This is a genomic window from Streptomyces flaveus (genome assembly GCF_014647675.1).
GTDB lineage: Bacteria > Actinomycetota > Actinomycetes > Streptomycetales > Streptomycetaceae > Streptomyces > Streptomyces flaveus.
The window spans coordinates 56,919-139,589 of the sequence record NZ_BMPQ01000025.1 but is presented as its reverse complement, the minus strand read 5'-3'; the positions used below and the strand labels follow the sequence as shown (position 1 = coordinate 139,589).

The 82,671-nt window shown below is 70.6% G+C and carries 64 protein-coding genes (1 of these 64 cut by a window edge); 34 read left to right on the top strand and 30 right to left on the bottom strand.

The features are described from left to right. The first annotated feature begins 383 nt into the window (after positions 1 to 383). Positions 384 to 833 (top strand): PTS sugar transporter subunit IIA, encoded by a 450-nt coding sequence (locus IEZ21_RS35090; protein WP_189325853.1) that lies wholly within the window; start codon positions 384 to 386, stop codon positions 831 to 833. Positions 834 to 910: 77 nt separating this feature from the next. Further along, complete coding sequence (gene ptsP, locus IEZ21_RS35085; protein WP_189325860.1) at positions 911 to 2,581, top strand: phosphoenolpyruvate--protein phosphotransferase; 1,671 nt, start codon at positions 911 to 913, stop codon at positions 2,579 to 2,581. A 67-nt stretch (positions 2,582 to 2,648) separates the two neighbouring features. On the opposite strand, the gene IEZ21_RS35080 is transcribed toward ptsP, so the two are convergent. Together IEZ21_RS35080 and IEZ21_RS35075 are read right to left on the bottom strand one after the other, a co-directional pair. Continuing rightward, complete coding sequence (locus IEZ21_RS35080; RefSeq protein ID WP_189325852.1) at positions 2,649 to 3,542, bottom strand: DUF8829 domain-containing protein; 894 nt, start codon at positions 3,540 to 3,542, stop codon at positions 2,649 to 2,651. Positions 3,543 to 3,676: 134 nt separating this feature from the next. Next, positions 3,677 to 5,653 carry an acetoacetate--CoA ligase gene (locus tag IEZ21_RS35075; RefSeq protein WP_189325851.1) on the bottom strand — a complete coding sequence of 659 codons (1,977 nt, stop codon included), beginning with the start codon at positions 5,651 to 5,653 and terminating at the stop codon, positions 3,677 to 3,679. A gap of 236 nt (positions 5,654 to 5,889) precedes the next feature. On the opposite strand from IEZ21_RS35075, the gene IEZ21_RS35070 reads away from it, so the two are divergent. Next, a complete protein-coding gene (locus tag IEZ21_RS35070; protein ID WP_189325850.1) occupies positions 5,890 to 8,256 on the top strand; it encodes a glycoside hydrolase family 31 protein in 2,367 nt (788 codons plus the stop codon). Between the two features lie 40 nt (positions 8,257 to 8,296). On the opposite strand, the gene IEZ21_RS35065 is transcribed toward IEZ21_RS35070, so the two are convergent. After that, positions 8,297 to 8,833, bottom strand: a complete 537-nt coding sequence (locus tag IEZ21_RS35065; protein ID WP_189325849.1) for an NUDIX domain-containing protein — start codon at positions 8,831 to 8,833, stop codon at positions 8,297 to 8,299. Positions 8,834 to 9,099: 266 nt separating this feature from the next. On the opposite strand from IEZ21_RS35065, the gene IEZ21_RS35060 reads away from it, so the two are divergent. The 5 genes from IEZ21_RS35060 to glpK all read left to right on the top strand — a co-directional run bounded on the left by IEZ21_RS35060 (position 9,100) and on the right by glpK (position 15,145). Continuing rightward, on the top strand, positions 9,100 to 9,525 hold the full coding sequence (locus tag IEZ21_RS35060; protein ID WP_189325859.1) for a Zn-ribbon domain-containing OB-fold protein: 426 nt from the start codon (positions 9,100 to 9,102) through the stop codon (positions 9,523 to 9,525). Next, the gene (locus IEZ21_RS35055) at positions 9,522 to 10,712 is read left to right on the top strand and encodes a lipid-transfer protein (RefSeq protein WP_189325848.1); all 1,191 of its coding nucleotides are present in this window, start codon (positions 9,522 to 9,524) and stop codon (positions 10,710 to 10,712) included. Before IEZ21_RS35060 ends, IEZ21_RS35055 begins: the two co-directional genes overlap by 4 nt. A gap of 127 nt (positions 10,713 to 10,839) precedes the next feature. Then, positions 10,840 to 12,492 carry a GGDEF domain-containing protein gene (locus IEZ21_RS35050; protein WP_189325847.1) on the top strand — a complete coding sequence of 551 codons (1,653 nt, stop codon included), beginning with the start codon at positions 10,840 to 10,842 and terminating at the stop codon, positions 12,490 to 12,492. Positions 12,493 to 12,885: 393 nt separating this feature from the next. Further along, positions 12,886 to 13,611 (top strand): MIP/aquaporin family protein, encoded by a 726-nt coding sequence (locus IEZ21_RS35045; protein ID WP_189325846.1) that lies wholly within the window; start codon positions 12,886 to 12,888, stop codon positions 13,609 to 13,611. A gap of 22 nt (positions 13,612 to 13,633) precedes the next feature. Further along, positions 13,634 to 15,145 (top strand): glycerol kinase GlpK, encoded by a 1,512-nt coding sequence (gene glpK / locus IEZ21_RS35040; protein WP_033321876.1) that lies wholly within the window; start codon positions 13,634 to 13,636, stop codon positions 15,143 to 15,145. A 60-nt stretch (positions 15,146 to 15,205) separates the two neighbouring features. On the opposite strand, the gene IEZ21_RS35035 is transcribed toward glpK, so the two are convergent. From IEZ21_RS35035 to IEZ21_RS35010, 6 genes are all read right to left on the bottom strand, one after another. Continuing rightward, positions 15,206 to 16,786: an IS1182 family transposase gene (locus IEZ21_RS35035; protein WP_189325858.1), complete on the bottom strand. Its 1,581-nt coding sequence runs from the start codon at positions 16,784 to 16,786 to the stop codon at positions 15,206 to 15,208. A gap of 195 nt (positions 16,787 to 16,981) precedes the next feature. Beyond that, complete coding sequence (locus IEZ21_RS35030; RefSeq protein ID WP_189325845.1) at positions 16,982 to 17,587, bottom strand: GTP-binding protein; 606 nt, start codon at positions 17,585 to 17,587, stop codon at positions 16,982 to 16,984. Beyond that, positions 17,568 to 21,194, bottom strand: a complete 3,627-nt coding sequence (locus tag IEZ21_RS35025; RefSeq protein WP_189325844.1) for a hydantoinase B/oxoprolinase family protein — start codon at positions 21,192 to 21,194, stop codon at positions 17,568 to 17,570. Before IEZ21_RS35025 ends, IEZ21_RS35030 begins: the two co-directional genes overlap by 20 nt. A gap of 24 nt (positions 21,195 to 21,218) precedes the next feature. Continuing rightward, entirely contained in the window at positions 21,219 to 21,614 is a 396-nt protein-coding gene (locus tag IEZ21_RS35020) for a DUF742 domain-containing protein (RefSeq protein ID WP_189325843.1), read from the bottom strand. A 9-nt stretch (positions 21,615 to 21,623) separates the two neighbouring features. Beyond that, positions 21,624 to 22,064 (bottom strand): roadblock/LC7 domain-containing protein, encoded by a 441-nt coding sequence (locus IEZ21_RS35015; protein WP_033321872.1) that lies wholly within the window; start codon positions 22,062 to 22,064, stop codon positions 21,624 to 21,626. Then, positions 22,061 to 25,105 carry a sensor histidine kinase gene (locus IEZ21_RS35010; RefSeq protein ID WP_189325842.1) on the bottom strand — a complete coding sequence of 1,015 codons (3,045 nt, stop codon included), beginning with the start codon at positions 25,103 to 25,105 and terminating at the stop codon, positions 22,061 to 22,063. The genes IEZ21_RS35015 and IEZ21_RS35010 overlap by 4 nt, the downstream gene beginning before the upstream one ends. 430 nt (positions 25,106 to 25,535) lie before the next feature. Between IEZ21_RS35010 and IEZ21_RS35005 the strand changes: the two genes are divergently transcribed. Continuing rightward, complete coding sequence (locus tag IEZ21_RS35005) at positions 25,536 to 26,063, top strand: hypothetical protein (protein WP_189325841.1); 528 nt, start codon at positions 25,536 to 25,538, stop codon at positions 26,061 to 26,063. Positions 26,064 to 26,091: 28 nt separating this feature from the next. On the opposite strand, the gene IEZ21_RS35000 is transcribed toward IEZ21_RS35005, so the two are convergent. Then, complete coding sequence (locus IEZ21_RS35000) at positions 26,092 to 27,282, bottom strand: NAD(P)/FAD-dependent oxidoreductase (RefSeq protein ID WP_189325840.1); 1,191 nt, start codon at positions 27,280 to 27,282, stop codon at positions 26,092 to 26,094. Further along, entirely contained in the window at positions 27,279 to 27,599 is a 321-nt protein-coding gene (locus IEZ21_RS34995) for a bifunctional 3-phenylpropionate/cinnamic acid dioxygenase ferredoxin subunit (protein ID WP_033321870.1), read from the bottom strand. Before IEZ21_RS34995 ends, IEZ21_RS35000 begins: the two co-directional genes overlap by 4 nt. 216 nt (positions 27,600 to 27,815) lie before the next feature. Between IEZ21_RS34995 and IEZ21_RS34990 the strand changes: the two genes are divergently transcribed. The 10 genes from IEZ21_RS34990 (at position 27,816) to IEZ21_RS34945 (ending at position 42,558) form a co-directional block, all read left to right on the top strand. Continuing rightward, a complete protein-coding gene (locus tag IEZ21_RS34990) occupies positions 27,816 to 28,625 on the top strand; it encodes an IclR family transcriptional regulator (RefSeq protein WP_189325839.1) in 810 nt (269 codons plus the stop codon). Between the two features lie 235 nt (positions 28,626 to 28,860). Then, positions 28,861 to 29,946 carry an S-(hydroxymethyl)mycothiol dehydrogenase gene (locus IEZ21_RS34985; RefSeq protein ID WP_189325838.1) on the top strand — a complete coding sequence of 362 codons (1,086 nt, stop codon included), beginning with the start codon at positions 28,861 to 28,863 and terminating at the stop codon, positions 29,944 to 29,946. Then, positions 29,943 to 32,375 carry a GcvT family protein gene (locus tag IEZ21_RS34980; protein ID WP_189325837.1) on the top strand — a complete coding sequence of 811 codons (2,433 nt, stop codon included), beginning with the start codon at positions 29,943 to 29,945 and terminating at the stop codon, positions 32,373 to 32,375. The genes IEZ21_RS34985 and IEZ21_RS34980 overlap by 4 nt, the downstream gene beginning before the upstream one ends. 45 nt (positions 32,376 to 32,420) lie before the next feature. Beyond that, positions 32,421 to 33,575: an N-methyl-L-tryptophan oxidase gene (solA, locus tag IEZ21_RS34975; RefSeq protein ID WP_189325836.1), complete on the top strand. Its 1,155-nt coding sequence runs from the start codon at positions 32,421 to 32,423 to the stop codon at positions 33,573 to 33,575. 11 nt (positions 33,576 to 33,586) lie between these two features. Continuing rightward, a complete protein-coding gene (locus tag IEZ21_RS34970) occupies positions 33,587 to 34,807 on the top strand; it encodes an aromatic ring-hydroxylating oxygenase subunit alpha (protein WP_189325835.1) in 1,221 nt (406 codons plus the stop codon). A gap of 137 nt (positions 34,808 to 34,944) precedes the next feature. Continuing rightward, complete coding sequence (locus IEZ21_RS34965) at positions 34,945 to 36,492, top strand: GMC family oxidoreductase (RefSeq protein WP_189325834.1); 1,548 nt, start codon at positions 34,945 to 34,947, stop codon at positions 36,490 to 36,492. Then, positions 36,492 to 37,580, top strand: coding sequence for a quaternary amine ABC transporter ATP-binding protein (locus tag IEZ21_RS34960; RefSeq protein WP_189325833.1), 1,089 nt, complete (start codon positions 36,492 to 36,494; stop codon positions 37,578 to 37,580). Before IEZ21_RS34965 ends, IEZ21_RS34960 begins: the two co-directional genes overlap by 1 nt. 73 nt (positions 37,581 to 37,653) lie before the next feature. Further along, positions 37,654 to 39,777 carry an ABC transporter permease subunit gene (locus tag IEZ21_RS34955; protein ID WP_189325832.1) on the top strand — a complete coding sequence of 708 codons (2,124 nt, stop codon included), beginning with the start codon at positions 37,654 to 37,656 and terminating at the stop codon, positions 39,775 to 39,777. A 146-nt stretch (positions 39,778 to 39,923) separates the two neighbouring features. Further along, positions 39,924 to 40,886 carry an ABC transporter substrate-binding protein gene (locus IEZ21_RS34950; RefSeq protein WP_246568449.1) on the top strand — a complete coding sequence of 321 codons (963 nt, stop codon included), beginning with the start codon at positions 39,924 to 39,926 and terminating at the stop codon, positions 40,884 to 40,886. 202 nt (positions 40,887 to 41,088) lie between these two features. Next, a complete protein-coding gene (locus IEZ21_RS34945) occupies positions 41,089 to 42,558 on the top strand; it encodes an aldehyde dehydrogenase family protein (protein ID WP_189325831.1) in 1,470 nt (489 codons plus the stop codon). A 28-nt stretch (positions 42,559 to 42,586) separates the two neighbouring features. Here IEZ21_RS34945 and IEZ21_RS34940 read toward each other — a convergent pair whose 3' ends face one another. From IEZ21_RS34940 to IEZ21_RS34925, 4 genes are all read right to left on the bottom strand, one after another. Beyond that, entirely contained in the window at positions 42,587 to 47,383 is a 4,797-nt protein-coding gene (locus IEZ21_RS34940; protein WP_189325830.1) for a hypothetical protein, read from the bottom strand. 116 nt (positions 47,384 to 47,499) lie between these two features. After that, the gene (locus IEZ21_RS34935) at positions 47,500 to 48,384 is read right to left on the bottom strand and encodes a hypothetical protein (protein WP_189325829.1); all 885 of its coding nucleotides are present in this window, start codon (positions 48,382 to 48,384) and stop codon (positions 47,500 to 47,502) included. A gap of 136 nt (positions 48,385 to 48,520) precedes the next feature. After that, positions 48,521 to 50,038 (bottom strand): hypothetical protein, encoded by a 1,518-nt coding sequence (locus IEZ21_RS34930; protein WP_189325828.1) that lies wholly within the window; start codon positions 50,036 to 50,038, stop codon positions 48,521 to 48,523. Between the two features lie 60 nt (positions 50,039 to 50,098). Further along, entirely contained in the window at positions 50,099 to 50,797 is a 699-nt protein-coding gene (locus tag IEZ21_RS34925; protein ID WP_189325827.1) for a GntR family transcriptional regulator, read from the bottom strand. Positions 50,798 to 51,000: 203 nt separating this feature from the next. Between IEZ21_RS34925 and IEZ21_RS34920 the strand changes: the two genes are divergently transcribed. The 5 genes from IEZ21_RS34920 to IEZ21_RS34900 are packed head-to-tail and all read left to right on the top strand — an operon-like array spanning position 51,001 to position 55,412. Continuing rightward, positions 51,001 to 52,320, top strand: coding sequence for an MFS transporter (locus tag IEZ21_RS34920; protein WP_189325826.1), 1,320 nt, complete (start codon positions 51,001 to 51,003; stop codon positions 52,318 to 52,320). After that, the gene (locus tag IEZ21_RS34915) at positions 52,317 to 53,138 is read left to right on the top strand and encodes a putative hydro-lyase (RefSeq protein ID WP_189325825.1); all 822 of its coding nucleotides are present in this window, start codon (positions 52,317 to 52,319) and stop codon (positions 53,136 to 53,138) included. Before IEZ21_RS34920 ends, IEZ21_RS34915 begins: the two co-directional genes overlap by 4 nt. A 20-nt stretch (positions 53,139 to 53,158) precedes the next feature. Further along, on the top strand, positions 53,159 to 53,917 hold the full coding sequence (locus IEZ21_RS34910; RefSeq protein ID WP_189325824.1) for a LamB/YcsF family protein: 759 nt from the start codon (positions 53,159 to 53,161) through the stop codon (positions 53,915 to 53,917). Next, complete coding sequence (locus IEZ21_RS34905; protein WP_189325823.1) at positions 53,914 to 54,546, top strand: 5-oxoprolinase subunit B family protein; 633 nt, start codon at positions 53,914 to 53,916, stop codon at positions 54,544 to 54,546. The genes IEZ21_RS34910 and IEZ21_RS34905 overlap by 4 nt, the downstream gene beginning before the upstream one ends. Beyond that, positions 54,543 to 55,412, top strand: a complete 870-nt coding sequence (locus IEZ21_RS34900) for a 5-oxoprolinase subunit C family protein (RefSeq protein ID WP_189325822.1) — start codon at positions 54,543 to 54,545, stop codon at positions 55,410 to 55,412. Before IEZ21_RS34905 ends, IEZ21_RS34900 begins: the two co-directional genes overlap by 4 nt. A gap of 6 nt (positions 55,413 to 55,418) precedes the next feature. Here IEZ21_RS34900 and IEZ21_RS34895 read toward each other — a convergent pair whose 3' ends face one another. The 5 genes from IEZ21_RS34895 to IEZ21_RS34875 all read right to left on the bottom strand — a co-directional run bounded on the left by IEZ21_RS34895 (position 55,419) and on the right by IEZ21_RS34875 (position 60,938). Then, a complete protein-coding gene (locus IEZ21_RS34895; RefSeq protein WP_189325821.1) occupies positions 55,419 to 56,273 on the bottom strand; it encodes an SGNH/GDSL hydrolase family protein in 855 nt (284 codons plus the stop codon). Continuing rightward, positions 56,270 to 57,475: a glycosyltransferase gene (locus IEZ21_RS34890; protein WP_189325820.1), complete on the bottom strand. Its 1,206-nt coding sequence runs from the start codon at positions 57,473 to 57,475 to the stop codon at positions 56,270 to 56,272. The genes IEZ21_RS34895 and IEZ21_RS34890 overlap by 4 nt, the downstream gene beginning before the upstream one ends. Continuing rightward, positions 57,472 to 58,596 (bottom strand): glycosyltransferase family 4 protein, encoded by a 1,125-nt coding sequence (locus IEZ21_RS34885; protein WP_189325819.1) that lies wholly within the window; start codon positions 58,594 to 58,596, stop codon positions 57,472 to 57,474. Before IEZ21_RS34885 ends, IEZ21_RS34890 begins: the two co-directional genes overlap by 4 nt. 230 nt (positions 58,597 to 58,826) lie before the next feature. After that, positions 58,827 to 60,245: an amino acid adenylation domain-containing protein gene (locus tag IEZ21_RS34880; RefSeq protein ID WP_189325818.1), complete on the bottom strand. Its 1,419-nt coding sequence runs from the start codon at positions 60,243 to 60,245 to the stop codon at positions 58,827 to 58,829. A 300-nt stretch (positions 60,246 to 60,545) separates the two neighbouring features. Beyond that, the gene (locus tag IEZ21_RS34875; protein ID WP_189325817.1) at positions 60,546 to 60,938 is read right to left on the bottom strand and encodes an ankyrin repeat domain-containing protein; all 393 of its coding nucleotides are present in this window, start codon (positions 60,936 to 60,938) and stop codon (positions 60,546 to 60,548) included. Positions 60,939 to 61,239: 301 nt separating this feature from the next. Here IEZ21_RS34875 and IEZ21_RS34870 point away from each other — a divergent pair, with 301 nt between their 5' ends. Together IEZ21_RS34870 and IEZ21_RS34865 are read left to right on the top strand one after the other, a co-directional pair. Continuing rightward, on the top strand, positions 61,240 to 61,434 hold the full coding sequence (locus IEZ21_RS34870) for a hypothetical protein (protein WP_033321848.1): 195 nt from the start codon (positions 61,240 to 61,242) through the stop codon (positions 61,432 to 61,434). A gap of 37 nt (positions 61,435 to 61,471) precedes the next feature. Next, positions 61,472 to 63,073: a P-loop NTPase family protein gene (locus tag IEZ21_RS34865; protein WP_189325816.1), complete on the top strand. Its 1,602-nt coding sequence runs from the start codon at positions 61,472 to 61,474 to the stop codon at positions 63,071 to 63,073. A gap of 27 nt (positions 63,074 to 63,100) precedes the next feature. Here the strand turns inward: IEZ21_RS34865 and IEZ21_RS34860 are convergent, their stop codons facing one another. After that, the gene (locus IEZ21_RS34860) at positions 63,101 to 64,600 is read right to left on the bottom strand and encodes an SCO1417 family PLP biosynthesis transcription factor (protein ID WP_189325815.1); all 1,500 of its coding nucleotides are present in this window, start codon (positions 64,598 to 64,600) and stop codon (positions 63,101 to 63,103) included. A 102-nt stretch (positions 64,601 to 64,702) separates the two neighbouring features. Between IEZ21_RS34860 and yczE the strand changes: the two genes are divergently transcribed. The 4 genes from yczE to IEZ21_RS34840 all read left to right on the top strand — a co-directional run bounded on the left by yczE (position 64,703) and on the right by IEZ21_RS34840 (position 68,172). Beyond that, entirely contained in the window at positions 64,703 to 65,353 is a 651-nt protein-coding gene (gene yczE / locus IEZ21_RS34855) for a membrane protein YczE (RefSeq protein WP_189325814.1), read from the top strand. Next, positions 65,350 to 66,117, top strand: a complete 768-nt coding sequence (locus tag IEZ21_RS34850) for a glycerophosphodiester phosphodiesterase family protein (protein WP_189325813.1) — start codon at positions 65,350 to 65,352, stop codon at positions 66,115 to 66,117. The genes yczE and IEZ21_RS34850 overlap by 4 nt, the downstream gene beginning before the upstream one ends. Positions 66,118 to 66,169: 52 nt before the next feature. Then, entirely contained in the window at positions 66,170 to 67,519 is a 1,350-nt protein-coding gene (locus IEZ21_RS34845; protein WP_189325812.1) for an MFS transporter, read from the top strand. Positions 67,520 to 67,797: 278 nt separating this feature from the next. Beyond that, positions 67,798 to 68,172: an RNA polymerase-binding protein RbpA gene (locus tag IEZ21_RS34840; protein WP_030677841.1), complete on the top strand. Its 375-nt coding sequence runs from the start codon at positions 67,798 to 67,800 to the stop codon at positions 68,170 to 68,172. Positions 68,173 to 68,524: 352 nt separating this feature from the next. Here IEZ21_RS34840 and fxsA read toward each other — a convergent pair whose 3' ends face one another. From fxsA to IEZ21_RS34820, 4 genes are all read right to left on the bottom strand, one after another. Next, on the bottom strand, positions 68,525 to 69,106 hold the full coding sequence (gene fxsA, locus IEZ21_RS34835) for an FxsA family membrane protein (protein ID WP_189325811.1): 582 nt from the start codon (positions 69,104 to 69,106) through the stop codon (positions 68,525 to 68,527). A gap of 71 nt (positions 69,107 to 69,177) precedes the next feature. Beyond that, positions 69,178 to 69,945 carry a polyprenol monophosphomannose synthase gene (locus IEZ21_RS34830; protein ID WP_189325810.1) on the bottom strand — a complete coding sequence of 256 codons (768 nt, stop codon included), beginning with the start codon at positions 69,943 to 69,945 and terminating at the stop codon, positions 69,178 to 69,180. Positions 69,946 to 70,452: 507 nt separating this feature from the next. Further along, positions 70,453 to 72,069, bottom strand: coding sequence for an amidohydrolase (locus IEZ21_RS34825; protein ID WP_189325809.1), 1,617 nt, complete (start codon positions 72,067 to 72,069; stop codon positions 70,453 to 70,455). A 57-nt stretch (positions 72,070 to 72,126) separates the two neighbouring features. Beyond that, the gene (locus IEZ21_RS34820) at positions 72,127 to 72,567 is read right to left on the bottom strand and encodes an Lrp/AsnC family transcriptional regulator (RefSeq protein WP_033321839.1); all 441 of its coding nucleotides are present in this window, start codon (positions 72,565 to 72,567) and stop codon (positions 72,127 to 72,129) included. A 265-nt stretch (positions 72,568 to 72,832) separates the two neighbouring features. Between IEZ21_RS34820 and IEZ21_RS34815 the strand changes: the two genes are divergently transcribed. Continuing rightward, entirely contained in the window at positions 72,833 to 73,270 is a 438-nt protein-coding gene (locus IEZ21_RS34815; RefSeq protein ID WP_033321838.1) for a hypothetical protein, read from the top strand. 534 nt (positions 73,271 to 73,804) lie between these two features. Here IEZ21_RS34815 and IEZ21_RS34810 read toward each other — a convergent pair. Next, positions 73,805 to 74,977, bottom strand: a complete 1,173-nt coding sequence (locus IEZ21_RS34810; RefSeq protein ID WP_189325808.1) for an acyl-CoA dehydrogenase family protein — start codon at positions 74,975 to 74,977, stop codon at positions 73,805 to 73,807. A 338-nt stretch (positions 74,978 to 75,315) separates the two neighbouring features. Here IEZ21_RS34810 and IEZ21_RS34805 point away from each other — a divergent pair, with 338 nt between their 5' ends. Then, positions 75,316 to 76,575, top strand: a complete 1,260-nt coding sequence (locus IEZ21_RS34805; RefSeq protein ID WP_189325807.1) for a glycoside hydrolase family 18 protein — start codon at positions 75,316 to 75,318, stop codon at positions 76,573 to 76,575. A 51-nt stretch (positions 76,576 to 76,626) separates the two neighbouring features. Here IEZ21_RS34805 and IEZ21_RS34800 read toward each other — a convergent pair whose 3' ends face one another. The 3 genes from IEZ21_RS34800 to IEZ21_RS34790 form a co-directional block, all read right to left on the bottom strand. Beyond that, positions 76,627 to 77,280: a TetR/AcrR family transcriptional regulator gene (locus tag IEZ21_RS34800; protein ID WP_189325806.1), complete on the bottom strand. Its 654-nt coding sequence runs from the start codon at positions 77,278 to 77,280 to the stop codon at positions 76,627 to 76,629. A 113-nt stretch (positions 77,281 to 77,393) separates the two neighbouring features. Continuing rightward, positions 77,394 to 77,540: an SCO1431 family membrane protein gene (locus tag IEZ21_RS34795; RefSeq protein WP_189325805.1), complete on the bottom strand. Its 147-nt coding sequence runs from the start codon at positions 77,538 to 77,540 to the stop codon at positions 77,394 to 77,396. A 147-nt stretch (positions 77,541 to 77,687) separates the two neighbouring features. After that, positions 77,688 to 79,055, bottom strand: coding sequence for a C39 family peptidase (locus IEZ21_RS34790; protein WP_189325804.1), 1,368 nt, complete (start codon positions 79,053 to 79,055; stop codon positions 77,688 to 77,690). Positions 79,056 to 79,216: 161 nt separating this feature from the next. On the opposite strand from IEZ21_RS34790, the gene IEZ21_RS34785 reads away from it, so the two are divergent. Then, positions 79,217 to 79,837, top strand: a complete 621-nt coding sequence (locus tag IEZ21_RS34785; RefSeq protein ID WP_189325803.1) for a uridine kinase family protein — start codon at positions 79,217 to 79,219, stop codon at positions 79,835 to 79,837. A gap of 449 nt (positions 79,838 to 80,286) precedes the next feature. After that, on the top strand, positions 80,287 to 82,152 hold the full coding sequence (locus IEZ21_RS34780; RefSeq protein WP_189325802.1) for an AAA family ATPase: 1,866 nt from the start codon (positions 80,287 to 80,289) through the stop codon (positions 82,150 to 82,152). Positions 82,153 to 82,240: 88 nt separating this feature from the next. On the opposite strand, the gene IEZ21_RS34775 is transcribed toward IEZ21_RS34780, so the two are convergent. Next, positions 82,241 to 82,671, bottom strand: the end of a protein-coding gene (locus IEZ21_RS34775; protein ID WP_189325801.1) for a hemolysin family protein. It continues 676 nt past the right edge of the window; the window shows 431 of its 1,107 coding nt (coding positions 677–1,107); its start codon lies beyond the right edge, outside the window; the stop codon is at positions 82,241 to 82,243.

Below are 82,671 nucleotides of genomic sequence, written 5' to 3'. Positions count from 1 at the left end.
ACGGACGCTTCCTTCGTACTCACCCGAGAGACTCTCTCGCGGCTTTCCTCCGGGCTCCCCTTCGGTGTTTCCAACCGTATCAGGGCTTTCCCGTCTCACTGACCATGGTACTGCGAGCACGCAGAACCAGACCCCGAGATAGGATCTGACAAGTTGGATACTGCCAGGCAAGGACGCTTGGTCGCATCGCTCGGCCTCAAGCAGGTGTACGACTCTACAGCGGGCTCGGGAGCAGGCGCAAATCGTTTGTGCCGGGCCCTACGGTCGCCAACCGAGACCTCTCCGGCGGACCGGTACTTCTCGTGACTTACGCTGCTGAACAGTGCGCCGTCCGGTACAGGCAGTGACGGCCATATGACTCTTCCGCCCCTGGGAGGCTTCCCATGACCACCGTGACGTCCCCTGTTGCAGGACGTGCCATCGGGCTCGTAGCCGTACCTGATCCGGTCTTCTCCGGAGCGATGGTGGGACCCGGTACCGCGATTGATCCCGTGCGTGAGCCCTCCGAGGCCGTCGCCCCTATCGACGGCGTTGTCGTCTCGCTTCATCCACACGCCTTCGTCGTGGTCGACGAGCAGGGCCACGGTGTGCTCACGCACCTCGGTATCGACACCGTCCAGCTGAATGGCGAAGGCTTCGAGCTGCTGATCAACAAGGGGGACACCGTGCAGCGCGGTCAGGCCATGGTCCGCTGGAACCCGGTTGCCGTCGAAGCCGCCGGCAAGTCCCCGGTGTGCCCCATCGTGGCGCTCGAAGCTGCGGCCGAGTCGCTTTCCGACCTCAACGTTGACGGCGATGTGAAGGCTGGAGACGCTCTCTTCAGCTGGCACTGACTTCAGTGCCGTGATGAACGACAGGCAGGACGACCACCGCGGTGGCGGGACCCGCCGCTCTATCGGAGACAGGTGACATGGAGACAACGCTGCGAGGCGTCGGCGTGAGCCACGGTGTGGCGATCGGCGAGGTTCGGCACATGGGGACGGCGGTTCTCGAGCCGCCTGCCAAGCAGATTCCGGCGGAGGACGCGGAGCGCGAACAGGGACGCGCCCGTAAGGCCGTGGAAGCCGTGGCGGCCGACCTGATGGCGCGCGGAAATCTGGCGGGCGGCGAAGCCCAGGCAGTGCTCGAGGCCCAGGCCATGATGGCTCAGGACCCGGAGCTGATGGCCGATGTCGAGCGGCGGATCGCTGTCGGAAGCACGGCGGAGCGGGCGGTGTACGACGCGTTCGCCGCCTATCGCGCTCTGCTTGCGGGTGCTGGTGAGTACCTCGCCGGTCGTGTGGCGGATCTCGACGATGTGCGGAACCGTATCGTCGCCCGTCTGCTCGGTGTTCCAATGCCGGGCGTCCCGGACAGTGACGAACCGTACGTCCTTATTGCTCGTGACCTTGCGCCTGCCGACACTGCCCTGCTGGATCCGGCTCTGGTCCTCGGTTTCGTCACTGAGGAGGGCGGGCCTACCAGCCACAGCGCGATTCTGGCGCGGGCACTTGGTGTGCCCGCCGTGGTCGCCTTGCCGGGAGCGAGTGAGCTCGCCGAAGGAACGATGATCGCGGTGGACGGCGGTACCGGTGAGATCTTCGTGAACCCGAGTGCCGAGAAGAAGGCCGCCATGGAGGCCGCGGCCGCCGAGCGTAAGGCGGCGCTTGCCGCGTCGAGCGGGCCCGGAGCCACCTCGGACGGGCACAAGGTGCCACTGCTGGCCAATGTCGGTGGTCCCGCGGATGTGCCGGCGGCGGTCGCGGCCGGTGCGGAGGGTGTGGGTCTGTTCCGTACCGAGTTCCTCTTCCTTGACGACAGCAAGAGTGCGCCGTCGGAGAGCAAGCAGGTAGAGGCGTATCGCAAGGTCCTTGAGGCTTTTCCTGAGGGTCGTGTTGTGGTGCGTGTGCTGGATGCGGGTGCAGATAAGCCGCTCGACTTCCTGACGCCGGCCGACGAGCCGAACCCGGCACTGGGCGTGCGTGGTCTGCGGACGCTGCTCGATCACCCGGAGGTGTTGCGTACGCAGTTGACGGCGCTCGCGAAGGCTTCCGAGGGGCTGCCGGTCTACCTCGAGGTGATGGCACCGATGGTCGCGGACCGTATCGATGCCAAGGCGTTCGCGGATGCGTGCCGTGAGGCCGGGCTACAGGCGAAGTTCGGTGCCATGGTCGAGATTCCGTCGGCCGCTCTGCGGGCGCGGTCGATCCTGCAGGAGGTCGAGTTCCTGTCGCTGGGGACCAACGATCTCGCACAGTACACCTTCGCCGCCGACCGGCAGGTGGGCGCGGTGTCCCGTCTCCAGGATCCGTGGCAGCCCGCGCTGCTCGACCTGGTCGCGCTGTCCGCCGAGGCGGCGAAGGCCGAGGGCAAGAGCTGTGGTGTCTGCGGCGAGGCCGCGTCGGACCCGCTGCTCGCGTGTGTGCTGACCGGTCTGGGAGTCACCTCCCTTTCTATGGGTGCGGCGTCGATTCCGTACGTCCGGGCGGCGCTGGCCAAGTACACGCTGGCGCAGTGTGAGCGTGCCGCGGCGGCGGCGCGCGCCTCGGACAGCGCCGAAGAGGCACGCACGGCGGCTCAGGCGGTGCTGTCCGGCGAGTAAGTCGGCCTGCGCCGTTGACCAGCGGTGATCGAGGGGCGCCCTGCCTGTAAGGGCGCCCCTCGCGTGTTCAGTGCGTATGCGCCGTCGGAGGGCCGTCGTCCCTCAGGTCCGGCGGCGCGCAGTAGTCGACGCCCGACTCCGGGGAGACGAGGTCGCCGGATTCGATGTCGGTGCAGTAGGCGTCGAAGACCTCTCCGGCGGTCAGCGGTTCCAGGTCTTCGCCACGCAGGCGCCAGCCGAAGACGCGGTCGGTCGTGTCGGGGGCGCTGGTGCGCATGACGAGGCCTCCGGCGCTCTGGGTGGCAATGCCGACGGCCAGGACGGTGGTGAATTCGAGGGCTTCGGCCTCGTCGAGCTGGGGTGTGCCCTCGGGGTCGTCGTCGGCATGGAGGGCCGCGATGAGTGTTTCCGGCGCGGTCGAGACGCTGCATACGAGGTGGCGCTCGCCGGGGCCTGTGCTTTCGAGGATGCGGACGAGCAGGTCAGATGCTCGGATGAAGGCCGCACGGCCGATGTCTTCGCCGCAGGATGCGCAGTTGCCGATGCGGGACAGGAGCGTCGTCGCGTACTCCCAAGTGGCTTGTCGGACGGCCTCGTCGACGAGGGTCGGGACGAGGTCGGCGAGGGGCTGTCCCTCGTACGGGAGGGTGGGGCCGGTCGAGGCGAGCTCTGCTGTGAAGCGGATGCGGCTGGTCGGGGCGTCGGGTTCCAGGCCCTGCTCGGCGCAGAACTCCGCGTACTCCTCGGGGTCGAAGAGTGCCACTGTGGTGTGGCCGCCTTGGGAGGCGAGTGTCCTGAGCAGGGCTTCCACCTGCTGGAGGTAGCTTGCATGGTCTGCGAAGGTGAACGTGCGGTAGCGCCGCATCGCCGTGAAGTCCTGCTCGTCGGTCAGCAGGCCGATGGTGCCGGCGATTTCGCGGCGCAGGACGCGTCGCATGCTTTGGTGCTGGATGTGCGCCATTTTTCCCCCTGAGTGCAGTCGATCAATGCTCACTCACCGTAACCGGCGGCACTGACAATGGCCGCCGGGCGAGGGGTTCACGCACGAGGCCGTGCGATAAAGATGTGCGATAAAGACGCAGGTCAGCACTCTGATCAGGTGCGCTTGCGGGCCAGGTCCTCGTAGAAGCGCAGCAGCTCGACGTTGTCCACCGAGCCGACGTTGACGGCCTTTTCGAGGAGAGCGCCTTGGAGCAGGCGCTTGACCGGTACCTCGATGCGCTTGCCGGTGAGGGTGTGCGGAATGCCGGGCACCTCGATGACCTCGTCGGGGACGTGGCGGGGCGAGAGCTGTTCGCGGATGGTCTGCTTGATACGTCCGAGGAGGGCTTCGTCGAGTACGGCGCCCGGCGCGAGGTGCACGAACAGGGGCATCCAGTAGCCGCCGTCGGGCTGTTCGACGCCGATGACGAGGGACTCGCGGATCTCGGGGAGACGTTCCACGGCTTCGTAGATGTCGGCCGAGCCCATGCGCACGCCCTGGCGGTTGAGCGTGGAGTCGGAGCGGCCGTGGATGATCACTGAGCCGCGTGAGGTGACGGTGATCCAGTCTCCGTGGCGCCAGGCTCCGGGGTACACGTCGAAGTAACTGTCGTGATAGCGGCTGCCGTCGGGGTCGTTCCAGAAGCGGATGGGCATGGACGGCATCGGGTTGGTGACGACCAGCTCGCCGACTTCATCGGTCAGGGGTTTGCCGCTGGGGTCCCAGGACTGGAGGTCGGTGCCGAGACACGGTGCCTGGAGTTCGCCGATGTACACAGGGAGTGTGGGTACGCAGCCTGCGAAGCAGGAGCAGACGTCGGTGCCGCCGCTGACGGAGGCAATCCACAGGTCAGCACCGCTCTCCGCGAACTCGTCGTGCAGCCAGCGGAACCCGTCGGGCGGCAGGGGCGAGCCAGTGGTGGCGACGCACTGCACACGGGAGAGGTCGAAGTCGCGAGAGGGGTGCACGTCCGCCTTGCGGCAGGCCATGACGTACGCGGCCGAGGTGCCGAAGAGCGTGGCTCCCGTGCGTTCGGCGATGCGCCACTGGGCGGCCGTTCCCGGATAGCCGGGGCTGCCGTCGTACAGAACGATCGTGGTGCCGGTCAGGAGGCCGGAGACGAGGAAGTTCCACATCATCCAGCCGGTGGAGGTGTACCAGAAGAAGCGGTCCTCGGGGCCCAGGTCGCAGTGCAGGCCGAGCTGTTTGAGGTGCTCGACGAGGATGCCGCCCTGGGACTGGACGATGGCCTTGGGGAGGCCGGTCGTGCCGGAGGAGTAGAGGACCCACAGGGGGTGGTCGAAGGGGACCGCTTCGAAGACGGGCTCCATGTCCGCGGAGGTGAGCGCGGACCACTCCAGGGCGCCTTCGGGGGCCTCGGTGCCGAGCAGCGGGACATGGACCACGGCTCGCAGCGTGGGCAGTTCGCGGCGCAGCTCGGCGACGGTGTCGCGGCGGTCGTGCTCCTTGCCGCCGTAGCGGTAACCGTCGACGGTGAACAGGACGACGGGCTCGATCTGCTGGAAGCGGTCGAGGACGCTGCGGGCGCCGAAGTCGGGCGCGCAGGACGTCCAGACGCCGCCCACGGCGGCTGTGGCAAGGAGGGCGACGACGGCCTGCGGAATGTTCGGGAGGTAGCCGCTGACGCGGTCTCCGGGACGTACGCCGAGGGTGCGCAGCTCGGCGGCCAGGGAGCCGACCTGGCGGCGCAGTTCGGACCAGTTGACCGGGCGCGGTTCGTGGGTTTCGTCGACGTAGAGGAGAGCCGGGACGTCGGGGCGGGTCTCGGCCGCGCGCAGGGCGTGCTCGGCGTAGTTGAGTGTGGCTCCGGGGAACCACTGGGCACCTGGCATTGAGCGGTCGCCGAGCACGCGCGCGTAGGGGGTCGAAAACCGTACGTCGAACCAGTCGGTGACGGCCTTCCAGAATGTGTCCAGCTCGTCCACTGACCAGCGGTGGAGGGCCGCATAGCCGCCCTCGGACGGGGCTCCGTGGTGTTCGGCCGCCCAGGACTGGAATTTGGTGATCTGTGCCCGGGCGATGCGTTCGAGATCGGGTTGCCAGAGCGGTGAGTGGTTCGCTGAGGACATGGGGCGGCTCCCGGACTGTGCGCGTCGTGTGCGTGTATCACGCACGGGCTGGGTTGTGCGCGTCACGCGGCTGACACGGACGATGCCATGTGATCGACTTCCGCACCAGGGTGCGCCAAGGATGGTCGGTGTCGTGCGCCACACATGGTCCGGGTCGTGAAGATGTGGTCCCGTCGCGGGTGAACGGCAGTTGAACGACTCACACAGGTGGGCAGGTCAATGGCAGGCTGAGCAGCATGGACGGTCGTGACCTGGTGCGCTCGGTGAAGGCGGTCGGTTCGACGGGGGCGGCCCAGGGGTGGCGTACCGTGCGGGCCGCGTGGCGTAGGAGGCGCGTCGACGCCTCCGGGCTTGTGCCCCGTGGTGCCGAGCGCGCGCGGGTGCCCGGCCCGGTACTGGACGTGGAGCCGGGACCCGGCGGCGGACTGGTGCGGTTCACCCGGTCGGAGCTGCGCATCACTGTCGCGGTGAACGGGGCCGTCTTCTGGGGCTGGGACGGGGCCGGACCCGAGCCGTCGTACGCGCTCGCCGGCCGCTCCCCCGGGCCGGACCCGCGGGCTGTTCTGGAGCCGGACAAGGACGGCGCCTGGCGGGTGGTGTCCGAGCGCGTGACGGTCGTCGTCTCGCGGAACGGTGCTGTGGAGGTGCGTACGCCGGGCGGGGTGACCCTGCGCCGCGATCTGCCGCCCCGGTGGTGGGAACCGGTCGGCGAGGGCCCGGCGCGGTGGATGCAGCGGTCCGAAGTGGCCGCGGACGCGCGGTTCTTCGGGCTGGGCGGGCGCGCGTCGGGACCGCGGCTGCGCGACGGCGCGTACCGGCTGTGGAACACCGATCCCGGCCTCTCCTTCGGTCCGGGCGACGATCCGCTGTACATCACCATGCCGGTGCAGATGGTGGTGGCCGACGCCGCCACGCATCTCGTGTTCCACGACAGCACGTGGGACGGCACCGTGACCTTGCGCGAGGGCGAGGAGGGCGCGGGGTCCGGGCACGACCGGGCCGGGACGAGCGAGCTGCGGATGGACGGCGGGCCACTGCGCTGCTGGGTGATGGTGGGCACCCCCGAGCGCGTGCTGCGCACCTGGACATCGCTCACCGGGGCCGCCGCGCTGCCGCCCACGTGGGCGCTGGGGCACCATCACGCGCGGTGGGGCTTCGGCAGCGAGCAGGAGGTGCGGCGGATCGTCGCCGGCTATCTGGAGCGCGGTCTGCCGCTGGACGCGGTTCATCTGGACATCGACCACTTCGACGCGCACCAGGTGTTCACGGTCGACCGGGAGCGCTTCCCGAAGCTTCCGATGCTCGCCAAGGAGCTGCGCCGGGACGGGATCCGACTGGTGTCGATCGTGGATCCGGCGGTCAAGGCCGAACCGGGCAACGCTGTGTACGACAGCGGGTCCGCGGTGGACGCCTTCGTGCGGGACTCCGCGAGGAGGCCGGTGCGCGGTGTGGTCTGGCCCGGCGAGTCGGTGTATCCGGACTTCACGCGCGCGCGGGTGCGCCTGTGGTGGGGCGAGCTCTACAAGGAGCGGCTGGCGCAGGGTTTCGCGGGCTTCTGGCACGACATGAACGAGCCGGTGTCGTTCGCCGCCTTCGGGGAGAACACCCTGCCCCGTTCGGCACGGCACGACCTGGAGGGACGCGGCGGCGACCATCGTGAGGCGCACAACGTGTACGCGCTCTGCATGGCGCGGGCCGGTTACGAAGGGCTGCGTGAACTGACACCCGGGGAGCGGCCGTTCATGTTCTCGCGCTCCGGGTGGGCCGGAATGCAGCGCTACGGAGGGACCTGGTCCGGGGACGTGGCCACCGGCTGGCCGGGGCTGCGGGCGTCGTTGTCGCTGGTGGTGGGGCTCGGGCTGTGCGGGGTGCCTTATTCGGGCCCCGATGTGGGCGGGTTCGACGGCAGTCCGTCGCCCGAGCTGTATCTGCGCTGGTTCCAACTGGGCGCGTATCTGCCGCTGTTCCGTACCCACGCGAGTCTGCGGGCCGGGCGCAGGGAGCCCTGGGAGTTCGGCGAGGAGATCCTGGAGCACGCGCGCGTGGCGCTCGTCGAGCGGCGGCGGCTGCTGCCGTACTTCGTGACGCTGGCGCATCTGGCGCACCGTACGGGGGCGCCGTATGTGCGGCCGGTGTGGTGGGGTGCGCCCGAGGACAGGGCGCTGCGCGACTGCGACGACACCTTCCTGCTCGGCGACTGCCTCCTGGTGGCGCCGGTACTGGACCCGAGCACGGACCGGCGTGCGGTGCAATTGCCGCGAGGATGCTGGTACGACACGGTGACCGAGGAGTGCTACGAAGGGCCCGCTCAGGTGCTGGTCGATGCCCCCTTGTCGCGGATTCCGGTGCTCGCGCGCGCGGGTGCCGTCGTGCCCGTACGCGGCGCCGACGGCGGCCTGGAGTTGGAGGTGTGGGCGCCCGCCCCTGGACGTACCGGAGGCGGGCTCGTGGTGCCGGACACGGGCGATGGATGGGACGAGCCGGAGGTCGAGCGGTATGTGACGCGCTGGGAAGGACAGCGGGTGGTCGTCGAGCGGGACGGGGAGGACGGACCGGGCGAGCCGTCCCGCCCCGTACGGGTCCGCGGGCTGGGAGGCCTGTGACGCGCTCCTGAGCGGTGCACCAGGTGCCCTGGACAACGCGTCAGATGTACCGGCCCTCGAAGAACGCCCGCGCCGCCACGGTGTGCAGTGGGAAGGCGAGTTCGGTCGCCGTGCGGAGCAGGTGCCAGCCCTCGGTCTCGTCCGTCGCAGAAGACAGCGGCAATGCGGCGGCCGGACGTTCCGGAAGCAGCCCGAAGAGCAGGAGGTGGCCGTCGGGAGAGCTCATCGCATCGGCGAGCCGTACGTCGCGGCTTGCAGCATCGATGCCCGTCTCCTCCATGAGCTCGCGGACCACGGCGCGGCGCCAGTCCTCCCTGTGGTCGATGAACCCTCCGGGCAGAGCGATGCCCCCGCGCGCGGGGGCGATGGTTCGGGTGATGACGACCAGGGCGGTGCCCTTGATGTCGTACACGGGCTGAAGGGCCACCGCGACGGGCAGCGGATTGCGGTAGGCCACGGCGCCACAGGAGGCGCAGGTACGGGGCCAGCCGGAGACACCCTCTTCGTAGGGTGCTCCGCAGCTCGAACAGTGGGAGTCCGGCGCGGAGTCGGCGGGCGGGTTCTGGGATGGGGACACGCCGCGGACTGTAGCCGATCATCACATGGGCGCTTCCGGAGGGCCGTCTCCATGCGATGGGACGAGAGACGGCCGGAACCACCCCCGTAGGCCCCGGCCGCCCCTACCGATACTTCGACGCCCAGGAGGGCCCTGGCGGTTCTCGTGACGCACAGACCTGCCCGCTGACGCCCTGCCCAATCGACGCGCCCCATGGCACACTTCTGACGATCTGTCAGATACAGACGCCTGGAGGGATCTTGTCCCGCACCCGCACCCGCACACCCGTGGTCCCCGGCTGGTTCGCCGGCGAGGGGGACGACTTCCGGCTTCTGGGCACGCGCTGCTCGGCCTGTGCATCGGTGTTCTTTCCCCGTGAGGACGCCTTCTGCCGCAACCCTGGTTGCCCGGGCGGCGAACTGGCCGAGGTCCCGCTGTCCCGGAAGGGCCGCGTCTGGTCGTACACCGACAGCCGGTACCGGCCACCGTCACCGTATGTGTCCGACCCGGAACTCGAATGGCAGTCGTACGCGTTGATCGCTGTGGAGCTGGAATTCGAGCGGATCGTGGTGCTCGGACAGGCGGTTCCCGGGGTCACCGTCGCCGATCTGACGGTGGGCATGGAGATGGAGGTCGTCCCGGGCGTGCTGAACGAGGACGCGGAGACGACCTGGACGACGTGGCACTGGCGGCCGACGGGGGTGGGGGCATGACGGGTGAGGTGGCGGTACTCGGCGCGGGCATGCATCCCTGGGGCAAATGGGGACGCGGTTTCGTCGAGTACGGGACGGTGGCGGCGCGCGCGGCACTGGCTGACGCGGGAGTCGACTGGCGGGACGTCGGCTCGATCGTCGGCGCGGACACGGTCCGTGGCGGCTATCCCGGGTACGTGGCGGGGGCGACATTCGCGAAGGCGCTGGGCTGGCAGGGCGCCCGGGTGGCGAGCGTCTACGCGGCGTGCGCGTCGGGGGCGCAGGCCGTCAACACGGCGCGGGCGCAGATCCTTTCGGGCCTCGCGGACGTGGTCCTGGTGGTGGGTGCGGACGCGGCTCCGAAGGGGTTCTTCCGGCCCGCGGGCGGAGACCGGCCCGATGATCCGGACTGGCTGCGATTCCGGGTCCTGGGGGCGACGAATCCGACGTACTTCGGGCTGTACGCGCGGCGTCGGATGGCCGTGCACGGGGACACACTGGAGGACTTCGCGCAGGTCAAGGTGAAGAACGCCGCCCAGGGGGCGCTGAATCCGAACGCGCGGTACCGCAAGCGGGTCACCGCCGAAGAGGTCGCCGCCTCGACTGTCGTCGCCGATCCACTGCGGCTGCTCGACATCTGCGCGACCTCGGACGGGGCCGCGGCGCTCGTGCTGTCCAGCATGGAGTTCGCGCGGCGTCATGAAGTCGCGGATCCGGTGCGGATCCGCGCGGTGTCCACGGTGACGCCGCGCTTCCCCACCACGGTGCTCGATCTGCCGGACATCGCGACGGACTCAGCGGTCGCGGTGGAGCCGGCGGCCGAGACATTCCGCGCGTCGATCGCGCGGGCGGCGTACGAGGAGGCGGGCATCGGCCCGGAGGACCTCTCGCTCGCCGAGGTCTACGACCTGTCCACGGCCCTGGAGTTGCAGTGGTACGAGGACCTGGGACTGTGCGGCGAGGGCGAGGCCGCCAAGCTGCTCAGAGAGGGTGCGACGGCCCCGGGCGGGCGAATACCCGTGAACGTCAGCGGTGGACTCGCCTCCTTCGGAGAGGCCGTTCCGGCCCAGGCCATCGCCCAAGTCTGCGAGCTCACCTGGCAGTTGCGCGGTACGGCGGGCGAACGGCAGATCACCGGCGCGCGGGTGGGGATCACGGCGAACCAGGGGCTGTTCGGGCACGGGTCGTCCGTGATAGCCGTCCGGTGAGGGCAGGGTGCCCGTATGGCGTGAGAGCTGAAGTGGCCTTCCGTACACTGAGTGATCAGTCCGGAATCCTGCGTGAACAGCTCGTGAACTGGGCTTGGGCGCACACTGGAAGCGTCATCATGCTTCCGTGCGCTCCTGGACGGGTACTCTCCGCTTCGCCTTCCAGCCGATCGTCAACCTGACGACCGGAGGGGTGGCAGCACTGGAGATACTCGCCCGCCCGGAGGCCGGTGACGTCCTCGCGCATGCCCGCCGCGACCCCGAACTCGACGGTCGGCTGGCCGCGTTGGCGATCCGGGCGGCGGCCCGTCAGGAGACGCTGCTCCCGCTCCACGTCAACGTGTTCGCGGGCACCCTCGCCGACCTCGGAGGACTCGCCGCGCTGCGGGAGGCCGTACGCGAGGCGGGGCGCATGCCGTGGGAGGTGACGGTCGACGTCGGCCCGCCCTTCACGCACGTGCCGCACCGGGCGCTCATCGAGGCGGTCTCGGCGCTGCGTGGCGAGGGCTTCCGGATCTGCGCGGACGGCATCGGCGACGGCGACGTGCCCCTTCGGGTGCTCGCGGATCTCGCTCCCGACCTGGTCAAGCTCGACGCGTCCCTGCTGACGCGGCCGGCGGTCGTGCGGGCGATGCGGACGCTGTGCGAGCAGCTCGGTGCGCTGCTGTCCGTGGAGGGCGTCGAGACCGAGCTGCAGTGTGCGGCGGCGCTGTCGGCGGGCGCACAACTGGCGCAGGGCGAGCTGTTCGGTCCCCCGGCCCGCCGTCCGGCAGCGGACGTATACGTCCCGGCGCTCTCCCACGTCACCTCGGCGACGCCTCCGTACGGGCCGTCGGTGCGGCAGTTCGTACGCCCTGCCGCGCTGCTGCCCGCAGACGCGTCTGCGGGACAGGTGCGGGCGCTGCTGACCGGGTCGCCTGAGGTGTCCGGGGTGCTGCTCGTGGACGCGGCCGGGGTCCCGGTGCGGTCGGTGCACCGCTCCCGGTTCCTGCTGTCGCTGTCGGGCCGTTACGGGCATGCGCTGTACGCCGACCGGCCGGCCGCCAAGCTCGGCGATCCGCCGCGTACGGTCGGCGTGGACGCCACCGCGTGGGAGGTCCTCGACGTGGTGGCGGACGGGGACCGCGACCGTACGTCCGACGATGTCGCGGTCGTCGACCGGCTCGGGCGGTGCGTAGGAGTCGTACGACTGGCCGATCTGGTACGGGCGCTGGCCGAGAACCGCGTCGAGGAGGCGGCCGGGCTGAATCCGCTGACGCGGCTGCCCGGTTCGGACGCGATCACCGGCGAGGTGGACCGGCGGATCGCGGACGGGCGGATCTTCGCGCTGAGCTGGCTGGATGTCGACGGCTTCAAGCAGGTCAACGACGGTGCGGGGTTCGCGGCGGGCGACGAACTGATCCGCGGGGTGGGGCGGGCGCTGCAGGCGGCGGCGTCCGGGGTCACGCGCGTGGGGCATATCGGCGGTGACGACTTTCTCGTGCTGACGGATCCGGAGAGACTCGATCCGCTGGCCGTGTCAGTGCTCGACACGCCGTGGTCGGCCGGTGGCCTCGCCGTCACGCTGTCCCTGGCCACGGTGCTGTGCGCCCCGGGAACGGTGACCGACCACCGGCAGGCTGCCGCGTGTCTGGCGCCGCTCAAGCAGGCCGCGAAGTCGTTGCGGGGCGCAAGCTGGGTGCTGGGCCACGCGGGCTTGCCCGGCCACGAGATCCGCCGTGGCTCGGGGGCGGCGCCCGCGCAGGCGGGATGCGGAACGGGCGGCCCAGGCCTGGGCTGAGCGGCTTCGCGGCACCGTGTCCGCGGGGCCCGGCAGTTGACGCGTACGCCCACTGCCGTACACCGGTTGTGGAGCCCGACCCTCCCGGCTCAGGCATTTTTGCGGGTCCGAACCATTGCCGCCCGCGACCTTGACGGTCCTCGGCCCCCGGTGAACACTTCCGGATGTCAGTCGGCGTCGCCGCATTCCGGCGTATTCACGCACTGCGCCGCGCGGGCCCTCGCCTGCGCCAACGGGTCATCCCCCACGGGCGATTCGGCTGCCACGGCACGCTCGTCACGGACGCCGGGCGGGGCGCGGGACTCTCCCTGCCTTCGGCAGAAGTAGCCATGGGAAACGCACCCTGCACGGTGGACCGGGGCCGATCGCCCCGGGCGAGGCCTAGGAGCCGCCATGAGCAATGGAGACATCTTCGTCGGTGAGATCATCGGCACAGCCATTCTGATTCTCTTCGGCGCCGGAGTCGTCGCCGCCGTGGTACTGAACGACTCCAAGGCGAAGGACGCGGGCTGGGTCGTCATCGCGTTCGGCTGGGGCTTCGGTGTGATGGCCGGGGCGTACACCGCGGCACCGCTGTCCGGCGGGCATCTCAACCCGGCGGTGACACTCGGCATCGCCATCGACACCGGGGACTGGGACAAGGTCCCCCTCTACGTCGCCGGACAGATGATCGGCGCGATTCTCGGCGCGGTCCTGTGCTGGCTGGTCTACCTCGCCCAGTTCCAGGCCAACGCCGAGGAGAAGAAGGCGCAACCGACGCTCGGGATCTTCTCCACGGCACCCACGATCCGCAATCCCGTGGCGAACCTCATCACCGAGATCATCGCCACCATCGCTCTGGTTCTGCCGATCCTGGCCTTCGGCCTGACCAAGGGGCTCGGCGAGTCCGGCACCGCGATTCTGATCGTCTCCTTCCTGGTGGTCGGCATCGGCCTGTCGCTCGGCGGTCCCACCGGATACGCCATCAACCCGGCCCGTGACCTGGGCCCGCGCATCACCCACGCCCTGCTCCCCATACCCAACAAGGGCACCTCGGACTGGAGTTACGCGTGGATCCCGGTGGTGGGGCCGCTGATCGGCGGGGCGCTCTCAGGGCTCATCTTCAACGCAGCCTTCTGAAGAATCCGACGAAGGGGACGTCATGACAGACAAGTTCGTCGCCGCAATCGACCAGGGCACCACTTCCAGCCGCTGCATCATCTTCAATCAGGACGGCGCGATCGTCGCCGTCGACCAGCGCGAGCACCGTCAGATCTTCCCGAAGCCGGGATGGGTGGAGCACGACGCCACCGAGATCTGGTCGAAGGTGCAGGCCGTGGTCGCGGGGGCGATCGCGAAGGCCGGTCTCCGCGCCGACCAGCTCAGCGCGCTGGGGATCACCAACCAGCGGGAGACGACGGTCCTTTGGGACCGCGCCACGGGCAAACCCGTGCACAACGCGATCGTCTGGCAGGACACCCGTACCTCCGCGCTCTGCAACGAGCTGGGCGGCTCGGACGGGCAGGACCGTTTCCGCGAGCAGACCGGCCTGCCGCTGGCCAGCTACTTCTCCGGGCCGAAGGCGGCCTGGCTGCTGGACAACGTGCCGGGGCTGCGGGCCCGCGCCGAGCGGGGCGAGATCGCCTTCGGGACGATCGACTCCTGGCTGATCTGGAACCTCACCGGCGGCACGGACGGCGGCCGTCACGTCACCGACGTGACCAACGCCGGGCGCACCATGCTGATGAACCTCGAGACCCTTCAGTGGGACGCCTCGATCCTCTCCGCGATGAACGTCCCCGAAGCGATGCTCCCGGAGATCAAGTCCTCCTCCGAGGTGTACGGGACGGCCGTGGGCCAACTCGGCGGGGTGCCGGTCGCCTCGGCACTCGGCGACCAGCAGGCGGCGGTCTTCGGGCAGGCCTGCTACGACGTGGGCACGGCCAAGAACACCTACGGCACCGGCAGCTTCCTGCTGCTCAACACCGGGAACCGGCCGGTTCCTTCGAAGAGCGGGCTGCTCACCACCATGGGCTACAAAATCGGCTCCGAGGCGCCCGTGTACTGCCTGGAGGGGTCGATCGCGATCACCGGCGCCCTGGTGCAGTGGTTCCGCGACCAGCTCGGCATCATCCGTACGTCGGACGAGATCGAGACGCTCGCGGCGAGCGTCGAGGACAACGGCGGGGCGTACATCGTGCCCGCGTTCTCCGGCCTGTTCGCGCCCTACTGGCGCTCCGACGCGCGCGGGGTCGTCACCGGTCTCACGCGGTACGTCACGAAGGGGCACCTCGCGCGCGCGGTGCTCGAAGCGACGAGCTGGCAGACCCGTGAGGTCGTGGACGCCATGTTCCAGGACTCCGGGGTGCACATCACGACCCTGAAGGTGGACGGCGGCATGACCAAGAACAACCTCCTGATGCAGCACCAGGCGGATGTACTCGGGGTGCCGGTGATCCGTCCGAAGGTCTCCGAGACGACCTGCCTGGGCGCCGCTTACGCGGCGGGCCTCGCGACCGGTGTGTGGAACGACCTCGACGAGTTGAAGTCGCACTGGGCGAAGGACGTCGAGTGGACCCCGTCGATGGAGGACTCGGTGCGCGAGCGCGAGTACCACAACTGGCGCAAGGCGGTGGAGAAGAGCTTCGGCTGGCACGAGGACGGCCCCAGCTAGAAGGCCGATGAAGATCTTGGTGAGGGGCTGTCCGGCCGGAGGCCGGATGGCCCCTCTTCGCTATGTGGTGGCTGGGGCGAGGTGCCAGGTGCCGTCGATGCGGGTGAGTCCGAGGTTGATCAGTCGGCGGAGGTTGAGGGCGGCGGCTCGGGTGTGGAGCCAGGTGTCGTTCTTGAGTGTGCCGCGGTAGCGGAGTCGGCGGTTGCCGTGGTGGACGAGCCAGGCGACGGCGCGTTCGACCGGTGGTCTCCAGCGGCGGTAGTCGGCCTGCCAGTCGGGATCGGTGGCAGCCTGGTGGCGGGCGGCCGCTTGGAGGTCATGGTGCGGGCGGATGGTCAGGATGCGTCCGGCCTTGGCTTTGGTGCACCGCTCACGCAGGGGGCATCCGGTGCACAAGTTGCCGAAGGAGGCTTTGCGTTGGTGGTGCTGCCCGCCGGGGCCGGACAGAGCCACGGTGTGTCCGGCGGGGCAGGTCACGATGGCGGCGGCGGTGTCGATGGTGAAGTCGTCGAGGGTGAAGCCGCCGGGGACGGCAGGCCGCAGCGGTGCGGGCTTGAGGAACAGCCGGTGTCCGGCCTGGTGGAGGGCCTGGCGGGCGTCGCCAGCGGAGTAGGCGGTGTCACCGAAGGCGTCCACCGGGGTGTCCTCGTCGGCGAGCAGCTCAAGACCCACTGCGGCCTCATGGTGCTCGGGCCCGGCGCCGGGCCGCAGGGCGACGGCGGTGCATAACCCGGTCTCGGGCTCGATGGCCAGGTGGGCCTTGAAGCCGTCTTGCTGGCGGGTGCGGGTCTTGTGGACGTGCCGGGCTTCCGGATCGACGGTGGAGACCGTGTGGTCCGGGGCGGTGCCGCGGGTGATGCGCCAGCGTCCGTCGCGGCCGTCGGAGTCCTCGGCGGGCTCGACGTCTTGTCCTGCGACCAGGGCCAGGATGCCCACCGCGTTCGCGGCCTTCTCGCCCAGTTGCTGGTCGGGCAGGTGGCCCAGCAGCCGCAGCGCGTCACCGACCAGCGCGTCGACCAGCTCGGCGCGGGCCTGTTCATCGTTCCAGGCAATCTTCGGTTTGCCCGGGTCGGTGTAGTCGTGGGCAGTGCACTGGGCAGCGGCGACCGTGTCGGCGCCGGGGACCTCGCGGATCACCGCCCGGACGGCGGCGATGAGCTGGGTGACCGTGTCCTGGGTGGCGACCGCGTCGTCCAGCACAGTGGAGTCCAGCGCCCGGCAGTGCTTGCCCTTCAGCACGCCGGTGGCATTCACGACCTCGCGAACGGCCTCGAAGATACGGTTCGGGCGGGTGGAACGGGCCAGCCGGCGGCGGAAGTAGGACAGCAGCGACGGGTCGAACGCCATGTCGTTGAGGCCGAGCCCGCATGCGGCCTTCCACCGCAGGTCGCACCGCAGCTCCTGGACCGTCTCGAAGTCCGACAGCCCGTGCAGCGCCTGCAGCGTGATCGCGGCGGCCAGGATCTGCGGCGGCATGCTCGGCCGCCCGTTCGCCGAGGGATACATGTCGGCGAACATCTGAGCCGGAAACAGCTCGCCGCGGTGCTCGGCCAGGAACGCGAACACGCTCCCGGCCGGAATCAGATCCCGGCACGTCTCCCACACGTCCGGCCCGACCATCTCGCCGACCCACTCGCCCATCGCCACACAACGAGTCTGGCCCTGCCGCTCACGCGGCAGGGCCAGAACCCAAGATCTTCATGAGTCTTCTAGGGCTCGTTTTCGCGATCCACGCGCGCGTGCGTCACGTGTGTCGTGCCCGAGGGCTACGGCCCGTACCCCGGTCGGCGGGGGTACGGGCCGTACGCGTGGCGGGCCGGGTGAAGGGCGAGCGCTTCAGGTGGTGACGGTCTGGCGGCGCTCGGCCGCGTACGCCATCGCGTGCTGGACAACGCCGATGAGGACCTCCTTGACCGACTCCCGGTGGCGCGCGTCGCACAGCACGACGGGCACATCGGGGTCGAGGTCGAGGGCCTGGCGGACGTCTTCGGTGGGGTAACGGGCGGCGCCCTCGAAGCAGTTGACGCCCACCAGGAAGGGTATGGAGCGCCGCTCGAAGTAGTCGATCGCGGCGAAGCAGTCCTCCAGACGGCGGGTGTCGGCGAGTACCACGGCCCCCAGGGCACCGGTGGAGAGCTCGTCCCACAGGAACCAGAAGCGGTCCTGTCCGGGCGTCCCGAAGAGGTAGAGGACCAGGTCCTCGCGGAGTGTGATGCGGCCGAAGTCCATGGCGACCGTGGTGGTGTTCTTGCCCTCCACCCCGCTGGTGTCGTCGACCGGGCGGCCGACCTCGGTGAGCACTTCCTCAGTCCGCAGCGGCTTGATCTCGCTGACCGCGCCGACCATTGTCGTCTTGCCCACGCCGAAGCCGCCCGCCACGAGGATCTTGAGCGTGACGGGCTCGACGGGGGCCTTGCCGCGCTCAGAACGCCCGAAGATCATCGTTCTCTTCTCCTGCTTCAGTGGTTTCGTACGGGGATGGGGCGGGAGGTGGACCGTATCCGCCGCCTCCAGGGGTTTCGATGACCAGTACGTCGCCGGGGCCGACGTCCGCCGCGTCGCTTCCGCCCAGTTCGGTGACCGTACCGTCCGCGCGTTCCACGCGGTTGGCGCCCAGGGCTCCGGGCTCGCCGTCCGCCATGCCGTAGGGCGGGACTCTACGGTGCTGGGAGAGCGTAGAGACAGTCATGGGCTCGTGGAACCGGATGCGGCGTACGGCGCCGTCCCCGCCGCGCCATCGTCCGGCTCCACCGCTGCCGCGTCGTACGGCGAACTCGTCGAGCTGGACGGGCAGTCGCCACTCCAGGACCTCGGGGTCCGTGAGCCGCGAGTTGGTCATATGGGTCTGGACGACGGATGCGCCGTGGAAGCCGTCGCCCGCACCGGATCCGGAGGCCACGGTCTCGTAGTACTGGTGACGTTCGTTGCCGAAGGTGACGTTGTTCATGGTGCCGGAGCCCTCCGCCTGCACTCCGAGGGCTCCGTAGAGGGCACCCGTGATGGCCTGCGAGGTCTCGACGTTACCGGCGACCACGGCGGCAGGGGGTTCGGGGGCGAGCATCGAGCCGGGGGGCACGATGATGTCCAGGGGGCGCAGACAGCCGTCGTTGAGCGGGATGTCGTCGGCGACCAGGGTGCGGAAGACGTACAGGACGGCGGCGTTGACAACCGAGAAGGGCGCGTTGAAGTTGGTGCCGAGCTGCGGCGACGTACCGGTGAAGTCGACGGTGGCGGAGCGTTTTTCGCGGTCTACGGAGATGCGCACCCGGATGACGGCGCTGGAGTCGGTCTCGTAGGTGAACTCGCCGTCTTCAAGGGCGTCGATGACGCGGCGTACGGATTCCTCGGCGTTGTCCTGGACGTGCTTCATGTACGCCTGGACGACGTCGAGGCCGAAGTCCTCGATCATGCGGGCGACTTCGTCGACGCCCTTCTGGTTGGCGGCGATCTGGGCGCGCAGGTCGGCGAGGTTGGTCTTCGGGTTGCGCGAGGGGTAGGGCGCCTCCGTGAGCAGCCGTCGTGTCTCCGCCTCGCGGAGGCGGCCGCCTTCCACGAGCAGCCAGTTGTCGAAGAGGATGCCCTCTTCCTCGATGACGCGGCTGTTCGCGGGCATCGAGCCGGGGGCGATGCCGCCGATCTCGGCGTGGTGGCCGCGCGAGGCCACGTAGAAGAGGATCCGGTCACCCTCCGTGTCGAAGACCGGAGTGATCACCGTGACGTCGGGGAGGTGCGTGCCGCCGTGGTACGGGTCATTGACGGCGTACGCGTCTCCGGGGCGCATCCCTGAGCCCCGGCGGCGGATGACCTCCTTGACGCTGGTACCCATCGATCCCAAGTGCACAGGGATATGCGGGGCGTTGGCGACCAGGTTGCCTTCGGGGTCGAAGAGCGCGCAGGAGAAGTCCAGGCGCTCCTTGATGTTGACGGACTGGGCGGTGGACTCCAGGCGGGCGCCCATCTGCTCGGCGATCGACATGAAGAGGTTGTTGAAGACCTCGAGGAGAACAGGGTCGGCTTCTGTACCGAGATCGGAACTCTCCGTGACCGCCGCGCGTTCCATGATCAGATGCCCGTCGTCGGTCATGGCCGCCTGCCAGCCGTCGTCGACGACGGTCGTCGCGCTGGCTTCGGTGATGATCGCGGGGCCGGTGACGGTTTCACCGGGGGGCAGTTCCTCGCGACGGTGCAGTGGTACGTCGCGCCAGGCGCCGCCCGTGTGGAGGCTGACGGTCTCCGGGGTGCCGGGGGTCGAGTAGGGGGTGGCGAGGGCGGAGAGATCGGGGGGTTCGGTGAGACCGGTGGCTTCCACGGAGAGGGCTTCGACGACGACCGGACGGTCGAGGGTGAAGGAGTAGGTGGCGCGATGGCGGTCTTCGAAGGTGCGGGTCATGGTGTCGGGCTCGGTGAGCTCGACGACGAGTGCCGTGTCTGTGCCGTCATAGCGCAGCTGTGCTCGGCGGGTGACCCGGATGCGGTTCTCGGGGATGTCCTCGGCGAGGAGTTCGGCGCGGGCCGCGCCCTCCAGGTCGTCCGCGGTCTTCAGGACAGCGGGCATCGAGGACGCCTTCAGGGGCGCCTCGACGGACTGCTCTCGCATGGCCGTGGTGTCGGCGAGCCCGATGCCGAGCGCGGAGAGGACACCGGCCATGGGTGGGACGAGGACGGTGCGGATACCGAGCGAGTCGGCGACCATGCACGCGTGCTGGCCGCCCGCGCCGCCGAAGGTGGTCAGCGCGTACCGGGTGACGTCGTGGCCCTTCTGGACCGAGATGCGTTTCACGGCGTTGGCGATGTTGGTCACGGCGATCTGGAGGTAGCCCTCGGCGACCTGCTCGGGGGTGCGGTCGTCGCCGGTCCGGTCGCGGATCTCGCGGGCGAGGGCGGCGAAGCGGTCGCGGACGAGGGCGTCGTCGAGCGACTGGTCGCCGTCGGGGCCGAACACCCTGGGGAAGTGGGCGGGTTGGATGCGGCCGAGGGCCACGTTGGCGTCGGTGACGGTGAGCGGGCCGCCGTTCCGGTAGCAGGCGGGCCCTGGGTCCGCGCCCGCCGAGTCCGGCCCTACGCGATAGCGGGAGCCGTCGAAGTGGAGTACGGAGCCGCCGCCCGCCGCGACGGTGTGGATGTCGAGCATCGGCGCGCGCAGCCGTACGCCGGCGATCTGGGCAGTGAAGACGCGTTCGTACTCGCCCGCGAAGTGCGAGACGTCCGTGGAGGTGCCGCCCATGTCGAAGCCGATGACACGGTCGAAGCCGGCGAGCTGCGACATCCGCGCCATGCCGACGATGCCGCCCGCGGGGCCGGACAGGATGGCGTCCTTGCCTCGGAACTGCCCGGCCTCGGCGAGCCCTCCGTTGGACTGCATGAACATCAGCCGCACGCCCCGCAGTTCATCGGCGACGTGCTGGACGTAGCGGCGCAGCACGGGCGAGAGGTAGGCGTCGACGACGGCTGTGTCGCCGCGCGGGACGAGCTTCATCAGGGGGCTGACCTCGCTGGACAGCGAGATCTGCGGGAAGCCGATACTGGCGGCCAGCTCGCCGATGGCCCGCTCGTGGACGGGATGGAGGTGGCTGTGCATGCAGACGACGGCCAGGGCACGGATTCCGTCGTCGTACGCCTCCTGCAGCGGCCCGGCGAGGGCGTCCAGATCGGGGGCGCGCAGGACGGTTCCGTCGGCGGCGATGCGCTCGTCGACCTCGACGACCCGTTCGTAGAGCAGCTCGGGCAGTTCGATCGCACGGGCGAAGATCCGCGGGCGGTTCTGGTAGGCGATGCGCAGCGCGTCCCGGAAGCCGCGGGTGACGACGAGGAGAGTGCGCTCGCCCTTGCGCTCCAGGAGGGCGTTCGTGGCGACGGTGGTGCCCATGCGGACGGCATCGATGGGGCCGTCGTCGTGGAGGAGTTCCCGTACGCCCGCGACGGCGGCGTCGGCGTACCGCGCCGGGTTGTCGGAGAGGAGCTTGTGCGTGAGCAGGCGGCCGTCGGGGCGACGCGCGACGATGTCGGTGAAGGTGCCGCCTCGGTCGACCCAGAACTGCCAGCCTGTCACGTCTGTTCCCCGCTTCCGCGCTGCTCAGAGCGCCCGGAGCCCATTGATCACGTCGCGCAGAATACTCTCGTCCGGCAGCTCGGCGGGGGGTACCGGACGCGTCACATGGACCATTTCGTCAGCCACGAGATCTCCTATGAGGACACGTACCACTCCAATGGGGAGGTCGAGTTCGGCGGCGAGTTCGGCGACCGACTGCGGCGCGTCGCGACAGAGGTCGACGATGTCCTCGTGCTCCGGGGAGAGCGTCTGGTCCGCCCCCGGGTCGTCGGCATGCGGTTCCGTCACGACCACTGCGATCAGGTCGAGGCGGTGCTGGGCCGGGCTGGTGGTACGGCCGCGTGTCATGGCATACGGACGGACCACCGGTCCGGCCTCGTCGTCGAACCAGTGGGACATCCCCTGACCGTCTGCGCTCATGCCATCCCACTACCCGCCTGCGGGCAGATCGGTGCGCGGAGCCTGTGCCAGATGTGCGCCGACCCTCTTGACCAGCAACGTCATCTCGTACGCGACCTGCCCGACATCCGAGTCGGCGTCCGAGAGGACGGCGAGACAGCTGCCGTCACCCGCGGCCGTGACGAACAGGAACGCGTCGTCGAGCTCGACGATCGTCTGCCGGACACTGCCCGCCTCGAAGTGGCGGCCGACGCCCTTGGCGAGGCTGTGGAATCCGGAGGCGACGGCGGCGAGGTGCTCGCTGTCCTCCCTGGTCAGGTCCTCGGAGACCCCGGTGGGCAGACCGTCGCTGGAGAGCACGAGTGCCTTGCGGATACTGGCGACGCGGTCCACCAGGTCGTCGAGGAGCCAGTTGAGTTCACCGGACACCTTGTTGGTCCTGATGTGGCCGGCGTCCTTCGGTGCGGTCATCGACCGTCCCCCTTAGTCGTTCCTTGTGCTGTGCCGTCCTGGGCCCCGTCGCCCGTGGCGTTCTCCTCTCGGCCGCGCTGCCAGCCGCGCTGGAGCGAGGCCATACGGCTGCGTACCTGGTCGGCGTCGCGCTCGGTGGACTCCGCGCCTTTCCCCGGGCGGCCCGCGTCGCGCTCGGCGCGCCGGTCTGGTCCGTCCTTCAACTGCGGGGCCAGATTGGCTTGCCGTACGCGTCGGGGCAGCGGGCCGGTGCCGCCGCCTGCGGGCGGGGCGCCGGTGCGACTGCTGCCCGACGCGCGCCTGGGGAGGGGCGGGGCCTCGCTGGGCTCACCGCCTCGGGCCGAGGCTTCGGTGCGTTCGAGTCCGCGGGTGGGTGCCTCACCGGGCTCGAGACTGCGGCCTCCGGGTTCAGGGCCGCGGTCGGCCGACCGCGTGCTGCCCGTGGGCTCGGTGTCACGATCCAGGATCTTGCCGGGCTCGGCACCACGGTCCGGTGTCCGGCCAAGTCCGGCCCTACCGTCCGCCGGCTCGGTGCCCGCGTCGGGCGCGGCACCGGGCTCGCCCCGGCCGGTGGGAAGCGGATCCGCCGGTGCCCGACGCGACGGCAGCCGTTTGGCTTTGGCGGCTCGGGTGCGCTTCGGCAGTTCCTCCAGGGCACCCCGTCGTTCGGCCGCCCCCTCAGCCGATTCCACTGCTTCCGTCGACTCCTCGGCGTTCGCGCGTTCCGTCGGCTCCACGCGCCGCGGCTTCGTCTGGGTGACGGGGCGGCCATGGGAGCTGACAAGTTTCGGGGCCCTGCGGCGCGGGAGCTGCGCGGGTTCGCCGGGGTGATCGCCGTCGCCCGGGCGAGCCGGCTCGCCCGGGGCCTCACGTGCCTGCTGGTGCTGCTCCACCGGGCCCCCCGCGATGGAGCGGCGGTGGCGGAAGATGCCGCCGCGCTCGCTGTCCTCGTCGTCGAGGGCACCCGGGAAGTCGTTCAGGGCACCCAGGTCCACGGGAGCCTCCAGTTCGACCGGCCCGTCCAGGATGGAAGCCGGCAGGCCCGGGAGCTGGACCGGTACCTGGGAGAGCGCCGCCTTGCGGTTCTCGTCACCCTGCTTCGGCGCGAGCGCCCGGTCGAGCCGGAAGCCCACGCCGTTGGTGTCGGGCACGTCGTCCGTGAGCAACGCGTCGGGGATGAACACCACCGCGGTGGTCCCGCCGTACGGGGACGGCTGCAGGGAGACGCGTACGTTCTGCCGCTGGGCGAGACGACTGACCACGAACAGGCCGAGCCGGTCGGTGTCCGACAACTCGAACTCGGGGGTCTCGGCGAGCCGCAGGTTGGCGTCGAGGAGTGCTTCCGGGGCCATGCCCAGGCCGCGGTCGTGGATCTCCAGCGTGAAGCCGTTGGCGACGCGTTCGCCGAGCACCTGGACAGCGGTGTGCGGGGGTGAGAACACCGTGGCGTTCTCCAGGAGTTCGGCCACGAGGTGGGTGAGGTCGGCGACCGCGGGACCGGTTACGGCCATGCGCGGCAGTCGGCGTACCTCGATACGTTCGTAGTCCTCGACCTCGGCGACGGCGGCGCGGACGACATCCATCAGCTGGATGGGCTTGCGCCACTGCCGGGAGGGGGCCGCGCCGGAGAGGATCACCAGGCCCTCGGCGTGGCGGCGCATACGGGTGGTCAGATGGTCGAGGCGGAAGAGGTCGGCGAGTTCGTCGGTGTCCTCGGTCCTGCGCTCCATGGTGTCGAGCAGGGTGAGCTGCTTGTGCAGCAGGACCTGGCTGCGGCGGGCGAGGTTCACAAAGACCTCGGAGACGCCGTCACGCAGTTCGGCCTGCTTGACGGCTGCCTCGACCGCGGCACGCTGGAGGGTGTTGAGGGCCTGGCCGACCTCGCCGATCTCGTTCTTGTCGTACTCCAGACGCGGCACCTCGGTCTCCACGTCGACCTGTTCGCCCGCGGAGAGCCGGCGCATCACGCTGGGCAGCCGCACCCCGGACGCCTCGTGGGCCTCCAGGCGCAACCCGCGCAGGTCGCGGATGAGGCCGCGGCCGATGCGCACGGACAGGAAGAGCGAGACCAACAGGGCGATCAGGCCGAGAACGCCGGCGATGGCCGCCCTGACGATGACGTCGACGGCGATCGGGCGGACGCGGTCCTGGTAGCGGTCGCTCGCCTCGTCGTTGAGGGTGCCCAGCTCGTCGAGGACGTTGCCGGCCTCGGTGTCCCAGCTCTTCGCGGTGACGCCTCGGGGCTTGCCGGACTCGGAGGAGATGGCTGCCTGTTCGGCCACCCGTAGCGGAGCGGTGGCGGCGTTCCTCCAGAAGCGCTGGTAGCGCTCGCGCTCCGCGGAGGGGAGCAGCGGCTGGTTGCTGGCGTAGATCAGGTCGCGCTGGGCCACGAGGTCGGAGATGTCGCGGATCTCGTCGGAGGAGAGCCTGCCGACGACCAGCGCCGAGCCGAGCAGGGCGTCTTCTCGGGAGAGCAGTTCGCGCGCGAGGGCGATGTTGACGAGGGCCCGGTGCTGCTTGTCCATCTCCACGTCGTCGACCACATGAAGGTTTGAGAGCACGTCGTAGCAAGGCTCGACAAGGTTGTTGTACTGCTCCAGGGCCGTGGCCCGGGTGAGTGTGCCCTCTTCAACGCTGCGGCGCAGTGGCTCGATGCCGTCCAAGGAATCCAGCATGGCTGTCAGCCGACCGCCGGTGCCCTCGCCCACCGCGTCGCGTACGTCGGAGTTCTTGGCGTTTCTGCGGATCTCGGCGATGGCGTCGTCGGTGGCCGCCCGGCTGCGACGGAGTGCGGCGAGCCCGTCGGAGGCGCGGGGGTCGGCGAGATAGACGAGGGCTTGGCGGCGTTCCTGCTGCAGGACGCGGACGGTGTCCTCGGTGGGATAGGTGACCTTCTCCACGACGGACGAAGCGTCGAACAGCGCACCTGCCTCGCGCCCGGTGAGTACCGTGGCGAAGCCCCAGATCGCGGTCAGCGACACCAGCGGCACGATGAGCAGCGCCACGATCTTCCGGCGGATGGACTTCCCGCGAAAGCGCATGGCCTCCCCCAGCTCGACCCCCTCCGGACGGGGGTACACATGTGCGTCAACAAACGGCGTGAGCCTACTACCGACACACAGGGAACTCGAAGGCCCGTCCGGACGGACTCCGTCCGCTTCACCGACGCGACAGGAACAAGACATCCGCAGTTGTCCGTTCATTGGGGGAGATTGCCTCCCCGATTCCGGCACAGAACGCCGGACGCCAACCTGTCGGGGAACTTGGCCAGTTGGCTGAAATTTTTCACTCGTTGGGAATCTTCGGGGCACGTCGATCGTCTGTATGTATGGGAGTTGGGGACGGAATCGGCTCAGGCGCCGCATGCCGCACCCAGGTGGCATAAAACGGCGCAAGCCGGGCAGCCGTGGGGTGTTGATGTCTTGTGACACCCGAGCGAGAGGCTGCTGGGCGGTGGGGAGTGACAAGTTGATGGGCACGGCAGAGCGGCGCGAGGCGCCCCAGCTGAGCGCCGGGGCAACGGCAGTGGCGGAGCGGGACACCCAGGCGGAGGCGTCGGATCGCGACATTCCGGCGCAGGAGGAGCAAGAGGCGGAAGAGCGGGCGTACTACCGGCCGTTGTGGGTCGAGGAACCCGCGCGCGGACCACGGCTGCCCGATCCGGTGCGTACGTCCGCGGTGCGGGCCGTCATCATCATCGCCGTCACGCTGGTCCAGGCGATGGTTGCCTTCCTGAGCACGCTGGCCGGTTCCTGGCTCGCGTTCCCCATGGTCCTGAGCAGCGTGGCGAGCACGGTGGTCGCCACATGGGGTGCGCTGGACGTGTGGGTGACCCGACAGGTGTGGATCCAGCGCAACGGCGTGGTGTCGACGCCGAGCAGCACGGCGCGTGCCCTGCGACGTGAGCGGCGCAAGGCACGGCGCCAGGAGCGGGCGTCCGAGCGGGCCAAGGAGCGGATACGCCGTCGGGGCGGCGCGGGCCAGTTGTCGCACTCCTAGTGAGCTGGTCCGGAATCTCAGGACCAGCTCACCGGGTGGCGGCTGCCGCCTCCACCGCGCTTGCCCCGCGCGCCAGTTCGCGCCTGGCCCGCATGAAGGGGCGCGGGCGGTCCACGGAGAGCACCGCCGTTGTGCGGCCATCGCGCTCGTACAGCGCGAGGAAGCCGCCCTCGTCCGGCGCGCCGTCGGCGATCGCGCCCTCCGCGATACGGACGGTGTCGGTGGCGAGCCGCCGTCCCGCGAACTGGATCCGCGCACCGTACTGGTCGGACCAGAAGTAGGGCACAGGACGCACAGTCTCCGTGGTGTGCCCGGCGAGGAGGTTGCGTACGGCGACGCGGGGCTGCTCGGTGGCGCTGGTCCAGTGTTCGGCGCGGGTGCCGCCGACGCGGGCCACGTCTCCGACGGCGACCACCTGCGGCAGCCTCGTTACACAGCCGTCGTCGCACAGCACGCCGTCGTGCAGTGCAAGTGTCGAGCCCGCCAGCCAGTCGGTGGTGGGAGTGGCGCCGATGCCGACGATCACGATGTCGGCTGGCAGCGTACGGCCGTCGGCGAGTTCCACGCCGGTGACCGCCACGGTGCCGCGCAGGGCGGCGACGCCGATGCCGGTGACCAGGTCCACACCACCGCGGCGGTGCAGTGCGGCGCACACCGCGGCCATGTCCGGGCCGAGTTGGGGCACGAGCGGCAGTGGCGCGGCTTCGACGACCGTGACGTCGTGGCCGAGTGCGGCGCACGAGGAGGCGGTCTCGGCGCCGATGAAGCCGCCGCCGATGACGACGATCTGCCGGGGACCGGCGGACAGTTCGGCGCGCAGGGCACGGGCGTCGTCGAGGGTGCGCAGGGTGTGCACCCCGGTGAGTTCGCAGCCGGGCAGTCCCCGGGCCGAGGCGCCGGTGGCGATGACCACGCCGTCGGTGGAAATGGTGCGGCCGTCGTCCAGGAGGACGGTACGGCCGCGGGCGTCGAGGGCTCGGGCGCGTACGCCGAGGAGCCAGTCGGCGTCGAGTTCGGCGGTCTCCTCGGCGTCGGTGAGGGCGAGTTGGTCCTCATCGGCCCGGCCGGTGAGGAAGTCCTTGGAGAGGGGCGGGCGGTCGTAGGGGCCATGCGATTCGCCCCCGACGACCACCAGGCGTCCGTCGAACCCCTGAGCACGCAGCTCGCGGGCCGCGTACAGACCGGAGAGCGAGGCACCGACGACGGTCACGGTCCTCATGCTGCCGTGCCCTCCTGGGCCGCCACGTGGACGTAGACGACGCCGTCGTCGACGGTGACGTGGTGGGTACGGACGGCGCGGCGCGCGGGGAGGCACGTGGGTTGGCCGGTGCGGAGATCGAATGAGGCGGCGTGGAGCGGGCATTCGACCAGACAGCCCTCCAGCCAGCCCTCGGAGAGGGAGGCGTCCTGGTGGGTGCAGGTGTCATCGATGGCGTACAGCTCGCCATCGGCGTTGAACACAGCGATGGGCGGTGTCGTGTCGATACGGACGGACTCGCCCTCGGGGAGGTCATCAAGGCGGCAGATGGGAATCACGGGCCCCCCTCTCGGTCCAGGACGTCTGAGTCCGGGACTGTCAGGTCCGGTCTGGTCCGGGACCTACGCCGGTCACAGACTCTTCGGTAACATGATGTTTCACATAGCGCACGAGGAATCGCTATGCGCAACAGAATCCGCGCGGGATGCCCGCCACGTCAAGGGCTTCCCGCAGATGCGGTCCAATCAGGGCCGCCAGGTGGTGAGAGTTGAGCCATGACCCGCACTCAGAAGCAGGCTGAGGAGACGTCGGAGAAGCAGCCCAAGGGCGCGGGCAGCGCCGTGCAGTCGGTGGACCGCGCCGTGAGCGTGCTGGAGATCCTCGCCCGGATCGGCGAGGCGGGCGTCACCGAGATCGCCGATGAGCTGGAGGTGCACAAGTCCACGGCCTTCCGGCTCCTCGGAGTGCTGGAGAACCGCGGCCTTGTGGCCCAGGCCAAGGACCGGGGGAAGTACTACCTGGGGGCCGGCGTACTCCGCCTGGCGGGGGCGGCGGCAGTACGTCTGGACATCTCCCAGGAGGGCGCGCCCGTCTGCCGCGAACTCGCGGACGAGCTGGGCGAGACCGTCAACATCGCGGTCTACGACGACGACGCGGCCGTCAACATCATGCAGGCCCGCGGCGCCGCATCCGTGACCGCACAGAACTGGCTGGGCAGGCGTACGCCGCTGCACGCCACCTCCAGCGGCAAGGTGCTGCTGGCCCACCTGCCGCCGACGCTGCGCGAAGGGCTGCTGGCCAGAACGCTGCCGCGCTTCACGGAGCGCACCATCACCGGAACGGCCGCGCTGCGCGCCGAGTTGGAGGCCATCGTGGACCAGGGGTACGCGATGGCCCTCGAGGAGCTCGAGCGGGGCCTGGCTGCGGCGGCCGCCCCGGTGCGCGCGCACGACGGCAAGGTGATCGGCGCGCTCAGCGTCTCGGGGCCGGTGTACCGGCTCGACTCGGACCACCTGCCGGAACTCGCCAAGCGCACGGAGGAGGCCGCGGCCGATCTGTCGCGCCGGATGGGATACGGCTTCTGACGGAGCGCGCCCCGGACACAAGCCGGGGAAGAGCCGTCCACCAGTCGGACGCCAAGCTCAGCGCGGGGCCGGGGAAACCCGGCCCCGCGCTCTTGTGTGTCAGCCGCGTTTCGGGGCGGCCGATTCCTTTTGCCAAGGGTTAACCCACACCTCTTGACGGCCCCATGATGGCGTTCTCACTATGTCTCCCATAGCGCAACCCATCGTGCATTGCGCAACAGCAGAGGAGCTGGTCGTGCCACACGAGGTCCGTGCCGTAGTCGCTGTGAAAAAGGGCGCACCCGTCGAGGTGCAGACAATCGTGGTGCCCGATCCCGGCCCGGGTGAGGTGCTCGTCTCCGTACAGGCCTGCGGGGTCTGCCACACGGATCTGCACTACCGGGAGGGCGCGATCAACGACGACTTCCCCTTCCTCCTCGGCCATGAGGCAGCCGGCACGATCGAAGCCGTCGGCGACGGCGTCACAGACCTCGCACCCGGCGACTATGTGGTGCTCGCCTGGCGGGCGCCCTGCGGCACGTGCCGTTCCTGCCGCCGCGGCCGCCCCTGGTACTGCTTCGACTCGCGCAACGCCACTCAGCCGATGACACTCATCGACGGCACCCCCCTCAGCAACGCCCTCGGCATCGGCGCCTTCGCGGAGAAGACTCTGGTCGCGGCCGGGCAGGCGATCAAGATCGACCCGGCGGCCCGCCCCGAGGCCGCGGGCCTGATCGGCTGCGGTGTGATGGCCGGCTACGGAGCGGCCGTGAACACCGGCAACGTCGGCCGCGGTGACACGGTCGCCGTCATCGGCTGCGGCGGTGTCGGCAACGCGGCGATCGCGGGCGCGTGCCTGAACGGGGCCATGAAGGTCATCGCCGTCGACATCGACGACAGGAAGCTCGACCAGGCGGAGAAGTTCGGCGCCACCCACACGGTCAACTCCCGCGGCACGGACCCCGTCGAGGCCGTCCGCGCGCTCACCGACGGCTTCGGCGTCGACATCGCCATCGACGCGGTCGGCCGCCCGGAGACGTACAAACAGGCCTTCTACATGCGCGATCACGCGGGCATCCTGGTCCAGGTCGGTGTCCCCGACCCCGAGATGAGGATCGACCTCCCGCTGATCGACGTGTTCTCGCGCGGCGGCGCCCTCAAGTCGTCCTGGTACGGGGACTGTCTGCCGAGCCGCGACTTCCCGTTCCTCATCGACCAGTACCTCTACGGCATGCTGGACCTGAACGCCTTCGTCTCCGAGACCATCGCGCTGGAGCAGGTCGAGGAGGCGTTCGCGAAGATGCATCGCGGCGAGGTGCTGCGCTCGGTGGTGGTCCTGTGAGCCCCCGCGTGGTCATCGTGGGCGCCGGCATCGTCGGCTGCTCCCTCGCCGACGAGCTCACCGCCCGCGGCTGGACCGACGTCACCGTCCTCGAACAGGGACCACTGCCCGCTCCCGGCGGCTCGACCTCGCACGCCCCGGGCCTGGTCTTCCGGACGAACCCGTCCAGGACACTCACAGCGCTGGCCCAGTACACGGTCGAGAAGTTCAACTCCCTTGAGGTGGACGGCGTTTCCTGCTTCAACCCGGTCGGCGGTCTCGAACTCGCGACGACCCCCGAGCGCCTGGCCGACCTGCACCGCAGGGCCGGTTACGCCGCCTCATGGGGCATCCGGGGCGAGATCGTGAGCGCCGCCCGCTGCAAGGAACTCTGGCCACTTATCGATGAATCGATCGTCCTCGGCGGTTTCCACACCCCTGAGGACGGACTGGCCCGCGCCCTGCTCGCGTCCCGCGCCCAGATGGAACGGGCCATCAGCCGCGGCGCCCGCTTTCTGGACCGCCACACGGTCACAGGCATCGAGCAGGAAGACGGCCGTGTGACGTCGGTCGTCACCGACCAGGGCACCTTCACCGCCGACCACGTGGTCTCCGCCGCCGGTTTCTGGGGCCCGGTCATCGGCCGCATGGCCGGAGTCGACGTACCGCTCCAGCCCCTCGCCCACCAGTACGCGAAGACCAAGCCGCTGCCCGAACTCGGCGAAGCCACCGAAGAAGCCTCGAAGCCCATCCTCCGCTTCCAGGACCGCGACCTCTACTTCCGCGAGCACACCGACCGCCTGGGCATCGGCAGCTACGCCCACAAGCCGCTTCCCGTCGACCCGTTCGCGGTCCTCCCCTACGACGAGGCACGCGCCAACGACATGGAGATGCCGTCCTCGTACCCCTTCACCGAGGAGGACTGGGCCCCGAGCTGGGACGACTGCCGCCGGCTGATCCCGGCGCTGCGCGAGACCGAGATCGAGGAGGGTTTCAACGGCGTCTTCTCCTTCACGCCGGACGGCATGCCGGTCCTCGGGGAATCGCGTGCACTGCGCGGCTTCTGGCTGGCCGAAGCCGTCTGGGTGACGCACTCCGCCGGCGTCGCCAAGGTGGTGGCCGAGTGGATGGTCGACGGCCGCCCGTCCCTGGACCTGCACGAATGCGATCTCGCCCGCTTCGAGGACGTCCAGCGCTCACCCTCGTACGTGCAAGGCCGTGGCTCGCAGCAGTTCGTCGAGGTGTACGACGTCCTGCACCCACTCCAGCCGATGGAGCAGCCGCGGCCTCTGCGGGTCAGCCCCTTCTACGCCCGCCAACAGGCCCTCGGCGCCTACTTCCTGGAGGGCGGCGGCTGGGAACGCCCGCACTGGTACGAGGCGAACGCCCCGCTCGCCGACACGCTCGTCGATCTCCCCGAACGCGACCCCTGGTCGGCCCGCTACTGGTCACCGATCGCCGCGGCCGAGGCGAAGGCCACGCGCGAGAAAGTCGCCCTGTACGACATGACGCCCCTGCGCCGCCTCGAAGTCACCGGCCCCGGAGCCCTCGACTTCCTGCACGGCATGACCAGCAACAACCTCCGCAAGAAGCCCGGCGCGGTCACCTACACCCTGCTCCTGGACGAGACGGGCGGCATACGCTCCGACCTCACCGTCGCCCGTCTGGGCCCCGACCGATTCCAGGTGGGCGCCAACTCCCCCGCCGACCTGGACTGGTTGACGCGGCGCGCACCTGACGGCGTCCACATCAGGGACATCACCTCCGGCACATGCTGCGTCGGCGTCTGGGGTCCGCTGGCCCGCGACCTCGTCCAGCCGCTGACCCACGACGACTTCTCGCACGAGGGCTTCGGCTACTTCCGCGCGAAGGAGACGTACATCGGCCATGTCCCGGTCACCGCCATGCGGTTGAGCTACGTCGGCGAACTGGGCTGGGAGCTCTACACCACCGCCGACCTGGGACTCCGCCTCTGGGACACCCTCTGGGAGGCGGGCCAGGAGCTCGGCGTGATCGCGGCCGGGCGCTCGGCCTTCAACTCCCTTCGCCTGGAGAAGGGTTACCGCGCCTGGGGCGTCGACATGACCGACGAGCACACCCCGTACGAGGCCGGCGTCGGCTTCGCGGTCCGTATGGACAAGGGGGACTTCACCGGGAAGGCGGCCCTGGAGTCGCTGGGCGTACCCACGCGCAGGCTCACCCCGCTCCTGCTCGACGACCCGGTGTCCGTAGTCCTCGGCAAGGAGCCCGTGTACGTCGACGGCTCCCCGGCGGGCTATGTCACCAGCGCCTCGTACGGCTACACGCTGGGCCGGTGCGTCGCGTACGCCTGGCTGCCCGTGCTCCCGACCGGGGCGAGCGTGCACATCGAGTACTTCGGCGAGAAGGTCCCGGCGACCGTCGTGGACGAGCCGCTCTTCGACCCGAAGATGAACCGAATCCGCCGCTGAGAACGATCAACAGACAAGACCGGCCACAAGACCAAGGAGGCCCCGGTGTCCCCCACGTATGACGTGATCGTCATCGGTCTCGGCGGAATGGGCAGTGCCGCCGCCCACCATCTGTCCGCGCGCGGTGCCCGTGTGCTCGGCCTGGAGAAGTTCGGCCCGGTCCACAACCGCGGTTCCAGTCACGGCGGTTCGCGGATCACCCGGCAGTCCTACTTCGAGGACCCGGCGTACGTACCGCTGCTGCTGCGCGCCTACGAGCTGTACGACGAGGTGGAGCGGGCCACCGGCCGGGACATCGCGACGCTCTGCGGAGGCGTGATGATCGGCCCGCCCGACTCGCTGACCGTCTCCGGCTCACTGCGCTCCGCCACACAGTGGGATCTGCCCCACGAGATGCTGGACGCGGCCGAGATCCGCCGCCGCTTCCCGACCCTGAACCCGGACGACGACGAGATCGCGCTCTACGAGCCCAAGGCCGGCCTGGTCCGCCCCGAGAACATGGTCGCGGCTCATCTCCAGCTCGCCACCCGGCAGGGCGCCGAGCTGCACTTCGAGGAGCCGATGACGCGCTGGGAGCCGTACAAGGACGGCGTGCGTGTCCATACGGCCGACGACACCTACACCGCGGGCCAGCTGGTGATCTGCCCGGGGGCGTGGGCGCCGCAGCTGCTCACCGATGTCGGGGTGCCGTTCACCATCGAGCGGCAGGTCATGTACTGGTTCCAGCCGACCGGGGGTGTCCAGCCCTTTGTGCCCGAGAAGCATCCGATCTACATCTGGGAGGACGCGGCCGGGGTCCAGGTCTATGGCTTCCCGGCCATCGACGGCCCGGAGCTGGGCGCCAAGGTCGCCTTCTTCCGCAAGGGCGTCGAGTGCACCCCGGAGACCATCGAGCGGACCGTGCACGAGCACGAGACAAAGGCGATGGCGGACCACATGTCCCGCTGCATACCCGAACTGCCCGGCACCTTCCTCAAGGCCGCCACCTGCATGTACTCCAACACCCCCGACGAACACTTCGTCATCGCGCGCCATCCGGCGCATCCGGAGTCCGTGACCGTGGCCTGTGGGTTCTCCGGGCACGGCTTCAAGTTCGTGCCGGTCGTCGGCGAGATCCTCGCCGATCTGGCACTGAAGGGCACGACCCACCATCCGATCGGCCTGTTCGACCCCCGCCGCCTCGCCGCCGCGCCCGCCTGAGGAGTACGCACGTGACGACGACCCCGAGTTCTCCCACCACCCCCGCCCAGCTCCCCCCGAGCCTGGTGGCCACCCTGCCGGGCCACTACTACACCGACCGGGAGACCTTCCGACAGGAGCAGGAACGCGTCTTCGAGACGATGTGGTTCTGCGCCGTCCGCTCCGCGGACCTGGAGAAGCCCGGAGCCTTCCGCACCGTCCAGATCGGCCGCGAGAGCGTCCTCATCACTCGCTCCCGCACCGGGGAACTGCGCGCCTTTCTCAACATCTGCCGGCACCGGGGTGCCCGGCTGTGCACCGAGGAGTCCGGCGAGGTGCGGCGCAACCTCCAGTGCCCGTATCACGCCTGGACCTACGACCTTGACGGCAAGCTCGTCGCCGCGCCCAACCTGACGCGGATGCCCGACGTCGACCGCACGACGTACGGCCTGGTCAAGGTGGCCCTGAGGGAGTGGCTCGGCTATGCCTGGGTCTGCCTGGCGGACGAGCCGCCCTCCTTCGAGGAAACGGTCATGGGGGCCACGATCGAGCGCCTCGGCGATGTCGCGTCCATCGAGCGCTACCGCACCGAAGGCCTGGCGCTGGGCAAGCGCATCACCTACGACGTGAAGGCCAACTGGAAGCTGATCGTCGAGAACTTCATGGAGTGCTACCACTGCGCGACGATCCATCCCGAACTCACCGACGTGCTCCCCGAGTTCGCCGACGGCTACGCCGCCCAGTACTTCGTCGGCCACGGGGCCGAGTTCGGTGAGGGGGTCGAGGGCTTCACGGTCGACGGCACCGAGGGCTTCGGGCGGCTCGACGGCATCGCCGACGACCAGGACCGCCGCTACTACGCGATCACCGTCCGGCCGCAGGTCTTCATCAATCTGGTGCCCGATCACGTGATCATGCACCGGATGTTCCCGATGGCAGAGGACCGCACGGTCGTGGAGTGCGACTGGCTGTACGCCCCCGATGTCATCGACTCCGGAGCAGATATATCCAAATCAGTCGAACTGTTCCATCGTGTTAACGTTCAGGACTTCGACGCTTGCGAGCGTACTCAGCCTGCCATGAGTTCGCGGGCCTACCGCTCAGGCGGCGTGCTGGTGCCCAGTGAGCACCACATCAGCGCGTTCCACCACTGGCTGACACAGAAGCTCAGCCCCGAGGACGGCCCGGGGAGCACAGGAAACTCAGGGAACGCGGCGCACGCACAGAACACGGAAGCCCCCATGTTGTTGTGAACCACATCACACCATGCCGTGATCGTGAATGACTTCGACAGTCGTGGGCAGACGACCCCACCCCGTGTCGCAACCAGACGGTGGCGTCATCGGGCCGGGTACGTCCCGGCACGCACGACAAGGAGCAAGAACCGAATATGGCCCAGCAGGAGACAGACGACTACGACTATGTGGTCGTCGGCGGAGGTACCGCGGGTTCTGTCATCGCCTCCCGCCTCACCGAGGACCCCGCGGTCCGCGTCGCCGTGATCGAGGGCGGTCCGTCCGACGTGGACCTGCCGGAGGTGCTGACACTGCGGCGCTGGCTGGGCCTGCTCGGCAGCGACCTCGACTACGACTACCCGACGACACCGCAGCCGCGGGGGAACTCCCACATCCGCCACAGTCGTGCCCGGGTGCTCGGCGGCTGCTCGTCCCACAACACCCTGATCAGCTTCAAACCGCTGCCGTCCGACTGGGACGAATGGGCGGAGGCGGGCGCCGAAGGCTGGGACGCGGCGTCCATGGACCCGTACTACGACCGGCTGCTGAACAACATCGTTCCGGTGGACGAGAAGGACCGCAACGCGATCGCCCGCGACTTCGTCGAGGCCGCGCAGGAGGCCGTGGGTGTGCCGCGCGTGGAGGGCTTCAACGAACAGCCCTTTCATGAGGGAGTCGGCTTCTTCGACCTCGCGTACCACCCGGAGAACAACAAGCGGTCCTCCGCCTCGGTCGCGTATCTGCACCCCTTCCTGGACCGCCCCAACCTCCATCTGCTGCTGGAGACCTGGGCGCTGCGTCTGGAGACGGCCGACGGACGGGCCACGGGTGTTCGCGTCCGGGCCAAGGACGGTACGGAGACGACCGTCACCGCGGCCCGTGAAGTCATCGTCTGCGCGGGCGCGGTGGACACCCCGAGGCTGCTGATGCTCTCCGGCATCGGGCCAAAGCAGGACCTGGAGACACTCGGCATCCCCGTCGTCCTCGATCTGCCCGGAGTCGGCGAGAACCTTCTCGACCATCCGGAGTCGGTGATCGTGTGGGAGACCCACGGCCCCATACCCGACAACTCCGCGATGGACTCCGACGCGGGTCTGTTCGTACGCCGGGACCCGGCCGCCAAGGGCCCGGACCTGATGTTCCACTTCTACCAAATACCCTTCACCGACAACCCCGAGCGCCTCGGCTACGAGAAACCGCGCTACGGAGTGTCGATGACGCCCAACATCCCCAAGCCGAAAAGCCGCGGCCGTCTTTACCTCACCAGTGCCGACCCGGCCGTCAAACCCGCCCTCGACTTCCGGTACTTCACCGACGAGGACGACTACGACGGACGCACCCTGGTGGACGGCATCCGCATCGCCCGCGAGATCGCCAGGACCGAACCGCTCGCCGCCTGGCTGAAGCGGGAGGTGTGCCCGGGTCCGGAGCTCACCGGTGACGAGGAACTCGGCGAGTACGCCCGCAAGGTGGCGCACACCGTTTATCACCCCGCCGGAACCTGCCGCATCGGAGCCGTCGACGACCCGCTCGCCGTGGTCGGTCCCGATCTGACGGTGCGCGGACTGGGCGGTCTGCGCATCGCCGACGCCTCCGTCTTCCCGACCATCCCTGCCGTCAACCCGATGATCGGGGTCTTCATGGTCGGCGAGAAATGCGCCGACCTGCTCACCCGGACCACCTCCCCCGGAGACGATGCCTGATGTCCACGTCCATGACGAAAGAGGAGACGGTGCAGGACACCGCCTCCGTTTTCTCCGTACGCAATCTGTGGAAGGTCTTCGGGCCGAAGGCCGAGCGCATACCCAACGGGGAACTCGCAGAGCTGCCGGCCGACGAACTGCGCCGCCGCACGGGCTGCACGGTCGCCGTGCGCGACGTGAGTTTCGACGTACGGCAGGGCGAGGTGTTCGTGGTCATGGGCCTGTCCGGCTCCGGCAAGTCCACCCTCGTGCGCTGTCTGACCCGGCTGATCGAACCCACCTCCGGCGTGCTGGAGATCGACGGTGAGGACGTCCTCGCCATGGACAAGGCCCGTCTGCGTGAGCTGCGCAGGCACCGGGCGGCCATGGTCTTCCAGCACTTCGGGCTGTTGCCGCACCGCTCGGTGCTCGACAACGTCGCCTACGGACTCGAGATCCAGGGCGTGGACCGGCTCGAACGCCGCGCTCAGGCCATGAAGGTGATCGCCAAGGTCGGCCTCGAAGGCATGGAGCACCGCCGTCCCACCCAGCTGTCCGGCGGCCAGCAGCAGCGTGTCGGGCTCGCGCGGGCACTGGCCGTCGACCCCGAAGTCCTGCTGTTCGACGAGCCGTTCAGCGCGCTCGACCCGCTGATCCGCCGTGACATGCAGGAGGAGGTCATCCGGCTCCACCGCGAGGAGGGCCGCACGATGATCTTCATCACGCACGACCTGAACGAGGCGCTCAGGCTCGGCGACCGGATCGCGCTCATGCGCGACGGGGCGATCGTGCAGTGCGGCTCCCCGGAGGAGATCGTCGCCGCCCCGGCCGACGACTACGTACGGGACTTCGTTCGCGACGTACCCCGTGAGCAGGTCATCACGGCCCGCACCGCCATGCGCCCGGCGCGGGACGGCGAGGCGGGCGTCGGCCCCGAGGTCACCCCACTGTCCACGGTCGCCACCGCCATCGAGGCCGTTGCCCGCGACGGCGCGCCGGCGCGGGTCATGGACGACGGCAAGCTGCTCGGCATCGTCGACCACGAGGCCCTGCTCGCCGTCGTGGCGGGCCTCGACACCGCCTCGCCGAAGGCGGGTGCGGCCGCATGAGCGCGCATACCGGTACGACGGATCGCGGCGCCCACTCCGGCAGAGATCGCCGGAACGCGGCGGTGAGCGGCCGATGAGTACCACGATCCCCACCAAGCCGGACAGCCCGAACCCGGAGAAGGTCGGCTCCCCGCCGGGCGGCCCCGAAACCGCCGGCGCCCTGGCCAGGCTGCGGGCCCGGCTGTCCGTCATGCGTCCCGCAAGCCGCCGGCTGACCGGCCTCGCCGCCCTCGCGATGGTGCTAGTGCCTGTCGCCGCCGTGCTGTGGGGCAGTGACAGCTGGCCCGGCGCACTGGGTGTGGACATCTCGGGACCGCTCGACGACTTCAGCAAGTGGATCGTCGACAACCGCGACACCAGCCCGGTCTTCCTCTACTTCCTGCTGCACATCAGCAACACCTCGGTGGACGCTGTGGACGGCGTCTACCAACTGCTGGACTTCCTGGGCTGGACGGGTGTCACCGCCGCCGGTGTACTGCTCGCCTGGCGGGCCGGCGGAGCGGGCCGGGCCGGGCTCAAGGTCGCCGCGATCGCACTCGGCGCCTTCGCCGGCTGCGGTCTGCTCGGCATGTGGGACCCGGCGATGCTCACGCTGGCCCTCATGATCGTCGCGGTCGCCGTCTCCGCACTGGTCGGCTTCCTGCTCGGCCTGGCGGCCGGCCTCTCCGACCGGGTCGACCGGGCCCTGCGCCCCGTGCTGGACACCATGCAGGTGCTCCCGGCCTTCGCGTACCTGCTCCCCTTCGTGCTGATCTTCGGCACCGGCTCGCCCGCCGCCCTGCTCGCCACCGTGATCTACGCGGCGCCCCCCATGACGCGGCTCACCGCGCTGGGTCTGCGGGGTGCCGACCCGGCCGTGCTCGAGGCCTCGGCCTCGCTGGGTGCGAGCGGCTGGCAGCGGCTGCGCACGGCCAGGCTGCCGCTGGCCCGCAAGGAACTGCTGCTCGGCCTCAACCAGACGATCATGATGGCCCTGTCCATGGTGGTCATCGCCTCGGTGATCGGGGCCGGCGGTCTCGGCGACGAGGTGTACTCCGCGCTGTCCACCGTCGACGTCGGAGCGGCACTCGCCGCGGGCATCCCGATCGTGCTGATCGCCGTATGGCTGGACCGCACGACCGAGGCCGCGGGTGAGCTGCTCGGCGCGCCGCCTGCCGCCGACGGGCCCCGTGCGGTGCGCGTGCCGGTGTACTTCGGCCCTCGTCCGCTACGCCTCGGCTCCCGGCTGCTGTACGCAGGTCGGATCCGGTGGATCACGGTCGCCGTGAGCACCGTGGCCACTGTCCTCGGTATCGTGGCGGCCCTCGTGGCGGGCAAGCTCGCCGGTGCGGCGACCTGGCCCGACGCGTGGACGTTCGACATCTCAGGCCCCGTCAACGACATCCAGGACTGGATGGTCAACCACGTCCACGCCGGGGTTCCCGTCCTCGGCGGCACCGAGGTCTGGGCGTCCAACTTCACCTCCTGGGTGCTCAACCCGCTCCGTGACGTCCTCCAGGGCGCCCCGTGGTGGTCGCTGCTCCTGCTGGTCGCGGGCTTGGCGCTGCTGGCCGGCACCTGGCGCACCGCGCTCGGCGCGGCAGCGGCGCTGGCGGCCACCGGTGTCCTCGGTGTCTGGTCGAAAACTCTGGACACGCTGTCACAGGTCCTGGGCGCCGTGGCGCTCACCCTGGTGCTGGGCGTCCTCATCGGCATCCTCGCCGCCCGCGTCTCCTGGGTGGAGCGCACGCTGCGGCCGGTGCTGGACGTCCTGCAGACCCTGCCGCAGTTCGTGTACCTCATCCCGGTCGTCGCGCTGTTCGGAGTGGGGCGTGCCGCCGCGATCACCGCGGCCGTCGCGTACGCCCTGCCCGCCGTGGTCCGCATCACCACCCAGGGTCTGAAGCAGACCGACCCGGCCGCTCTGGAGGCCGCCCGTTCGCTGGGGGCCACCGGTATGCAGCAACTGCGCCAGGTCCAGTTGCCGTTGGCCAGGCCGGCACTGCTGCTGGCCGTCAACCAGGGTGTGGTGCTGGTGCTGGCCGTCGTCATCGTCGGCGGCCTGGTCGGCGGCGGGGCCCTCGGCTACGACGTCGTGTACGGCCTGTCCCGCGGCGACCTCGGCGTCGGCCTGGTGGCGGGCGCGGCGATCGTCTGTCTCGGTCTGGTACTGGACCGGGTGACCCAGCCCGCACCGGCGCGGAGGAAGGACGGCTAGCACGCCAGTCACGGTCGCCCGAGCCGGTCGACTCCCCTTCAGAACACGCAAGTTCACCACTGACCACGCACAGGCAAGCAGGCCCGCGCGGGGCAACCGCAACCGGGCTTGAGCAGGCTCTTGAGCAAGCTAAGGAAGAATTCATCGTGCAGACCAGACAACGCCGCATATTCCGTTCCGCCCTCGCCGTCGCCGCCGGCCTCGGCCTGACCGCCGTCGCCGGCTGCGGCGCTGCCGACACCGGCAAGTCCGCCTCCGCGGGCAGCACCGACACGATCACCCTCACCAAGCCCTCCTGGGTGGGCGCGGAGGCCAACACGGCAGTCGCCCAGTACGTGCTGGAGACCGAGCTCGACTACAAGGTCAACACCAAGCAGATGGGCGAGGTCATCGCCTGGGACGCGCTCAGCAAGGGCACGATCGACGCCGTCCTGGAGGACTGGGGCCACCCCGAGCAGGAGAAGCAGTACGTCGAGGACAAGAAGACCGTCGTGAAGGCGGGCGATCTCGGGGTCACCGGCCACATCGGCTGGTTCGTCCCCAAGTACTGGGCCGACGCGAACCCCGACGTCACTGACTACAAGAACCTCAGCAAGTACGTCGACGAGCTCAAGACCTCGGAGAGCGGCGGCAAGGGCCAGCTGCTCGAAGGCTCCCCGGACTACGTCACTTTCGACGACGCCATCATCAAGAACCTGAATCTGAACCTCAAGACGGTCTACGCGGGCTCCGAAGCCGCCCAGATCACCCAGATCCAGCAGAACGCCAAGGCCAAGAAGCCCTTCCTCACCTACTGGTGGACCCCGCAGTGGCTCAACGCCGAGGTGGAGATGGTCGAGGTGAAGCTGCCGGAGTACAAGGAGGGCTGCGACGCCGACCCGAAGAAGGTCGCCTGCGCCTACCCCAACACCCCGCTGCAGAAGTTCCTCAACGCCGACTTCGCCAAGGACGGCGGGAAGGCGGCCACGTTCCTCAAGAACTTCAAGTGGACCGCGGAGCAGCAGAACGAGGTCGCCAAGATGATCGCCCAGGAGAAGATGTCCCCGGAGGCGGCCGCGAAGAAGTGGGTGGACGCCAACCCGGACGTCGTCAAGGCCTGGCTGCCGTAGTCACAGGCCGCCCGGCTCCCGTAACCACACGCCCGGCTGACCTGAGCCATCGCGTGACGTCATGAGCCGCGGCGTGAGTTGACGGCTGTGATCGCGTGCCCCGCCGCCCCGTCCCGCACGGCGGCCGGCGGGGGCACGCGGACCGTGCCCGCACAGCCCCGCCGAGTCCCGTCGGGCCTGGAAGCAACCGAAGGAATCGACCATGCCGGACCTGTTCATCGGCGGTGCCTGGACCGCCGCTCTCGACGAGGGGACCCGTGAGATCCGCTGTCCCGCCGACGGCAGTCCGGTCGCGGTCGTCGACGAGGCGGGGGGCAAGGACACCGCCCTGGCGATCGCCGCCGCCCGGCACGCCTTCGACGAGGGGTCCTGGCCGGGCACCCCGGCCGCCGAGCGCGGCGACCTGCTGCTGCGCGTCGCCGATCTCCTCGTACGCGACAAGGCGCTGCTGGCCCGCGCCGAATCCCTCGACACCGGCAAGCGGCTGGTCGAGAGCGAGTATGACATGGACGACATCGCCAACTGCTTCCGCTACTTCGGCCACCTTGCGGCGCAGGTCGGCGACCGCGTCGTCGACACCGGCAACCCGGATGCCGAGAGCCGGGTGGTGTACGAACCGGTCGGCGTCTGTGCGCTGATCACCCCCTGGAACTACCCCCTTCTCCAGACGGCCTGGAAGGTCGCCCCGGCCCTGGCCGCCGGAAACACCTTCGTCCTCAAGCCCAGCGAGCTCACCCCGCACTCGGCGATCCATCTGATGCGGCTGCTCTCGGAGGCCGGGCTCCCGGCGGGAGTCGCCAACCTGATCCTGGGCTCGGGCCCCGAGGCGGGCGCCCCGCTGGCCGACCACCCCGACGTCGACATGGTCTCCTTCACCGGCGGTCTGCAGACCGGTCGCCGTCTGATGGCCACGGCAGCGGGCACCGTCAAGAAGGTCGCCCTCGAACTCGGCGGCAAGAACCCCAACATCGTCTTCGCCGATGCCGACTTCGAGACCGCCGTCGACATGGCGCTCACCGCCGTGTTCCTGCACTCCGGGCAGGTCTGCTCGGCGGGCGCCCGGCTGCTGGTCGAGGACTCACTGCACGACCGGTTCGTCGACGAGGTGGTGCGCCGGGCCCGACTGATCCGGCTGGGCGGTCCGTTCGACGAGCAGGCGCAGACCGGCCCGCTGATCTCCGCGCAACATCTCGCCAAGGTCGAGGCGTATGTCGCGGCGGGGCTCGCGGAGGGAGCGGTGCTGCGCTGCGGCGGCGCCCGCCCCAGCGGCGACCCGGCTCTGGCGGACGGCTACTTCTACCTCCCCACCGTGCTCGACGAGTGCGGCGCCGGCATGTCCGTGGTGCGAGAGGAGTCCTTCGGCCCGGTCCTCACCGTGGAGCGGTTCACCGACGAGGACGACGCGGTCCGCCTCGCGAACGACACGATCTACGGCCTCGCCGGCGCCGTCTGGACCTCCGACCAGGAGCGCGCGCAGCGCGTGGTGTCCCGGCTGCGCATCGGCACGGTCTGGATCAATGACTACCACCCGTACGTTCCGCAGGCGGAGTGGGGCGGCTTCAAGCAGTCCGGCTTCGGCCGCGAACTCGGTCCGACGGGTCTGGCGGAGTACCAGGAGCCCAAGCACATCTGGCGCAACACCAGCCCGGCGCCTCAGGGCTGGTTCTCCTGACGCCCTGAGGTCAGCCGTGGCCAGGCGCTCAGGTCACGGCCGGGCGCTTGAACATGCGGGTCGCCGTGATCTCGCTGTGTACCGATTCGCCCTCTCCGGCCGGGGTCTGCTGCGGCAGCCCCGGCCGGAGGTGTTCCTCCACGCTGATGTACTTCAGGCCGGCTCGGAGATCGGCGTCGTTGCGGAGACGGATGACCAGGGGGAACTCCGCCAGCGCTGTCGTGTCGAACAGACCCGTGGTGTAGAGGAGTTGGACGCCCAGCGCGTCCGAGACCGCCCTCTGCAGTTCCAGCAGATACGTCGCGTTGGCCCGCCCGATGGGGTTGTCGAGGAACAGTGTGCCCGCGTGCCGTTGTTTGTCGCGGCCCCGGTCGTTCGAGCGGAGTGCGGCCATCGTGCAGTACAGGGCGATGGCAGCGGTGAGCAGCTGGCCGCCGGAGAACACGTCGCCCATCTGCCCGACGGGGACTCGCTCGGCGCGCAGTACGGCGTCCGGCTTGAGGATCTCGACGGCGACGCCCTTCGGCTGGAGTGCCGCGCCGACACCGCGCAGGAGCAGCGTCATGCCGTCGCGGCGCAGGTCGGAGTTCTTCTTGACGGCCGCTCGGGTCGCCTCGTCGATGACCTCGCCGAGCCGTTCGGTGAGCGTGGCCTGGTCGGGTTCCTCGAAGCGGATGCGCAGGAACTCCTGCCCGGACCACTCGCCGAGCCCTTCGGGGAGACGGGACAGCCGCTGGGCGGACCTCAAGGTCGCCAGCGCCGACTCCACGAGTCCTCGCAGCCGGTCGACGATCGAGTCCCGGTTGCGCTCCAGCTGCGCCAACTCGTCGGTGAGGACCCGGAGCCGGGGTGCGAAGGCGTCCGCCCACTTCTGGGCGTGCTCGGGCAGCGCGGAGGCGGGCAGCTCGCGGATCTGCTGCCGGGCGGGGGTGCGGACCTGTTCGTAACGCGTCGAGTTGGCATGCCGTACGAGGACGTCGCTCGCCTCTCGTACGGCGGCCTCGGCGGCGGAGAGGTCGGCGGCGCAGCCCCGCAAGGAGCGGCGGGTCTCCGCGGCGGACTGCCGGGCCTCTTCCAGAGTGCCGGGGTACGGCTCGGGCTCCTCCCGCTCCTCGTCCGTGGCGTGCTCGCGCAGGAGGTCCCGCAGCAGGGCGGCCGTCTCGTCGAAGCCGCCGGCCGCGTCCTCGGCGGCTCGGTGGGCGTCGAGCAGTTCGGCGTGAGCCTCACGTGCCTGGCTCAATGCCTCGGTACGGGAGGCTAGTTCGGCCGTGGCGGTACGCAGCAGGCTCTGCGCGTGCTCGGCGTCGCGCGGGAGAAGCTCCTCGGGCAGCTCGGTGTGGGCCTCGCCGTCCTCGGGGGCGTGCCGCTCGGCCTCGCCGCGCAGCCGACCGAGCTGCTCGCTCGCGGTCGACATACGGGTCTCCAGCAGCTGGACGAGCCCCTCGGCCCGGGCGACGGCGGCCTGCCGGGACGGCCCGTCGGAACCGTCCGGGGACTGAAGAAGCTGCGCCGCGCGCGTACGCACCTTGTTGCTGAGCCGGTCCAGCTCGGCGAGCGCGGCACTCTCGTCGCTCTCGGCCCGCGCCTGCTCGGCCCGCAGATCGGCACCGACCCCGACCTTCTCGTAGAGCTGCGACGCGGCGCGGTAGGCCTCGCGGAGGGCGGGGAGGGAAGGCTTGGGGTGGACGTGGCCGGAGGCCTTGCCGCCCGGTTTTTCTCCTGTTGTGTCTCCTGTTGTGCCTGCCTTGGGAGCGCCCTCGCCCTCTGCCGCTCCATCGTCCGGTACGTCGTCGGGGACGCCTGCGATCTCCGCGCGCTCGGCGCGCAGGGTGCGGGCCGTGCGGCGGGCGTCGTCGGCGGTGCGCTGGGCGGCGCGCCGGTCCTCGTCGGCGGCGCGGGCTCGCTCCAGGCAGGTCTGGGCGCGGGCCTCCGATTCGGCCGCCTCGTCGGCGAGTTCGCGCAGTCTGGCCTGCCAGCCGGCCCGTTCGCGCAGCCGGAAGGCGAGTCCGGCGAGCGCGTCGGCGGCCCGTCGGGCCCGCTGCGCGGCGTCCTGGCGTTCGTCCCGTACCCGGGCCGCGTCGGACGCGGCCTCGTCGGCCTCGGCCCGCACGGTACGCGCCTCGGCGAGTCCGGCTTCGGCCTCCTCGGCGAACGCGCGCGCATCGCGGGCCGCCGCGGCGAGTTCGGCGAGCCGTCCCGCCGGACACCCGGTACGCCAGGAGGCGAGGCGCGCCGCCAGCTCGCGGTCCTTGGCCAGCCGGGCCGCCAACTCCCGGATCTCCTCGTCCCGTTCACTCGCGCGTGTGCGCAGCGCCTGCCGCTCCTCGTCGGCGGCGTGCTCGTCGTGCATGGCCGGGTTCGGCGGTACGAGGAACACGTCGCTGCGGCCGCCGTCGCCCGCGTCGTGGGCCGGCGTCGGGGCGAGCAGCGCGGCAGCCGTACCGACGGCCACGGCGGACCGGGGCAGCAGCGCGGCATCGGCGAGGGCTTCGCGGGCGCGCGCGTGGGTTTCCGGATCCGTGATGATGACGCCGTCCACCAGCTCGGGCCGGGCGGTCAGCACGCGCGCGTGGTCGACGGGGTCGACGGCCTGCGCGAGATAGCGCCAGCCGGGGAGCGCGGGGATGCCGCGCTCGCCCAGGTACTCCACAGCGGCCATGACGTCCGGCCCCGGTGGCAGCAGCCCGCCGTCACCGAGGGCGCCAAGAATCCGCGCGTCGTCGGCCGCCACTGTCCGCAACTCGAAGAGCTGCCGCTCGGCGGAGGCGACGCCGTCGTCGAGCAACTCCCGCAACTCGTCGGCGTAACGGTCCAACTCCTCGGCGGTGAGGGGGCCTTCAGGCATCGGTTGGACAGCGGTCACACCCTGGCCCTCGCCAGGAACGCCCGTCACGTCACCGTGTACGCCCCCCGCGTTCCCGCCAGAGCCATCCGCCCCCGCTCGGGGTGACGGCACCCCGCCACGTCGCCCGCCGGAGGCGTTCGGCAGGCTCAGCAGTTCCGCCAGCCGTTCCTCGCCCGCCAGGGCTTCGGCGGTGGTCCGCTCCGCGTCGTAGGCGCGCTCGGCGGCCGTCGCGGCGTCCGACGCGCGGGCCGCCGTGAGTTCGGCGCGGGACTCGGTGGCGGCGGCCTCGCGAGCGTGTTCCGAGGCGCGGCGGGACGCCTCGCGTGCGGTGTCCCAGGCGGCGACGGCGGTCTTCTCGGCGTCGCTGGCCGCGAGGGCCGCGCGCGCGGGGTCGGCGTCGGGGGCGGTGTCGTCGAGCCAGCCTGCGCGTACCGCCTCGGCGGTCTCCTGCTCGACCTCGCCGAGCCGCTGCCGCAGGTGACCGACCTCGCTGCGGGCGCGCTGCGCCTCGGTGGCGGCGGCCGTCGAGTCGCGGTGGGCGGCCTCGCCGGTCTCCTGGAGTGCGGCGGAGCGCTCCTCCTCCTCGTTGGCGACCGTCTCGGCCCCTTCGGCCGCGGAGTGCAGCGCGCGGACGAGGTCGACGGCGGCCTTGGCGAGCTCGGCGAGCGCGGGCGCGGCATCCCGCTCGGCCTCGCGGATCGCGACGGCCACGCGCGCGGAGCGGTCCGCGGCGGCCCGGTGGCGCAGCACCGCCTCGGCGGCCTGCCAGGCGGAGTGCAACGTGCGCGCGTCGGCGAGCTCGCGCTTCTGCGCCGCCGCGGCCTTCTCGGCGCCGGCGAGCGCCAACGAGGCGTGCCGATAGGCGAGTTCCGCCGCGATCAGCGCGCTCCTGGAACGGGCGCCCTCGGCCTCGGTGACCGTGTGCGCGGCGGCAGTGACCCGCTGGGCGAGCTCGGCGGACCGGACCCGCTCCTGCACGGCGCGCGCGGTCAGCCGCCGGGCCAGCGTGCGCGTACGCCGCTCGGCGGCCGTGTGGATGTCCCGCGCGCGCGAACGTGTCTCTGCCGCCTCCACGATCCGCCCGAGCAGGTCCACGGACCCCGCCGTGAACTCCCGCTCGGCGATCAGCTCGGCCCGCCGCCCCAGCTTGTTGCCGAATCCGCCGACCAGGTCCGCGAGCCCGTCGGTGTCCCGGGTGTCGGTGACCGCGCGCAGCAGCAGATCGGTGAAGTCGGAGTCCTTCTTGACCGCGAAGAGGCCGGCCGCCTCACCCTCGTCGGAGTTCATCTCCCGCTGGTAGCGGAAGAGTTCGGGATCCAGACCGAGATCCCCGAGGTGTTCGTTCCAGCGGTCGTGGATCTCCTCCCAGTGCACCTCCAGGTGCGGGTACGCCTTCCCCGCCTCTGTGATCGCGTCCCGGAAGCCCTTCATCGTGCGGCGTCGCCCCTGCGCCCCGGACACGCCCTCGACATGTGGCCGTACGGCCGTGGCCTCGGCGACCGGCAGATTGTCCAGGCTCAGCCCGGGGCCGGGCCGGAACGAGTACCACGCTTCCGCGAACTTCCGCGGATCGTTGGAGACCTGGCGCCCGCGCCACTCGCTCACCTTGCCGGCCACGACGCACTCACCGGTCAGCGTGTGCTGCCACTCCAGCGCGACATGCCCGCAGTCGTCGGCGAGCAGGAACTTCCGCAGCACACCCGAACTGGCCCCGCCCAGCGTGTTCCGGTGTCCTGGCAGCATCACCGAGAAGATCAGCTTGAGCAGTACGGACTTGCCGCCGCCGTTCTCCAGGAAGAGCACGCCCGCGGGCGCGGGACGGCGCGGCGGCCCGGCCGGCTCCTCCTCGAAGAACTCCGCCTGGGTGGGCGCGGGGTCGGGCACGGGCTCGCCGACACCCCGCAGGTCCAGCACGGTGTCGGCGTAGCGCGCACCGGCCGGCCCGATGGAGTAGAGGCGGATCCGGGACAGCTCGTACATGGCGGCGGACTCTCGTAATCGGACGTATTCGGAAGGGAGTTGGGCTCGGTCGGGGTCGGGCGTGGTCGGAGTCGGAGGTGGTCGAGGTCAGGGGGCGTCGAGGTCGGGAGGCGGCGTCATGGTCTGGAGTGGAACGGCAGCCCGGCGTCGGCCGCCAGCTCCAGGTCGTCGGTGTCCTCGGCGGGCAGCAGGGTCGCGGTGCCGTCGGTGACCGGCACGATGCCCAGCTCGAGCAGCTCGGCCATGGCGGCGCTGCCCGCCATGTCGCGCACCTGGAGCTGGTAGCGGGCGGTCGTGCGGTACGTGCCTCCGCCGTCGTCCCCGGTGCGCTGCAGGAACCCGGAGTCGGTGAGGAACGCCACGGCCTTGCCCACGATGCCGGTGGTCGAACCGGCAAGACGGCGCGCGTCCTTGGTCGCCCCGGTCGCGCTGCGTCTGGCCCAGATCCGCCAGGCCGCCTCGAGGCCGGGCGCGTCGGTGGCCGGATCGGTGATCTCGCCCTGCTCCTCGGCCCGCTCTTCCAGGCGTCGGCAGGCCTGCCGTACGAACGCGTCCACTCCGTTGACCGAAACCCGCCCGATGTACCCGTCGTCGGCGAGGTCCTCGGGCCGCGGAAACGCCATCGCGGCGACAGCGAGATGCGCCAGCCCGTGCAGGAACCGGTCCCCGGCGTCCGCGGACGCCCGCCGCGCATAGTCCCCCATGCGCACGGCGAACACCGAGTCCTCGGCTGCCGTCACCGCCATCCCCGCGCGCGGCGACACCTCCAGCACGACCAGCCCGAGCCCCGCGGCAACAGCATCGGCGAGCCGGGCGAACGCCGGGTCCTCCCGATACCGCCGCAGCAGCTCGGCGTACTCCTGGTCGCGGGCGGGCTGCAGTTTGGGCTGCAGCCCGAAGGCGACGAGCCGCGCCGCGTCGGCGGCGTCGGCAGGGGTGACGGCACTGCTCACCAGCGCTCCGGCAGCCTCCGGTTCACTCCACTCGACGTGCTCGGTCACGGTTGGGACTCCTCGGGAATCTGGCAAACGCGGGCGAGACCAACTTGGTCAGGGGCGCGGGGCGTGACACCATGCGGCCCCGCCGCGCGGGCGCGACAAGCCACCGACGGCCCGCAGCCAAAGAATGACCCGCCGTTCATCGGCCCTCCAAGCGGAGCGCCGCCGCGTCCAACAGCGCCATGCCCACGATGAGATCCGCCCCGCCGAACTCCGGATCGTCCAACTCGGTCCCGTCGTCCACCGAGAACAGCAGCTTCTCCTCGCCCTGCCGATAGGCGGTACCCACCGGCGGGCTGGCGGCGTGCACGGCCAACAGCGCGACCAGATACGGCAACTCGGGATCCGAGCGGCGCGCATCCGCCAGCAACCCCGACAACCGCCGCGGCGCATCGGCCGGAAGGTCCAGCAACTCCATGGCCGCGGCCAACTGCTCCTCGCTGAACCGGCTGTCGTCCGGCGTGGCGATCAGATCCGGCTCGGGCATCTGAGCTCCGAGATGCTCCCGCTCCATGGGCGGCGCCAGCAGGATGTCGACCAGGTCTCCGACCCGTACGGACACCGGAGTACGCAGGCCCGTCCCGCGCGCGAAGAACGCGTCCGTCACGCGCAGGGCCTGCTCGACGGGCAGGGGCAGCACCGGCACGACAAGGTGCCCGTACAGGTCGATCCCCGAAGTCGCCATGGGCGCGGCGAAGGCCTGTCGGTCCTGCTCGGCGCGGAACAGCGGGCCGGCCTCCAGGAGGCGGGACTGCAACTGCGTATGGCGGCGGATGCAGTCCTTGACGATGTCGACGAGCTCGGCGGCACGGCGCTTGTGCTCGGGGTCCTCGGACTCGTCGCGGGCCTTGCGGATGTTGGTGAGGATCGCGTTCTCGTGGCGATAGCGGTCGGCCACGTGGTCGAGCGCCTCGGTGATCATGTCGGGCACGGCCTGCAGCCAGTCCACCGCGCGGACATTGCGCCGCGTCGCGTCCAGGGTCCTGCGGAGCGTCTCGGAGTACTGCACGGTCCGGTAGCGGGCCTGCTCGGCGGCGAGCTGCGCGTCGGCGAGCCTGCCGCGGCTGATCAGCACCTCCAGCTTGACCTCGGCGGCGATCTGCGCGCTGGTGACGTCCGTGTCGAGGGCGCCCACCAGGACGTTGACCGCCTCGTCCGTCGTACGGAGATACACGCTCCCGCCGTAGCCGGGCACCTCCTCGATCAGCTTGAAGTCGTAGTCGCGGCGCACATAGGAGCCGTCGGGCGTGAACGTGCCGTACACGGCACGGAAGCCGCGGTCGACGCTGCCGACGTTGATCAGGTTCTCCAGGACCCAGCGGGCCACCCGCTCGTGCTCTGCGACGGGGCGGCGTGGGGCCTGCGCGGCGATGCGCGGGATGAGCCTGGCCACGATCTGGTCGTGGTCGGCGCCCGTGTCGAAGTCCATGTTCAGCGTGACGAGGTCGATGGCGGCGAGGGCCACCTCCGCCATCCCGTACACGGAGTACTCACCCGCGAGGTTCGCCTTGCGTACATCGAGGTCGTGCAGGGGTGCGGTGCAGGCGAGCGCGCGCAGGCGCCGCGCCAGCCCTTCGTCGGCGGCCGGGCCCGGGGCGGGCCGCGGCCCCGCGCTGAGCTGGGGCGGAACACTGTCCGTCGATGCAGGCGAAGTCACGATGCAAAGACTAGGTCCTGGGTCTGACAACACACCGAACGCCCCAGAAGGGCACCCACGTCACTTCGGTTTCTGCTCCGCCACCCGTTGCCCATAGACCTCCACGACCCGCCTGCGCGAATCGGCGAGGTAGACCGCGAGCAATTGCTCGGCCTCGTCCCGGCCGCCGTCCTGGAGGGCCTTCAGGATCTGGCCGTTGCGGGCGAGGTACGGCTCGTGCAGCCGTCGTGGGTCGTCCACCAGGTGGAAGGCGAGCCGGAGTTCGGCGAGGACCCCGCTCATCAGTTCGTCGGTGCGGGCGCTTCCGGCGAGCGCCACCAGCTCCCGGTGGAAGCGGATGTTGGACGTGCCCAGGGCTTTCCAGTCCTTTTCGCCCGTCGCCCGCTGCCCGTCGGCGACGGCTCGGGCGAGACCGTCCACTGCGTACGGCGGCTTGCCGAGACCGCGGACGACGGCGCACTCCACGAGGCTCCGGGTGCGGTAGATGTCCTCGACGTCCTCGACGGTCGGGATCCGTACGAACACGCCACGGTTGAGCTCGTGCACCAGCAGCCGTTCGTGCGTGAGCAGCCGGAACGCCTCCCGCAGCGTGTTGCGTGAGACACCGAGAGCGCCTCCGATGCTGTCCTCGGACAGCCGCGTGCCGGGCGGGAAGAACCCCTCGGCGATCCGGCTCCTGAGGATGTCCGAGACCCGCTCCGCGGTGCTGGTGCGTCCCAACAGTGCGCGATCGTCCGCCAGTCCGTTCAGTTCGGCCACACCCGGATTCAATCGCAGATACAAGAACGAAACAACATAGGTATTGAAGGATCGTTCAACGATCCTCTACCTTGCTGGGACAGGCGCCGGCCGTTCGTCCCGGCGCCGACGGCTTCCGCACGCCGGTTCAGTTCCTCAGCGCTTCCGTACGGCACGGCTCATCAGTCCTGAAGCACCCTCCGTCCTCAACTGCGAGGTGCACCATGAGCACGACCCCTCCACCGCAGGCCCTCACCACCGAGACCCGCACCGATTCGGGCGAATCCGCCACCGACGAGGGCGCGTTCGCCTGGCTGCGGGCCCTGGGCCCGCGGGGCCGCCGCGCCTTCGGCGGCGCGTTCGGCGGCTATGCCCTCGACTCGTACGACTACTTCACGCTGCCGCTGAGCATGGTGGCCCTGGCTGCGTACTTCGGCCTCAACAGCGGCCAGACCGGGCTGTTCACGACCGTCACGCTGGTCGTCTCCGCGATCGGCGGTGCCATCGCGGGTGTGCTCGCGGACAGGATCGGGCGCGTCAAGGCCCTGATGATCACGGTGATCACGTACGCGGTCTTCACCGTGGCCTGCGGCTTCGCGCCCAACTACGAGACCCTGCTGGTGTTCCGTGCCCTTCAGGGGCTCGGTTTCGGCGGCGAGTGGGCGGTCGGCGCGATCCTGGTCGCCGAGTACGCGAGCCCGAAGCACCGGGGGCGCACGCTCGGCGCGATCCAGAGTTCCTGGGCCGTCGGCTGGGGACTCGCCGTGCTCGTCTACACGCTGGTCTTCCAGTTCATGGACGACGACATCGCCTGGCGGGTGATGTTCTGGACCGGCGCACTGCCCGCACTGCTCGTCATCTGGGTCCGCCGTCACGTGAAGGACGCCCCCAAGGCGACCGAACGCCGCAAGGAGAGCCCCCAGAAGGGCTCGTTCGCGGCCATCTTCAAGCCGGCCACGGCCGAATCACCCGGACTGCTCCGGACGACGATCTTCGCGGTCCTGCTCTCCACCGGTGTCCAGGGCGGCTACTACACACTGGCCACCTGGGTGCCCACGTACCTGAAGACGGAGCGCGAACTGTCCGTCGTGGGCACCGGCGGCTATCTCACGTTCCTGATCAGCGGAGCCTTCCTCGGCTATCTGACCGGTGGTTATCTCACCGACAAGCTGGGCCGCAGGCGGAACATCTGGCTCTTCGCGGTGCTCTCGGCGATCTGCATCCTGGCCTACGCGAACATCCCCACCGGCGCCAACACCCTTCTCCTTGTGCTCGGTTTCCCGCTCGGCTTCTGTATGTCGGCGATTTTCAGCGGCTTCGGTTCGTTCCTGAGCGAGCTGTACCCGACGGCGGTGCGCGGCACGGGGCAGGGCTTCACGTACAACACCGGCCGCGCCGTGGGCGCCGTCTTCCCGACGTGCGTCGGGTTCCTGGCCGACAGCTGGGGGGTCGGCGGTGCGCTGGTCTTCGGCGCGATCGGTTACGGTCTCGCGGCGCTGGCCCTGTTCGGGCTGCCCGAGACGCGGGGGAAGGAGATCCTGTGAACCGCACTCAACTCCGGCACCAGGACGTGCTCGACGAGCACGCGCACTCGTGGAGCCCCGACGAGGCGCGCACCCGCTTCCGTTCGGGCGTGTCGGGCCCCACCGCGGGCTGCGCGGCGGGCCACACCCAGGCGAACCTGATCTCGGTGCCCGCCGACTGGGCGTACGAGATGCTGCTGTTCTGCCAGCGCAACCCGAAGCCCTGCCCGGTCCTCGACGTCACCGACGCCGGCTCCTGGACCACCGTCCTCGCCCCGGGCGCCGATCTGCGCACCGATCTGCCGCGCTACCGGGTGTGGGAGCACGGCGAGTTGGTGGAGGAGCCCACGGACGTGCTGGCCCACTGGCGCGACGACCTCGTGTCGTTCCTCATCGGGTGCAGCTTCACCTTCGAGTGGGCGCTGGCCGAGGCCGGCGTACCGCTGCGCCACCTCGAGCAGGGACGCAACGTCTCCATGTACGTGACGAACCGTCAGTGCCGTCCGGCGGGGCGGCTGCACGGCCCCATGGTGGTGTCGATGCGCCCGGTTCCGCCCGAGCACCTGGCGGCGGCGATCCGGGAGAGCAGTCTGCTGCCCGCGGTGCACGGCAGCCCGGTCCACTGCGGCGCCCCGGACGTACTCGGCATCGAGGACCTCACGCGCCCCGACTTCGGCGATCCCGTGGACGCCGGTCCCGACGACATCCCGGTGTTCTGGGCCTGCGGCGTCACCCCGCAGGCCGCGGTGATGGCCTCGCGCCCACCGTTCGCGATCACTCACGCACCAGGCCAGATGTTCATCACCGACGCCCGCGACGAGCAGTACCGCGTGGCCTGACAGGAGGAATCGACATCTCCATGACCTCGATCGACCTGAACGCCGACCTGGGCGAGGGCTTCGGCCGCTGGCGCCTGACCGACGACGAACAACTGCTGTCCGTCGTCACCAGCGCCAATGTGGCCTGCGGCTTCCACGCCGGGGACGCGGCCACCATGCGGCGGGTGTGCGAGCTGGCGGCCGAGCGCGGCGTACGGATCGGCGCCCAGGTCTCCTACCGCGACCTGGCGGGCTTCGGGCGGCGCGCGATGGATGTGCCGTCCGACGAACTGGCGGCCGAAGTGGCGTACCAGATCGGCGCCTTGGAGGTCTTCACGCGCGCGGCGGGCGCGCGCGTGGCATACGTCAAACCGCACGGTGCGCTCTACAACCGTGTGGTGCACGACGAGGAGCAGGCCCGGGCCGTGGTCGACGGGGTGCTCCTCGCCGACGTCACACTCCCCGTGCTCGGGCTGCCCGGATCCCGCTTCCTCGACGTGGCGGAGAAGGCCGGACTCCCGGTCGTCACCGAGGCGTTCGCGGACCGGGCCTACACGGACGAGGGCACGCTCGTGCCGCGTAGCCAGGACGGCGCGGTGATCACCGACCCCGGTGCCGTCGTGGAGCGCTGCGTGCGCCTCGCCCGCTCCGGCGTGGTCGCGTCCCGCTCCGGGCGGGACATCGGGGTGCGCGCCCGCTCCCTGTGTGTGCACGGCGACACGCCCGGCGCGGTGGACCTGGCGCGCCGGGTCCGTACACAACTGGAGGCCTCGGGCGTCCGCGTGGAGGCGTTCGCATGAGGGCGCTGCCGGTCGGTGACCGTGCCCTGCTCGTCGAGGTCTCGACGGACGGGGAGGCGCAGGCCCTGCACGCGGATCTGGTGCGCCGTCGCGCGGAGGGGTCCCTCTCGGTACGGGAGATCGTCCCCGCGGCCCGTACGGTCCTCCTGGACGGCCTCGACGACCCCGTGCGCCTGGCGGAGCAGCTGGCCGCCTCACAGGTGCCGCCTGTGCCCCCGCGCGCCGGGGAGATCGTCGAGATCCCCGTCCGCTACGACGGCCCCGACCTCGCGGAGGTCGCGGCGCACTGGGACGTGTCCCCGCACGAGGCGGCGCGGATCCACGCGGCGGCCGAGTTCCGGGTCGCCTTCTGCGGGTTCGCGCCGGGCTTCGGCTATCTGACCGGACTCCCGGCCCGCTACGGGGTGCCGCGGCGCGCGACACCTCGTACGACCGTCCCGGCCGGTGCCGTGGGGCTCGCGGGCCCGTACACGGGCGTGTACCCGCGGCCGTCGCCGGGCGGCTGGCAATTGATCGGCACGACGGACGCCGTTCTGTGGGACCATGCGCGCGTGCCCGCCGCGTTGCTGTCACCGGGAACCCGGGTCCGCTTCGTCCCCGTGGGGACCGTCCCGGTGGGGTCCTCATGACGGACCGTGCTCTCGCCGTCGTACGGGCCGGGGCGCTGACCACCGTGCAGGATCTGGGGCGTCCCGGTCACGCGCACCTGGGCGTACCGCGTTCCGGTGCGCTGGACGGTCCCGCCGCCGCCCTGGTGAACCGTCTCGTCGCCAATCCACCCGAGGCGGCGGTCCTGGAGACGACGCTCAACGGCTGTGCCCTGCGGCCGCGTTCGGCGGTCGTCGTCGCGGTCGGCGGGGCCCCGTGCCCGGTCTCCGTGGACGGCCGCCCGGTGCCCTGGGGAGCCCCGGTGCTCGTGCCCGGCGGGGCACTGCTGTCGGTGGGGACGGCAGTCTCCGGAGTACGCAGTTATGTCGGCCTGTCGGGTGGGGTGGCCGTCGAGCCTGTGCTCGGCAGCCGGTCGACGGACCTGCTCTCGGGTCTCGGCCCGCCACCCCTGACCGACGGGACGGTGCTCCCCCTGGGGAGGCCGAACGCCCCCCACGCGCGCGTGGACGTCGCCGCGCAGCCGGGCCCGCCCGCCGAACTCGTACTCCGAGTGACCCTCGGCCCCCGCGACGACTGGTTCACGGCAACGGCCGTACGCGCCCTTACGACGCACACGTACCGGGTCTCCTCGGCGAGCAACCGCATCGGCCTGCGCACGGAGGGGCCCGCCCTGGAGCGGGCGCGCCCCGGCGAACTGCCCAGCGAGGGCATGGTCCTCGGCGCGATCCAGGTGCCCCCGGACGGCAGGCCCGTGGTGTTCCTGGCCGATCACCCGACCACCGGCGGCTACCCGGTCATCGCCGTCGTCCGGGCCACGGACCTCCCCGCCGCGGCCCAGGCCACGCCGGGCACGCCGGTGCGGTTCGTGGCCGTGCGGCGCCGCTGACCAGGCTTACGCCGCGTCGGGTTGCTCCGTGACCGACAACGCCGCCAGTGCCGCCGCCACCGCATGAGACGCGCTCAGGTCGAGGCGGGCGCTGGTACCGCGGGCGCGGTGGCGGATCTCGTCGGCGGCGAGGGTGAGGAGTTGGGGCAGGAGGTCGGTGCAGCGGCGGGCCACCCAGCCGGTGCCGGCGGTGGCCAGCCACCACAGGCTCGCCGAGCGTGTGGGCGCGGGGAACTCGGGCTTCGAAGAAGGCGCACGCCCCGTCGCGATGCCCGCCTCCGCGAGCAGCGCGTGGAAGCGTACGGCGAGTTGCCGGTGCCCCCGCTCGCCCGGATGCAGCCGGTCCGCGCTCCACATGGCGCGGTCCGTGAGCCACGCCCCTTCCGCGGCGTGCAGATGGACGGCGCCGTACCGCTCGGAGAGCGCGTGCACCACCGTGTTCACGGCCCGCTGGCGACGTGCGAGCGGCCGGGCCAGCGCCCCGGGCAGTCCCAGCATCGCGCCGGGGTCGGGCAGGCAGGCGGTGAGCAGCACCGCCCCCTGCCGGGTGAACGCCGCGTACACCTCGTCGAGCCGCGCGGCCACCGCGTGGATGTCGAAGCTGCACCTCAGGGTGTCGTTGACCCCGATGACGACCGAGGCGACGTCCGGCCCTGCGGCCAGCGCGGCAGGGGTCTGGCGCTCCAGGACGTCACGCGTCTGGGCGCCGCTGACCGCGAAGTTGACGAACTGCGCGGGCGCGTCGGCAGGGGCGAGCCCGTCGGCGAGCAGCGCGGCCCAGCCACGCCACCCTTCACCGACGGGATCGCCCACTCCTTCGGTGAGGGAGTCCCCGAGCGCCACGAACCGCAGGGGTCTCATACCACGCCCTCCCGAGCCCTTCGCGCGGAGGAGGTGCCCGCCTGTGACCCGGCCTGTGACGACGGCCGGTCGGCCCGTACGGCCGCGTCGTGCGCCGTGAGGAACGCCTCCACGGCGACCGGCCAGCCGAAACAGGCGGCACGCGCACGTGCCGCCTCCCGGCGCTCGCTCTCGGAACGGTCCAGCAGCAGCCGCACCTTGTCCGCGAACGACTCTCCGTTGTCGGCGGCGGTGGCTCCGGCGGAGCCGATGACCTCCGGGAGCGCGGAGGAGGCGCTGGCGACGACGGGCGTACCGCAGGCCATCGCCTCCAGGGCCGCGAGCCCGAAGGTCTCGGCGGGCCCGGGAGCCAGGCATACGTCGGCGGAGGCCTGCAGACCGCCCAGGAGCGCGCGGTCGCCCACGTGCCCGAGGAAGGTGACCGGCAACCGCTGCTCGCGCGCCCGCTGTTCGAGCCGGGCCCGCAGCGGCCCGTCACCGGCGACGACGAGCACCGCGCGCTCTCCGCGGCGCAGCAGCGCCTCCAGGGCGTCAAGGGCGGTGCCGGGCCGCTTCTCGACGGACAGCCGGGAGCACATCACCAGCAGGGTCTCGTCCACGCGCGCGTGCCGGGCGCGCAGCCCTGGGTCCCGCAGCGAGGGGTGCCGTCCCTCCAGGTCGACGCCCAGCGGGGCGCGTACGACATTGCGGGCGCCGATGCGGACGAACTCGCGCTCCGCGAACTCCGTGGTGCACACCACGCGTGCATAGTGGTGCGCGGTACGGATGTTGAGGGCGTCGGAGGCCCGCCGTGCCATGGCCTCGGACAGGCCCCAGGTACGCAGTACGCCGTCGGCGGTCTCGTGGGAGACCATCACGGCGGGCACCCGGGCGCGCCGCGCCCAGACGCCGGTCCAGCGCAGCGTCGTACGGTCGGAGACCTCGAGCCGGTCGGGCGCGAGCTCCGCCAGGAGGGCGGACACACGCTTCTTGTCGGTGAGCACGCGGTAGCCGCCGGTCCCGGGCAGCAGCGGTCCGGGCAGGGTGATCACCCTGCCCTGCTCGGTCTCGCGGTCCGTGGCGCGCTCGCCGGGCACGATCAGCACGGGCTCGTGCCCGGCCTCCCGGTAACCCGCGCCCAGTTCCCGCAGCGCGGTCCGCAGGCCGCCCGAGGTGGGGGCGACGAAGTTGGCGAGCCGGACGATCCGCAGCGACTCGCTCATGCCGCGACCACCGCCCGTCCGGTGAGCACGTCGGCATAGTGCCCGATGAGCTGGTCGCCGACGGCTGCCCAGGTGCGGCCCTCGACGGTACGGCGCGCCTCGGCGCCGTACGCGGCCCGCAGCGCGGGATCGGCGGCGAACACCGCCACGGCGTCGCGTACGGCGCCCTCGTCACGCGGCGGGACGAGCAGTCCGGTGCGCCCGTGGGCCACCAGGTCGAGCGGTCCACCTGCGGCGGGGGCGACCACGGGAATGCCGCTCGCCATCGCCTCCTGCACGGTCTGGCAGAAGGTCTCGAACGGTCCGGTGTGCACGAAGACGTCCAACGAGGCGAAGATCCGGGCGAGTTCGTCACCGGTGCGACGGCCCAGGAAAACGGCTCCGGGAAGTGCCCCGCTCAGACTGGCCTGGCTCGGGCCGTCGCCCACGACCACGACGCGTACGCCGTCCAGGCCGCAGACCCCGGCGAGGAGTTCGACCTGCTTCTCGGGGGCGAGCCGGCCGACATAGCCGACGATCAGCTCGCCGTTCGGCGCGAGTTGACGGCGGAGCGCGTCGTCCCGGTGTTCCGGGCGGAACCGGACGGTGTCCACGCCGCGCGGCCACAGTCGCACCCGGGGCACACCGTGCGCCTCCAGGTCCTGCAGAGCGGCGCTGGACGGGGCGAGCGTCCGGTCGGCGGCGGCGTGGACGGAGCGGATACGCCGCCAGGCGGTGGCCTCACCCGCGTGCACATAGGTACGGGCGTATCCCGCGAGGTCGGTCTGGTAGACGGCCACGGCGGGGATGCCGAGCCGGGTGGCGGCCGCCATGCCGCGGACGCCGAGGACGAAGGGGCTGGCCAGGTGGACGATGTCGGCGCGGTGTTCGGTGATCGCGGCGGCGACGCGTCGGCTGGGGAGGGCGACACGGACCTGGGGGTAGCCGGGGAGCGGTAGGGAGGGGATTCGGACGACGGGGCACGGCGCGAGAGCGTCGGGCCCGTTGCCGGCGGCGGTGGCCGGGGCGACGACGAGGGGAGCGTGACCGCGGTCGACGAGGTGTCGGGCGGTCTGGAGCGCGCAGTGGGCCACGCCGTTCACGTCGGGGGGAAAGGACTCGGTCACGATGACGACACGCATACCCGTGTTGTCGTCGTGCTGGACGTGGCCGCGTCAACGTGGATCTTTCCGGAGAGGGAACGTCCCATGAGCGTTGCGCTGTGTGCGCCCCCGGATCACGACCCGGTCACGCCCCGGCATCCAGGCCCGTACCAACGCACTACGGGCGGGCGACAAACACGCTCACACGACGGTCGTATCCCGCCCAGCACCGCGGACGTGTGTGATCTCACGCCGTGGACACTCCAACCTCACGCGGCAGTCGTGTCCGGGCCGATTCTGCTGCGGACCGCCGTCTGCACCTCCGCCTCCTCAGCCGGATCGGCGGCGAGCCTGCGGAGCTGGTCGACCACACGGGCGTCACCGGTCTCGGCGTGCCGGGCGGCGACTTCCCGGGTCGTCTCCTCGCAGTCCCATAGGCACTCGACGGCGAACCCGGCGGGAAAGGACGGATCGGTGGCGGCCAGCGCGCGAGCCGTGCGCCCGCGCAGATGCGATGAGGCCGTCTCACGGTAGACGTGGCGCAGCACGGGGGCGGCACAGGCGATACCGAGCCGTCCGGCGCCGTCGACGAGGGTGTACAAGGTCGGCGCGTCGGGCCCGTCTCCCCGTACGGCCTCGCGCAGGGCGCCCAGCACCAGCTCGCCGTCCTGTACGCCGCCCAGGCAGGCGAGCACGCGTCCCGCGGCCTGACCGAGCGCGTCGGGCCGGTGCGCCCACCGTCGCGCCCGCTCCACGGCGGCGACGCTGCGCATCCGCTCGAAGGCGTCCACGGCGGCGTCCACGACGAGTCGCGAGCCGGCGGCCTGAGCGGCCTCGATCAGGTCCAGTACGTCGGGATCGTGGCTGTCGGCGAGATAGCGCAGGGCCGTGCAGCGCGCGCCGTCGTCGCCGTGCCGGGCCGCGTCGATGATCTCGGGGCGGTCCTCGGGCCCCGCGACGGCCGTGAGGCAGCGGGCGGCCGGGACATGGAGCGCGGCTCCGCGTTCGATGCCCTGCTGGGCCCACTCGAAGACGGCCCGCACACTCCACCCGGGACGGGGTCCGGAGGGTCGCATCTGCCGCTGCCAGCGGTCGAAGGAGCCGGCTTCCTGGGCGCCGCGCACACGCGTGGCGATGGAGGATCGGGGGTCCTCGGCCCACAGCCGCCAGGGCCGGGGTTCGAAGGCGTCGCGCACGGCGGCGGCGAGTTCGGCCTCACCCTCGGGGTCTGCCGGGAAGCGGGCGAGGACCGGCGCGGCGAGTGCGCGCAGTCCGGCGTCGTCGTCGCGCAGTGCCAGCTCGTCCAGGGCCCAGGCCCAATTACTGCCGTGGGCGGCGTACCGCCGCAGCAGCGCGAGCGCGTCCCGCCTGCCGTACGAGGCGAGATGTCCGAGCACGGCGAGCGCGAGGCCCGTGCGTGACTCGTCCGTGTCGAGGATGTCCTCGGCGTCGAAGAGGTGAGCCTCGATCTCGTCGAGCTCGCCGTTCAGGTCGAGATAGAGACGGGCGTAGTACAGGGAGCGGTTCTCCACCTGCCAGTCGTGGCGGGGGTCGTGCAGCACACACGCGTTGAGCGCGGCGAGCGCCTCGGGGCGCGGTGCGGTGAGCGCGTGCAGCGTGCCGTCGCCGCGGCCCCTCTGGAGCAGGCCGAGCAGCGTACCGCTGGGCGCTATGACCGGATCGAACATGGGAAACAGCCTCACATCAAGCGTCGGCGCAACCGGAGATCGTGCTTTACCTGGTCGCGTGACAACACGTCGGGGCGCCCGTCGTCTCTTGCTTGCTGTAGACCATCTTCCTCTGCCTCTCGTCGGTGCCCGTAGGGGCCGCATCACGGCCCGCGCGGTGCGGCAACACCTGCCCAGCCATCGCGTCCGTGAATCACGACGTCATGATGACCCAGCGGTTCTCGCTACCGCGACCGCATTTCCGGCGGCTGGGTACCGCCTCCCCCAAAATCGCTGTTCCGCCTGGTCAGGACGGTCCGTTCAGTGCGTTCCGAAGAGGTCGAGTAACTCGGCCTTGCCGAACATCCGGGCCGTGTCCACCGCGGACGGCGTGCCCGCTTCAGGGTCGGCACCGGCGTCCAGAAGGACCCGGACCACCGCGTCCTCGCCCTTGAAGACCGCTCCGGCGAGCGGCGTCTGGCCCCGGTCGTTGACGCGGTCGGCCTCGGCGCCGCGCTCCAGGAGGGCGCGCACCGCGTCGGCGTGGCCGTGGTAGGCGGCGAGCATCACGAGCGAGTCGCCGCGGTCGTTGGTGAGGTTGGCCGGGACGCCCGCGTCGACATACGCGACGAGCCCCTCGGTCTCGCCCCGGCGCGCCAGATCGAAGATCCTGGTCGCCAGTTCCACGACCTCGGGGTCGGGAGCTTCACTCATCGGCCGGACCACCTCTCGCTGCGGGAACTCGGGGACTCCGGGTCCGTACGACCGCGAGGGTGCAGCCGTACGAGTGATTCGCCAGCGTACTGGCTCGAGCGGTCACATGACCGGGCCCGACCGAGGCAAAGATCACCTCGAAGTCGGCAGACGGCCGCTGAGGTCCGGGTGGCCGGTGAGCCAGGGGCCAGTAGGGCGAAACAAGGGGAAATTCACCCAGTTGCGCCTTTTATCGCACAGATACATGCTGTGAGTCTGAAACTACTCATGGTGACTGTCCCCATCGACCAGGAGAACCATCATGATCCTGTCCATCTCAGCTGTCGTCCTGCTCGGCATCATCGTCTTCATCCTCTACCGCAAGGACGGCCTCAAGGCCTCGCACCTGCTGGTGTGCGCGCTCTTCGGGTTCTATCTGGCGAGCACGGCCATCGCCTCGAGCATCAGGGACGGCGGCGAGAGCCTGGCCAGCTTCCTCAGCGACATCGAGTTCTGACGCCCCTCCCCTCCGCGCGCACCGTCAGGAGACAGCAGTGGCCCGGCGCCCCCTCCCCCGCATTCTGAGCAACGGCAGCGACCGGATCGTCCGCGGCCGGAAGCTGGCCCGGTCGGCCGCCGACAGTGCCACCGACGTTCTCCATCCGCTGATCACGATCACCCGTGGACTGCGCCGGCTGGCGGCGGCAGGGCGGCTCAGATGGGCCGGCACCCCCAGGGACCGGCGCGGGCCACTGCTGTTCCTGCTGACCTCGATCGTGCTGGTCGTCGCTCTCCTGCCCTTCGGGCCACTGCTCGCCGCCCTCACCCTCATGGCGGCTGCCGCCTGGCACGGCCGGGACCGCACCCCGTCCCGGCCGGCGGGCCCCGACGAGGCGCAGACCAAGCGTCTGGAGTCGCTCTACGAGGCGCTCGTCCCGTACTTCTCGGTCCCCGAGGACCCCGCTCCCCTGTTCACACACGGCGGGCAGTGGGCGAAGGCCTTCGTCTCGTACGCGTTCGACGGCACCGGCCGCATCTCACAGCTGACGATCCGCTACCCGGCGTACTTCACGGACGGCGAGGCGGCCTCCCGCGCACGTATCGAGCAGTTGCTGCACACGAAGTCGGGCCGTGGCCGGGAGTACCGCTTCGAGTGGGACGAGGAGGGCAATCAGCTCACCGTCACGGCCCTGCCGCCGCTCCCCGTCGACATCGCCGCCCAGCGCTTCGTCACGGCTCCGGGCGAGACGGTGCTCGGCTTCACCGACCCGGCGGGCGTCCAGCGCACGCTCCCTGTCATCGCCGGTGGGGAACGGCGCGACGTTCCGCCGGTCGTCTGGCGCACCGGCGTGCGCTCGACCGAGCCGCACCTTCTCGCGGTCGGCGGTCCCGGGAGCGGCACGACCACCCTTCTGAGGTCGATCGCTCTGCAGGTCCTCCAGCACGGTGACGTGCTGATCGTCGAGGGCGGTGGCACGGGCGAGTTCGCGTGCCTCACGGGCCGCGCCGGCGTACTGGCCGTCGAGTGCGATCTGACGGGGGCCCTGGCCGGTCTGGAGTGGGCGGCGCACGAGACGGAGCGACGCCTCATCGCCATGAACCGGGCCCGTCAGGCGGGCCAGTCCCCGCCGGACGACACGCTGCGTCCGCTCTGGCTCCTCTTGGACCGCCCGACGGTGCTCGGGCAGCTGGCGGCGGCCGAGGGGCGCCGTGACCCGCAGTCCCTCCTCCAGGTGCCGTTGCGGCACGGACGCACGGCCGGTGTGACGGTGGCGGTGGCCGAGCAGTTCGACGGCATGGAGTCCCTCATCGACCCGGTACGTCAGCACACGCGCGCGCGTGTCGTGCTCGGCCCGGCTTCTGCCGCACAGCTCGAAGCGGTGCTCGGGACGCGTCCGCCCACCACCCCGACCCCGGACATGCCCGCCGGCCGCGGCTACGCCCGGCTGGGCACGGGTCCGATGCACCGCCTCCAGGTTCCGGCGGCCCCGGACCCGTACGACGAGGCGACGAGCGAGTCCCACCGCCAGGCGGTCCTGAGCCTCCTGCCGGAGCGCACCGCTCCGGCGGACCCGGAGCCCGCCGACGCCCCGACGGAAGACCGAACGGTCCTCACGAAGGGCACGAAGGGCACGAAGGTCGTGGCGGAAGGCTGACGGGTCGCGGGAGGTCCGAACGCGGCGTCACGCCACGAAGGTGCGCGGTGTCTCCGTCGCCCCGTTCGCTCCCGTCTCCACCAGACGGGCCGCCGCGGCCAGGCGCGCCGCGGCCTCCTCGGCCACCGCGCCGCCGACGGTGAACGGCAGCCGCACATAGCCCTCGAAGGCCCCGTCCACTCCGAAGCGTGGCCCTGACGGCACCCGTACGCCCACCCGCTCGCCGGCCTCGGCCAGCCGCGAGCCCGACAGCCCTCCGGTACGCACCCACAGCGTGAGCCCGCCGTGCGGCACCTCGAACTCCCAGCTGGGCAGCTCACGGCGCACGGCGGCCACGAGCGCGTCGCGGTTCTCGCGGGCCTGGTCCCGCCGGATGTCCACTGCCTGCTCCCAACCCCCGGTGCTGAGCAGCCAGTTCACGGCCAGCTGTTCCAGGACAGGGGTGCCCAGATCGGCGTACGCGCGTGCCGCGACCAGGCTGCGGATCACATCGGGCGCCGCCCGAACCCAGCCGATCCGCATGCCCGCCCAGAACGCCTTGCTGGCCGAGCCCACCGTGATCACCGTCGACCCGGCCGGGTCGAAACCGCAGACGGGGCGCGGCAGTTCGAGCCCCTCGTCCAGATGCAGCTCGCTCATGGTCTCGTCCACGACCAGCACGGTGCCCGCCGACCGCGCCGCGTCCACGAGCCGCCGCCGCTGGTCCTCGTCGGCGAGCGCGCCGGTCGGGTTGTGGAAGTCCGCGACGACGTACGCAAGACGAGGCGCCGCGTCGCGCAGCACCTGCCGCCAGCGGTCCATGTCCCAGCCCGCGAGCCCCTCGGCCATGGCGACGGGCACCAGACGGGCTCCCGCCTCGCGCATCAACTGGAGGATGTTGGCGTAACTGGGCGACTCGACGGCGATGCGCTCACCGCGCCCGGCGAAGAGGTGGCAGATGGCGTCGATGGCTCCCATGGCGCCCGTGGTCACCATGATCTGCTCGGGCATCGTGGGAATGCCGCGCGCGGTGTAGCGCTCGGCAATCGTCGTACGCAGCGCGGGCAGCCCCGCCGGGTAGTCGCCGTGGGTGTGGGCGTACGGCGGCAGCTCCTCCAGGGCGCCCTGTACGGCACGGGTGAGCCAGGGCTCGGGCGCGGGCAGGGCCGCGCAGCCGAGGTCGATCATGGAGCCGAGCGCATCGGGCGGCAGCGGTTCGAGACCGCGCGCGGGCAGCGGATTGCCGGCCGGCACGGCGGTCCAGCTCCCCGCTCCCCGGCGGGACTCCAGGAACCCCTCGCTGCGCAGCGACTCATAGGCGGCGGCCACGGTGGTGCGGCTGACGGACAAGGAGAGGGCCAGTTCCCGCTCGGCGGGCAGCCGCGCGGCAACGGGGACGCGCCCTTCGAGCACGAGCAGCCGGATGCCGTCGGCGAGGGCGCGATAGGCGGGCGGGCGACGCGTACCGGGACCGGCAGGGCGCTCCTGCTGGGAGTTGAGCAGCCGGGCCAGCTGTGCGGCACCGACCGCCGAAGTCCACTGAGCCATGATTTCCAGTCCACCTTCCCCGAATTGGCCATGGATGGCAGGTCCTGCCAAGCCACAGGGTGTCATGCATCAGGCCACTACCACCATCTCAGGGGGCACGTCTTGTCCACACAGGGGCATCTCCTACGGCGGCTGTCGCAGCTCTACGGCGGTCTCACGCTGTACGGCGCGAGTTCGGCACTCCTCGTCAGATCTGGCCTGGGGCTGGAGCCGTGGAACGTGCTGCACGAAGGGCTCGCCGAGCGGACGGGGCTGTCGATCGGTGTGGTGCTGACCCTCGTGGGTGCCTCGGTGCTGCTGCTGTGGATCCCGCTGCGTCAGCGGCCCGGGCTCGGAACGATCTCCAACGTCCTGGTGATCGGTGTCGCGCTGGACGCGACGCTGGCCCTCGTACCGGACGCCCGCACCCTGGCGGTCCGCGTCCCGCTGCTGGTCGCGGGGATCCTCTTGCATGGCGTGGCGACGGGCATGTACATCGCGGCACGCTTCGGGGCCGGCCCCCGCGACGGCCTGATGACGGGGCTGCACCAGCGCACGGGAGTCTCGATCCGCCTGGTGCGCACGGCCATCGAGATCACGGTCGTGGCGACCGGGTTCGCACTCGGCGGCACCGTCGGCATCGGCACGGTCCTGTACGCCCTGTCGATCGGCCCGCTCGCCCAGCTGTTCCTGCGCGTGTTCGCCGTTCCCTCGGCGGACGGCAGCACCGTCGTTGCCGGGGGTCAACCGAAGCGGGCGATACTGCGCCGGTGACCACGCGGATACGCCATCCCTATCTCGACCATCCCGGCCCGATCGCCTTCGCCCACCGGGGCGGGGCGGCGGACGGACTGGAGAACACCGTGGCGCAGTTCCGGCGCGCGGTCGAAGCGGGCTATCGGTACATCGAGACCGATGTGCACGCCACCGCCGACGGCCGGCTCGTCGCCTTCCACGACGCGACACTGGACCGGGTGACCGACGGGGCGGGCCGGATAGCGGACCTCCCCTGGGACGACGTACGGCACGCACGCGTGGCCGGTGGCGAACCGGTGCCCCTCTTCGAGGAGCTCCTGGAGACGTTCCCCGACGTCCGCTGGAACGTCGACATCAAGGCGGAGCCCGCCCTGCACCCGCTGCTCGATCTGATCGGCCGCACCAACTCCTGGGACCGCGTCTGCGTCGGCTCCTTCTCCGAGGCGCGCGTGTCCCGCGCCCAGCGCCTGGCCGGGCCGCGCCTGGCGACCTCGTACGGCACCCGGGGTGTCCTGGGGCTGCGCCTGCAGTCGTGGGGCGTCCCCGCGGCGTTGCGCCGCTCGGCGGTCTGCGCGCAGGTACCCGAGTCCCAGTCGGGTGTCCCGGTGGTCGACCACCGCTTCGTACGCGCCGCACACGCGCGCGGGCTGCACGTCCACGTGTGGACCGTCAACGAGCCCGAGCGGATGCACCGTCTTCTGGACCTCGGAGTCGATGGCATCATGACCGATCACATCGAGACGCTGCGCGGGGTCCTCAAGGACCGCGGCACCTGGGTCTGACCGGCCCGCGGCGTCCGCGTACGGGGACTGCGACGGGGAAGCGAGGGCACGGGTGGGCACCGACACCGTGCGGACGGAGGCGGCCGACGACGCGGCCGGGCGGCGCCGCGAACAACACGGCTGGTACGTCTACGACTGGGCCTGCTCCGTCTATTCGACAAGTGTCCTGACGGTGTTCCTCGGGCCCTATCTGACGTCGGTCGCCGAGTCGGCGGCGGACGCGGACGGCTTTGTGCACCCCCTGGGGATCCCGGTCCGCGCGGGTTCCTTCTTCGCGTACTCCGTGTCTGCGTCCGTGATCCTGTCGATCTTCGTGATGCCCCTGGCGGGTGCGGCGGCCGACCGCACCGGGCGCAAGAAGCCGCTGCTCGCGACCGCCGCCTATGTGGGCGCCGCGGCCACCACCGGCATGTTCTTCCTGGACGGCGACCGCTATCTGCTGGGCGGCTTCCTGCTGATCGTGGCCAATGCCTCGCTGGCCGTCTCGATGGTGCTCTACAACTCCTATCTGCCGCAGATCGCCCCGCCCGAGGAGCGTGACGCCGTCTCGTCCAGGGGCTGGGCCTTCGGTTACGCCGCGGGCGCGCTGGTTCTGGTGGCGAACCTGGTGCTGTTCACGGCCCATGACAGTTTCGGCCTCTCGGAGGCGATGGCCGTACGCATCTGTCTGGCTTCCGCGGGCATCTGGTGGGGCGCCTTCACGCTCGTACCCCTCAAGCGGCTGCGCGATCGCCGTACGACGCCCCGGGAAGGGACGTCCGTGCAGGGCTGGCGCCAACTGGCCGCCACCGTGCGGGACATGCGGCGCAAGCCCCGGACGCTCGCCTTCCTGCTGGCCTATCTCGTCTACAACGACGGCATCCAGACGGTCATCTCACAGGCCTCCGTGTACGGCTCCGAAGAGCTGGACCTCGGCCAGTCGACCCTGATCGTCGCGGTGCTGCTCGTCCAGCTGCTGGCCGTGGCCGGGGCGCTCGGCATGGGGCGGCTCGCGCGCGTGTACGGCGCGAAGCGCACGATTCTCGGCTCGCTGGTGGCGTGGACGGTGACGATCGGGGCGGGTTACTTCCTGCCCGCGGGCTCACCCGTGTGGTTCTTCGTGCTCGCCGCCGGGATCGGCCTCGTGCTCGGCGGGAGCCAGGCGCTGTCCCGCTCGCTGTTCTCGCATCTGGTGCCGCGGGGCAAGGAGGCCGAGTACTTCTCGGCGTACGAGATGAGCGACCGCGGCATGAGCTGGCTGGGCCCGCTTCTGTTCGGTCTGACGTACCAGCTGACCGGAAGTTACCGGGACGCGATCATCTCGCTCGTGGTCTTCTTCGTCATCGGATTCGTGCTGCTCGCGCGGGTTTCGGTGCGGCAGGCGGTGCGGGATGCGGGCAACCCGGTTCCGGACCGGATCTAGCACCAGATCCAGCGCCGATTTAGCACCTGAGGCCAAAGGCCGGTAGTGTACGCGTTTGGCCTGCCAGGCGTACCGTTACTGCGCGTCAAAGAAGCCGAAACGTTGGGTGACATCTGCTCTCAGATGTGACAAACCGGGCGCTGGTGGGTACAACAAGGGGCGGCTACGACGGCGACGCATGACCCGCAACGGGAATCTTTACCGCCGACCGGACGTTGACCGGATGACGACGACAGCGACACCTGTCCTGTGGGCGACAAGCCCGGGAGGCACGATTCATGAGTGAGCGAGCTCTTCGCGGCACGCGCCTCGTGGTGACCAGCTACGAGACTGACCGCGGCATCGACCTGGCCCCACGCCAGGCCGTGGAGTACGCATGCGAGAAGGGCCATCGTTTTGAGATGCCCTTCTCGGTGGAGGCGGAGATCCCGCCGGAGTGGGAGTGCAAGGTCTGCGGGGCCCAGGCACTCCTCGTGGACGGCGACGGCCCCGAAGAGAAGAAGGCCAAGCCCGCGCGCACGCATTGGGACATGCTGATGGAGCGGCGCACGCGCGAGGAACTCGAAGAGGTCCTCGCGGAGCGCTTGGCCGTTCTCCGATCCGGCGCCATGAACATCGCGGTACATCCGCGGGACAGCCGCAAGTCCGCGTAGCCCCTCCGGGGGTTGGGCGGCATAGAGAGCGCACCCAGGACCGCGGGTGCCGTGCTTTTGGTGCACGGCACCCGCGGTTCTGTTGTGTTGATGGTGCGGCTGAGTGGTGGGTTGCTGTCCCTGGGGCTGCGCCCCAGACCCCCATCGCCCTGGCGGGCTCGTCCTCAATCGCCGGACGGGCTGATTTGCGCTGGCCCGTGTCCGACTGCGGGTTCGTCGTGACTTGTCGCTCCCCCGCTCTCGACTTCTCCCCCAGTGCCTTAAGGGCCTGGGGGTCCCCCCAGAGCGGGGGACCCCCATCGCGGCGGAGCCGCAGATTGACACAGCCCCGCGCCCCTTCGGGGCGCGGTGGTCAGCCAGTCAGCGGCGGGCGCGGGCCCGGCTCCCCCTCGGGTCCCCGGCGCTCGTCGTCGTGGATGACCTCGCCCGGTACGACCTTGCCGTCGGGGCGGTGCATGCGGGCCTGTTGGAAGGCGTCGCCCAGGGTGCCGGGAGTGGCCTCGCGCATCTTGCGTTCGAAGGTGCGCTCCGCGTAGCGGCTCAGGGACTTCTGGACCGGTGGGATCAGCAGGACCAGGCCGAACGCGTCGGAGATCAGGCCCGGCAGCATCAGAAGCAGGCCGCCCAGCATCATCAGGCCATTGCCTTCGCTGCCTCGCTCGCCCTCCGGCAGCACCCCGCTCTGCTGCTGTTGAAGGGCCTCGCTCAGGGCCCGGAAGGCTCGGCGCCCGGCCCGCTTGATGACCACGGAACCCAGCACGAACCCGGCCACGAGCAGCAGAAAGACGGCCCAGCCACCCGCCGCGCCCGCCACCACGGTCAGCAGCCAGATCTCCAGGACCAGCCATGCGGCGATGCCGAGCGGCAGGAACGTACGCAGCCGGGACCGCCGCGGTCGCGCGGGGTACGTCGGGGTCGGAGCGCCAGTCGTCATACGTCCAGTGTGCCTGGGGCAGGCTCAGTACGGGATAAGGGGGCGATCAATTCTGCCCAAGGCCCCACGGATCAAGGCGACTTACGCCCCAGGATCCGCCCCGCTCGCTCCCCCACACCCCACGTCGTGACCCGCCACAGCGCCTCCACGAAGATGTCGCGGCTCATCTTGGAGTCTCCGAGCTCACGCTCGACGAACGTGATGGGCACCTCGACGACGTGGTAGCCGGCCTTGACGGCGCGGCGTGCCAGGTCGACCTGGAAGCAGTAGCCCTGGGAGGCGACGCCGTCGAGGCCGAGACCTTCGAGGGTCTCCCGGCGGAACGCGCGGTAGCCGCCGGTGACATCGCGGATCGGTACGTCGAGCAGGACGCGGGAGTACAGGCTGCCGCCGCGCGAGATGAACTCCCGGGACTTGGGCCAGTTCACGACCCGCCCGCCGGGTACCCACCTGGAGCCGAGGACCAGGTCGGCGCCCTTGAGTGCGGTGAGCAGCCGGGGCAGTTCCTCGGGCCGGTGCGAACCGTCGGCGTCCATCTCGACCAGTACGCCGTAATCGTGCTCGATCCCCCACTGGAAGCCCGCGAGGTAGGCGGCACCGAGGCCCTCCTTGCCCTTGCGGTGCAGCACATGGACATGGTCGTCCTCGGAGGACAGCTCGTCGGCGTGTTTGCCGGTGCCGTCGGGACTGTTGTCGTCGGCGACCAGGACGTGCGCCTCGGGCACCGCGGCCCGCACCCGGCGGACGATCGCCCTGATGTTCTCCACCTCGTTGTAGGTGGGGATGATCACCAAGGTGGTGCCGAGCGGACCGAACTGTCGCCCACCGCCGTCGTTCACAGCTTCCCCTTAAGACATCCGTGCGAGAGGGGCTCCACCATAGCGAGCGTCCGCTACGGCGCAGACAGGTACGGCGGCCCGGGAGACCTGAGAAGGGGAAGATACAGCGGATCGGGACCCGGCGCCCTTCGGGCCGACCTGGGACCCGCTGGCTGCGGATCGACCTAGAGCCGTTGTCTACTGAGCGCCGGGCCCCACCCGGGTCACACCTGCCGACCGGCGGAACGTTCCCCCGCCCCCGTGGCGCGAGCGCTGGGCCTGGCTCCCAGTTGTGGTGCGCCGGTGCGGCACACCACCCCTGACACAGCGGCGCTTCGAGGGCTGCTCGGAACCTCCGCGGTCGGACGTCCGGTGGTGGACCCGGCCGAACCTACCGGCCACCCGCCGCTTGCTGTCAACAGCCGTTCGAGCTGCGGACTTTCGCTCAGCCGCCTGGTCAGCGCGGAGGATACGCAGGTGGCAGGACAGAGTGCCTGGTGAGGACTGGTGCCGGGCCGCCCCGGCACATCACCCCTCCGGCCGTACGAACACGGTGCGCCCGCCCACGACGGTCCGCAGACAGACGGGAAGGGGTGTCCCGGGCGTCAGGTCGGGCAGTCCGGGGGTGCCGGAGCGGGGGTCGGTCGACCAGCGGGCGACCCGGTCGTCCGGGGCCTGGACGACCAGTTCATCGGCCTGCCACACGGCGTAGTCGGCGGGTGCGCCCGGCACCAGGACGCCCGCCTCGTCCCGGCCGATCGCCCGCCAGCCACCCCGCGTATGGGCCGTGAAGGCGGCGCGTACGGAGATCCGGTGCTCCGGTGTGCGGTGGAAGGCCGCAGCGCGGACGGTGCCCCACGGGTCCAGCGGGGTGACGGGGCTGTCGGAGCCGAAGGCGAGCGGTACGCCGGTACGCAGGAGGGCCGCGAACGGGTTGAGCGTACGGGCCCGTTCGGCGCCCAGACGCTGTGCGTACATGCCGTCCTCGCCACCCCACAACGCGTCGAAGGCGGGTTGGACAGAGGCGGTGAGGCCGAGTTCGGCGAAGCCCGCGATGGTCTCGGGGGTGAGCATCTCGGCGTGCTCGACGCGGTGCCGAGCCGCCCGGACACGGGCCAGGCCGACCTTCTCGGCGGCGGCGCGCGCTCCCTCGACCACGGCGGTGACGGCGGCGTCCCCAATGGCGTGGAAGCCTGCCTGCAGCCCCGCCTCCGTACAGGCCACCACATGGGCGGCGACGTCGGAGGCGTCCAGGTAGGAGGTGCCGGTGTGGCCGGCGTCCGCGTACGGCCGGTGCAGGCAGGCCGTGTGCGAGCCGAGCGCGCCGTCGACGAAGAGGTCGCCCGCGGCGCCGATCGCGCCCAGGGAGCGGGCCTTCGTGACGTCCTGCTCGGCCCAGTAACCGACGACCCTCGGTCCGGCCTCCTCCGCGGCGAGCCGCAGCAGCCCGGTGAAGTCGTCCTCGGAGGAGATCTCGGGGCCCGCGCACTCGTGGACGGAGCCGATGCCGAGCGAGGCGGCGTGCGCCAGCGCGGCACGCTGGGCCTCGGTGCGCTGGGCCGGGGTGACAGCTCCCAGAGCCGCGGCGCGGACGGCGTGGTGGGCGTCCCGGGTGAGCGGTTGCCCGGCCTCGAAGCCCGCCTTCTCCCGCACTCCTGGCGCCAGATCCAGCAGGGCCGTGGTCACGACGGCGGAGTGCACGTCGATCCGGCTGAGGTAGAGCGGGCGACCGCCGGTGACCTCGTCGAGTTCTTCCCGCCGGGGCGGGCGCCGCTCGGGCCAGCGGGCGGCGTCCCAGCCGTGACCGAGGAGGACCCGGTCGCCGGGGCGGGCCGCGGCGAAGTCCCGTACGAGATCGAGGGCCGCCGCCAGGGAGGGCGCGTCGGACAGATCGAGGCCGGTGAGGGCGAGCCCGGTGGCCGTACTGTGCACATGGGCGTCGGTGAACGCCGGGGTGACCAGGGCGCCTTCGAGGTCCACCACCTCGCCGACCCCGTCCGCGAACGCGTCGGCCGCGCCCTCGGAGCCGACCCAGGCGACCTGCCCGCGTTCCACGACCATCGCGGTGGCGAACGGGTCGGCGGGGCTGTGGACTTCCCCGCCGCGCAGCAGCACGGTACGTGGGGTGGCGGTGCTCTCACTCATGGAGAACAGTTTCGCCCCTCGACGCCCGCACCCCTCTTCCGGGGCTCTTCCGGGGGTTCAGATCTTGGGTGGCCGTGCCTCGTACGGCGTCGACAGGACGACCGTCGTACGCGTCGACACGCCGGCCAGCGAGCGGAGGCGCGCGAGCAGTTCCTCCAGCTCGTGGGGGGTCGAGACGCGGACCTTGAGGATGTAGTTCTCGTCTCCCGCGACGCTGTGGCAGGCCTCGATCTCGGGGACGCCGGACAGTCGTTCCGCGATGTCGTCCGGGGCGCTGGGGTCGAACGGTTTCACCGAGATGAAGGCCGTCAGCGGCAGCCCGACGGCCTCCGGGTCGACGACCGCCGCATAGCCGCGGATCACGCCGCGCTGCTCAAGCCGGCGCACCCGCTGGTGCACGGCCGACGTGGACAGTCCGGTGGCCTTGCCCAGGTCGGTGTAGCTCATCCGCCCGTCCTCGACGAGCAGCTGCACGATCTGTCGGTCGAGCTCCTCCATGGCAGGAACCTACAGGGCCCTTGATCCTCGCCGGTACCTCAGCGGCGCAGGTCATACCCGGTTTGTGATCTGATAGGGACGACCCGGCGAGCCACGTGGGGACAAATGCACCGCGTCCGGCACCTGCGGGCGGCATGTGACGAACGCCACAGTGTGACTACAGGTTCCGTGATGTCCTCGTGATTACCGCCGAGACGGGACGGGAAGTGCTTGCTGTGGTCGAGGCCGCAGCGCCTTGTCGGCCCACCCGAGGGGGAGAAAATCTATGCAGAGTCTGAAGCGCCCCGGTCGTACCGCACCCAAGCGGCAGCAGCCGGTCGTCGAGCCCGCGCCGGAGGGTGTTGAACCGGCTGAGGACGAGTTCGACGCGTACGACACCTTCGAGATGTACCGGGTGATCTGCCCGGACTGCGCGCAGCCCATCGCACTCCTCGCGGACGAGGAGGTCCTGCCGGAGCACGCGCTGTGCGCCACCCCGTGGAACCCGTTCGGGCTCACGGTCTGCGCCGGTACGGGCCGCGCGGCGGCCGAGGCCCGGCCCGCCGACGAGTCGATGGAGGCTCAGGAGCAGGACACTGCCCTGCTGTTGACGCTCCCTCAGGGACTCGACTGGCGCACACAGCCCTTCTCGCACGCCGGCGGCCCCGGCTCGCGCCCCATCCGGGTGCCGGTGATGCGCCGCGTAGGCGCTCCGCTGGGTTAGGCGGTTTCGAAGCTGCGGGTTCGTTGTGGCTGGTCGCGCCCGCGCGGCGGAGCCGCAAATCGATACGGCTCCGCGCCCCTGAAGAGGCCTGCGGCCTCCCTAGGGGCGCGGTGCCGCAGCGGACTTCGCCAAGCCTGACCGGCTGGGTTCCGAACCCCCATACGGGCTCCGCCGTGAACTCACGGGCGAATCCGTGGCCGGTGACTTGTCCGGCCTCGACGCGTTGGCCCGGTATGACCTCCACCTATGCAGAAACGAGCCGTCGCCGCAGGATTATCGTTCCGGCACCCGCGGAATCGGCGTCCGAGAGCACACAGCAGCAGGCTGAAAAGCCATCGGCCCAGACACCGAAGGCAAAGACACCGCAGACACAGGCGCCACAGACAGCACAGCAGCCCCAGGATCCGCCCATCTACCGTGCTCTGCTTCGCACTTGGGCCAAAGGGGGCCGGACCCTGCCAGGGCGTCACGACCCCGAGTGGGTCCGGCTCGTCGCGCCCTCGGCCACGTACGGATACGGGTACGGGCGGCTGTTCACCGCGACTCGGGACCAGCGAGGTGACGAGCGATGACCATCCGCTGGATCTGATTGGTGCCCTCGACGATCTGCAGCACCTTCGCCTCGCGCATGTAGCGCTCGACGGGGAAGTCCGCGGTGTAGCCGTACCCGCCGAGCACCTGGACGGCGTCCGTGGTGACCTTCATCGCGGCGTCCGTGCACAGCAGTTTCGCCATGGCTGCCTGCTTGGAGAACGGCCGCCCCGCGTCCCGCAGCCGGGCGGCCGTGAGATAGAGCGCCCGGCCCGCCTCGATCTGGGTCGCCATGTCCGCGAGCATGAAGCGCAGGCCCTGGAAGTCCGCGATCCGCCGGCCGAACTGCTCGCGCCCGGTGGCGTACGCGACCGCCTCGTCCAGCGCCGCCTGGGCCACACCGATCGCACAGGCCGCGATGCCGAGCCGCCCGGAGTCGAGCGCGGACAGGGCGATCGCGAAGCCCTGGCCCTCGTCGCCGATGCGCCGGTCGTCGGAGATCCGCACCCCGTCGAAGTGCACCTGGGCGGTGGGCGAGCCCTTCATGCCCATCTTCTTCTCGGGCGCCGCCGCACTCAGCCCCTCGGCGTCACCGGGCACCAGGAACGCCGTGATGCCACGTGTCCCCTCGCCGCCGCTGCGCGCGAACACGGTGTAGAAGTCGGCGATCCCGCCATGAGTGATCCAGGCCTTGGTACCGGTGAGAACCCAGTCCTCCCCGTCCTGTACGGCCTTCGTCCGCATGCTGGCGGCATCGGATCCCGAGGACGGCTCGGAGAGGCAGTACGCCCCGAGGAGGCCGCCGCCGAGCATGGCCGGCAGATGCTCGACCTGCTGTCCCTTCGTGCCGTAGTGGGCGAGGGCGTGACAGGACAGGGAGTGCACGCTGACGCCGAGGCCGACGGTGATCCGGGCCGCGGCGAGCTCTTCGAGGACCTGGAGGTAGACCTCGTACGGCTGGTCACCGCCGCCGTACTCGGAGTCGTACGGAAGGCCGAGCAGTCCCGACTCGGAGAGCAGCGTGAAGACGTCGCGCGGGAAGTGCCCGGCGTCCTCCTCCTCGGCCGCCTTCGGGGCGATCTCGCGCTGCGCGATGTCGCGGACGAGCGAGATCAGATCCCGGGCCTCGTCCGTGGGCAGTTGACGGTCCACCGGCTGCGGGGCGCGGTCGGGCATGGCGACGCTCTCCTCCCTGTCGGGCACTTCGGCGAGCGCCTGCCTTGGTTTTAGAGGGCTCCACCGGGTCTCACAGTGCCCAGCCGATGCTGTCCGTCCGGGTCGCGGAGGGAGCTGACCAGCGGCTGTGCGCTGTGAGTATGCCCGGTCCGCAGCAGCGCGTCACCGGTTAACGCTCGTTAATTAGAACACATTCGGATTGGTCCGAACCATTGACGCACTGGTCTAGTCCTCCTACTGTTCCCCCAGCGTCGAACGCGTTCATGCCAAGCGGTACCGTCCTGCCCGAGCGCCACCCGGCAGGGCCCCCCACGCTCCTCTCCCCACGAGGTGACCCGATGCTCAGACCGCAACGTCCCCCCGCCCGTTTCCGGACACTCATCTCCGCCGTGTGCTGCACCGTCCTCGGTGCGGGACTGCTCGCCGGCGCCGGCCCCGCCGCCACCGCGTCGCAAGAGGCCACCGCGGCCGACTCGGCGCAGGAAGCCGCCGCACCCGGCTCGAAGGTCGTCGGCTACTTCACCGAGTGGGGCACCTACGCCCGCAACTACCTCGTCAAGAACATCGACACGTCCGGCTCGGCGGCCAAGCTCACCCACATCAACTACGCCTTCGGCAACGTCACCGGCGGCAAGTGCGCCATGGGCGACTCCTACGCGGCGACGGAACGGACGTACACCGCGACCGAGTCCGTCGACGGCACCGCCGACACCTGGGACCAGCCCCTGCGCGGCACCTTCAACCAGCTGCGCGAGCTGAAGAAGAAGCACCCGAACCTCAAGGTCCTCTGGTCCTTCGGGGGCTGGACCTGGTCCGGCGGCTTCGCCGAGGCCGCCGGGAACCCGGCCGCCTTCGCCCAGTCCTGCTACGACCTGGTCGAGAACTCCAAGTGGGCGGACGTCTTCGACGGGATCGACATCGACTGGGAGTACCCGAACGCGTGCGGCCTGACCTGCGACACCAGCGGCAGGGAGGCGTACGGGAAGCTGATGTCGGCGGTGCGCGCGAAGTTCGGCGGCTCCTCGCTGGTCACGGCGGCGATCCCGGCCGACGCCACCAGCGGCGGCAAGATCGACGCGGCGGACTACGCGGGCGCCGCGCAGTACGTCGACTGGTACAATCCGATGACGTACGACTTCTTCGGCGCCTTCGACGCGACCGGTCCGACGGCTCCGCACTCGCCGCTGACCTCGTACCCCGGGATTCCGAAGGCGGAGTTCCACACCTCCGCGACCATCGACAAGCTCAAGGGCCTCGGCATCCCGGCCTCGAAGCTGCTGCTCGGCATCGGCTTCTACGGGCGCGGCTGGACCGGTGTCACCCAGGAGGCGCCCGGCGGCACCGCCACCGGTCCGGCGGCAGGAACGTACGAGCAGGGCATCGACGACTACAAGGTGCTCAAGACGAAGTGCCCGGCGACGGACACGGTCGGCGGCACGGCATACGCCAAGTGCGGCAGCGACTGGTGGAGTTACGACACACCGTCGACCATCGCCGGAAAGACGGCCTACAAGAACCAGCAGGGCCTGGGAGGCACCTTCTTCTGGGAACTGAGCGGTGACACCTCGGACGGCGAGCTGATCCGGGCGATCAACTAGCTTGTTCCGTACGTCACTTGGGGCGGGGGTCGGCAGACCCCCGCTCTTCGCTCAGGCCTTGCGGGCGGCTTCCGGCGTTGGGTACGAGGGGTCGAGGTCCTCGATCGCCCGCAGGGCGCCGCCGAGCATCTTCACCAGCAGTTCGCGCATCACGTCGCGCGGGAGCACCTGGTGGTCGATCCAGTCGAGGGTGGTGCCCTCGACGCTGCACAGCCAGCCGAGCAGCGCCATGCGGGGCAGCGGGGCGACCTTGCGCCGGCCGTACGCTCCCTCGGCGATGGTCTCGAGGATGGCTTCGCGCACGCCGTCGCGGATGGCGAGCACCTCGGCGTCGAAGCCGACGCCGCCGGTGATGATCGCGCGGTACGCGGCCTGGTGGTGCTCGGCGTAGCGCAGGTAGCCGTCGATGGTGCGGTGCACCCGTTCATAGGGCGGCAGTTCGAGGCCGCCGGCCGCGCGGGAGATCAGGTCGGCCACCGAGTCCTCGATGATGGCCAGGTAGTAGCCGCGCTTGGACTTGAAGTAGTAGTAGATCAAGCCCTTGGCGACGTGTGCGTGCTTGGCGATGTCGTCCATCGACAGTGTGTCGTAGGACGTGTCGGCGAATAACTTCCGCCCGATCGCGATGAGTTCGGCACGACGCGCCAAGGAGCGGTCGGTGCCGCGCGCCCGTGGGCGGTCGTCGTGCCGTTGACTATGGTTCAATTCCAGCCCTGGTCTTCAACTGCCTCCGAAACTTTCGCTGGCAGTATGTCAGACCCCCGCCACCGGCCTGTTCGACTCTCTTCGACTGTTTCCGCTGCCCCGCAGGCCAGCCGTCAGATCACGCCGAGCTGTGTGACGAGCATCGCGAGCACCACCACGAGGGTCCAGCCGGCAAGGTGCTCGAGGATCTTCGGGTCGTCGTCCTTGGGGCCGCCGGTACGGGTCTGAAGGCGTCCGGCGGTGACAGAGGTCGCGGTCATGGCAGCTCGCTCGCGTTGGCTTCGGTCGGTGGACTCCCCCGAGGCCACTGGGTCCCTCGGCCCCGGGAGCTGTCCACCTTGCCACCGGAATCGGCTTTTGCGGGGGAGACCTTGGTCACGTCCCGTATGCCCAGGTCAGCACCCCCGTCAGCGGATGCCGACCGCCGCCAGTGCCTTCCGCTGGCGCGCCGTGGGATGCGCCGGGAAGTAGAGGTAACAGACCCCGCCGGTCCCGGAGACCACGTTCCCGGAAGCGTTGTACCTCTTGGTACGGAGCCAGATGTTTTCCCAGGCGCGCCGCTGGTAGACCCGCCGCACCGCCTCGTTGCTCGGTGAGTTCGGGTCGTTGGCGATCACGTCACCTTCGGCCGTGAATCCGATGACGGTCATCAGATGGCCCGCGGTGCCGTAACCCGCTCCGGGCAGCTCGGACTCGAGGAACGACTGGGACGTTATGACCGGGATGCCCGCCGCGATCAGCGTCTCCAGATCGGTGAGCGAACCGAGCCGCGTCACCACGCCCTGGAGGTCCTTGTACGTGGCGGCGTACGCGGCGTTGAAGGGCCAGTTGCCGCAGCCTTCGTACTGGTAGTCGTAGGTGAACCGGGCGGCATGGCACACCTGCGGATCCGCGAAGTCGGGATCGACCCAGGCCAGGTCCTCGGCCGTGGGCCCGCGCCCCCAGTACTCGATGATCATCTGCGAGGAGGTGGGGCTGCACCAGGCCTCGCCGCCGTTGTCGTACTCCGGGTACTGGCCGATGTGGGTCTCCTGCGAGTACCGCGGGACCGTCAGCTCCTTGGCGAGGCCGGGCGTCGAGGCCGGAACGGTGAAGCGGTCCGGGATGTCGGAGCCCATCGCGCCGAGCCGCCACACGGTGGGCGTGATCTTCGCGCCGGGCTTGCGGTACAGGATCAGCCGCAGCCGGTACGAGACGAGGCGCAGACCCGAGGCCGCGTCGCCGATGGAGAAGGTGTCCGTCCAGACGCTGCTCCTGCCGTCGCTCTGGTCGTCCACCGAGGTACGCCTGATGTCCTGGTCACCGGCCGCCCAGCGGCCCATCACATACCAGGGGGTGTCCGTGCCGTCGGAGTACGTGCCCGCCAGCTCGATCTGGAGCCAGGTCCCCGCCGGAGTGTGCGCGTTCCAGGAGGCGATGACCTCGGTCGAGGGGACGGCGAGGCGGTGGACGGGTGAGGTCCAGCGCGCGTACTCCCAGGTGGCCGTCCTGCCGGTGTGCGGGTCCGGGTAGTCGGTGCGGCCGGCAGGGGTCGCGATCACCAGGCCCGGACGCTTCCCGGAGATGGCGCGGGTCCCCTCCGCGGTGCCTCCGCGCCAGTCGGTGTACGAGGTCCAGGCGCGGTTGTCGACCTGGCCGGACGGTGCTTTCGACGGGGTGTGCGCGGTGCGGGCGGAGGAGCCGGCGGCGGCCGCCGGGCTCGCGGCACCCGCCACTGCCGCGGCCACCGCCACGGCCAACAGGCTTCTGCGGGAGGGCTGTTCGGCTCTGGTCATGTGCGGATGACCCCCAGATTTCCGGAACGGGCGAGTCCAAAGTGCGGGTGTGCGCCAACTATGGATGCCCGTGCCGTCCCCTGCCAGCACCTCAAGGGTCGTGGCACCGATCAATATTGGTCACAACCATTGGCACTACGTTCGGGAAATACCCTGGCAATGTGCACACCTCGCCAGACACCCTCGCCTCCCGCCTCCACCGACTGCCGCCCTCCTGCGGCCCCGTCCGCCTCGTCGGCATCGACGGCCACGCGGGCTCCGGGAAGACGACGTTCGCGGGGCGGCTGGCCGAGGCGCTGGGCGGCGTACCCGTACTGCACCTGGACGACATAGCCACGCACGAGGAGCTGTTCGCGTGGACGGGGCGGCTGCTCCGGGACGTCGTCGAGCCGCTGAGCCGCGGTGAGCGTGCGCACTACCGGCCGTACAACTGGCAGGCACGCCGCTTCGGGCCGGTCCGCGAACTGCCGCCGGCGCCCGTGGTGCTCGTCGAGGGTGTCGGCGCGGGACGTCGTGTGTTGCGGCCGTTTCTGGCGTGCCTGCTGTGGATGGAGTTGGCGTCCGAGGATGCCTGGGCGCGAGGCCGGCAGCGGGACGGTTCGGAGCAGAGCGACTTCTGGGCAGGCTGGGTTCTCGCCGAGCGCCGCCACTTCGCCGAGGACCCTTCCCGACCCTTTGCCGATCTCTTGGTGCGGGGGTTTTCGGAGGGATTTGAGGTGTTTCCGGGACCTGCTGGGACCCCTGGACCGGACCAGGTCATCACGCACCGTGACGGGCCATAGCCTGTGTGCTGAACCCGTGAAGAGGGGTGTCCGAGAAGTGCCCCAAGTGCTTCAACTCGGCTTGACCGAGGGGCCGTACAGGTCTTACGTTCTCAATGTGCGGCTTTTCGAAGTCGCCGACAGACGCGAAGCCCCCGGTTGTTCCCCCGTGATCGGGGGCTTCGTTCTGTCCTCATTCCGGATTCCGGACGCTCCGCGAAATGTTTCGCTCACCCTCGGTCACCGCGCCGAGTGCGCCCCATGTGCTCCCACCTCGAAGAACCCGTCGTGCGGGCACTCTTCGGCCGGGCACCACCCCGCGGGTACGATGCCTCTCGGTGCGACTTTCGGACGGCTGCTCTCCGCACCGAACGCGCAACTCCCGTCCACAGCACAGCGGTTCGACGAAGGCTGCCGACGGGCACCGGCCCGCCCGGCACTCAACGGGGGCACGGTTTGTGGGGGACGTGATGGACTTCGGCACGCAGGGCCCCGAGGCCCCGGCCGACCTCGCCTGGCTGCGAGGTGTGGACGCCTACACTATGGGGGCCTATCCGCAGGCGGAGGAGGAGTTCCGCGCGGCGGTCCGGATCGATCCGGGGATGGCCGACGGCTGGCTCGGGCTGCACGCGCTGCGCATCGACACGACCACCGCGCTGCTGCGGATGTTCCGGCACCGGGAGCGCTTCGGGGAACAGCGCGCCCGCCACCGGCGCACTCTCAACTCCTGGTACTGGCTGGGCTGGTGGGTGCAGCCCGTCCTCGAGAGCCCGCGCGATCTGCTGCTCGCGCACGCCTCGCACTGGCTCGACGGTCGCCATGTCCCGGAGCTGGACCGGGCGCTCGCGGGACTGCCGCCGGTGGACACCGATCCGCAGGTGCGGTTTCTGCACGCCTGCCGGGCCTATCTGGTCAAGGACTGGGAGCAGTTGGTCCGGCACACCGATCCGCTGATCGACGATCCGATGCTGGGCATCGAGGCCGGGCTCTTCGGCGGCATGGCGCGCGTACGTCTGGAGATGTACGGGCAGGCCCAGCCGCTGCTGTCGGCCGCGCTGATGCGCTGTCGCAGCGAGCAGCCGCAGCGCAAGGAGCTGCGGTACTGGCTGGCGCGGGCGCACGAGGGCACGGGACGGTCGGCGGCGGCGTTGCCCCTGTACCGGGCGGTGCACCGGGTCGACCCCGCCTTCATGGACACCTCGGCGCGGCTCGCGGCGATCTCCGAGGGCGACGGGTACGACGACGCGGTGGACCTCGCGGCGATCACGCTCACCGGCGTCCAGGACATGATCGACGGACCGGACGGCGTCGACGCGCTGTTCGGCCCGGAGGGCCGGGACCTCAAGCTGTCGGAGCCCGACATGCCGCCGTCGGGCGGGCTGCCGCCGGAGACCGACACGGTCCGCGAGAAGGCCATAGTGCCGGTCCAGCCTCCGCAGCTGCCGACCGGCCCCACCGACCCCGCGTTGCTCCAGGAGGCGCTCGCCGAGCTGGAGCGGATGGTCGGCCTGGAGCCGGTGAAGCGGCAGGTGAAGGCGCTGTCCGCGCAGTTGAACATGGCCCGGCTGCGCGCCGGCCAAGGCTTGCCCGTGCAGCCGCCGAAGCGGCACTTCGTCTTCTCCGGGCCCTCCGGCACCGGCAAGACGACGGTGGCCCGCATCCTGGGCCGCGTCTTCTACGCACTCGGGCTGCTCGGCGGCGACCACCTCGTGGAGGCCCAGCGCGCCGACCTGGTGGGCGAGTACCTCGGCCAGACCGCCGTGAAGGCCAACGAACTGATCGACTCCGCGATCGGCGGCGTCCTCTTCGTCGACGAGGCCTACTCACTGTCCAACTCCGGCTACAGCAAGGGCGACGCATACGGCGACGAGGCGCTTCAGGTGCTCCTCAAGCGCGCCGAGGACAACCGCGACCATCTCGTCGTGATCCTCGCCGGCTACCCCGAGGGCATGGACCGCCTGCTCGCCGCCAACCCCGGGCTTTCGTCCCGTTTCACGACCCGCGTCGACTTCCCCTCGTACCGTCCCCTCGAACTCACCTCGATCGGCGAGGTGCTGGCCGCCGAGAACGGCGACGTGTGGGACGAGGAGGCGCTCGACGAGCTGCGCTCCATCAGCGGGCACGTCGTCGACCAGGGCTGGATCGACGAGCTCGGCAACGGCCGCTTCCTGCGCACCCTGTACGAGAAGAGCTGCGCCTACCGCGATCTGCGGCTGTCCGGCTACACGAGCGAGCTGACCCGCGATGACCTGTCCACCCTGCGGCTGCCGGACCTGATGCAGGCGTACGGCGAGGTTCTCTCGGGCCGAGGGCCCCAGGATCCGTCGGCGATCTGACCGGGCGTCCCGGGGGCCATGGTGGGGCGCGAAATTGTGACACTTGCACGTGCAAGTGTCACAATTTCGCGCTCAACTCCCTTGCCCCTCAGCTCGCCAGGGCCTCTTCCGGAGCACCGCTCGGGACGGGCTCCGCCAGCGTCTTCACCTGTTGAGCCTGCTGGGTCCCCGGAGCAGCCCGGTGTGCCGGGTCGCGTACCTCGCCGACCAGGAGTTCCAGTACGTCCTCCAGGGCGACCAGGCCGAGTACGCGGCCCGAGGCGTCGGCGACCTGAGCGAGGTGCGTCGCGGCGCGGCGCATCACGGTCAGTGCGTCGTCCAGCGGGAGCTCGCAGCGCAGGGTCGTCATGGGGCGCCAGATCTGCTGCGGCACGGCCCGCTCCGACTCCTCCAGATCGAGTACGTCCTTCACATGCAGATAGCCCATGAAGGCGCCGTTCTCCGCGCACACCGGGAAGCGGGAGTAGCCGGTGCGGGCGGTGAGCGCGACGACCTGCCCCGGCGTGACCGAAGGGCCGA

Excerpts from the sequence above, each read along its gene's own strand:
- IEZ21_RS34965 (WP_189325834.1), top strand. The coding sequence starts at position 34,945 with ATGGCCCAGCAGGAGACAGACGACTACGACTATGTGGTCGTCGGCGGA.
- fxsA (WP_189325811.1), bottom strand. The coding sequence starts at position 69,106 with ATGACGACTGGCGCTCCGACCCCGACGTACCCCGCGCGACCGCGGCGG.
- IEZ21_RS35075 (WP_189325851.1), bottom strand. The coding sequence starts at position 5,653 with ATGTCCTCAGCGAACCACTCACCGCTCTGGCAACCCGATCTCGAACGC.
- IEZ21_RS34960 (WP_189325833.1), top strand. The coding sequence starts at position 36,492 with ATGTCCACGTCCATGACGAAAGAGGAGACGGTGCAGGACACCGCCTCC.
- IEZ21_RS34885 (WP_189325819.1), bottom strand. The coding sequence starts at position 58,596 with ATGCGTGTCGTCATCGTGACCGAGTCCTTTCCCCCCGACGTGAACGGC.
- IEZ21_RS34870 (WP_033321848.1), top strand. The coding sequence starts at position 61,240 with ATGATCCTGTCCATCTCAGCTGTCGTCCTGCTCGGCATCATCGTCTTC.
- IEZ21_RS35005 (WP_189325841.1), top strand. The coding sequence starts at position 25,536 with ATGGGCACGGCAGAGCGGCGCGAGGCGCCCCAGCTGAGCGCCGGGGCA.
- glpK (WP_033321876.1), top strand. The coding sequence starts at position 13,634 with ATGACAGACAAGTTCGTCGCCGCAATCGACCAGGGCACCACTTCCAGC.
- IEZ21_RS34860 (WP_189325815.1), bottom strand. The coding sequence starts at position 64,600 with ATGGCTCAGTGGACTTCGGCGGTCGGTGCCGCACAGCTGGCCCGGCTG.
- IEZ21_RS35035 (WP_189325858.1), bottom strand. The coding sequence starts at position 16,786 with ATGGGCGAGTGGGTCGGCGAGATGGTCGGGCCGGACGTGTGGGAGACG.
- IEZ21_RS34940 (WP_189325830.1), bottom strand. The coding sequence starts at position 47,383 with ATGTACGAGCTGTCCCGGATCCGCCTCTACTCCATCGGGCCGGCCGGT.
- IEZ21_RS35015 (WP_033321872.1), bottom strand. The coding sequence starts at position 22,064 with ATGACCGCACCGAAGGACGCCGGCCACATCAGGACCAACAAGGTGTCC.
- IEZ21_RS34875 (WP_189325817.1), bottom strand. The coding sequence starts at position 60,938 with ATGAGTGAAGCTCCCGACCCCGAGGTCGTGGAACTGGCGACCAGGATC.
- IEZ21_RS34795 (WP_189325805.1), bottom strand. The coding sequence starts at position 77,540 with ATGACCGCGACCTCTGTCACCGCCGGACGCCTTCAGACCCGTACCGGC.
- IEZ21_RS34810 (WP_189325808.1), bottom strand. The coding sequence starts at position 74,977 with ATGCCCGACCGCGCCCCGCAGCCGGTGGACCGTCAACTGCCCACGGAC.
- IEZ21_RS35070 (WP_189325850.1), top strand. The coding sequence starts at position 5,890 with ATGGACGGTCGTGACCTGGTGCGCTCGGTGAAGGCGGTCGGTTCGACG.
- IEZ21_RS34945 (WP_189325831.1), top strand. The coding sequence starts at position 41,089 with ATGCCGGACCTGTTCATCGGCGGTGCCTGGACCGCCGCTCTCGACGAG.
- IEZ21_RS34880 (WP_189325818.1), bottom strand. The coding sequence starts at position 60,245 with ATGTTCGATCCGGTCATAGCGCCCAGCGGTACGCTGCTCGGCCTGCTC.
- IEZ21_RS35000 (WP_189325840.1), bottom strand. The coding sequence starts at position 27,282 with ATGAGGACCGTGACCGTCGTCGGTGCCTCGCTCTCCGGTCTGTACGCG.
- IEZ21_RS34990 (WP_189325839.1), top strand. The coding sequence starts at position 27,816 with ATGACCCGCACTCAGAAGCAGGCTGAGGAGACGTCGGAGAAGCAGCCC.
- IEZ21_RS35055 (WP_189325848.1), top strand. The coding sequence starts at position 9,522 with ATGACGGGTGAGGTGGCGGTACTCGGCGCGGGCATGCATCCCTGGGGC.
- ptsP (WP_189325860.1), top strand. The coding sequence starts at position 911 with ATGGAGACAACGCTGCGAGGCGTCGGCGTGAGCCACGGTGTGGCGATC.
- IEZ21_RS34780 (WP_189325802.1), top strand. The coding sequence starts at position 80,287 with ATGGACTTCGGCACGCAGGGCCCCGAGGCCCCGGCCGACCTCGCCTGG.
- IEZ21_RS35020 (WP_189325843.1), bottom strand. The coding sequence starts at position 21,614 with ATGAGCGCAGACGGTCAGGGGATGTCCCACTGGTTCGACGACGAGGCC.
- IEZ21_RS34900 (WP_189325822.1), top strand. The coding sequence starts at position 54,543 with ATGACGGACCGTGCTCTCGCCGTCGTACGGGCCGGGGCGCTGACCACC.
- IEZ21_RS34905 (WP_189325823.1), top strand. The coding sequence starts at position 53,914 with ATGAGGGCGCTGCCGGTCGGTGACCGTGCCCTGCTCGTCGAGGTCTCG.
- IEZ21_RS35030 (WP_189325845.1), bottom strand. The coding sequence starts at position 17,587 with ATGATCTTCGGGCGTTCTGAGCGCGGCAAGGCCCCCGTCGAGCCCGTC.
- IEZ21_RS35090 (WP_189325853.1), top strand. The coding sequence starts at position 384 with ATGACCACCGTGACGTCCCCTGTTGCAGGACGTGCCATCGGGCTCGTA.
- IEZ21_RS35045 (WP_189325846.1), top strand. The coding sequence starts at position 12,886 with ATGAGCAATGGAGACATCTTCGTCGGTGAGATCATCGGCACAGCCATT.
- IEZ21_RS35010 (WP_189325842.1), bottom strand. The coding sequence starts at position 25,105 with ATGCGCTTTCGCGGGAAGTCCATCCGCCGGAAGATCGTGGCGCTGCTC.
- IEZ21_RS34805 (WP_189325807.1), top strand. The coding sequence starts at position 75,316 with ATGCTCAGACCGCAACGTCCCCCCGCCCGTTTCCGGACACTCATCTCC.
- IEZ21_RS34790 (WP_189325804.1), bottom strand. The coding sequence starts at position 79,055 with ATGACCAGAGCCGAACAGCCCTCCCGCAGAAGCCTGTTGGCCGTGGCG.
- IEZ21_RS34910 (WP_189325824.1), top strand. The coding sequence starts at position 53,159 with ATGACCTCGATCGACCTGAACGCCGACCTGGGCGAGGGCTTCGGCCGC.
- IEZ21_RS34890 (WP_189325820.1), bottom strand. The coding sequence starts at position 57,475 with ATGAGCGAGTCGCTGCGGATCGTCCGGCTCGCCAACTTCGTCGCCCCC.
- IEZ21_RS34895 (WP_189325821.1), bottom strand. The coding sequence starts at position 56,273 with ATGAGACCCCTGCGGTTCGTGGCGCTCGGGGACTCCCTCACCGAAGGA.
- IEZ21_RS34840 (WP_030677841.1), top strand. The coding sequence starts at position 67,798 with ATGAGTGAGCGAGCTCTTCGCGGCACGCGCCTCGTGGTGACCAGCTAC.
- IEZ21_RS34815 (WP_033321838.1), top strand. The coding sequence starts at position 72,833 with ATGCAGAGTCTGAAGCGCCCCGGTCGTACCGCACCCAAGCGGCAGCAG.
- IEZ21_RS34955 (WP_189325832.1), top strand. The coding sequence starts at position 37,654 with ATGAGTACCACGATCCCCACCAAGCCGGACAGCCCGAACCCGGAGAAG.
- IEZ21_RS34920 (WP_189325826.1), top strand. The coding sequence starts at position 51,001 with ATGAGCACGACCCCTCCACCGCAGGCCCTCACCACCGAGACCCGCACC.
- IEZ21_RS34820 (WP_033321839.1), bottom strand. The coding sequence starts at position 72,567 with ATGGAGGAGCTCGACCGACAGATCGTGCAGCTGCTCGTCGAGGACGGG.
- IEZ21_RS35080 (WP_189325852.1), bottom strand. The coding sequence starts at position 3,542 with ATGGCGCACATCCAGCACCAAAGCATGCGACGCGTCCTGCGCCGCGAA.
- IEZ21_RS34825 (WP_189325809.1), bottom strand. The coding sequence starts at position 72,069 with ATGAGTGAGAGCACCGCCACCCCACGTACCGTGCTGCTGCGCGGCGGG.